The following is a 97,016-nucleotide window of genomic DNA, read 5'->3' as shown; positions in this document are numbered from 1 at the left end:
CACGGTCTTCTGTGTCTTGTTACGAACCGCCGGCACCGGGTTGGAAACCAACTGATCCCCAGCCTTCAACGGCGCAACCGGTACAGTCTTGATCGCTGTCGCCGGACCACCGAGCAGCAAAGGCTTCACCGCTTCGACATGCGGCTCCAACCCCGGCTCTACAAGCTGCTTGGCCAGCAACTCCAACAACTCCCGCGCGCGCTTGGATTTAATCGCGCTCAGTACCTGGGGGCCCAGCCGCGCCACCCCCCCCATCGCACCCAATACACGAATCAACAGCAGATTGATCAGGACCTCGCCAGTGATCTCACCCCACAGTTCATTAATCTGCGGCGGTGGCAGCAGGCGCATCCAACTGACCATCGCCGACAGGTAGATAAACAACAGCGGCTCATCGCTGAGCACCAGCAAACCGTTGGCAATCGTGTCGTTGCCGAGCTTCAGCAGTTCATCGAGTTCGGCCTGGGAGAGGTAGGCCAACAGCTTTTCGCTGTTGGGCTTGAGGTCCGCCAGCAGGTCATACAGCTGCGTAACGTTGTCCCACACATTGAAGAGGGCTTTTCCAAGGCCGCTGAAAAACGCTGCTTCCAGCATTCGGCGCCGATCGAGGGGCTTGGCTTCGGTATAGTCTTTCCACTGATCCTGGAAAGTGCGGGTCCACTCTTCACGCAGGCGCGCCTCCAACCCCGAGATCACCGACTGATAAGACCCATACAGCGCCTGGACGTGGTCCCTGGAAACGTTGGGATAGAAGGTGATCCGGTACGGCTGGTTGCGATCACACTCGGTGATTTCGAGGATGCCGTTGGGGCCGATGGTCTTGTGGATCGGCTCGCCCAACGGGCCGCCATTGGGATCGACGCGCTGCAGCATCACCGGCGTGTCGCCGATGGGCACGAAGCGCGTGCTTTGGAACATATGCACCAGGGTCAGGGTGCCATTGGCCGGGCACGTGGCGACGGTGCTGCTGGGGATGATTGAGCGATTGATCGGCGCGACCAGCGCCACCTCATCGCCGACCTTGAAGACCTGCTCGACCTCCAGCGCCGATAAGCGCCAGAAGCTTTGCGCCCAGTCATCGAACGTATTCAGGCATTCGCGAAAGTCACGGAAGACGCTTTCAACGTCGACCGTCTTCACATCCATCGGGGTCAGGGCCAGCCTGCCAATGGCCGGGTTCAAGAGGCAGCCCCTTCAACCAGGGCTTTAACGAAAACAACCATCTGCAATCCCTCGCACTGTGTATTCAGGCGAGGGACTTTGCAGCGGTTTTCAGGCTGGGGCTGTAGAGCTTATCTTGCCGTTACGTGGGAGCTTTCAGCGGCTATCGTCCTATCAAAAGCCTTCAGCGCTGCGCGAACGCCAGGTTCAACCCCAGCCCCGCAAACGCCGCCGCAAAACTGCGGCGCAGCCAGTTCTGCACCCGTGGCGACTCGATTACCGCGCGGCGAAACTCGTTGGCCAGCAGGCCGTAGATCACAAACACCGCAAATGTCATTGCCATGAACACCGCGCTCAGCACCAGCATTTGCACGGCAGGTGCCGTGCTGCCTGGCGCCACGAACTGGGGCAGGAAAGCCAGGAAGAAAATGGTCAGCTTGGGGTTGAGAATATTCAGCAGGAAACCGCGCAGCATCAAACTGCGCGCGGTGGCGACTGTCGGTGCGTCATTCATGGCGAAGGCCGAGCGATCACGCCAGGTGGCGTACGCCAGATACAGCAGATAGGCGACGCCAGCGTATTTCAGGACTTCGAAAGCCAGCGCGCTGGTATGCAGCAGTGCGGAAAGGCCGAGCACGGATGCCAGCAAGTGCGGGAGGATACCGGCCGTACAACCCAGCGCGGCGAACACACTCGCGCGCTTGCCAGCGGTGAGGCCTGTGGACACGGTAAAGATCACGCCGGTGCCGGGGATCAGTACGACAATCAGGCAGGTGACGAGGAAGTTCAGGCTGAGCATGGCATTCAAACTCCGTGTACGAATGAGGGATGACAGATCCTGTCACGTTCGGCCCGGGTTGGCGAGAAGGCGAATCGGCGAACCCGCGTTAGACTTACCGGTCCATATCCGCAACGCCTGGCCCATCGTCCTCAAGGAAGCCCCATGTCCCCACGCTGCCTGATCCTCTGCCTCACCTCATTGGCGGTGCTGGCCGGCTGTTCCACGTCACGCGGCCCGCAGCAACCAGCGCGCAGCGAAGCCGAGGTGAAGGCCGAGATCGTGCGTTTGCTCCCGGCGAAGGTTCCAGACCGCAACGGCTGGGCCCAGGACATCTACACCGCCTTTGACACTCAAAAGATCTACCCCAGTACCGAGAATATCTGTGCCGTATTGGCGGTGACCGAGCAGGAGTCCACCTATCAGGTCGACCCGCCCGTGCCCAACATGGGCAAGATCGCCCAGGATGAAATCCTGCGCCGTGCCGCCAAGGTGCATGTGCCCGCTTTTGTGGTGCGCAGCGCCCTGCAACTGCGCTCGCCCACCGGCAAGTCCTATGCCGACCGCTTGAGTGCCGCGCGCACGGAGAAGGACCTGAGTGGCATCTTCGATGACTTCATCAGCGTGGTGCCCCTGGGCAACACCCTGTTTGGCGGTTTCAACCCGGTGCACACCGCTGGCCCTATGCAGGTCAGCATCGACTTCGCCCAGAAGCAGGCGCGGGGTTATCCCTACACGGTGGATGGCACGATTCGTCGGGAAGTCTTCACCCGGCGCGGCGGCATGTACTTCGGTATCGCCCATTTGCTCGGTTACCCGGTGAGCTATGACCAGCCGCTGTACCGCTTTGCCGACTTCAATGCGGGTTGGTACGCCAGCCGTAATGCGGCGTTCCAGGCGGCGGTCAGCCGCGCGTCGGGCACTGAGTTGGCGCTGGACGGGGATTTGATTCGCTACGGCTCATTGCTGCCCGGTACCACCGAACTGGCGGTGCGCTCATTGGGCGCGAAGCTGGACATGCGCAACCCCAGTATTCGCAGCCAGCTGGAACAGGGCGAACAGCTGGACTTTGAAGACACCACCCTCTACAAGCGTGTGTTTGCCCTGGCCGACCAGACCGCCGGCAAGCCGATGCCGCGCGCTATCCTGCCGGGCATCGAGCTCAAAAGCCCGAAGATCACCCGCAACCTGACCACGGCATGGTTTGCCAAGCGCGTGGATGAGCGATACCAGCGCTGCATGAAGCGCTGATCAGCTGCGGCGCCGGACAAATTTGCGCCACAGCCACACCCACAACCACACCACCGGAAACGCCAGGATCACGAACGGCAGCACATAGCTGGCGCGTTCCAGGGCGTCTGCGGTGCCGTCCACCAGGTTGGTCCCCAGGTTGCTGAACATCCGGCTGAAGCGTGACGGTTGGTTGGCGCCGTCGGAAGAGCGGAAGTTGAGGGTGACGCGGTTGGTATCCAGGCGACGCTGCTGGCCGGCGGCAACCTGGGCGAGTTCCTGCAGTTCGTTTTCAATGCCCGCCTGCTCCTTGCTCAAGGCAATCAGGTCGCTGACGCTGATGTCCTTGCGCTTGGCCAGTTCATCGAGGCGCTGTTGCTGGGCGTGCAGGCGATCCTGGCGGCGACGCACATCGGCGACCGCGTCGGCCAGGTCTTCGGCGGTGGTGATGCGCTGGCCGAGTTTGCCACCTTCAGCGGCCATGGCGACCATCGGTTCGACCCCGCTGGGCGCGATCCGCAGGATGATCTCGCCGCCGTTGCTGTCTTCGGTGATGCCAAGGATATTGCACGCGCCAAACCGCGCCGATTCACAGGCCTCGCGGGTGGCCTGCATGCGCGGCGCGAGCAGGGCGCCGGGCAGGGCCAGGGTCAGTTCGTGCTCATAGGCCAGTTGCGCACCGGCCCGGCCTTGTTCGCCATTGATCACCGTGGCGCGGGAGTGGTCCTTGGGTGAACAGCCGACCAGGGCCAGGCCGGCCAACATGATCAACAGGGGCGCGCGAAGCGATTGAAGGGGGCCGTCCGGATGGCGCATTGCAGATCCTTGAGATGTGGGGGGCATTGGCGGCGATTAAAGCGGGTCCGGCGAATTAACGCAAAGTATCGTGCAGGATTTGCAGGGCTGATGGTGATGGCTGCCGTTGTGCGTGTGGCGTACATCTCAAATCCGACCCCAAGGAAGACTCGCCATGATTGCCCACGCCGTGCCCGAAGGTTTTGTCCCGCTGCCGCGCAGCAGCCCGTTGCTGGATTTGCTTGGCCCGGCGTACTGCCGAGGTGACGGCCTGCAACTGGAAATCGGCCTGCGCGCCGACAATCGCCATGCCAATGGACGTGGGACGGTGCACGGCGGGGTGCTGGCGACCCTGGCAGATGTCGGCATGGGTTATGCCATGGCGTTTTCCAGTGAGCCGCCGTTGCCGTTGATTACGGCGAGCATGACCGTGGATTACCTGGGGGCGGTACAGGTGGGGGAGTGGATTACCGTGCGCTTGGAACATCACAAGCGAGGGCGGCAAATGGCGTTTGCCACGGTGAGCCTGCAGGTGGGGGAGAAGGTAGTGGCGCGGGCGAATGCGGTGTTTGCCGTGCCTCAAACTGACAGGCAATGAAGAACTTATAGGGGAGGGACTGTGTTTTTTCAGGGAAACCGCATAAAGAAAAGGCCTGGCTTTTCGTGGAGCCGGGCCTTTTCTGTGTTGCTCTTTTATCAGTGTCGTTCGAGTGCCAGGGCTACGCCTTGGCCGCCACCGATGCACAGGGTCGCCAGGCCTTTCCTGGCATCGCGCTTGATCATTTCATGCAGCAGGGTGACCAGCACGCGGCAGCCTGAGGCGCCGATGGGGTGGCCGATGGCGATGGCGCCGCCGTTGACGTTGACCTTGTCCGCATCCCACTCCAGCTCTTTGCCTACCGCCAGGGATTGCGCGGCAAAGGCTTCGTTGGCTTCGATCAGGTCCAGGTCGCCCAGGCTCCAACCGGCTTTGTCCAGGCAGCGGCGGGTGGCCGAGACCGGGCCGATGCCCATGATCGCCGGGTCGACGCCCGCGTTGGCGTAACTGGCGATACGGGCCAATACCGGCAAGCCGAGGGCCTTGGCCTTGTCGGCACTCATCAGCAGCACCGCAGCGGCGCCGTCATTCAGGCTGGAGGCATTACCGGCGGTGACGCTGCCGTCTTTCTTGAACGCCGGCTTGAGCTTGGCCAGGGATTCGGCGGTGGTGCCGGCGCGAGGTTGCTCATCGACGGCGAAGGCAATCGGGTCGCCCTTGCGCTGGGGAATCAGGATCGGCGTGATCTCATCGACAAAACGGCCGGCCTCGATGGCGGCGGTGGCTTTCTGCTGGGAGGCGGCGGCGAAAGCATCCTGGGCTTCACGGCTGATGCCGTATTTGTCCACGAGGTTCTCGGCGGTGATGCCCATGTGATAGTCGTTGAACGCATCCCACAGGCCGTCGGTGATCATGCTGTCGATCATCTTGGCGTGGCCCATGCGCAAGCCCGTGCGCGCAGCAGGCAGTACGTAGGGTGCCAGGCTCATGTTCTCCATGCCGCCGGCGATGATGACCTCGGCGTCACCGCAACGGATGGCCTGGGCGCCCAGGTGCAGGGCTTTCAGGCCCGAGCCGCAGACCTTGTTCAGGGTCAGGCTCGGCACTGCGTGGGGCAGGCCGGCGAGGATCGAGGCCTGGCGTGCGGGGTTCTGGCCGGAACCCGCGGTGAGTACCTGGCCGAGGATGACTTCATCCACTTCGGCCGGGTCCAGTCCGGTCTGCTCCAGCAGGCGACGGATCACGGCGGCGCCCAGCTCCGGTGCCGGAATGGTGGCCAGTGAACCTTGAAAGCTGCCCACGGCGGTGCGGGTGGCAGCAACAATCACGACGTCTTGCATGGAATCTGTCCTCACTGGAAGTGCATTTCTGGAACGTGGTCCGGGACGATCAGTTTACCGGCGGTCTTGCTCACAATCTCTTCAACGCTGACGCCAGGTGCGCGTTCCTTGAGGACAAAAGCGCCATTTTCGATTTCCAGGTACGCCAGGTCCGTCAGGACGCGCTTGATGCAATTGGCGCCGGTCAGCGGCAGGCTGCATTGGCTGAGCAACTTGGACTCACCGTCCTTGGAGGCGTGGGTCATGATCACGATGATGTTTTCCGCACCGGCCACCAGGTCCATGGCGCCGCCCATGCCCTTGACCAGTTTGCCGGGGATCATCCACGAGGCGATGTTGCCGTGTACGTCCACTTCAAAGGCGCCGAGCACGGTGAGGTCGACGTGGCCGCCGCGAATCATCGCGAAGGATTCGGCGGAGGAGAAGATCGAGGCGCCGATGCGCGCCGTCACGGTCTGTTTGCCGGCGTTGATCATGTCGGCATCGATGGTGTCTTCGGTAGGAAACGGACCCATGCCGAGCAGGCCGTTTTCCGACTGCAGCATGACTTCCATGCCTTCGGGGATGTAGTTGGCCACCAGGGTCGGAATGCCGATGCCCAGGTTGACGTAGAAACCGTCCTGCATTTCGCGGGCGACGCGTTGAGCCATTTGTTCGCGGGTAAGAGCCATTTTATGAGTCCTTATTGTTCGGGCTGGGGCGGATTATTTGCGCACGGTGCGCTGTTCGATGCGCTTCTCGAACGTGCCGCAGATGATCCGGTCGACGTAGATGCCAGGGGTGTGGATCTGCGCCGGGTCCAGCTCGCCCGGTTCGACGATTTCCTCGACTTCGACCACGGTGATCTTGCCGGCGGTGGCGGCCAGCGGGTTGAAGTTCTGGGCGGTGTGGCGATAGATGACGTTGCCGAAGTGGTCGGCTTTCCAGCCTTTGACGATGGCGAAGTCGCCGGTGATGGATTCTTCCATCAGGTACGGGCGACCGTTGAATTCGCGGGTTTCCTTGCCTTCGGCCACCGGAGTACCGACGCCGGTGGCGGTGAAGAAGGCGGGGATACCGGCGCCGCCTGCGCGCATTTTTTCCGCCAGGGTGCCTTGGGGGGTGAGGACCACTTCGATTTCGCCGCTGAGCAACTGCTTCTCGAACAGGGCGTTCTCACCGACGTAGGAAGCGATCACCTTGCTGATCTGCTTTTCTTCCAGCAGCACGCCCAGGCCAAAGCCGTCGACGCCGCAGTTATTGGAAACCACGGTGAGGTCACGGGTGCCTTTGCGCTTGATCTCATTGATGAGGTTTTCCGGAATGCCGCACAGGCCGAAACCACCGGAGAGCACGGTCATGCCGTCTTCCAGGCCTGCCAGTGCTTCCTCGTAGGACGCCACGCGTTTATCGAAACCTGCCATATGCACCTCTTTTATTGTTTGTGGGCCAGCCAATGAATCGAGTGTTGCGCCGACGGATTGATTTGTTAAGTTGTTTTTTAAGGTTGATTGATTTAGAAAACAGCATAGTCAACTCGCCGCCCGGAGTAGCGCCATGACCGTTAAACAGATGCGTGCCTTTCTGGCCGTGGCCCAAAGCCTGAGTTTTGCCGCCGCCTGCGAGCGCCTGCACCTCTCTCAATCGGCGTTGAGCCTGACCATCAAGGGCTTGGAGGAAGGGCTGGGCGGGCGCTTGTTCAGCCGCAATACGCGCAACGTGGCCCTCACGCCCGAGGGCGAATCCCTGCTGCCCCTGGCCCGTCGGCTGATGGCCGATTGGGACAATGCCGAGGACGAGCTGCGTCAGCTGTTCACCCTGCAACGCGGGCGGGTGACCGTGGCGGCGATGCCGTCGTTTGCCGGCAACCTGCTGCCGCCGATCCTGAAGATATTCCGCGCACGCTACCCCCAGGTGAACGTGACGGTGCATGACTTGATCAACGAGCAAGTGCTGGAGATGGTTCGCGACCGCCATGTGGAACTGGGCGTGGCGTTTGAACCCTCGGAAGGCTCGTCGCTGGCCTTTACGCCGTTGTACCTGGACCGCTTCATTGCGGTGGTGCCCGGTGATTCATTGCTGGCACAGTGTGCCGAGGTCGACTGGAAAACCTTGTTGGAGCACCCGTTCATCACGTTGCAGCGGCCTTCCACGGTGCGGGTGATGCTGGAGGAGCACCTGGGAGCCTTGAAGATGAAGCTGCCGGTGGCCTTGGAAAGCCATCAATTGGCAACCGTGGGCAAGATGGTCGCCAGCGGCCTGGGTGTCAGCGCTGTACCGGCCTTGTGTGCGCAGCAGATGCAGGAGGCGGGGGCGCATTGCATCACCTTGACCGATCCGGTGATCGAGCGGCCGATTGGGGTGCTGACCAAGCCTGGGCATGAACTGTCGGCGGCGGCGCAGGTATTGTTTGATATTTTTCGGGATGAGGCGGGGAAGGGCAGGTTTCCGGCGGTGTTATAAAACAGGTATTAAAAAGCCCGCTCGAATAAACCAGCGGGCTTGAATTTAAAGGTGCACTGTTATCAGCAGTATCTATCAATCACTTTAACTTGCGATTGGCCTTTGAGGTTCTGCCATTCGGTATTAAGTGTGTGGAACACTTGCTCGATAAAGTTGCGATCGGCCGCGGCCTTCTTGCCGACATAACCCTGGCCACGGCGGTACATCTTCAGGCGCGCCGCCAGTTCACGGTTATTGCGGTCGAACTCGGCTTCTTCGGTGTGGGGCGCCAGGCAGTCGATTTGCACTTCGCCCGATTTGCCAATCCACAGGATATGGTCGTCGAGTGTGTCTTTCTGCGCTGCGAACATCTCAGCCAATTCATCGATAGTTGGTTGGTTGTTCAGATTCATGTGTAAGCCCCTTGACCAGTTGGCGATCTATCAGTTGATTCCGTTAAAACTGCTTAGTTGTCTCCGGCTTGGAAAACCGGGCGTCAGTGACGGTCTGCCGAATACGGGCAGGGTCTTGAACCTGATGCATGTAGTCTTGCTGATGAACTGCTACGCAATGGTTTCATAACGAAGACAAGCCGCATTTGAGCGCCTTGTACCGATCCTTTCGGGTCGGTCAGCTTCATCAATCTGCCTTGTGGGCAGTGCACATCCGGAAAAAACAGCTCGGCGGTCAGACGAGCTTGTTCAAAACGCTTGCTACCAACGCTCCCGATCCGGGAGACGTCTAGATCATGCAAGGACAAAAAGGTTACGTCAACGGTTATGTAGTGATTATTTTTGATCACTACATAATTCGTCGTGGCTATGGGGAGATACGGCAAATGCGTGACTCGAGCGTCATTTTTTGCGCTGGACGGTCGCTATGGCTGAGGAGGGGTTGACTGCAGGCGGTCTGCCAACAAGGGCAGAAGCTGTTCGCACGAGGTTTCGATCTTTACCTGCAACAACTCATCACCCCGGGTCTTGCCCAGGTTGATGGCGATCACCGGTTTGCCCTGTTCGACCATTGCCTTGCACAGGCGAAATGCGGAGTAAGCCATCAGCGATGAACCTACCACCAGCAGCCCTTCGGCATGCTCTACCGCGGCCATTGCCTTGGCAGCCGTCGCTGGCGCGACGTTCTCGCCAAAAAACACCACGTCCGGTTTCAGTCGCTCACCCTGGCAATGGGGGCAACGGGGAACCTGGAAGTGCTCTTCAAACGTGGGGTCGAGCAAGGTATCGCCATCGGGTGCCTGTACCGCATGGACCTGCGCCAGGTACGGGTTGTCGATTTCCATCTGCCGCTGTATCACATCGCGTGTGCTGCGCAGGTGGCAATCCAGGCACAGCACCCGGTGCAGGCTGCCGTGCAATTCAATCACGTCATGGCTGCCGGCCTGGTCATGCAAGGTGTCGACGTTTTGCGTGATCAGGCCGCTGATGTGCTGGCGTTGTTGCAAGGTCGCCAGTGCCCGGTGAGCGTTGTTCGGCTGGGCGATACGTACACGCGGCCACCCCAGCATCGCCCGTGCCCAATAGCGCCGCCGCGCCTGGGCGGTGGCGAGGAACTCCTGGTACATCATCGGCGCCTTGCCCCGGCGCACGCCTTCGCTGTCGCGGTAGTCGGGGATTCCCGACGACGTGCTGATGCCCGCACCGGTCAATACCAGGAAGCGCCGTCCGGCCATGGCGCGGAGCAGGGTGTCGAGGTGGTCCTGTTGATGTTCCAGGGTATCGAGCATGGGGTCCCCTATTCGCCGCGGATGTACTGCTCCAACTGCTTGATCAGGTCTGCCTGTTCGGCGATGGCTTCCTTGACCAGGTCACCGATGGAGAGCAGGCCCAGCAGTTTGCCGTCTTCGACCACCGGCAGGTGGCGCAGGTGACTGTCGGTCATGATGTTCATGCACGCTTCGACACTTTTATGGGTATCGACGGTGATCACCGGCGAGCTCATGACCTCATGGACCTTTGTAGTGACCGACGATAGGCCCTTGAGCATTATTTTGCGTGCGTAATCGCGTTCGCTGATGATCCCCACCACCGTGCCTTCCTTGACCACCGGCAGGGCGCCGACGTTTTTCTCCGACATCCGCACCAGCGCCTCAAACACAGTGTGGTCCCATTGGATGGTGTGGACGTCCTGGTTTTTCTGGTCCTTGGCTTTGAGCAATTGTGCGACGGTTTTCATGGCGGCCACTCCGGTGTTGTTGTTATCCCCTACAGAATCCTAGACGGCCCGCGTCGGGGCAAGGTCCAATGCGGCGTTAAACCCGTCGAAAAACGTCATTCGCCGGTTTTTTTCGCCTTTCACCCGGTTTTTTTCGGTTTCCTGGCGCGCTCTGGGCCAGTGGCGGTCTTGCGAGGGGCCGACTTGCGCTTCTTTTTCCACGGCGCAGCACCTCGGCCCGGCGGGCTGGCCGGCCCGGTGATGGTCATGCGCATGCCGTTGCAGCGGGCCACTTGCTTGCTCATCCACGCCGCCTGCTTGGCGACGAATTCTTCCAGGCTCATCTCACCGCTTTGCACCATGTCCAGCGCCTGCTCCCAGATCGCGGTGGTGCCGGGGTCGGCAATGGCGCGGGGCACCGCGTCGATCAGGCTGAAGGCTGCCGGGGTGGCCGACAGCGCCTTGCCGTTCTTCACCAGGTAACCGCGGTCGAGCAATCCCTGGATAATCCCCGCACGGGTGGCTTCGGTGCCGATGCCGGTGGTGTCCTTGAGCTTTTGCTTGAGCAGCGGGTCTTCCACCAGCTTGGCGACGTTTTTCATCGCCTTGATCAGGTCACCTTCGGTAAAGGGCTTGGGGGGTTGGGTCCACAGGTCCTTGAGGTTGACCTTGGCCACGGCGTAATCCTGGCCCTGCACCAGTGTCGGCAAGGCCTGGGGCGTCGGTGCTTCACGGCCCTTTGCCGGGGCCAGGGCTTCGGGCAAGGCACGTTTCCAGCCCGGTTCGATCACCACTTTGCCCACCGCGCGCAACGCCTGGCCCGCACAGTCGAAATCCGCCTGGGTGCGATCGTATTCATGGTTGGGCAGGAACTGCGCCAGGTAGCGCGCGCGAATCAGGCTGTAGACCGCACGGTGCTTGCCGGTGAGTTGGCCGACGTCCTTGCCGGCGCCGGTGGGAATGATGCCGTGGTGCGCGCTGACCTTGGCATCGTTCCAGGCCCGTGAGCGGCGCTGGGGATCGATATGCGGCATCAGCTCATTGACTGCCGCATCCGCACGGCTCAATGCGGCGAGAATCTTCGGCGCCTCGCTGTGCTGGCTCAATGGCAGGTAACCACAGTCACTGCGGGGGTAGGTGATGACCTTGTGGGTTTCGTAGAGGGATTGGGCGATATCCAGGGTTTCCTGGGCGCCGAGGCCGAGCTTCTTCGAGCAGATTTCCTGCAGGGTGCCGAGGTCGAAGGGCAGGGGTGCCACCTCGCGCATGCGTTCGGTGCGCAGCTTGATCAGCCGTGCGCTGGCGGCGTTGCTCATGGCGTCGGCAGCGTCCCGGGCCAATTGCGGGTCAAGGCAGCGGCCCTGGTCGTCACAGGCATCCTCGGTCGCGCGCCATTGTGCGGTAAACGTCATGGATTGGTGGCGCAGGTCCACATCAATGGCCCAGTACGCCACGGGCACGAAGTCGGCGATGCTGCGGTCGCGGTCCACCACCAGGCGCAAGGTCGGTGTTTGCACCCGGCCCACCGGCAGCACGCCCTGATAGCCGGACTGACGCCCCAGCAGGGTAAACAGGCGACTCATGTTCATGCCGATCAGCCAGTCGGCGCGGGAGCGGCCCAGGGCCGAGTGGTACAGGCTGAAGGTTTCGGCGCCGGGCTTGAGCGCCGCCAGGGCCTTGCGGATGGAGGCATCGTCCAGTGCCGACAGCCATAACCGCTGGATCGGCCCGCGATAGCGGCAATGCTCGACCAGTTCGCGGGCGATCATCTCGCCTTCACGGTCGGCGTCGGTGGCGATCACCAGTTCCTGGGCTTCCCCCAGCAGGCGCTTGACGGCCTTGAACTGGCTGGCGGTCTTGGGCTTGACCAGCATCTTCCATTTTTCCGGGACGATCGGCAGGTCGGCCAGCACCCAGCGTTTGTATTTGGCGTCGTAGGCGTCGGGCGGGGCGGTTTCCAGCAGGTGGCCGATGCACCAGGTGACGGTGACCCCATTGCCCAACCAGCAACCGTCGCCACGGCGACCGGCGCCGAGCACGGCCGCGATGTCCTTGGCCTGGGAGGGTTTTTCACAGAGGTACAGCCGCATGGTCAGCCCATTCGTTACACAGTTGAATGGAGAGCAGGATGGGCATAAGAAGGGAATTGAGCAACTATTATCTGTATGGATGTACAGCTTAAAGTTTCAAGCTGCAAGCTTCAAGAAAGAGCCGATTGGCGTTTACTTGGCGCTTGCAGCCTGCCCCTTGAAGCTTATTCAGTTGTTATCGATATCCACGTGCCGCGTTTCCTTGAGGCAGAACATCCCCACAATCAGGCTCACCCCCGTCACCACCACCGGGTACCACAAGCCATAGAAGATATCCCCGGTGTACACCACCAGCGCAAACGACACGGTCGGCAGGAACCCGCCAAACCAGCCGTTACCGATGTGGTAGGGCAGGGACATCGAGGTGTAGCGGATACGTGTGGGAAACAGTTCCACCATCAGCGCCGCCAGCGGGCCGTAGCACATGGCGGCGATCAGGATCAGTACCACGATCAGCACCACCACCATCACCTTGTTGACCTGGGCCACATCCGCAGAAGTCGGGTAACCGGCCAGGGTCACTGCACCGCGCAGCGCTGCCTCGTCGAAGCCGTCGATGCGCACTTCACCCACGCTGACCTGCACCGGGCTGCCGGCCGGGGCGGCGGCACTGCTGTACGGCAGGCCTTGCTTGACCAGGAAGGTCTTGACCTTGTCGCACGGGCTGTCAAATTTCGCCTTGCCTACCGGATCGAACTGGAAGGTACAGGTGGCCGGGTCGGCCAGTACGGTGATCGGTGCCTGGCGGCTGGCCTGGTCCATCGCCGGGTTGGTGTAGTGCGCCAGGCCCTTGAAGATCGGGAAGTAGAGCGCGGTGGCCAGCAGCAGGCCGAGCATCAGCACTGGCTTGCGCCCGACCTTGTCCGACAGCCAGCCAAAGAAGACGAAGAACGGCGCGCCAATCACCACGCTGATGATCAGCAGCATATTGGCCAGGGCCGGGTCCATCTTCAGGAACTGCGTGAGGAAAAACAGCACATAGAACTGCGACGCGTAGAACGTCACCGCTTGCCCACCGTTGATGCTGAACAGCGCGATCAGCACCACCTTGAGGTTTTCCCATTTACCGAAGGACTCACGGATCGGCGCCTTGCTGGCCTTGCCTTCCTCTTTCATTTTCAGGAATGCCGGCGACTCGTGCAGGCTCATGCGGATCCAGGTGGAAATACCCAGCAGCACAATGGAAAACAGGAACGGAATACGCCAGCCCCAGACTTCGAACTGATCGCCGGTGAAGTACCGGCATGCCAGCACCACCAGCAACGACAGCAGCAAACCGAGGGTCGCGGTGGATTGAATCCAGCTGGTGTTGAGGCCGCGTTTGCCGGCCGGCGCATGCTCGGCCACATAGGTGGCCGCACCGCCGTACTCGCCGCCCAATGCCAGGCCTTGCAGCATGCGCAGCACGATCAGGATGATCGGCGCCGCGATGCCGATGCTGGCGTAGGTTGGCAGCAGGCCGACGCAGAAGGTCGCCACGCCCATCAGGATGATGGTCACCAGGAACGTGTACTTGCGCCCGATCATGTCGCCCAGGCGGCCGAACACCAGCGCGCCGAACGGGCGCACCACAAAGCCGGCCGCAAAGGCCATCAAGGCAAAGATAAACGCCGTGGTGTCGTTGACCCCGGCAAAGAACTGCTTGCTGATCACCGCCGCCAGGGCGCCGTAGAGGAAAAAGTCATACCACTCGAACACCGTCCCCAGGGACGAGGCGAAGATGACTTTTCTTGATTCGTTACCGGTGCTCGCGTTGGTGGCCGAGCCCAGGGTTTGAGCATGTTCTGACATCGGGAAGCCCTCACAGTGATTATTTATTGTTGTTCCACTGTCGGCGCCAGGTTTGGCGCCGCTATTCAGATTGCATGAACCAGTTCTTTCTCCGGGGCGAGACTCCTTGTGTTCGGCGAAAGGATCAGCTGCGCGGCTTTTTCCGCGATCATCAGCGTCGGTGAACAGGTATTGCCGGAGGTAATGCGCGGCATGACCGAGGCATCGGCGATACGCAGGCCGGGCACACCATGTACGCGCAACTGGGCGTCGACCACCGCGTCTTTATCGCTGCCCATGCGACAGGTGCCGACCGGATGGAAGATCGTCGTGCCGATACGCGCGGCGGCTTCGTGCAATTGCTCTTCGGTTTGCAGCGAATCACCCGGCAGATATTCCACCGGCTTGAACTGGCTCAGGGCCGGTGCGGCGACAATGCGTCGGGTCAGGCGAATCGCGTCGGCGGCCACCCGCAGGTCCTCCGGGTGGCTGAGGTAGTTGGGCCGGATCAGCGGCGCATCCGCCGGGTTGGCCGAGCGGATATCGATGCGGCCACGGCTTTGCGGGCGCAGGTCGCAGACCGAGGCGGTAAACGCCGGGAACCCATGCAACGGTTCGCCAAAGCGCTCCAGGGACAGCGGCTGTACGTGGTATTCAAGGTTGGCCGAGGTCTGTTCCGGGCCCGAGCGGGCAAACGCGCCGAGCTGGCTGGGCGCCATCGACAGCGGGCCGCTGCGGTCGTACAGGTAGCGCAGGCCCATGCCCATCTTGCCCCATACGGTACCGGCGATCTGGTTCAGGGTGCGGGCGTTTTCCAGCTTGTAGATCAGCCGCAGCTGCAGATGATCCTGCAGGTTGCCGCCGACGCCCGGCAGTTCATGCCGCACGTCGATGCCCAGCGGCTTGAGCACGCTGGACGGGCCGATCCCCGAGCGTTGCAGGATTCCCGGCGAGCCCACGGAGCCGGCGCACAGCACGATTTCCTTGCGCGCCTTCCAGCTCACTGGCTGGCCGTTTTGACGCCCGATCACGGCCGAGGCGCGGCCGTTTTCCAGGACCACGCGGTCTACCTCGACCTCGGTCAGCACGGTGAGATTGGGCCGTTGGCGGATCGGCTTGAGAAACGCCTTGGCCGCATTCCAGCGCACCCCGGCCTTCTGGTTGACCTGGAAGTAGCCGCAGCCTTCGTTATCGCCCCGGTTGAAGTCGCTGATCGTGGCAATGCCGCTTTGCGCCGCAGCATCCCGAAAGGCGTCCAGGATCGGCCAATGCAGCCGCTGCTGCTCGACTCGCCACTCGCCGCCGTCACTGTGGAATTCCGAACTGCCGGCAAAGTGGTTTTCGCTCTGCTTGAACAGTGGCAGCACGTCTTTCCAGGCCCAGCCGTCGTTGCCTGCCGCCGCCCAGCCATCGTAGTCCTGGGCCTGGCCGCGCATGTAGATCATGCCGTTGATGGACGAGCAGCCGCCGAGCACCTTGCCCCGTGGGTAACTCAGAGCACGGCCTTGCAGGCCTTCCTGGGCTTCGGTCTTGAAGCACCAGTCGGTGCGTGGGTTACCGATGCAGAACAGGTAGCCGACGGGGATATGGATCCAGGGGTAGTTGTCGCGGCCACCGGCTTCAAGCAGCAGCACGCGGTGGGCGGGGTTGGCGGACAGTCGATTGGCGAGCAGGCAGCCTGCGGGGCCGGCGCCTACCACCACGTAATCGTATTGCGCAGCTGCAATGGGCATCTGAGGTCTCGCTTGTTTTTCTTATTGGCTCCATCCTAGTTGTTAGTTTTCGTCTTAAAAATGTTAGTTTTTACCCAGCTGCTGTGCGTTTTTAAACAGCGCTATCCGGGCCATGCAATGGAGGCGACATGTTCGACTGGAATGACCTGCGGTATTTTCTGGAGTTGCAGCGCAGCGGCCGCCTGCTCACCGCCGCGCAGCGCCTGAAAACCACGCACGCCACGGTGGCCCGGCATATCGAAGCCATCGAGAAGAGCCTCGGCACCGCGCTGTTCGTACAGCACGCCCAGGGCTACGAACTGACCCCCGCTGGCGAAGCCCTGCTCAAACACGCCGAGGCCATGGAAAACGTCGCGCTGCTGGCCGAGGACGAACTGACCCACGCCGCTGCGCCCCTGGGCAAGATCCGCCTCGGGGTGGCCGAAGGGTTGGGGGTGATGTTCCTTGCCGGCCGCATGGGCGGGCTGTTCGAGCGCTACCCCGGATTGGAAGTGGAACTGGTGGCGGTGCCGCGCTTCGTCAGCATCCTCAACCGCGAGGCGGAAATCAGCATCCACCTCGAACGCCCCAGCGTCGATCAACTGGTCACGCGCAAACTCACCGATTACCGCCTGGCGCTCTACGCCAGCCGCGCCTACCTGGACCGCAATCCCCCTATCGAAAAACGCGAAGACCTCGCCGCCCACGCCTGGATCGACTACGTCGATGACCTGCTGTTCAGCCAGGAGCTGAAGTTTCTCAGCAGTTTCTGCCGCAACCCCAAGGTGGTGTTCCACAGCACCAGTGTCATCGCCCAGCACCAGGCCGCGCGCTCCGGATTGGGGATTGCGGTGTTGCCGTGCTTCATGGCGTCGGGTGACCCGGAGCTGGTGCCGTTGCTGCCGGGGGAGGGGATCCAGCGCAGCTACTGGATCAGCTCGCGCCGGGAACTGCACAAGTCGGTGCGATTGCGGGTGTTGTGGGATTACGTGGTGGAATTGTGCGCGCGGGAGCAGCCACTGTTGCTCGGCGAATCCAGCTGAAGAAACCCTCCCGCATTGATCTGTGGTGTTGGCTGGATCGGGTTAATCCCTCAATTCGAATTCGGCACTGCCCAATCGCTCTCCATTCACCAACACATGCACCGCATGCCTGCCGGGATAGTGCTTGCGCGTGGTCAACGCGCGAATATGCTGCTCGCGGCGGATGCTCTGCCGTTCACCCGCGCCCAGCGTAAACGCCTTGAGCTTGAACACCTTGGCCGCGCTGTGCCCGGCGCTTTTGACGTAGTCGATGGCGTAATCCACCACCAGCTTTTGCGCAGTGGCAGCGGTGGATTCCAGGTTGAACGACAGGGTGATCCGCTCGCCCAGGGTGATCACCGCCGGTGTCACGCTCAGGTGATGGAGCTTCACCTCGGCCTTGGCGCCTGCGCCCATGATCGTCAGCGCGCGGGTGTTGCCCTGCTTGATCAGGCTGCGCAGCGCATGGCGGGCGATCCAGGCGGTGTGCGGGTTATCCAGATTCCAGCCTTCGATCAGGCCGAGCACCCAATCCGGGTGGTCCTTAGTGATGTCGTTGAGGTGGTTGGCCACGGATTTACGTACGTAGAGGCTGCTGTCGGCCTTGAGGTTGTCGAGGATCGGCGCACACAGTTCGGGGTTGGCCTGCACCTTGGCCAGGCGAAACGACCACGGCAGGCGCGGGCGCGAGCCTTCGCTGGCGAGGCGGCGTACGTGATCGTTGTCATCCAGCGACCAGATTTGCATGACCGCCAGGGTGCGTTCGAAGTCGTGGAGCAAGAAGGGTCTTATGGCGAACTCAGCCGATCCAAAAGGGGTGAAGTATTTGAGCGCGGCCATGGAGCGCTTGAAGTCATCCAGGCCGTAGCTCGCCACGTAGTGCGGCAGGCACAGGCTGACAAACCCGCTGTTCAGGCGCGGCGCCAGGGCGTAAAGCAGCTTGAGGGTCTGGGCATAGTCCAGCGGGATCACCGCGTGCAGGCTTTCGCTGACCCGCGCCACACGCTGCATCACCGATAACTCGGCGAGCCCGGCCTTGGCGTGCTTGAGAAACCCCTTGGCGTCGAACGCCGGGTACACCGCGGTCATCTCGCTGGCGATGTGTTCCAGGCGTTCGAGGTTGAAGATTTCCTTGAGGGCCGGGGCGCTTTGGTCGGTCATCGGTTATTCCGTCGTTAGAGAAACCAGCGGTATTCCCGCGCATGGATTTCTTGTTGAAAGGCCAGGTGATCCTGGCGTTTGTTCTCGCAGTACACGTCGACAAATTCGGCGCCCAGCTTATCGCGCACTACCGGCTGATGCTGCATGGCGCGCACGGCATCGAGCATTTCGACAGGGAAGTCGGTGCCGCTATTGCGGTCCTCGTTCAGTGGCGCGATAGGTTCTCGCCCGGCTTCAAGGCCATGTTCAAGGCCGACCAGGATCGCCGCCAGCACCAGATACGGGTTGGCGTCGGCACTGGCCAGGCGATGTTCGATCCTCAGGTTGCGCGGGTCGGAGTCGGGAATGCGCACGCACGCGTCGCGGTCTTCAAACCCCCAGCAGGCGCGGGTGGCCGCGTTGACCGTACCGCCCAGGCGGCGGAAGGCATTGTGGTTGGGCGAGAAAATCGGCATGCAGTGGGGCAGCAATTCCAGGCAACCGGCCACGGCGTGGCGCAGGGGTTGTTGCTGGTGCGCCGCGAGCAGGTTGTTACCCGCGCCGTCATACAGGCTGACATGCACATGCATGCCGCTGCCGGGAAATTGCAGGTAAGGCTTGGCCATGAAGCTGGCGCGGTAGCCGTGCTTGAGCGCCACGCCGCGGGTGCTGCGACAGAACAGGGCTGCCCAGTCGGCGGCGCGCAGGCCGTCGTCGAGGTGACCGAAATTGATCTCGAACTGGCCGGGGCCGAGTTCGGCGGTGATCACCGTGATGTCGATGCCCTGGTCCTTGGCGGTCTGCGCCATGTCGTCCAGCACTTCGCTGAAGCGCGACAGCCGTTCGATATGCAGGTTGGGCTGGTCGTCGGTGTCATCGCTGAGCGGGTCACGGGCGAATTGCGGCAGGCCGTTGTTGAGCTTTTTGTCGAACAGGTAGAACTCCAGTTCGAAGGCCACCACCGGGTGAATGCCTTTTTGGTGCAGGCGCTCCAGCACCTTGGCCAGGACTTCGCGAGGTTCGAATTCGATCGGTGCCTCGGTGCCGTCCGAGGTAATCAACATCTGCCCCAGCGCTTGCGATTCCCAGCTCACCGGCTTGAGCGTGCCGGGTACCAGGCGGCGGTTGGCGTCCGGGTCGCCGTCGTGGAAGCAGTAGTCGCCGATCTTGAACAGCCCGCCCTGAACCCCCAGCAGCACGGCGTTCTGCGGCAGCTTCAAGGGGCTGCCGGCGGCGACCTTTTCCAGCATCTCGATGGGGTAGCGCTTGCCGTAGAAATGCCCGGGGATGTCCAGGGCAATCAGGTCGACATAACGCACGTCGGGATGGTTCTGGCGAAATGTCCGTACTTCGGCCAGTAACGTGGAGGTTTGGCTTTTCACGGGTGTTGCTCCTAGTTGTAAACCCACAGCACGCGGGCGGGCAGGTCGGTGAGGTTGGCGTAGCGGCAGTGGGCGAAACTGGCCAGGTGGAAGCTGTCACCGGGGCCGAGGGTGACCGAATCGGCCTCGCCCTCCACCCACAGCGTCAATTCCCCTTCCAGTACAAATCCGGCCTGCTCGGCGCGGTCGCTCATGGTCTGTTCACCGCTGTTGGCACCGGGTGCCAGCAGGCTGTCGAGCATCGAGAAGGCGCCGTTCATGCTGGGGGACACCAGGATGTCGGTGATGCCGTTGGCGTAATACACCGTGCGGCGTTCGTTGGGGCGGGTGACCCAGCTCACGGCCTTGGGTGTGGACAGGCTGTAGAAATAGGTGGTGGGCACGTCGAGGGCATGGCTGATGGCGGTGAGATCCGCCACGGTCGGACGCGACAAGCCCCGTTCCACCTGGGATAGGAAGCCTACCGAACGCTCGATCTTCTGCGCGAGTTGGGCGAGGGTGAGCTTCTTGTACTTGCGCAGGTCGTGGATCAGGATCGCCAGGGCGTCGAGTTCTTCTTGCTGGTTCATGAAATTTATATCTAATAATTTCATGAAAAATTACAGGATTTATTTCATGGCGGCAATGCGCGGGGCGCGTAAGCCAGTGAATACCCTGTGGCGAGGGAGCTTGCTCCCGCTGGGCAGCGAAGCTGCCCCAATCCCTTCACCGCGTTCGTTCAGGCATGTCGCGATTGGGCTTGTTGGGGCTGCTGCGCAGCCCAGCGGGAGCAAGCTCCCTCGCCACAGGGTCAGGGGACATATGGGGAAATGGTATCGAGCAGGATCAGCGTGGTTGCTTGCTAGGTTGAATGGATCACTCATCCATTCAAGGGAGCAATGGATTGCTTCAAAAGCCCAATTCTCATTTGTTAAGGCGTGGTCGTTATTCAGAGCCAGGTCGTGCATATCTGGTAACCGCTGTGGTTTACCAACGCCGTCCGGTATTTACCAACTTTAAGCTGGGGCGTTTATTGGTTCAGGAACTCAAGCAGGCTCATGACCTGAACCTGATCAATTCTTTGGCCTGGGTCATCATGCCGGACCACCTCCACTGGTTGTTTGAGCTGCGAGACGCAACGTTGCCCCAGGTGATGAGGCGGGTGAAGTCGCGAAGTACGTTGACCATCAATCGCGCTCGTCATGCGCAGGGGGCGTTTTGGCAAAACGGATACCATGACCGCGCAGCGCGCGCTGAGGAAGATCTTATTAAAATTGCGCGCTATATCGTTGCTAATCCGCTGCGGGCGAGGTTGGTCGAGCATATCGGTGACTACCCGCTTTGGGATGCGGCCTGGCTGTAAGGGGAACCCTCGCCACAGGGGGGTAAGGTTCAGCAGGCTGAATGATTTCATACGCCTGCGGTCGGAACCTGGGTACGCATCATTCATTGAAGGAGCACCCATGAAGTCCAAAACCCTCGCTGCCTGTGTCCTGGTCGCCGCCAGCCTGTCCACCGCCAGCTTTGTCGTGCAGGCCGGCGATACTCCCCAGGAAACCGTGCAGCCTTCGAACATCAATACCCGTGATTTGAAAGAAGGCGACCGTGCCCCGGACATCCTGATGCGCAAGGAATCGGCGGTCAGCGACTGGAAGAAACGCGGTCTCAAGCAGCCTGAGGCCGACAGCCAGTGGGCCCGTGTGGGCGACAGGTTCGTGCTGCTCAAAACCACCAACGGCACCATCCTGGAGATCACACCCGTCAAGAAATGACCCGCGTTTTTTTTCGGCTCTTGCGGTAAGGTAACCGGCCATCAAGACCGTGTTACCTTCAAAGAAAGAGAGCAGGATGCTTGCCACAATAAGAAACTACCCCCGCGCCGTGAACCTGCTGTTGTCCGCCACGTTGCTGCTGACGCTGGCCAAGGCGATTACCTTTCCCTACCTGGTGATCTACCTCACCCGCCAATTTGCCCTCGACATCACCCAGGTCGGGCTGGTGATCGGCAGCTCGTTGATCCTTGGCTCGCTGCTCAGCGTGTATGGCGGTTTTCTGGTCGACCGCATCAACAGTTATCGACTGTTGCTGGGGTTGAGCGTGCTGTTTGGGCTGGGGTTTATCGGTACGGTACTGGCGCAGAACATCTGGGCGTTCTACAGCTGCCTGATCCTGATCAACCTGGCCTATGCGGTCATCGATATTGCGGTAAAGGCCGGTTTTGCCAGCTTGCTGCCGGAAGATGCGCGCAGCGAAGTGTTTTCCATCAAGTACACCCTGACCAATATCGGCTATGCCGCGGGGCCGTTCTTTGGGGCGATGGTGGCCAAGCTGGACATCAGCCTGCCGTTCATCTTGTCGGCGCTGTTGGGGGCTGGGTTTTTCCTGCTGTACTGGCGTTGGGGTGATCGCACCCTGGCGACCATCGATGTGACGCAAAAGCCGGTGCCGTTCCTGGCCGTCGGCCGCGTGCTCCTGCGTGACCATCGCCTGGTGTGCTTCACCCTTGGGGGTGTGCTCAGCGCCGTGGTGTTCGGCCAGTTCACCGCCTACCTCTCGCAGTACCTGGTCACCACCACCAGTGCTGAATACACCTACACCGTCATCAGTGCCGTGCTCACCACCAACGCCGTGCTGGTGATCGCCTTGCAGTACGTGATTGGTCGACGTATTTCCCACCGTTACCTCAGCCAATGGCTGATCGCCGGCCTGGGCATGTTCATGCTGGGCTTGATTGGTTTTGCGCTGTCCACCAGCGTGCTGTGGTGGGTGCTGGCGATGGCGGTATTTACCGTGGGGGAAATCATCGTGTTCCCGGCCGAATACATGTTTATCGACCGGATCGCCCCGGACCACCTGCGCGGCATGTACTACGGGGCGCAGAACCTGTCCAACCTGGGGGCTGCGCTGGGGCCGGTGTTGTGCGGGCTGGTGCTGGCCAGCCTGCCGGCCCACTACATGTTCTACATGCTGGGGGCGTTCATCGTCGCGGGCGGGGTGTTCTATTTCATTGGTTCGTCGTTGAAGGCGCGTCTTCCAGCGTGACCTTGCCCATGTTGTTGCTTTGCAGTTCGTAGCGCAGTTCTTCCACCATCTTTTCCACGTCTTGCGGGGTCTGCAGCCGGTTGGTGCTGATCCCCGTCACCACCAGGTCCACCCGGCCGGTGTCGGCGTCGTAGACCTTGAGGGTCAGCGACGCATCCCGGCACAGGGTGAACTCGCATGTCAGCGGCGCGAGGCCTTCTTCGATGCAATTTCGCAGTTGAGAGAGCGTAAACATGTGGCTTCCTTCAAGGTGTCGTTTTACGACGGCACAGGTTGAGAGCCCTGTACTCACAGCTTGAAGGTTAGGGATTGGGACTGCGCTGCATAAGGCGAATTCGCACTAGCCGCACTAGTGCATTTGCACTTTCATCGGGTTTTCTTAACTCGCAGTTCACCGGCAAACAGCCCGCGTTCACGGGCCCAGACAATCGCTGCACTACGGCTATGCACCCCCAGTTTCGAGTAAACCGTGGCCACATGGTTACGCACCGTGTTGGGCGCCAATTTCAGGCGTGAGGCGATCTCCTTGTCGGCCAGGCCCTCGCAGATCAGGCCGAGTACATCGCGCTCACGGGCGGTCAGGTCGGTGAAGGCCACGTTCGGCAGGTTGGGACTGTTGACGCTCTTGGCATTGGCCAGTTTCTCGATCAGGGTCTGGCTGAACCAGGACGCGTCCTGCATCACTTCCTCGATGGCCGCCACCAACTCCAGTTCCGAGCGCTTGCGTTCGGTGATGTTCATCATCACCAGCAGGTAGCAGGGGACATCCTGAATGGTCACCGTGTCCGCCGAGACCACGCAGTCGATGACCTCGTTGCCTTTCTTGCGCACCTTGAGGTCCTGGCCATCGAGGTTGCCGGCTTTCTCCAGGGTGGCGAATAACTGGGCGGCCGCCTCCTGGCTGTCGATGAAGTTGATGTCTTCGATGGATTTGCCGATCAGCTCTTCGCTGGTGTACCCGGTAATGGTCATGAACGCTTCGTTGACATCCACCACCTGGCGGTTGGCGGCGCTGCACACCAAGGTGGGCACCGGCGTCAGGCGAAACGACTTGGCGAAGCGCTCTTCACTCTGGCGCAGGGCGATCTCGGCCTTGCGGCGTGGCTCCAGGTCGGTGAAGGAAAACAGCATGCAGTCTTCCTCGTTCATGTCCAGCGGCTGGCCGGCGACGATCACCAGTTTGCTGCCGCCTCCGGGCAGTTTCAGCTCGGCCTGCATCTGCGGGATGGTCGCGCCTTCCCCCAGGCGCTGAACGGCCAGCTCCCTGCGTTCGGCATGCTCCAGCACGTCCAGTTCATACACGGAGCGGCCGATCACCTGGTCACGGTTGTAGCCGGTCATCTCCAGGAAGCCCTGGTTCACTTTGATATAGCGCAGGTCGCTCAGGCGGCAGATCACCGCCGGCGCCGGGTTGGCGTTGAAGGTTTTCTCGAAGCGCTGTTCGGCGCTGGCCCATTCGGTGGCGTCGCTGAGGATCAATACCAGCAATTCAGGCGTGCCATGGGAATCGCTGATGACCAGGCTGCGCAGGCGGTGCACCCAGGTTTTTTCTTCGTCGGAGGTGGGCATGACCTCCACCACCACGTCGCTGAATTCATCGCCTGCCGCCGCGCGGGCGAGGGGGTAGTTCTCCAGGGGCAAGGGATGATTATTGCGATAGCGCAGGGCGAAGCGTTCGGCGTATTCCCGGGCATTGCTGCCCAGTGCCGCGACGTCATCCACCCCGTGCATGGTCAGCGCGGCTTCATTGGCCCAGAGGATGGTCTGGTCCACCTCTACAAGGATGATCCCATCGGACAGCCCGGAGATGATCTGCTGCAGCTGGCGGCGGTTGGTTTCTTTGGCGAGGACATCCTGGGTCATGGGTTTACCGTGGTTTGAGTATATAAACACTACGACATCCGAGGGACAGGATCGTGCAAGTCAAGTCCTGCTCGAGGAAAAGAAAAAATCGTAAGCATTGATTCGAAATGGGGCTCTTTATTTTATTTCTTTTGGTAATAAAGAAAATTAGATTATGCGCTAAGCAAATTAACAACAGAACCCCGCGAATGGATGAATTTGATCTCGAACGGACATCGAAGTGGGCATTTTTTCCAATTGAGTGAAATGGAAACCCGACGAATGGCCTTTCGACCTGTGAACTCTGACAGTAGACGGGTCCTAAGCGGTGTAATTGAATAAGAATGTATGAAATCGGTTTGAGTGCTGATTTTGTGAAAATAGCATTTTTTGTAGGTTTCATTATTGGCCGCTTTTCAAGTTGAAGGCTGCTGTCGTGTTTTAGACGAGCGCCTGAGTATTCATTTTTTCTTAGTTAGGGTGAGGAGTTTATATGAGACGCAAATCTACATTGGAAATGCCGGCAGCCACTAATCTTGCTGTCGTGGGTGAACTGGTTCCGGGTGGCTCCGTTCGTGCTAGTTATTTCTATAGGCCGGGCGAAACCGAGGCCGAAGAGATGGGGACGACCTGCCGTTGGTTTATTGATGAAACTCCATATGCGGAAACAGCGAAGCTGGACTTTCCAATTACCTACAATGTTGCGGGTAAAACGCTGCGCTTTTCAATAATTCCAAGATCTAGTCAAGGTGAAGTAGGCAAGGAGGAGATATCACAAATTTATCGAATAGGGCTTGGCTATCAAAATATATCTGATGAGGAAAGTGAGTGCAGCTTTTTAAAGCAGCGAGGTAATTTTGCTATTTATAGTAATGAACCGAGTGATCGTATATTTATTTCAAATGGAGGTGCTTATTCTGTGATGAATGGTTCAAGCCAAAGTATTATAGTCAAGGGGAGCGGGTCTTATGCAGGAACGCCGGCACCGGAAATTATACAGTATCTACAAAATAATCCCGCCACGCGTGTTTACTCTACAGAAAAAGATTTTGCCGCCCTTGTACCTGTTTTGGGCAGTACGACGAGGTTGATGCTGTGGGGAAGTAATATTGGTGCACTTCCTGCGGAGTTGGATTTAAATAACATAAGGTTTGTGTACAGTAATCTTCAAGCCTTTGCCTGGATTTACGACAGTCCTCCGCCCGGATGGAATACAATTGGTGCTTTTGGAGCCACGGCGAGTGGGGGGGTTGTCCCCGAGGAAATTCAGCGGGCGTTATTGTTTGACAAGCCGCGGGCAATTTATGCCGCCCCCTATTCTTTTACAGTGTTGACAGAGGCAGGGCGGGTGTACTCATGGGGCAATCGTGATAATGGTGGATTCATTTCCGAAACAGTTAGGACTCAATTGGATCGAATACATGTAGAAAAAATTATCAGTAGTGGAGGCGCTTTTTGTGCGGTCGGTCCTGAGCGATTTGCTGATCCGAATTTTAAGACGTTTGTAACTTGGGGGAGCACTCAAACGGGCGGTATTGCGAACCCTACGGATATTGAAGCGATTCTTGATGATGATGGTGTCGAGCTTGTTGTAGCCGGCCGTAATGCTTTTTGTGCACTCACTAAGCGCCGTAGAAAAGCGGTAAGTTGGGGGGGGCCGGAAGGTGGTGTCATGAGCGCTGCGGCCAGGGAGTTGTCTGCGCGTGGTGGTATCGTCATGTGCAAAGCTTCCGCCTACGCGTTTTGCATGGCCAACCGTTTCGGAAACTTTGAGGCATGGGGAAGAGTTGAGATGGGCGGGAGTACACCCTCTCTAGGAAAGCAGGCTGAAGAGGAAGTGGAAAATGCTGAAGATGTACTTAATGCAAGTGGTGAAAAACCTAGAATTGAAGCCATGTTTAAAAGAATGAATGTTGATGAATGGTATCAGGAAAGCTTGCGTAATACCGGAAGTCGGTGTGTGTGTGATGAGCTTGGAAATAGGAATAATAGGCTTGACCAGATAGTCACGGTGTCCGGGATTATTACGATTCACTCGAATGATACTAGCTTTTTTTTACGAAGCCAGCATCCCGATGGGCGCACAGATGCGTTGATTACATGGGGGAATAGTAGTTACGGAGGTTCGATACCTGAGGGAACCCGTCAAGTGTTAATGGCCAGTAAGATCACGAACGTTCAATGCAGTAACGGATCTTACGGTGTCATTAGCACCCAGGGAGAGGTGCAAGGCGCTGTGAATGCCTTTGGTGGGAGCAGTGCTCAAAATGAAGCAGGGCAAATTCCTGAGAATTTGAAGCCGTATCTCGAGTCCGGAGTGCAAGAGTTATATTCTATTAAGCAGATGCCGCCATTAGCACCCTCGACCATTAGATTGTCTTCTGGGCTTGTCGCACGGCGCGAAAATGGGAGTTATGTGGTTTGGGGCGCGAAAAATCTCGTTGTCAATGAAGTTGTTTTACCAAAATGATTGATTCGATGTCGTTGCGGTGAGTGATTTTAGTTTGGTAGTCATGGTTGTTTTATACCAGAGGTGCTTTTTTCACTCTTCTGTCTACAGTCATGATCGGAGTGAGAATAATGAAAGGCAATAGAAAAATAGCGCCAGTTGCTTATGATTTGGAAATTATCGGTGATGTATTTGTGACTGCAACAGTACGCGGTATTTACAGCTACGATCGCAATGGCGGAGGTGCCGAAGGAATCTCGCGCTTCTATTGGCATCTCAACGGAGTTCGCTTGGTAGAAGAAGGTCAGTTGGACTTTAAAGTGAGGGCAGATGACACAGGAAAATTTCTACAATTTTCGGTAGTTCCTGTAACGTCTGAGGGTGATCAAGGCGAAGAAGTCTTCTCTGCGCACTATGAGGTACGTGCCGGTTTTCAGGGGATCTCCGATGAGGAAAATGAATGGTGTTTTTTGAAGCAGAGAGGTAATTTTTCATTTCATATCCCGGAGCCTGCGGATAGGTTGTTTGTATCTACCGGTGGCGTTTTTGCACTGCTAGAACCAAGTAGCGGTAATGTGCATTTAGAAGGACAGAGTGGTTGGGGATTGCCTGTGCCTACGGAGATTCTTAACTATTTGAAGAATAATAGAGCTATTAAGCTATTTTCCTCAGAGTTCAGTTTTGCCGCGCTGGTTAATTTAGGAAGTACTAATCAATTGTTGTGTTGGGGTGGGACTATTCCAGCGCAGCTCCCTCTGCTACAAGGCATCAAGTCTGTCTACAGTACTCGGAGCGCTTTTGCGTTTATCTATGATAATCCTCAGCCGGGAGCTAATAGAATTGGCGCGCTGGGGCCGGCGGGGAATTTGGTTTCTGCGGTGCCGTCAGATATTCAACAAGCCTTGTGGTTCGATCCACCTGAAGCTATTTATGCAGCGGATAACGCATTTGCCGTTCGAACCCGTGGAGGTCGAGTGTATGCCTGGGGATTACCCGAGAATGGCGGCAGCATTCCCCCTAATGTTCGCGCCCAGCTTAACACGATGTTTATAACAAAAATTGTTGCTACTGCTGTTTCATTCTGTGCGATTAGCGACGATGGCGAGATTGCTGTGTGGGGGCATGCAACCGGTGGAGGGACGATTCCGGCAGCTAGCCTGGAGAGAATTCTAGATGATGGGGGTGTGCAGTCTGTCATCGCTGCGACCACCGCATTTTGCGCGATAACAAAAAATAGACGTAAAGCCGTAAGTTGGGGGCGGACTGGTGAAGGCGGAGATATGTCGTCTTCTGCAGCGGCGTTGGCTGCACGTGGAAATATAGTTATCTGTAAAGCCGCACGATGGGCATTCCTAATGGCAAATAGCAGCGGTCAGGCGGAGGCCTGGGGTGCCCCTAGATACGGTGGAGCGCCGCTTTCTGTTCAAATAAAAAAAGAACTGTTGGCGTCCTTCAGAGATGGCCATCCGGTGCCCGGTTATCCACAACGCCGCTCGGAGCACGTCATCGCGCGACAAAGACGTACCAATGTATCTTCTTCGGTAAATATTGATGATGGAAATATTAGTGTCTATTCCAATGATGTCAGTTTCCTAGTGCTAGGTCGCCATGCTGACGGTCGCACCAGTTCTATTGTAGTTACCGGTTTGAACACTCACGGCGGGACGATGAGTGCGGCACTACGTCAAGTGCTGATGGCCAGTTTGATTCGCGATGTTTATTGTACTAATGGCGCCTATGGTGTGATTACTAGTGCAGGCGGCACGGAGGGGGCGGTTTTGGTATGGGGCGCAACACTGGCGATGGAGGATGCAGGTGAAATTCCTCCGGAACTAGCACAGTACCTACGCAGTGGTGTTACGGAACTGTATTCAATTAAACGCTTCCCTTATGTTCAGGTGCCGCCTCCGCCACCTCCTATTCCGCCGCGGCCAGATCCGTCATTTGCGGCTCGCCGAGTCGATGGTACCTATGTGCTTTGGGGCGGTAACGTTAGAAATCAGTATTTTGATCCGCGTGCGAAAGAATAATGTTTCGTAGCCGTTTCGATAGTTGCAGCCGACGGTTTGTATTCACAATCAACTAAAGTAAGCGTGGGGAAGCGTTTTTCGTTTGTGAAGCTTCTTCGCTACAAGGGGCTATCAGGCGTTTGAGTTCTAGCCCCACCAGCTCTTGCCGGTAAAAGATGTACGAGCGGTGATGGTAGTGGATGTCGAGCACGGGTAAAAATGATATTGCATATTGAGTGCCGCGCCTTGTTGAATACGTGGGGTCTATCGGCCGGCTATAATATTGCTGCTTTTATCCTGGCGCTAGGGTATGAAAAAATACCCTTGTCTTGTGCGGCAAGGGTATTTTTTACCTTGGTGGTAGGTTTGAAAATTTTAAATGCTCTATTGTTTTCGTCGTTTATTTTTGGGTTGTAGGGGCCATGTTTTTTGTAGAAGTTACTTAATTTTTTTAGTGTCTGTTTCCAAAACTTGAATTTGGTCCACAAGAAACGTGGTTGCGGTGTTATTCGAGAAGTATATTGTTGCGGTCTGGTTCTGGTGGGGCGTTAGAGTGGCTGTAGTGAAAATGTGGCTGAATCCTGCCCAATTTCTATTGGGTACTAAAGATTTCGTTGCGGTTATCCCACAAAAGACTATTGTGATTGTTGACTGTACGCTGCTGGCTGTTTTGCTATAAAAACTGATTTCGTATTTTGTGTTGCTCTTCAAGTTGTCATAATTTTTCTGTAGGCCAGGTTCTATCTGCTCTGAAGCAGTTTTGAGCGCCCGCCAGCATATATTTTCAGCGCCGTCGATAGCCAGTTCACCACGGCCTATGATTCTGTTATTCCAATTGTTCCAGTTGTAATCATTAAAGCTAGTGTAATCCCTTAGCGGGGGCATAAGTGCCTCTAATTGCACTTTCAGCCGCAGGGAACTTTTTGGACTTGCCGTGCCTCGGGTAACGCTGTAATACACTTCAGTAAGGCGATCATGAAAACGTTGAAGGTCGCCTCTTAAAACTTCAAATATCATTTCCTCACCTGGTGAAAACTCCCCTACTGGTCGCTCATCCATATACTCAATGGTGTCGTCTTCGCTACTCGCCAGCATCGTCACTGATAATGTATCAGAGGCTTGCCAACTTGCTTGTGAACGAAAACGAATAGTAATCTTGGGGAGGTTGGGGTCAAGATGATCTCCTATCTGTTCATCGATTGTTGGCGCAAGCCATTTAATGATGTCGCCTACGACCCTAAGATGGAGTTTATAGGAGGGTTTATCCGGCAATGAATTACCCTGAAAAATGTAATGCACAGTCGCGGTACCTTTCGCAATGGCAGTGACTAGAGCATTACTGATTTCGAATGTATAGGTTCCATCACCTGCTATAACCTGACTAGTTATCTGCGGAACCGAGTTCCCCTCGCTGTCTATTCCTGCCCAGATAAGGAATACTCGGCTGTAAAGGGCTGCGTCCGGCTGATCGATATAGAGTTCTATTATTACGTTATGCGTTCCCAGTTCCGCTAAGTCTATGTCCCGCTCAGTAATGGGAAATACAATTCGTGGTGCCGCCGGGCGCACAGTGTTAAGGTGTACGTCCACTGATTTAACCGCCGAGAAGGGCTCCCATTCATCAGGATAGTTACCCGTCGGACCAATAACTTGAAAGGCCACGGGTATGGTTTCACCATTTCCGGCAGCCTCAATGGTTGAGTGTTTCACTAGAATATGTATGTCTTTATTCAGTTCGTCAATTGCAACTCGATGAAAAACTCTCTCCGATCCCCAAACTAAAACTATGAGGTCGTAGATTGACATATTTTCCCAGTACCGGAAAATAACTTCTATACCAAGAAGGGCGCGCTCTTCATTTATGCCGTTACTGACGACATCAGGCGGAAGTTCGAATACGAGATTCTGGTTTCCTGGGGTATCATCAGAGTCACGTCCACCTGGTCGACGCCGGTTAACGCGCAGGCGCAAGGGCTCCGAATTCTGGGGGTTACCGCTTGGGCGTTTTACTTGGACAAACACGGGGTCGGCCCAAAACTCTCTTATGTAATTGCTATACACGCTAAATGAGATAAAGACTAATTCTTCGTCTTCGTCGGATATGATCTTTTGCGCTACAGGTAAAGGATTGTTTCCCCAGTATAAATAAAACTGAGTGCCAGGAGGGGTGCCTTCCGGTCGTTTCATATGCGCTATTAACGGGTGTTCGACGTGCCGTCGACCGATGCCGCCATCGGCAGGGCCGTTAGGGTTTTCAGGGTGCTCAATATCTTCTGGAATTTGTGGTTCCATTCCAGGAATTTCTATCTGGGGTAAGAGGAGGTCGCTTGTATTCGACATAGACATGATGAAAGCTCCATTCGTCCATTGGGAATAACGAAATCAATCAAATACCTTCAGAAAGTGCTTGGCTACTGTCAATATTCACAGGTTCGGATGAGTGGATTCCCAATAGATATGGATTGCCTTGGCGCCGAGATACGCTGGTATCCCATTCCAAAAGCACCATCGCAATGCGGCGATTGCAGCATCGTGCTAACTTCCTGCTTAAGACGACACAAGCGAACACTTTGTATCCAACGAGCCCCCCATGAGCCCCGACGAACTCCAGATCACCGACACCCGCCCGGGCACCGGCAAAGCCGTGGTCAAGGGCGCACTGATCACCACCCAGTACACCGGTACCCTGGAAGACGGCACGGTCTTCGATTCGTCCTGGGAGCGGGGCAAGCCGTTCCAGTGTGTGATCGGCACCGGGCGGGTGATCAAGGGCTGGGACCAGGGTTTGATGGGCATGCAGGTCGGCGGGGTGCGCAGGTTGTTTGTGCCGGCGCACCTGGCGTATGGCGAACGGTCGATGGGCGCGCATATCAAGCCCAACAGTAATCTGCGCTTTGAGATTGAGTTGTTGGAAGTGCTGACGCGGGACGATTAATTTCGCAAAAACCTGGCCCACCACCTCGTACGTAGCAGCTGCCGAGCGCAAGCGAGGCTGCGTTCGGGGTGTGTCAGACGAACCGCTGACGCAGCCTCGCTTGCGCTCGGCAGCTGCTATGGGATTTGGCGAACCTGCCACCTCACATTCAAGCATCGGCGGCTTCAGGCTGGAGGTTCCTGAACCCTCCCTGAAGAATCCTCTTATTCACCATATGGAAACTTTCCTACGGTTTACTCTCCTTAAATCGGGGCGTAAGCTTCGCGCGTTTTCATCAATAGCGGAGACCCTCAGTGGGTACTTGTTCGAGTGACAGTTGTCGGCCGGTCTCGGTAACCGGCACATACTTGGCAAGATAACGCGCATTTTTTTTCGATGCCGTTGTCTCGCCACCTAGCGAGAAGCGGCATCCCGACAGCGGCCAGTCCTGGCCCCTGTGTGATCCCTCTCATCGACGCTGACCAGCACCCGGTTAACCTCGGGATGCTACGGACGCGCCTGCCTTTTACGGCGGGCGGGCCGGGCTGACTGTGCCTATGAAGCGGGCGCGGTGGGACAGGCAGTACCTGCACGACGGTTTTTTCCTCGCGCAGGAGTAACACACCATGAACCTCACTCTGTTGAAAGAGTTCTTCGCCGGCTTCCTGCGGACCCGGCATATCGCCCGGCATTTCCGCCGCCTGGCGATGCTCGAAACCGTCACCGATGCCAGCGTCAGCCGCGAAGTGCCGCCCACCCTGGCGCAAACCCTGGTGGTTGCGGCCAATAGCAGTGCCGTGCAATTGCTCGGTACGTTGGGCAGCCATACCGAGGGCTTGAGCGGCCTGGAAGCCGACGCCCTGCGCGTGCAATACGGCCTCAATGAAGTCGAGCACGAGCAGCCGCTGCCGTGGTGGGTGCACCTGTGGCATTGCTACAAGAACCCGTTCAACCTGCTGCTGACCTTGCTGGCGGTGATCTCCTGGCTGACCGAAGACATGAAGGCCGCCACGGTGATTTTCTCCATGGTGGTGCTCTCGACCCTGCTGCGCTTCTGGCAGGAGGCCAAGTCCAACAAGGCCGCCGATGCCTTGAAAGCCATGGTGAGCAACACCGCCACGGTGCTGCGCCGGGATGATGCCAAGCGCATTGAATTGCCCATCAAGCAGTTGGTACCAGGCGACCTGATCGTGCTCTCGGCCGGGGACATGATCCCCGCCGACTGCCGCGTGCTCAGCGCCAAGGACCTGTTCGTCAGCCAGGCGGCGATGACCGGGGAATCGATGCCGGTGGAGAAGTTCGCCCAGCAGCACGACACCAACACCCGCAACCCGCTGGACCTGGAGAACATCCTGTTCATGGGCACCAACGTGGTGTCCGGCGCCGCGACGGCGGTGATTCTGACCACCGGCAACAGCACCTATTTCGGTGCGCTGGCCCAACGCGTGACGGCCACCGACCGTGCGACCACCTCGTTCCAGCACGGCGTCAACAAAGTCAGCTGGCTGTTGATCCGCTTTATGTTCGTGATGGCGCCGCTGGTGTTGTTCATCAACGGTTTCACCAAGGGCGACTGGACCGAAGCGCTGCTGTTCGCGCTGTCGATTGCCGTGGGCCTGACCCCGGAAATGCTGCCGATGATCGTCACGTCCACCCTGGCCAAGGGCGCGGTATTCCTGTCGCGCAAGAAGGTCATCGTCAAGCGCCTGGATGCGATCCAGAACTTTGGCGCGATGGATGTGCTGTGCACCGACAAGACCGGCACCCTGACCCAGGACCGGATTTTCCTGGCGCGTCATGTGGACGTGTGGGGCGAGGAGTCCGACGACGTGCTGGAGATGGCTTACCTCAACAGCTACTACCAGACCGGCCTGAAAAACCTGCTGGACGTGGCGGTGCTCGAGCACGTGGAGGTGCATCGCGAACTGAAGGTCGGCACCGCGTTCCAGAAGGTGGATGAAATCCCGTTCGACTTCAACCGCCGCCGCATGTCGGTGGTAGTGGCCGAGCAGGGCCGGCCGCATCTGCTGATCTGCAAAGGTGCGGTGGAAGAGATCCTCTCGGTGTGCAACAGCGTGCGCCATGGCGAGGTCAACGAAGCGCTGACCGACGACCTGCTGGCGCGCATTCGCCAGGTCACTGCCGCGTTCAACGAAGAAGGCCTGCGGGTGGTGGCCGTGGCTGCGCAACCGATGGCCCCGGGGCGCGACACTTACAGCCTGGCGGATGAAAACAACCTCACGCTGATCGGCTACGTCGCATTTCTCGACCCGCCCAAGGAAAGCACTGCGCCCGCTCTCAAGGCGCTGAAAGCCCATGGTGTGGCGGTCAAAGTGCTGACCGGCGACAACGAGCTGGTCACCGCCAAGATCTGCCGCGAAGTGGGCCTGGAACAACAGGGCCTGTTGATGGGCAACGACATCGAGGACATGACCGACGCCCAGTTGGCCAAGGCCGTGGAAACCACCAATGTGTTCGCCCGCCTGACGCCCAGCCACAAGGAACGCATCGTGCGCCTGCTCAAGGCCAACGGGCATGTGGTGGGCTTTATGGGGGACGGCATCAATGACGCACCGGCGCTGCGGACGGCGGATATCGGGATTTCGGTGGACAGCGCGGTGGATATCGCCAAGGAAGCCGCCGATATCATCCTGTTGGAAAAGAGCCTGATGATCCTGGAGGAGGGCGTACTGGAGGGCCGGCGCACCTTCGCCAATATGCTCAAGTACATCAAGATGACCGCCAGCTCCAACTTCGGCAACGTGTTCTCGGTGCTGGTGGCCAGCGCGTTTATCCCGTTTTTGCCGATGCTGCCGATGCACCTGCTGGTGCAAAACCTGCTGTATGACATCTCGCAGATCGCGATCCCGTTCGATAACGTCGACGAGGACATGCTCGCCAAACCCCAACGCTGGCAGCCGGGGGACGTGGGGCGGTTCATGCTGTTTTTCGGGCCGATCAGTTCGATTTTCGACATCACCACGTTCGCACTCATGTGGTATGTGTTCGATGCCAACACCCCTGACCACCAGACGCTGTTCCAGTCCGGCTGGTTCGTGGTGGGGCTGCTGACCCAGACGCTGATCGTGCACATGATCCGCACCCCGAAAATCCCGTTCCTGCAAAGCCGCGCGGCGCTGCCGTTGATGGTGATGACCGGCGTGATCATGGCCGTGGGGATCTTCCTGCCGATGGGGCCGCTGGCGCATTACTTCAAATTGCAGGCGCTGCCGTCGCTGTACTTTGTGTTCCTGCCGGTGATCCTGCTGGCGTACATGGCGCTGACCCAGGCGGTGAAGGGCTACTACATCCGTAAGTTTGGCTGGCAGTGAACAGGGACGGTTTCCCATGCAAGCAATCGACAATATCAACCTCAACTCCCTGGTCGATACCCTGGTCAGCCTCACCGCCGCGTTTATCCTCGGTGGCCTGATCGGCTTCGAGCGCCAGTACCGCCAACGCACGGCGGGCCTGCGTACCAACGTACTGGTGGCGGTGGGGGCGGCGATTTTCGTCGACATGGCCAACCGTCTCGGCGGTGCGGAAGGCGCCGTGCGGGTGGTGGCGTATGTGGTGTCGGGCATCGGCTTTCTGGGGGCCGGTGTGATCATGCGCGAAGAAGGCAATGTGCGCGGTCTCAACACCGCCGCCACGCTCTGGGCATCGGCAGCGGTGGGGGCGTGCGCCGGTGCCGACCTGGTCCTCGAGGCGTTGTTGGGCACGCTGTTTGTGCTGGCGGCCAATACGCTGCTGCGGCCCATCGTCAATAACATCAACCGCCAACCGCTGGATGTGGTGTCGGCGGAGGTCACCAACATCCTCTATGTGATTGCCCGGCGCACCCAGCAAACCGCGGTATTGGCGTTGCTGGAAGCCGAACTGGCGCGCTGTAACTACCCGGCCAGCGATGTCGATGTGCGGCCGTTCGGCACTGAGGAAGTTGAAATCGAAGCCACACTTGCGGTGACCTCGGTAGACGGTGACGAGTTGGACGCCCTGGTGACGCGAATTTCCCGGTCGACCCTGGTGGTACAGGCGTTCTGGAGCCCCAGCACCACCGAGTAGCTTATGGAGGACGCTGAGGAAAAGTCCTACATTTAGTCGAGATTATCCCTTCATTGGCAAAAACACGCGGTTGCTAAGGTTGCGCGCTTGCGCCTGTTCAGGAATCAAGGCGTGGCTTCACATGTTTACTGTGTTTTTCAAAAGGAGGGGCCTGTACTGCCTGAGGTGTTTGACCGAGTAATCAGTGCCGCTTGTCGGAACTGTTACTTTTCACAGGTAGTGGGGTCTCGAGTGATATGTAAGCGTACTGATCTTCCCAGGGGAGTCTTATGAGCAACAAAGCTTTAATCGTGGATGATCACCCTTTTATACGCGCCACCGTGAAGTATCTGTTGAGGCAGGAAGGCTTCGATACTATCTACGAAGCGGGTAATGGCGCTGATGCCATGCAGATTGCTCGCGAAGAACGTCCGGACCTGGTCATTCTCGACCTGGCGATGCCCAAGCTCGGTGGGTTGGAGGTGATCAGCCGGATCAAGGCGCTGGAGTTACCCTGCCGGATCCTGGTACTGACCTCGTATCTGGCGGTGTTTTTTTCCACTCGCTGCATGCGCGCCGGAGCGATGGGTTTTGTTGCCAAGACCGGTGAACTGGATGAGCTGCAAAAGGCGATCAGGGCGATCAGGTCCGGCTACAGTTGCTTCCCCAGCCTGCCCACCAGTTCGGTGCGTCGCGACGACCTGCAATCGACCGAGCAGGAGTTGGTGGAGGCGTTATCCGATCGCGAATTGACCGTGCTGCAGAAGCTGGCCCTGGGCCTGGGCAACAAGGATATTGCCGAGGACATGCTGTTGAGCCACAAGACTATCAGTACCTACAAGACGCGGCTCAAGGAGAAGTTGCGTATGTCGTCGGTGGTGCATCTGTCCAAGTTCGCCCAGCGCAATCATCTGATCTGAAATGCTCACCTCCCGGCGGGTGAAACGCGCGGCCATCCTGCTGATGGGGCTGTTGCCCTGGGCGGTGATGGCCTTGGAGGAATCCCACGATCTGAAACTGCTGGGTCACTCCACTCTTGAAAATCCCTCGGTGGTGTTGGACGAAGCCGACTGGCGCTGGCTACGCGAGCGCCGCACGCTCCTGATGGGGGTGTCGGCCCCCGACTACGCGCCCTTTGACTTGAGCAACAATGACGAGCTCGAGGGCATCACGGCCGATTTTGCGGCACTGGTTGCCCAGGCGCTGAATATCACCATCGACGTGAAGCGCTACGACACCCGTGATGAGGTGATCGAAGCCCTGAAGACCGGCGCCGTGGATTTTGTGGGATCGGCCAACGGGTTCGAGGCGGCCGACCCGGAGCTGGTGCTGTCCCGATCCTACGCCAATGACCAACCCGCGCTGGTGACGCGTGCGGGAGAAAACCAGGCGCTGAAGGCTGACCTTGCAGGCAAGCGCCTGGCGATGCTCTACCACTACATGCAGCCCGAGGCCGTCCAGGCCTTTTACCCCGATGCGCGATTGCACTTGTTTGCCTCGACCTTCGAAGCCATTGGAGCCGTGGCGTTCGGCCAGGCGGATGTGTACCTGGGCGACGCCATCAGCACCCGCTACCTGATCAACAAGAATCACCTTAATAACGTGCGTATGGCGGATTTCTCCGCATTGGAGGTCAACCCTTTCGGGTTCGCATTCGCCAAGGACAATACCCGCCTGTTGGGCATCATCAATAGCGCACTGGCCGCTGTTCCGGCCAACCAGCAGATGGAAATCCTGCGCCGTTGGGGTGCCGGCGGCAGCGGGTTCCTGGAGGCGGAGCAACTGCGCTTGAGCGCAAGTGAACAGCGCTGGCTGGAGAAGCACCCGCGGGTGAAAGTGGCGGTGCTCGATAAATTCGTGCCGTTGTCTTTTTTCAACGAACAAGAGCAATTCGAGGGATTGAGCTCCGAGGTTCTCTCGCGTATCAGTCTGCGTACAGGCTTGAGGTTTGATGTGGAACGGGGCAGTTCGCTGCCGCGGCAAATTGAACAGGCCAGTGCCGGTCGCGTGGACATGCTGGCGGTCGTCACCCCCAGTGTCGAGCGGTCCGAAAAGATCCGCTTTACTCGCCCTTATCTGTCCAGTCCCTATGTATTGGTGGTGCGCACCCACGACGAGCATCTGGTGACCCTGGAAGATATGCCTGGCAAACGCATGGCGCTTATTCGCGGCAACAGCCTGGCCGGGCAAATCAGCCGGGACTACCCAGGCATCGGGTTTGTCGACGTGGAGAACCCGGAGCAGGCCATGGAATTGGTGGTCAACGGCAGTGTCGATGCGACTGCGGTTTCACTGATGAGCGCGCGCTACATGATCGCCCGCAATTACCGCAAGCGGCTGCGCATTACCAGCACTGTCGGGAGTGAGCCTGCACGCATTGCCTTTGGGGTCAACCGCAGCCAACTGGAGCTGTACTCGATCCTCGACAAGGCGTTATTGAGCATTACTCCAGAAGAAATGGACGAGCTGACCAACCATTGGCGCAGCGAGATCATCATCGAAGACAACTACTGGATACGTCACCGCAACATCATCCTCCAGGGGTTTGGCTTGGCCGCGCTGCTGCTGCTGGTCACCCTGGGATGGGTGTTCTACCTGCGCAGCCTGATTCGCAAGCGCACCCAGGCCGAGCGTGCGTTGAGCGACCAGATGCGGTTCATGAGTGTGTTGATCGACGGCACGCCGCATCCGATCTATGTGCGCGATCGCCTGGGGCGCCTGATGGCCTGCAACAATGCCTACCTCGATGTGTTCGGCTTCAAGTTGGAAGACGTCATCGGTAAGACCGTGGTGGAAACCGACACGGGGAACCCGCCCCAGGCCCAGTCGTTCCATGCCGACTATTTGCGTTTGATGGCGTTGGGCGAGCCGCAGGTTCATGACCGCGTGCTCAAGGTGCCCGGCGGCGAGGTGTTGACCATCTACCAATGGATGCTCCCGTACCGTGACAGCAATGGCAGCGTGGTGGGCATGATCGCCGGCTGGGTGGATGTCAGCGAGCGCCAGCGCTTGCTGGGGCAGTTGCAGGAAGCCAAGGAGGAGGCCGACGCCGCAAACCGTGCCAAGACCACCTTCCTGGCGACCATGAGCCATGAGATCCGTACCCCTATGAATGCGGTGATCGGCATGATCGAACTGGCCCTGAAAAACGCCGAGCAGGGCGTGGCTGACCGCGATGCGCTGGAGGTTGCGTCGGTGGCGTCCCGGAGCATGCTGGAGTTGATCGGCGATATTCTCGACATTGCGCGAATCGAATCCGGCCACCTGTCCCTGAGCCTGGAACCGGCCAATCTGTACGAACTGCTGGCCTCAGTAGCGCGGGTGTTCGAGGGGCTGGCGCGGGACAAGGGCCTGGTGCTGCAGGTGGAACTCGACCCGTTGATCGACCGGCCGGTGCTGGTTGACCCGCTGCGCTTCAAGCAGGTGGTGTCCAATGTATTGGGTAACGCGATCAAGTTCACCGCCTCCGGCCAGGTGCGCCTGGGCGCCCAGGGTGCACCGGTATTGACCGACGACCAGTTGCACCTGCGGTTGTGGGTGGAAGATACGGGTATTGGCATCAGTGCCGAAGATCAGCAGCGTTTGTTCAACCCCTTTATCCAGGGCAGCAACAACGAACAGCCGGCGCGAAGCGGATCGGGCCTGGGGTTGGTGATCAGTCGCAACCTGTGCGAGATGATGGGCGGTCAATTGCACTTGAGCAGTGTGCTGGGCAAGGGCACGCGGGTGGATGTGACGTTGACGCTGGCGCTGACCTCGGCCGTGCCTGCCAATGTACCGGTCCCCCACGTTCCGCCAGCGCGCGGGTTGAATATCCTGGTGGTGGATGACTACCCGGCCAACCGCTTGTTGCTGGCTCGACAGCTGAGTTTCCTGGGGCATCGCATCACCTTGGCCGAGGACGGCGCCCAAGGATTTTCACTGTGGCAGGCCGGGCATTTTGACGGCGTGATCACCGATTGCAATATGCCCTTCAAGGACGGTTACGCGTTGGCGCGTGATATTCGTGCACAGGAACGCCAGCGTGGGCTGGCGCCGTGCCTGATCCTCGGGTTCACCGCCAATGCCTTGTCGCAGGAAGCCGAACGCTGCCGGCAAGCAGGCATGGACGGTTGCCTGTTCAAGCCGACCGGGCTTGAGGACTTACGCCTGGCCTTGGCGTCACGCACCGCCGACGTTTCAACGACTGAGGCTGGGATTACGTTTGACTTAAGCTCGCTGATCACGCTGACGGAGGGTGATAACGATGCTCTCGACGAGCTGCTGACGCCGTTGCTCGGCAGCCTCAACGAGGACTGTGCGCTGTTGCAGCCGCTGAAATCCCAGGCTGATTTCGCCAGGCTCCATGACCTGGCTCATCGGGTCAAAGGGGGCGCGCGTATGGTCAGGGCAAAGGCGTTGATCAACTGTTGCGAGATCCTGGAAAGCGTCTGTGAACGACGTGACAGCGGGGAACTGGGCGCTGCGGTAGCGGCGCTGGAAGAGGCCATCGAAGAGTTGCATCACAGCCTGGGCCGTTACCGCAATCGGGCTTGACCGCGGAATGTGGTCATTCGGTTGATTTGGGAGAACTCCTACAAGAAGGGGGAACATGCCTGATTTTGTCTTCGGGATATGTCTGGAAAATGGGCCTCGCTCACTGACGAGCGCTGCCTGCCCAGGGGTTTGCCATGCCGAACAAAGCACTGACCATCCTGATTGCCGATGAACAACACCTGCAACGGTTGTATATCGAAAAAATGCTCAATCAGTTGGGGTACCACCGGATCGTGCCGGTACAAACCTTCGAGGAAGTCCAGATACTCACGGCCATCCCGGCCGAACCCTTCGACGTGCTGATCATCAATGCGGGGCTGACGGCCCAGGCCTGTGGGCCCCAGCCCCAGGTGCGCCATGTATTGGTCTACGATCACCTGGATGTGGGGGCACACCCTGGCGTAACGCCGGCGGTGCTGGTGCGGCTGCCCGGCGTGCCGGACAACGTCAATCTCGAACACTTCATGGACATCATCGATCCCCCCGAGGCCACTGCCGGCCTGCGGGTGTTGCCATGGCTGCGCGAGTTATCCCGCACACCGGTGGCGGGGGTTTAGTCCCACTTCGGCGCGATGCCCTTGGGGCTGGTCAAGCGCTGGCCCCGTTCCAGCCCGGCAATGTGCGCCATGTCAGCAGCGCTCAAGGTCAGTTGCAGAGCCTTGAGGTTGCTTTGCAGGTTGGCACGCTTGGTTGAGGACGGGATGACCGCATAGCCCGATTGCATGGCCCAGGCCAGGGTCACTTGCGCCGGGGTGGCCTGATGACGCTCGGCGATCTGCTGGATCACCGGGTCCTTGAGCACTTCACCGTAGGCCAGGGTCATGTACGAGGTGATCTGGATACCGTTGGCGGTGGCGAAATCCACAACCTGCCGGTTTTGCAGATAAGGGTGCAATTCGATCTGGTTGGTGGCGATGTGCTCGGCACCCACGGCTGCGATGGCCTGTTTCATCAGGGCGATGGTGAAGTTGGAAACACCGATCTGGCGTGTCAGGCCCAGGCGTTTGGCTTCCAGCAACTGCTCCATGAATTCGGTGACGGGCACCTGGTCTTCCGGCGATGGCCAGTGGATCAGGGTCAGGTCCAGGTAATCGGTATCGAGCTTGTGCAGGCTTTCCTTGAGGCTTGGGATCAGCCGGCCTTCAGCAAGATTGGCGATCCAGATCTTGCTGGTGATAAACAGCTCGTCCCGCGGGATGCCGCTGGCGGCGATGGCCCGGCCAACGTCCGATTCATTCTCGTAGATCTGCGCGGTGTCGATGGCACGGTAGCCCAGTTCCAGGCCGGTGCTGACGGAATCGATCACCACCTGGCCTTGCAGGCGAAAGGTGCCGAGGCCGAAGGTGGGGACTTTTGGCGTGAGGGTAGACATCGGTAACTCCAATAGGGCCGTAGGCAATGGCGTTGAGTATCCCCTCGTCGTTGCTTCGGAAACACCGTCGACGCCGAAAAGGACTCTTGCCTGCACGTCACGAATGGCCTGTGTGCCGCAGGTTCTCATGAGGCGCTGTACCTGCGGCAGCAGCGCCTCGATCCATCAGCCTTAAGCGCGCAGGCGCTCGGCAGCCGCACGCAGCAACTGCTCGGTGGCGGTCCAGCCCAGGCAGCCATCGGTCACCGACACCCCGTATTTCATCGACGGGCTCAATGGCTGGCAGCCTTCGAACAAATGGCTTTCGAGCATCATGCCGATCAGCGAGGTATCACCCTGCAAGCGCTGCTCCAACACATCGTTGAACACGGCCGGTTGGCGCAGCGGGTCCTTGTTGCTGTTGGCATGGCTGCAGTCGACCATGATCCGCGGGGTGACCTTGGACTTGGCCAGGTCGTGTCTTACCCGCGCCACGCTCTGCACATCGTAGTTCGGCCCGTGATGCCCGCCGCGCAGCACCAGGTGGGTGTCGGGGTTGCCCGGGGTCTGGATGATCGCCGGATGGCCTTGGCTGTCGACGCCGAAGTGGCGGTGCGGGTGGGACGCCGAGCGCATGGCGTCACAGGCAATCGCGACGCCGCCATCGGTGCCGTTCTTGAAACCCACGGGCATGCCCAGGCCGCTGGCCATCTCGCGGTGGATCTGTGACTCCGTGGTACGCGCGCCAATCGCCACCCAACTGAGCAGGTCATCGAAGTAGCCGGCGGCCATGGGTTGCAGCAACTCGGTGGCGACCGGCAGGCCCAGGCGCAGCATTTCGCGCATCAGCTCGCGGGACAGGGTCAGGCCGGCGGCCATGTCATCGCTGCCATCCAGGCGAGGGTCGTAGGCCAGGCCTTTCCAGCCGATCGTCGTGCGGGGTTTTTCGACATAGGCGCGGATCACCAGCAGCATCTGGTCGCCGACGTCGAGGGCCAGTTTCTTCAGGTTACGGGCGTATTCCATCGCCGATTCCGGGTCATGGATCGAGCACGGACCGACGATGACCAGCAAGCGTGAATCTTCGCCATTGAGGATGGCGCGCACGGCTTGGCGGTGGGCGTGGATCTGTTCGTTGAGGAACGGGCTGAGGGGCAATTGGTGCTTGAGCTCAAGCGAGCTGGGCAGGCGCTGGGTCAGGGCTTCATTGGCGCTGTTCAAGGCAGAGAGGGGCAGAGCGGCGACGGAGGAGTTCATATTCAAGGTTTCCTGGGCAAGCGGCGGGCTATTCCCGCGCGCTCGGCCTACTGGGGTGTTCGACAATTCGCCGTATCGGCGACGTGTGTTGGTTTGCCACCGATAGGTGACCGATCGGAGGCGGCAGGCTGTCCCGAGCGGAGCTGGCTAAATCGCCATGCAGTGCACATGTCGTAGCGGTAATAGGTGGCGTAGTTCATGTCGTGATTCCTTTAAGTGTTCTTGATCAAGTTGAAAAGTTTATGGGGACCTGAAAAAACAAAACCCCCGGTCGGGGAGCCGACCGGGGGTTAGATTTCTCTGGTAGGCGACCCCTTGGTAAGTGGGCGCCGATTTCAGGTATCAGGCGCGCCAGCGGCTAAACCAATACCCAAAATAAAAGCTGACCAGTGCGCTCGAACCGTTCACACGGGTAGCCGACACCGAGCGCTGGGCGCTGGCAGCAGGGCAAACCTGAGTGTGGGTGAGTTGCAACATGGTGTGTCTCCAAATGTATGGGGGAGCTTACTCGAGGCACGCAGGCAGATTCAATCAGTAATTTCTATTGCGGTGGGGGACTTACGGCTATGGGGGGAGTGCCGATATGCTGTTTGCACTTTGATACTGATTGCTTGGACGCGACCATGACTGCCTTCACCCTTGCTGCTGCTCAATCCATTTCCATCGCGGGCGATGTCCCGGCCAATATTGAACGGCACCTCGCATTTATGCGCACGGCGGCGGAACAAGGTGTGCAATTACTGGTGTTCCCCGAGTTGTCGTTGACGGGGTATGAGCCGTCGCTGGCCGCTGAATTGGCGATTGCGCCGGGGGATAAGGTGCTGGCGCCCCTGCGCGAGATGGCGCGTGAGCTGCGACTGACGGCGGTGGTGGGGATGCCGATCCGACTGACGCCAGAGGCGGGCGTGCTGATCGGTGCGTTGGTGCTGGGAGCGGATGGCTCCCTGGCGGTCTACACCAAGCAGCATCTGCATGCCGGCGAAGAGGCTGTGTTTGTCCCAGGGCAGGGCGGTGCGGTCCTTGAGCGTGGGGATGAGCGGATTGCGCTGGCGGTGTGCGCAGACTTTTCCCACGCCAGCCATCCCCGTGCCGCGGCGCGAGCGGGCGCCACGGTGTATGCCGCCGGGGTGTTGATCAGTGAGGGCGGCTACGCCACGGACAGTGCGCTGCTCCAAGGCTATGCCGTTGAACATGGCCTGCTGGTGTTGATGGCCAATCATGGCGGCCCGTCGGGTGGCTGGGCCTGCGCCGGTCGCAGTGCGATCTGGGCCGCCAATGGCCGTTTGCTTGCTGCTGTCCCTGGCGTGGGGGATGCGTTGCTGATTGCCCGTCGCGATGGCGGGGGTTGGGTCAGCCAAGTGATGGCTGTCTAATGGCTTTTCACCTGCGCGCTGCAACGGACCAGGACCTGCCCTTTGCGCGGAAGTTGACCCACGAGGCCATGGCCCGCTACTACGTGCAGTACGGGTTGTGGTGGTCCAACGACGGCTTTGATACGGCCTGGGCCGATCGGGAAAACTGGCTGATTTGCCGGGACGACAGTGTCTTGGGCTTTATCAGCCTGAGCCGCGACAGCCGGGCCCTCTATATTCGCGAGTTGCATCTGCTCGAGGCGTATCGCGGGTTGGGTGCGGGTGGCTGGGTGTTGGAGCAGATGGCGCTCAGGGCGCAAACGTTGGGACTGTTGCGTTTGACCGTATTCAAGACCAACCCGGCCAGGAGGCTCTATCAGCGCATGGGGCTCAGCATCGTAGGTGAAGAAGACTGCTTCTGGCGTATGGAGCGTGTTTGTCGCTCAAGCTAAAACGTGCACCCACTCCTTATAAGCGCATACTGGCCTCAGGCGCCGACTTCCTGATCGTTGTTCAGGCCTCCCGTCTCAGCAAGGATGATCCCTTCTTTCATGCCCAAAAGGACCGCTACCTTATGGGCTTCCCCACGCCGTCCCTTTTTGCGCCCAGCGAGCACTTGATAGGTGGTTGCCGGATCTACGCCATGTTCACGGGCGAACGCTTGAACTGACTTTCCTTGATGTTCCAGCCAGGCCTTGGCTTGTGCAGCGGTACGGATTCCGGGCATAGTTCAAAACCGTTCAAGTTTGTTTAATAAGAGATGAATGTGTCACCTCTTGGGGTGTGCCAAATAGGATCATACATCCAAATGAGTGGAATCGGTTCGCGTTTACGGCAAGAAAGGGAGCGACTTGGCCTGTCGCAAAAAGTGTTTGGTGAAATCGGAGGCGTTGAAGCCAACGCACAAGGTAAATATGAAAGTGGAGGGCGTGCGCCTAAAGCGGATTACCTGTCTCGTGTCGCCGAAAGAGGCGTGGATGTACTTTACGTGTTGACCGGCGCAGCCACGCCGATTCAATTGGAGAATCTGAGCCAGATTGAAGAAAAAGTCCTCGGGGATTATCGCGCAATGTTCAAGGAAGACCAGGCTGCGATCCGTCGCTTGACCTCGACGTTGGCCGAGCACTCGATTGCGATGAATGGAAAACCCAAGCCACAGCCCCAGGATTCCTGACCCTTCGCCCAGCAAATTGAGCCATCTGCCGCCCGGCGGATGGCTGTCGCTCAATCAATCTCTCTCTATATGACGCGTGCCATTAGGTCTGTGCCTTGGTTTTTTGCTAAGGTGTTCAGCAACCTATAAGACCATTTCGCGAGGTGTCTGCTTGATTAGGGTGCTAGTAGTCGATGACCATGATCTCGTTCGTACAGGCATTACACGAATGCTGGCTGACATCGATGGCCTGCAAGTAGTCGGTCAGGCCGAGTCAGGCGAGGAATTCCTGATCAAGGCCCGGGAGTTGAAACCCGATGTGGTGTTGATGGACGTCAAGATGCCTGGTATCGGCGGTCTTGGCGCGACGACCAAATTGCTGCGCAGCCATCCGGACATCAAGGTCGTGGTGGTGACTGTGTGCGAGGAAGACCCGTTTCCGACACGCCTGCTGCAGGCTGGCGCTGCCGGTTACCTCACCAAAGGTGCGGGCCTGGCGGAAATGGTCCAGGCCATTCGGCTGGTGTTTGCCGGCCAGCGCTATATCAGCCCGCAGATCGCCCAGCAATTGGCTATCAAGTCCTTCCAGCCCACCAGCGACTCGCCGTTTGATGCGCTGTCGGAGCGGGAAATCCAGATTGCCCTGATGATCGTCGGTTGCCAGAAGGTACAGACGATCTCCGACAAGCTGTGCCTGTCGCCCAAGACCGTCAACACCTACCGCTATCGCATCTTCGAGAAGCTCGCCATCAGCAGTGATGTTGAATTGACCCTGCTCGCGGTGCGCCACGGCATGGTGGACGCCAGCGCCTGACATGACCACACCGTTTGATCCGAGTGCCTTTCTCTCAACCTGCAGTGGCCGCCCTGGCGTGTACCGCATGTTCGACAGCGAGGCACGCCTGCTTTATGTCGGCAAAGCCAAAAACCTCAAGAGCCGTCTGGCGAGCTACTTTCGCAAGACCGGTCTCGCGCCGAAAACCGCCGCCCTGGTGGCCCGTATCGCCCAGGTCGAAACCACCATCACCGCCAACGAAACCGAAGCGCTGCTGCTTGAGCAGACGCTGATCAAGGAATGGCGGCCGCCCTACAACATTCTGCTGCGTGACGATAAATCCTATCCCTATGTGTTTTTATCCGACGGCAACTTCCCACGCCTGAGCATTCACCGTGGGGCGAAGAAAGCGAAGGGCAAGTACTTCGGGCCTTATCCCAGCGCCGGGGCCATTCGTGAAAGCCTGAGCCTGCTGCAAAAAACCTTTTTTGTGCGTCAGTGCGAGGACAGCTTCTATAAGAACCGCACCCGGCCCTGCCTCCAGTACCAGATCAAGCGCTGCAAGGCGCCCTGTGTGGGGTTGGTTGAGCCGGCGGAGTACGCCGAGGATGTACGCCATTCGGTGATGTTCCTCGAAGGGCGCAGCAATGCCCTCACCGATGAGCTTTCCACTGCCATGGAGCAGGCGGCCAGCACCCTGGATTTCGAACGGGCCGCTGAGCTGCGCGACCAGATTTCGCTGCTGCGCCGTGTCCAGGACCAGCAAAGCATGGAAGGCGGCACCGGCGACGTCGACGTGATCGCGGCCTTCGTCAATCCGGGCGGTGCCTGTGTGCACCTGATCAGCGTGCGCGGTGGGCGAGTGCTGGGCAGCAAGAACTTCTTTCCGCAGACCGGTATTGACGAGGAGGTCGCCGAAGTCATGGCCGCTTTCCTGGGCCAATACTACGTGAGCAGCCCCGAGCGCGACCTGCCGTCGGAGTTGATCGTCAATGTGGTGCACGAAGACTTCCCCGCGTTGATCGAAGCCATCCACGAACTGCGCGGCCGCGAGCTGGACATCAGCCACCGCGTGCGTGGCACCCGCGCACGCTGGCAGCAACTGGCGGTGACCAACGCCGAGCAGGCCCTGAGCGCGCGCCTGGCCAACCGCCAGCACGTCGCCGCCCGCTTTGACGCCCTGGCTGAAGTCCTTAACCTGGAAGAGCCGCCCCAGCGCCTGGAGTGCTACGACATCAGCCACTCCAGTGGCGAGGCCACGGTAGCCTCCTGCGTGGTGTTCGGGCCGGAAGGGCCGATCAAGTCCGATTACCGGCGCTACAACATCGAAGGCGTCACCGCTGGCGATGACTACGCCGCCATGCACCAGGCCCTCACGCGCCGCTTCAGTAAGTTGAAGGACGGCGAGGGCAAGTTGCCGGATATCCTCCTGGTCGACGGCGGCAAGGGCCAGTTGTCCATGGCCCGTGACGTGCTCAATGAGCTGGCGGTGCCTGACCTGATCCTGTTGGGCGTGGCCAAGGGCACGACGCGCAAGGCGGGTTTCGAGACGTTGTACTTGAATGATGCCGCCCATGAGTTCACTTTGAAGGGCGACTCACCCGCGTTGCATTTGATCCAGCAGATTCGCGACGAAGCCCACCGTTTCGCCATTACCGGCCACCGCGCCCGCCGTGGCAAAACCCGACGAACCTCAACCCTGGAAGGGGTGGCAGGGGTTGGCCCGACGCGGCGTCGCGACTTGCTTAAACATTTTGGTGGCTTGCAGGAGCTGTCCCGTGCCAGCATTGACGAGATAGCCAAAGCACCCGGTATCAGTAAAAAGCTCGCTGAGTTGATTTATGCGAATCTGCATAGCGAATAGAATGCCTTTCCACCTCGTAGCCAGTTGTGCCGATGAATATCCCTAATCTGATCACCGTTCTACGCGTCCTGCTCATCCCTATTTTCATTTTGTTGTTCTATTTGCCGTACGAATGGAGTTATCTGGCGTCCAGTTCTGTGTTTGCCTTTGCCGCCGCCACCGACTGGCTCGACGGCTACCTGGCGCGCCGCCTGGAACAAAGCACGCCCTTCGGCGCGTTCCTCGACCCCGTGGCCGACAAGCTCATGGTGGCCGTCGCTTTGGTCCTGCTGGTGCAGGAACACGGCAACCTGTGGCTGACCCTGCCGGCCGCGGTCATCATCGGCCGCGAGATCGTCGTCTCGGCCCTGCGCGAATGGATGGCCGAAATCGGCGCCCGCGCCCACGTGGCCGTGTCCAACATGGGCAAATGGAAAACCGCCGCGCAAATGCTCGCGCTGGTTATCCTGCTGGCCAACCCATCGGACTTCTCGTTCTGGGTCCTCACAGGTTATGCCTTGCTGCTGATCGCCGCGGGCCTGACCCTGTGGTCGATGCTCCAATATCTGCGCGCCGCCTGGCCGCATCTGCGCACCACCGTTGAAAAGAAATAAAACTTTTTTGAATCAAGGGGTTGACGGGTGCTGAGGATTCTATAGAATGCGCATCACCAAGCGGGAATAGCTCAGTTGGTAGAGCACGACCTTGCCAAGGTCGGGGTCGCGAGTTCGAGTCTCGTTTCCCGCTCCAAATATTGCGCTGCAGAGTTCCACTGAATTCTGCAAGCGATTGAAATCAGGACCTTCGGGTCCTTTTTTCGTTCCGGCGGTAACTGAAATCCAGCACCATCCAGTGTTTTTAAGTCCTGAATGAGAGTCTTGAATTCGGACGCACACTGAATCGGTTTACGTCGCTCTGTGCGCAATGCGGTAGAGCACACGGACTTTGATCGGCAACGCGATCATAACCTCTACCGCATCTGGAACCGGTTGTGTTCAGGGTCGTATTTCCCGCCACCTCTACGGGAAAAGCGCATTCCAAAAGACAACGGCAAGGAGCGAACAGTACTACTCGGTTCGCAGATGCGGCCCGCGAGGCTCTGCCTGATCTGGGCGGCGAAGCATCTGACCAAAGGCTCTCTCCCGGACACCAAAAGCTCGTAAATACTCAGGCCTAAGATGATTTCGTCAAGACGTGTCTACCGCACGGTTACCTCTGATCCACTGCTTACTCATTCCAGTGAAAGGATCAATCAAAGGTTTTCGTCGAGCTTAAAAATAATCGCTGGATAAATATGTACAAGTATAAAATCCGTGTACAGTTTTTTTCGTTCATGACGATATAGATGGCAAGGTGCCATGGATAGGGCCCGCAACATCTATGAGTCCAATCGTCATGACTATCTTCTTCAAAAGGCGCCGTGATCGTCGCGCTATTCAACAACTGGTAGCTGCAATCACTTGCGGGGTACCGCCACAAGTAGACGGGTGCGCTGAAAGCGCTGCAGTTCTTGGTGCTTGGAGGGCTTTTGACTCACTCGATCGCGGCTCCAAGTCCCGTATATCTGAGCTTGAGCATGAATTGGAAGCAGCCCGTGAGCTGCTTCGCGAGGCAGCGTTGTCCGCTTCTGCGCATGAGGTCAGGTTTGATCTTGTGAACCGAGCCTCTAGCGAGGGGCTTTGGGATATGGAAGTAGTTGCCGGCGACCCTGTGAACCCTAAAAATCGCTTTTGGTGGTCTCAGCAACTACGAAACCTTCTGGGGTTCAGAGATGAGCGCGATTTCCCGAATGTTTTAGCCAGTTGGGCTGATCGCCTGCATCCGCAGGACAAGCAAGCCACTCTTGATGCTTTTGCCCGCCATCTGAACGATAAGTCCGGGCACACACCTTATAAAGTGAAAAATCGGCTCGCGATGAAAGACGGTTCATACCGTTGGTTCTATGCCCAAGGAGAAACTCTACGGGATGATCGCGGCATGCCTATACGTGTAGCTGGTTCTCTGCGTGATATCCATGATCAGCTTGAGCGCGACCAGGAACACGAGGTAATCATCACCAGATTTGAACTGGCCAGGGAGATGCTCTCGGACGGGTTGTGGGATATGGAAGTTATCTCGGGAGACCCGGTAAATCCAAAGAACCCTTTCTGGTGGTCTCCTCAGTTCCGGCGATTGCTCGGCTTTGAAACGGTGGAGGAGTTCCCGGATGTTTTGGATAGCTGGGCGTCCAGGCTGCATCCGGACGATAAGGAGCAAAGCCTCACCGCCTTTGGTGCTCACCTAAGCGACCGTTCTGGTAAAACGCCCTTTGACATCGAGTATCGCTTGAAGATGAAGAGCGGCGAGTATCGGTGGTTCAGAGCGAGAGGTCAGACTCGGCGCGACTCCTCCGGCTCACCGCTTCGGGTAGTAGGTGCCCTTGTGGATGTCCATTTGCAGCATGAGCAGGAGGCGTTACGACAGGCAGAGGTCAAGCATCAGCGGACGCTTGAGAACAACATTGCTCAATTATCGCAAATCGTTGGGACTATTCAGAGCATTGCGAGCCAGACAAACCTCTTGGCGCTCAACGCGGCAATTGAGGCGGCGCGCGCGGGCGAAGCGGGCCGTGGCTTTGCGGTCGTTGCAGACGAAGTTCGCAAGCTCGCAACTCGCACGACTGAAGCAACCGAACAAGCTGCCGGGATGATTGCTCGCTAAGTACGGTTCCGGTGAAGCTCCTCAGGCGCGACGTTTACCCATACGCTCTCTGCCTCGGTACCTGCTGTCTAACTCGCGAGGCCCACTGTGAAGCATGCGCACGGCCATGATAGCTATGAGCTATCATGGCCGTGCGTATTACTAACTAGATGACCATTCTGCGTCTACGTATCGTAGAGGCATTAAGCGTGATGGGCTGGTAGCACCGTTCGCGTCTTCCAAATCAACACAGGCCTGTACAGGTCATGTTTCCGAGATTTCCATGAAGAAAACGCTTTCGTTGGCCACACGCATAGGGCTTAGTTTCGCGGCCATCCTGGCGCTGCTCATATTGATAACCACCATCGGCATTCACCGCGTTGCGTTCATTGACTCCACCTTGGGCGACGTAAGCGAAAATGCCGCAAAGGTGCAGCGCTACGCAATCAATTTCCGAGGCAGTGTCCATAACCGCGCCATCGCTATTCGGGATGCCGTGCTGGTAACGACTGATTTGGATTTGGCAAAACACTTATCGGAAGTCTCAGCCTTGGAAAAGGCCTACTCTGACTCGGCAGCTCCAATGGATCAGTTGTTCAAGGGCGCAAGTGTAACTGGCGAGGAGGTTCGATTACTGAGCGCTATCAAGGACATCGAACAACAAACCCTTAACTCCACCAGGGCGGTAATCTCCCTGCGCCAGGCGGGTGACATACCAGGGGCTCAGGCGCTGCTGATGCGTCAAACGTCTTTGGATTACAGTGAGTGGCTCAAGCGCGTCAATGCATTGATCGACTACGAGGAAGCATCAATCAAGGCAAAGTTGGGCGCAGTGCAGGCAACCGCCAGCCAGTTCAGTACGCTGATGCTTATCGCGACAGGTATTGCCCTGCTGCTGAGCATCACGTTGTCGGCCGTACTTATTCGCTTTGTTAAATCCACGCTGGGTGCTGAGCCCACAGACGTTGCATTGGTCATCGAGCGACTGGCAGCTGGTGATCTGAATCAAACGATTTCCACAGAGTATCCCGGCAGTGTCATGGGCGTCCTGAAAGACACGCTGGGCCATCTCGCAGAGACCATTCGTCAAGTACGTAAGGCGGCCCAAGAAGTCAATTACTCGGCCACCCAGTTGTCTGCCGCATCATCGGCTAATAATGAGCAGACCAGCTTGCAAACCCGCGAAGCCGAGCAGGTAGCCGCAGCCATCATGCAAATGGCGGCGACGGTTAATGAAGTATCCGGGTATGCCGCGCAGGCAGCTGATGCCTCCCGGTTGGCTGATACTGACGTGGGAAGTGGGAACAAATTGGTTGCAAGCACCACCGTTGCTATCGAACAGCTGGCATTAACCCTCGAGCAAACGACTGCTACCGTGAACCAGGTCTCCAAACATAGTGAAAATATTGCGTCAGTGATCGACGTAATCAACTCCATCGCCTCGCAAACCAATTTGCTTGCTTTGAACGCAGCTATCGAGGCTGCTAGAGCTGGCGAGCACGGGCGTGGATTTGCGGTGGTAGCGGACGAAGTACGTTCCTTGGCCAACCGGACACAGCAGTCGACCGAAGAAATTCGAGAGATGATCAGTACGTTGCAATCGGGTACCGAAACAGCATCTCAAACCATGCGCGATAGTTGTGAGCTGGCGAGCCAAACGGTCACACAAACACGCAGTGCGCAGGAGGCGTTGGCAAGGATCAGTGAGCAGGTTGCCGCTATCAGTCATATGAACGCCCAGATCGCGAGTGCCTCCGTGCAGCAGAGTAGCGTGACCGATGAGGTCGCTGAAAACATCAACCGCATTCATGGCTCGACGGTTGAGTCGGCCAATGGCGCGCGCCAAGTGGCAGCAGCCAGCATCGAGCTATCAGATTTAGCGGATCGTCTTACCGCTAAAGTGGCGTTCTTCTCTGCGGCTTAGTGGATTCGACAGCTTTTCACCGCTGGACTGACGTTTATGCGCGACCGCTGGGCTACTCAGCAGGATGCTTCGACAAGAAGTAATAAATATCCTATCAAACCCCGTAACGCTTGTTTCCAACTGAGGTAATGCAGTACCCACCCCTTGATCCTTGTTGCACTGCGCTGCCCATTCAGCACTGATACAGCAGAACCAAAGCAACTGACTGAATACCTGAAAGCAGCTGCATTAGGCGGGCTTTCAAGGTGAGTATTATGCTCGGGCCGCTCTGCTGCGGGTCATATGGATGAGTGCTGATCTACGACTATCCAGGAAGATTCGCTCTTCGACAGCAAAGGGCAAGAAGCCTAGTTTTGGATAAAGCAGCAAGCCTGCTGTATTTTCATTGAAGCACGAGATCTGCACCTCTGGGGCGTCGTAGCGGTCGAACGCCAGAGCTGTCATCGTCTCCACGATGAAGGTCGCCACACCTTTACCTCGTGCCTCTTGGGCAACGATGACATTGCCGATACAGCAAACCCCACCCGTTTCAGCCCGATAGAAGTTAGCAAAGCCGACAACGCTGTTCCGGGTCTCGACAACCGTGGAGTCGAATCGTTGAGTAATAGCGTTAGACAGTTGAGCTTCAGTCAGAGGGTATTGAGCTTTCGGGAACATATAAAACAGTTCCCGAGCGTTCAGGGGAAAGCTACAGATAGTTTTGATGTCGTCAGCCTTCACTGGCCTGTGTTGCAATATCATCGCGCGTCCTTGAGGTCTGTGTTTCCGGCATTTTAGCTCAACTAGATTTGCTCAAGCACCTTGCCTGATTACCGGGGGGCATGCATCGATGCATACATAAAAGCGTATGGGACAACCTGGTGGCAGGCCTGCAAAAGGAGGTTCCCTATGACTCAACCGTCGTTGCTTTCTTCGCTTCGTCCAGCATCCATTGAGCAAACGCTTGTATTGGCTCTCTGCTCAATGCGATGGGCTCGGGGAGGATGAGGCAGAAGGTTTTGGAAATGGTTTTCCCCTCTGGCCACGGAGCGACCAGACGTCCTAACGCCAGTTCAGTTTCAACGTAAAGACGCGGGACCAGCGCAACACCGAGGCCGGCCAATGCCGCCTCGATCAACATGCCGTGAAGATCGTAGCGCGCACCAATCGCTGGATTGGTAAGTGGGATCCCCGTTTCCAGGGAATAGCGCTGCCAGGCATCCGGGTTCTGCCGTCGGTGCAGGCGTGGAAGCATATCCAGTGTCGCTGCTCCTGTGCTCTCTTGGAGCAATGCAGGATGACAAACAGGAACCAGCACTTCATGCAAAAGGTGGTGAGTCCGCATACCCGTCCACGCTGGGTGCTCGAAATGGATGGCAGCATCGAATCCGCTCCCGGCCAGGACGAAGGGGTCCATGCGCTCGGCCAAATGCACAGTGATGTTCGGATGCTTTTGCTGGAATCGTGTCAAGCGAGGAATGAGCCATCGCATTGCGAACGTCGGGATAGTGGCGATGTCCAGGCTCGCGCCATCGTTCGGCTGCCCCATTAAGTACTGACTGTCCCGATCCAGGCGGTCCAGCGATTCGCGAACTTGGGCCGCGTAGCGTTCCCCGTTGGGCAGGAGCCGGACACGATTGCCGACTCGTTCGAATAGCGCGACACCGAGGAAGGCTTCCAGCCGGCCAATCTGGCGACTGATGGCGCCTTCAGTCAAAGACAGTTCCTCTGCCGCGCGCGCGAAGCTGCCGTGACGAGCGGCCGCCTCGAATGCTGTCAATGCCGTGCTGCTCGGGATCTTCTTTCGCATAAGCGCTCTCGGTCTAAGGGTGGTGATCCAGCTAAGCTTGATCTTTTATCACTGAAGCATACCGAAAGATCGCTTTATTCGTTGATGTCTAGGCCATACCGTGATGAAACATCAATAAGGAGGGCCGGACACAAGATGTCCGGTCGCGAAGTTATCCATGATCTATACCGTCGAGTGCAGCTTTGCCGACCCCGCCAGCGAAGCCGAGTGGAATGATTTCTATAGCCTGGAAAAACTACCCGCGCTTATTTCCGTGAGCGGGTTCCATACCTCGCAGCGCTTCAAGGCGTTGAGCACGGGTTGCCCTGTCTACCTTGCCATGCATTCGATCGACGGCCTGGCCGTGCTTGAGGGCGATGAGTATCGCCAGAAGGGCGGTGGCAATTTTGCACGCTGGCAGCGGCACATCACCGATTGGCACCGCAATCTGTATGGCGCCCTTGAACGTGCGCCTGCCGTCGGTGAAGGCGAGCATCTGATCCTAAGCGCAGTCGGTCCCGAGCCGCTCATCGAGAGGGGGCTGGCGCCTGATCCGATGCGCGCCGTCGCATTGGAGAAGTGCCCTGAAATCAGATGGCTGGCGAAGCTGGATAGCTCCATCCGTCTCGATGTGGATACCCTTCCGAACGACGTACACCTCTATGCTCCGATGACCGCGCAGTTGACGAGTGGCAGTGGCGCACTGCCCCCACACGCGGGGCAAAACCGACATGCCTAACCTGACAATCTTCATCCAGGCGGAAAAGATGCCGCACGAGGCGAATCTGGCGGAACTCACTGAAGAATGTACTCGGCTTTGCACGGACGTCCTCCAGGCTACGTTGGACAACGTGCATGTCATCTATGTCTCCGTTCGCCAAGGGCGCGGGCATCCTGCTTACGCCGAAATCAGGTACCGCCTCGAACCGCTCAGAACGCCATCGGTCATGGATGTCTTCATGGCGCGACTGGATGAGGCCATAGAGCGCCATGCGGGGCTAACGGCGCGCATCCGTTGCTTCGGCTATCCAGCTGCTGCCATTTACGCGCGGAACTGATGACGCGCAAGGAGTGCTGCAATGAGCGACATGAAATTTCCGGGCCAGCAGATCGGCGAGTTTTCGATTACGGCCATCAGTGACGGATACCTTTGCGCAAGTCTGGATCTCCTCTCCAATATCGATCCTGCGGAGGCGTCCAAGTTGCAGCAGGACGCAGGCGTGAGCGACCCATCCTCGATCCACATCAACTGTTACCTGGTGCGTGGAAGGGGCCGCACGATTCTCATCGATGCGGGGGCTGGTGGTTTCAAGCAGTGGGGCGGAAAGCTGAAGGCGAATCTCGCGCTTGCTGGCGTGCAACCCGCTGACATTGACACCATTCTTCTGACCCACGCACATCCCGACCATGTTGGGGGGCTGGTTGATTCTTCCGGGGCAGCTGTCTTTCCCGATGCAGAGTTGGTCGTGCACCAGCGTGAGGTTTCTTTCTGGGAGGACGATGGCAATCTCAGCCGAGCGAGTGAGCGTGCTCGTGGCAACTTTCTGTTTGCTCGGAAGGTGTTCGATCAGTATCGGGAGAAAATGCGCACGTTTACTGATAACGAAGTCCTCCCTGGCATCAGTGCGACGCCCCTTCTGGGGCATACGGCGGGGCATTCCGGTTATCGCCTCGAATCCGATGAGAGGAGTCTGTTGATCTGGGGGGATATCGTTCATTTCCCTCAAGTCCAGATTGCGCGTCCCGACGCATCCATTGCATTTGACCAAGACCCGCTGCTTTCCGCCGCCACACGTTCAAAGTTGTTGGATGTCGTCAGCTCGGACAAGATTCTTATTGCGGGTATGCACCTTGGCGAGCTTGGATTTGCACATGTCGAGCGGATAGGCAAGACCTACAAAATTTCCTACGAAACTTAGCGGCTGTTCGAGATGCCTACGATGCATCGGCTGCGGCGAATGAGGTCATTGATCCCACGGCGCCTCCTGCCAGCGGTCGAACAGAAAATCGCTGAACGCCGTCAGCCGGCGTGGGTTGCAATCGTCACTCCTCATTTGCGGCGCATACGCGGTGCCACACCGGTCAGATGCTCACGTACACACGCCCAGGCTATGTGAAGGCTGTTGCGCAGTGACACGGCATCAAGGGTCATGATGCGTAATGAAACCCCGCAATCGTTGGGCAATGCGCTGACACCCAGATAGCTGTCGGGGTGAGTGGGCAGGGCATTGCGCAATGCGGTTTTCAGCGCTTCGACAGGCAAGCCCTGACCCACGAGCATGAATGTCGCCAGGGTCTGGAAGGCACCACTGACGCCCGGTAATTGCCGCAGCAGGTCTTGCCCGTCCAGCGCCAGGCGATCGCCGGCCAGCAAGCGGCCTGCCGGGCAGCGCACTTCCAGGTCGGCGCGGTAGACATCGAAGAGGCCGGCACTGTCCTTGGGGGTGTGCAGGCAAAACGCGTCGCACAGCATCACCCTGGCGCCCGGGTGCAGATTGACCCTTACCTGGCTGTGCAGTTTTGCCTGGGGAAACAGGATCGTCGCCATGGGCAGGTACTCCAGTAGCGCTCCGTGTTCGGCGGTGAGGTTGACGGTCTGCCGTGCCGATTGCTCGAGCATGCTGTGGGCTACCGTCGCCGCGCCAGTGCTGACATGCACTTGAGTGTCCGGCCCGGCATGCAGGTGCATCCGCAAATCCTGGCCTGCGAAAATCCCGCCCGAGCACGACTGCACATACACGGCCGCCATGCCTTTCGGGTCGTCCGGCAGCTTCAGGGTGCGGCCCAGATGAAAGGGATAGCCCACGCGCTGTTCGCTGATATAACTGGCGCCGGATGGCGCTTTGCTGAAGGCAATCCGGGCCTGCACCTGCGACGATGCCTTGGGCGGTGCAATCAACGGGCGAAACAGTTCCTGCGGCGCGTTCATGGTCGGTCAAACAACACGGCGCGGCTGATGGCGTCGACGACCGCGTCGACCCCGTCACCCGTCGCGCAGTTGGTGAACAGCACGGGCCGGCCGTTGCGGGCTTCGGCTGATTCGCGACGCATGCGTGGCAGATCCACGCCCACATAGGGCGCCAGATCATATTTGTTGACCACCAGCAGATCACAGCTCAACACGCCAGGCCCTCGTTTGCGCGGGATGTCATCGCCGCCGGCGACATCAATGACAAAGATCCAGTAATCCACCAGATCCAACGAGAAGGTCGAGGCCAGGTTATCGCCGCCGGACTCAATCAGAATCAGGTCCAGGTTCTCGAATCGCGCTTCCAGCTCGTCGGCCATTTGCAGGTTCAGCGTCGGGTCTTCGCGGATCGCCGTATGCGGGCAGGCGCCGGTTTCCACCGCGAGCACCCGTTGTGGGTCGATCAGGCCGCTGCGCTGCACGCGTTCGGCGTCCTCGCGGGTCGCCAGGTCGTTGGTGATGATGGCCAGCTCGGTGCCGCGCGCGATGAAGCGCGGAATCAGTTGCTCCAGCAGGCGAGTCTTGCCCGAGCCGACCGGGCCGCCGATCCCGACGCGCGCGGCGCCCGGGTGGGGTTGCGGCTGCGGTGCGGCGTTGAATGCAGTGCTCATTAGCAGGTTCCTTTTATTGGCTGTGATCAGCGCAACATGTAGCGCTGGGCCAGGGGCACTTCGCTGACCGGCTCGCAGGTCAGGCGCTCACCGTCGGCGTACACATCGAAGGTCTGGGGGTCGACGCGAATGTCCGGGCAGGCGTCGTTGTGCAGCATGTCGGACTTGCGCAGCGTGCGGGTGCCGAAGGCCGGCAACAGGGCTTTTTTCAGGCCCAGTTTCTCAGCGGTATTGGCCTCCACCGCAAGGCGGTTGACGAAATTCACCGACAGTGCCTGTTTGGCCTCACCAAAGGCCCCCCATTGCGGGCGCATGATCAGGGGTTCGCAGGTGTACAGCGAGGCCGCCGAGTCGCCCATCACGCCGTGCACGATAAACCCGCCCTTGACCACCAGCTCCGGCTTGATGCCAAAAAAGGCCGGCCGCCACAGGACCAGGTCAGCGAGCTTGCCCGGCTCCAGCGAGCCGATGTAACTGTCGATGCCGAACACCCGCGCAGCGTTGATCGTGTACTTGGCGATGTAACGCTTGATGCGTTCGTTGTCGCCCAATCCGGTTTTTTCTTCCGGTAGACGGCCGCGTTGCTCTTTCATCTTCGAGGCCAGTTGCCAGGTGCGGCAGATCACCTCGTTGATGCGCCCCATGCCCTGGCTGTCGGAACCCAGGATCGAAATCGCCCCGGTGTCGTGCAGGATGTCTTCGGCGGCGATGGTCTGCGGACGCACTCTGGACTCCGCGAACGCCACGTCTTCCGGCACGTCCGGATTGAGGTGATGGCAGACCATGATCATGTCCAGGTGCTCGTCGAAGGTGTTGACGGTGTACGGGTTGGTCGGGTTGGTCGAGGAGGGGATGCAATTGGATTTTCCCGCCACGCTGATGATGTCCGGGGCGTGGCCGCCGCCTGCGCCTTCGGTGTGGTACATGTGGATCGTGCGGTCGCCGATGGCGGCCAGGGTGTCTTCGAGAAAACCCGATTCATTCAGGGTGTCGGTGTGCAACTGCACCTGAAAGTCGTATTCATCGGCCACCTTGAGGCAGGTATCGATCACGGCGGGCATCGCGCCCCAGTCCTCGTGGATCTTCAATCCCAGGCAGCCACCGCGCAGTTGGCCGAGCAGCGATTCCGGCTTGCTGGAATTGCCCCTGCCGAGAAAGCCGAAATTGATTGGCCAGGCTTCAGAGGCCTGCAGCATCTTGCCGACGTTCCATTCGCCGCCGCAGTCGATCCCCACGGTAATCGGCCCGAGCGAGCCGCCGATCAGCGTCGTCAGACCCGCCGCCAGCGCGTGATCGCACAGTTGCGCCGAGTCGAAATGCACGTGCACGTCGATCCCGCCCGGCGTGACGATCAGGCCTTCTGCGTCGCGCACGGTGGTTGCGACGCCACAGATCAGCTGCGCATGGACACCGTCCATCACCTGCGGATTACCGGCCTTGCCGATGGCCACGATCTTGCCGTCCTTGATGCCGATGTCGCCTTTGACGATGCCGATCACCGGGTCGATGATCAGCGCGTTGCAGATCAGCATGTCCAGCGCGCCGTCTGCGCTGTCATGCCCCGGCATCAGGCCCATGCCGTCACGCAGGGTCTTGCCGCCGCCGTGCAGGCATTCATCGCCGGGCACCGCGTAGTCGAATTCCACCTCGGCCAGCAGCGACGTATCCCCCAGGCGCACGGCGTCGCCGGTGGTGGGGCCGTACATCGCGGCGTATTCCTTGCGCGTCATTGTTGCCATGGGTCACGCCCCCTTGAACTGTTGTGCGCGGGCTCGATCGAGCGCGATGGCTTTGCAGGCCGGATCGTGCAGGTTGCCATTGGTCAAACCGCTGAAACCGTGGATGTCCCCCGTGCCGCCGAATTGCACCAGCTGCACTTCGCGCAGCTCCCCCGGCTCAAAACGCACGGCGGTGCCCGCAGGAATGTCCAGGTGCATGCCGAAGGCGGCGGCGCGCGGGAAATCCAGCGCCTTGTTGACTTCGAAAAAGTGGTAGTGACTGCCGATTTGCACCGGCCGGTCGCCGGTATTGATGGCCCGTACGGTGGTCGTGGGGCGACCGTTGTTGAGTTGTATATCGCCCTCGGGCGAGATGATTTCGCCAGGCGTCGGCATGACGGCCAACGGCAACCGGCCGGGTCGAATCGGCTGATGCACGGTGACCAGTTTGGTGCCATCGGGGAACGTACCTTCCACCTGCAGTACCGGCAGCAGCTCGGCCACGCCGGGCATGACGTCGTCAGTGTTGAGGAGTGTCGAGCCGAAACCGATCAGCTCGGCCACGCTGCGTCCCTCACGGGCACCTTCGAGGATTTCATCGGCAATCAGCGCCGAGGCTTCCGGAAAGTTCAGGCGCAGCCCTTTGGCGCGGCGTTTGCGCGAGAGTTCGGCGGCGGTGTACAGCGTCAGCCGCTCAAGTTCGGTGGGCGTCAGCAGCATGTTCAAGCTCCTGTGTCGGCAGCAGGCGTTTTCGTGCCTGCCACCTCAATTGGCGAAAAGACGGAGGTCCTGGGTTTCGTGCCGCATCACGGCGATCTCGGCCATGGGCGTGAAGCCGCTGGCGTCGTCGAGGGCGAGCGGCGCCTGAGCCAGCAGTTGCAGCAGCAAGGGCTGGATGTCGGTGAGCACCCGCTGCGCATCCACATGCCCCATTACGCCCAGGCGCACAGCGGCACTGACCAATCCGGTGCACAACCCATGGGCGGCGGCGAGTTGGCAGTGCTCGAGTTGCATACCGAGTTGTTGCCACAGCAACCCTTGCAACACCGGCAAATGCCCCGGCGTTGCCCGGGCGAGCACGTGTTGCTGGTAAGCGGCAGCGCCGGGGGTACCGAGCGCGACATGCACGCCCAGCAACGATTGGCCGACGCGACGTGAGCCTTGGCGCAGTTCCTCGACCAGGGTCAGGGCCTCGATGTGACTGTCCAGGTCCATCAGGGTGGTGAGGTCAGCCGCTGCATGCCAGGCGGCGCACAAAAACACCCGGTCAAAACTGTTCCAGCGATGGCGCAGTTGACCTTCGACGAAGGCCCGCACCTGAACGCTGCGATCATTCTGCAGGCCGCGCTGACGGCGCCTGGCAGGGACGGGGTCGGTCAACGAGTCGTTCTGCCCCAGGCGTGCATCGGCCACCAGCGTTTCCAGGCCCCATGACCAGGCAACCGCACCGCCGGGGAAAAAACTGTCGGCCTGTTGCAGCGCCAACAGACTGCTGCGCAACTCGGCCGATGCGGCGTTCATAGGCGCAGCACCCGGCCGTCCGCGAGCAGCGGCGCCAGACGCTCGAGGTAGTCGGCCTCCGGGCCATTCAGCGGGATCCGTAACGCAGTGCCTGCAAAGCGCACGGCCCAGTGCATGTTGCCGGCGAAATACCCCAGCTCCAGCGCTGCGGCAGCGTCCCGCGGTTGCAGGTCGAGAAAGTGCACGTCCTGCATGTGCACGACGATGGCGCGCTGACCGTCGAGCATCAGCACCGAGCCGTTACGCAGCTGCTGATTGCGCTCCAGCCGAATCGCACAGTCGGTGCCGCGATCACTGGCCAGGCGCAGGCGATGACGCTGAATGTCGCTGGCCGACAGGCTGAGGGTTTCGACCAGGCCTGCGTGGCTGAGGTCATGCAAGCGTTCGGCGAGGGCAGGGTCGCTGGCCTGGCCCAGAATGCGGTCGAGGATCAACATGGTGTGTGCTCTCAGGTCTGGTTTCAGATGGTCAGGTAGCGCAGGATGCGCTCGCGGTCGACGGTTTCGCGGACCTCGCTGTGCACGAACTCGCCTTTCTCGATGATCAGGTAACGGTCGGCCACCGCCATCGCAAACGACAGCACCTGTTCGGAGACGATCAGCGAAAACCCCCGTTCTTTTTTCAGCAGGTTCAGGGCCCGGGCGATGTCCTTGATGATCGACGGCTGAATGCCCTCGGTCGGCTCATCCAGGATCAACACTTTGGGGTTGGAGACCAGCGCGCGAGCAATCGCCAGCTGTTGTTGCTGGCCGCCGGAGAGGTTGCCGCCCTTGCGTCGACGCATCTCGAACAGCACCGGGAAGTACTCGTAGATGTAGTCGGGAATCGGTGCGGCAGGGGCGCCCTGCATGCCGGTGAGGATGTTTTCCTCCACCGTCAGGTACGGAAAAATCATCCGCCCCTGCGGCACGAAGCCCACCCCGGCGGCGACCCGCTCATAGCTCTTGCTGGCGCTGAGTTCCCGGCCCGCCAGCGTGATGCTGCCGCTGCGCGCCGGCAGCATGCCCACCAGGCTTCTGAGCAGGGTGGTCTTGCCCATGCCGTTGCGACCCATGATCGCCAGGGACTCGGCTGGTGCGAGGGTCAGGTCGAGATTGCGCAGCACATGGCTGTCGCCGTAATACACGTTCAGGTTATTGACGGTCAGCATGCTCAGTGCCCCAGGTAGACGTCGATGACGCGAGGATCGTTTTGCACCTGATCCATCGAGCCGTAGGCCAGGGTTTTGCCCTGGTGCAGGACGGTGACTTTGTCAGCCACTGACTTCACGAACTCCATGTCGTGCTCGATGATCACCATGGCGCGGCCCTTGGCGATGCGCTTGAGCAGGCCTGCGGTCTTTTCCCGCTCGCCTGCACTCATGCCGGCCACCGGCTCGTCCAGCAGTAACAGTTCCGGGCGCTGCATCAGCAGCATGCCGATCTCCAGCCACTGCTTTTGCCCGTGGGACAACAGCCCGGCTTTGCGCCCCAGCTGGTCCTGCAGGAAAATCATCTCGGCGGTCTGCTCGATCTCTGCTTGCAGGGCCGGGTCTTTGCGGGCGAACAGGCAGTTGAAAATGCCGCGTTTGCCGGGCGACGAGATGTCGAGGTTCTCGCGCACGGTGAGGTCTTCATACACCGAAGGGTTCTGGAACTTGCGCCCAACGCCCGCGCGGGTGATCTGGTATTCGATCATGTTGGCCAGTTGCAGGTCCTTGAAACGAATGCTGCCGGCACTCGGGCGGGTTTTGCCGCAGATCATGTCAAGCAGGGTGGTCTTGCCCGCGCCGTTAGGCCCGATCACCACGTGCACCTGGTTTTCTTCGACATAGAAATTAAGGCTGTCCACTGCCTTGAAACCGTCGAACGACACCGTGAGGTCTTCGACACTCAGCAACAGGCCACTCATGACTGCACCTCCTGTTTGTTGTGGCCAAGGCGTTGCAGCAAACCGGCGAGCCCGGTCGGCAAGAACAGCACCACGCCCATGAACAGGAAACCGATGAAGTACTGCCAGAAGTTGACGAAATTTTCCGACAGGTAGGTTTTGGCCACGCCGATCAACAGCGTGCCGTACACCGCACCGACCAGCGATAGACGCCCGCCAAGGGCTGCGTAAATCACGATTTCGGTCGAAGGAATGATGCCCACCAGGGACGGCGACGCGAGGCCGACCTGCAGGGTGAACATCACCCCGCCGAGCGCGGAGATCAGTGCTGCGACGGCAAAGATGAACGCTTTGAACAGTGCTGTGTTGTAGCCGGAAAACCGTACGCGGTCCTCACGGTCACGGATCGCCACCACCACTTTGCCCAGCCGGCTGCGCAGGATGAACCCGCACAACGCCACGCAGCCCAGCAGCAACAGGGTGGTGATCAGGTACAGAATCCAGGGCGTTTGAGGCGTTTGCAGGCTCAGGCCAAAGGCGGTCTTGAAGTCGGTCAGGCCGTTGACGCCGCCGGTGTAGCCTTGCTGGCCGATGATCATGATCGACATGATCGCCGCCAACGACAGGGTGATGATCGAGAAGTACACGCCGCCCACGCGCTTCTTGAAATACGCGTAGCTGAACACAAACGCGAGCAATGCCGGGAGGACGAGGATCGCGGCAAAGGTGAATGTCGCCGACTCGAAAGGCTTCCACCACCAGGGCAGCGCGTCGACGCTGTTCCAGATCATGAAGTCCGGCAACGCCGAGCCGTAGAAGGCGGCGAGCGCGCTCGCCGCTTCGTCGTTGGCGGTGGCTTCAAGTTTCAGGTACATCGCCATCATGTAGCTGCCAAGGCCAAAGAAGATGCCCTGGCCCAGGCTGAGTATCCCGCCGTAGCCCCAGATCATCACCATCCCCACGGCGCAGAACGCCAGGCTCAGGTATTTGCCGGCCAGGCCCAGGCGAAAGTCGCCCAGGCTCAGGGGCAATATCACCAGCAACAGCAGCGACAGCCAGACCAGGCTGTGGCGCTCGAGCAACGGCAGCAACCTGGTGCGCAGCCGGCGCGTGGTCGGCGTCGACGTGTTGGGGCGGGTGAGGGGCGTCTCAGTCATATCGTTCATCTCAGCGTCTCACTTTCGCGGCGAACAAGCCGTTGGGGCGGAAGAACAGCAGCACGATCACCACCAGCAGCGTGATGGCTTTAGCCATGGACCCGGTGGTGAGGTATTCCAGCGAAATCTGCGTCTGGCCGATGGCGAAGGCCGACAGGAAGGTGCCCAGCAAACTCTCCACCCCGCCAAACACCACGACGATGAAGGTGTCGACCAGGTACTGCTGGCCGCTGACCGGGCCGGTCGAGGCCAGCATGGTGAACGAGCTGCCGGCGATCCCGGCCAGCCCGCAGCCCAGGGCAAACGTGACCGCATCGACACGGGCGGTGTTAATGCCGGCTGCCCCCGCCATGGCGCGGTTCTGGGTCACCGCGCGAATGCGCAGCCCCCAGCGGCTGCGGTACAAAAACAGAAACACGGCGCCGGCGATCACCAGTGTCAGGCCGATGATGAAAATCCGATTGAGCGGCAGTTCCAGGCCTTCGCTGATCTTCCACGCGCCTTGCAGCCATTGCACCGTGGGCACGCTGACTTCCTTGGGGCCGAAGACCTGGCGGAACATCTGCTGCAGCACCAGCGACAGGCCCCAGGTCGCCAGAAGCGTGTCGAGCGGGCGGTTGTACATGAAGCGAATAAAGCAGCGTTCGAGCAGGAAACCGAACGCGAAGGTCACGACGAAGGCCACGCCGATGCCGATCACGAAATACCAGCCCATGTAGTCGGGAAAGTAGCGCGCAAACACCACGGACGTGACGTAGGTCATGTACGACCCCATCGCCATCAACTCGCCGTGGGCCATGTTGATTACGCCCATCAGGCCAAACACGATGGTCAGCCCCAGGGCCATCAGCACCAACACCGAGAACAGCGAAAACCCGCTGAAGACCTGCATCACCAAAATATCGAAAGTCATTGCGTCGCTACCTGTCGCTGCACGTTGGCGGACCGCGTGGGCGGGAGAGGGCGCGAGTCAGATCGCGCCCGACCCTGCATCACAGTTTCGGGAAAGGGTTGGGCTCGATGGGCGCGGACTCGTAGATCACGTCAACCTGGCCCTGGGCGTTGAGGGTGCCGATGCGCGCGCGCTTCCACAGGTGGTGGTTGTCCTTGTGGACCTTGACCTCGCCTTCAGGCGCGTCGAGGGTCAGCTCCGAGGACGCGGCGATCACGGCCGGGACGTCGAAACTGCCGGCTTTTTCCACGGCTTTCTTCCACAGGTACACGGCGGTGTACGCGGCCGCCATTGGGTCGCCGACCACGCGTTTGTCGCCATAGCGGGCCTTGAAGGCGGCGACGAATTTCTCGTTGACCGGGTTTTTCAGGCTCTGGAAGTAGCTCATGCAGGTGAGAAAGCCGGTGAGGTTTTCGGCACCGATGCCGGTGACTTCTTCTTCGGTGACGGCCAGCGCCATCAGCGTCTGGTTGCTGCTGTCGATGCCGGCGGCCTTGAGCTGTTTGTAGAACGCCACGTTTGAGCCACCGACGATGGTCGACAGCACGATGTCGGGCTTGGCGGCCTTGATTTTGTTGATCACCGAGGAGAACTCGATGTTGCCCAGGGGCAGGTAATCCTCACCGACGATGGATCCGCCCTGCTTGGTCACCGACGCCCGTGCCAGCTTGTTGGTGGTGCGCGGCCAGATGTAGTCCGAGCCCACGAGGTAGACGGTCTTGCCTTTGTTGGCCATCAACCAGCTGACGGCTGCCAGGGTTTGCTGCGACGCTTCGGCGCCGGTGTAGATGATGGCCGGGGATTTTTCCAGGCCTTCATAGAACGTCGGGTAATACAGCAACGCCTTGTTGCGTTCGAACACCGGCAATACCGCTTTACGCGACGCCGAGGTGAAGGCGCCGAACGTAGCGACAACGTGATCGTTTTCCAACAGCTTGCGCGCCTTCTCGGCGAAGGTCGGCCAATCGCTGGCACCGTCCTCGACGATCGGTTCGATGGTCTTGCCGAGCACGCCACCGCTGGCGTTGATTTCGTCGATGGCGAGTTTTTCCGCATCCACCACCGAGGCCTCACTGATGGCCATGGTGCCGGTCAGCGAGTGGATGATGCCGACCTTCACGGTCTCGGCTGCCTGCACCTGGCTGACCAGGGAAAACGGCAACAGGCTGAAGGCGCCCAGCAACAGGGCATGCTTGATCAAACGGCGTTTGTCGTTGTGCATTCACTTCTCTCCAGGAATAAAAAAAGCCCGACATCCCGGCTAAATCAATAGTCGGGAAATCAGGCTTCTTGTGCCGAATCTGGCGGGACAGCTGTGTCCGATCCAGTCGTACGCGAGGTGCTTCCCTACTTGCCAAGGGGGCGTAGGGCAAACAGCTGGCGCGATGTCTCTGGAGAGTTATAGCAAGGGCAGTGCCAATTGCGATCAGGGCGTTTTCCGGGCAGTCGAAGGGGCGTGCGAGTGACGCCTGCATCTATTGCCGCGTGTCACTGGCCTGCGCTGCTTTGGCGCGAATGCACCCTGAATGCACCAATACCGTGAGCGTGTGGGCGGCATGGATGGGCTCCACGGCAAGGATTGAAACCGGCCGGCGCCGCGGGTGCAGCTCGTCCATGGCGTGTGGCCCACTATCTGCATGAGCGACAGGCAACACCCTCGCAGGGTCCCTTGTCACACGCCCATCCTCGGCAGGTGTGGAAGGCCCCTCGCATGACTGGCCCTGACAGTGTTGTCGCGCCAGCCCCAGGCACAACCCGCCTGAGAGCAGCCATTTTGTTATACGGCGTCTCGCTCAATCATTATTTGCACAGGCCTCCAGACCCCCATCCACGAGCGGGTGTCTTTTCTCACGTTGAACAAGGTTGATAGGCATGGTTGACCAGTCGATCCGCATAGGCGGTCTGTTTTCCGATACCGGTGTCACGGCGGCTGCCGAGGGCTCGACGATGCGCGGCGCGCAGTTCGCAATTGCGCAGATCAATGCGGCAGGCGGGGTCGGTGGTCGCCCGCTGCAGTTGATCACCCGTAACCCCGATTCAACGCCTGCGCTGTACGCCATGCACATCGAATCGCTGATCCGCGAAGAACACCTGCGGTTTTTCTTTGGTTGCTACACTTCGGCTGCACGCAAGGCGGCACTGCCGATTGTCGAGCGCTACGACGCCCTGTTGCTGTACCCGGTGTATTACGAAGGTTTCGAGTATTCGCGCAACATCATCTACACCGGCGCCACACCGAATCACAATGCCCTGCCGCTGGGCAATTACATGCTCGACAACTTCGGCAATCGCGTGTTGATGATCGGTTCCGAGTACGTCTACCCGTACGAAACCAATCGCTTGATGAGCGACCTGTTGTACGAGCGTGGCGGTACCAAGCTGGGCGAGTATTACCTGCCGCTGAAAAACGCACGTCCGGAAGATTTTGCCAAGCTGATGGTCAAGGCCAGGGAGCTCAATCCCTCGTTTATTTTCTCGACGGTCGTCGGCGAAACCATGGGGCATTTGTACCAGGCCTACGCCGATGCAGGCTTCGACCCTTCGGTGATGCCGATTGCCAGCCTGACGACCAGCGAAACCGACATCCAGCAAATGGGGATTCACCTGGGGGCGGGACATATTTCGGCGGCTACGTATTTTCAGTCGGTGGACACGCCGACCAACCGCCAATGCATCGCCCAATACCGCGAGTTGTTTGGTCAACACCAGGTCACTGACCGTTGCTGGGAGGCGGCGTACTTTCAGGTGCACTTGCTGGCCAAGGCGATCGTTCGAGCTGGCAGCACGCAAGTGGAGGATGTGCTGCAGGCCATGCGCGGGCTGGAATTCGAAGCGCCACAAGGACGCATTCGGGTCGATGCCAACAATCACCACACGTACCTGTTTTCGCGGATTGGCCGGGCCAACGTCGAGGGCCAATTCGACATCCTTTACGAAAGCCAGAGTGCACTCAAGCCTGACCCTTACGCCATTGCACCCAATTTCAATGAATGGTCCGGCTCGGTGGGGAGACGTCCATGACCTTGCGCGCCGCCAAGAAACGCCTGCGCAACGACAGCGCCACAGGTATCAAGGACCTGCGCGACGTCAGCGTATTGGTGATGCACCCGGATGACGAGGATGGACGCAACCTGATCGAGCAGTTGCAGCGCATCGGTTGTCAGGTGCGTGTGCAATGGCCGATCCCGGAGCGCTTGAGCGCCGAGGCGGACGTGATCGTGTTGGCGGTGTCGCCGGAAAGCCTGTCGACCAACACGCCATGGCTGTTGCACGCCAGCACGCCGCCGATCATTCCGGTAATTGCCTATGAGAACCCGATCATCGTTGAGGCATTGGTGCAGTTGAACGCTTGCTCTGTCATTCCTTCGCCCGTGAAGTCGTTCGGGTTGCTGACCGCTTTGGCGATCACGCTGAGTCAGTCACGCAAGGCCCGCGAACGGGAACGACACGTCAAGCGCCTGGAAGGGCGCATGGCGGTCATGCGCACCGTGCAACAGGCGAAAATAATCCTTATCGAAACCAAGGGCATGTCGGAGACCGATGCCTACAACGCCTTGCGAGATCAAGCCATGGCCAAGCGCGAACCGGTGGAAAAAATCGCCGAAGCGCTGGTCAAGGCCCATGAGTTGTTCCGACAAGCCTGTTCCTGAACAGCCTTTGAGCATCAAGCTTGTGAGGGCTTGATCCTCTTCTGCGTGGACGTTTGCCATACGCCTCCCTTGGCAGGTATGGATCACCGCGTGGCGACCGGCGTGGACAATGGAGTCCTCCGGAGCGAGCCGTAACCTGTGCAGTGGGCACGGGTGGCGCGCGTCAATGATCGCCCGAGATCGGGTGGTTCTTAACGTCATTTGGAGAACACCATGTCCGTAAAACGCCCCAGCAAAGCCGACTTTCTGATTGCCGCCGAAGACCACGGTTATCACCTGACAGATAGCCAGATGGAGGCCTTCCTCAACCTGGCCGATGAAACGTTGAATTCCTACGAAGCCATCGATGCGCTCTACGCTGCCAACGTCGCGCAGCAACCGCCTGAACGCGAATACAACAAAGCCGCCGAGGCAGACAACCTGCACGGCGCCTGGTACGTGAAAACCCGAATCGTCGGCGCGGCGCAAGGCCCGTTGGCCGGCAGGACGGTGGTCATCAAGGACAATGTGTCGGTGGCTGGCGTGCCCATGGCTAACGGCTCATTGAGCCTGGACGGTTATATCCCGTCCGAAGACGCCACTGTGGTCAAACGCTTGCTGGCGGCCGGGGCCACGGTGGTGGGCAAGTCGGTGTGTGAAGACTTGTGTTTTTCCGGGGCGAGTTTTACCTCCGCCAGCGGCCCGGTTAAAAACCCCTGGGACCTGACGCGCAACGCAGGCGGCTCGTCCAGCGGCAGTGCGGTGCTGGTGGCGCTTGGCCAAGTCGACATGGCCATTGGCGGCGATCAGGGCGGTTCGATCCGGATGCCGTCGGCCTGGAGCGGCATCGTCGGGCACAAACCGACTTACGGCCTGGTGCCTTACACCGGCGCTTTTCCGATTGAGCGGACCATCGACCATGTGGGCCCGATGGCCAATAACGTACGTGATGTGGCAGCGATGCTCGATGTCATTGCGGGGGCCGATGGGCTTGATTCCCGGCAGAAAAATCCGCCAGCGGTCAACTGCCTCGCGACGCTGGAGCAGGGCGTGGCCGGCTTGAAAATCGGCTTGCTGCGAGAAGGTTTTGCGATCCCGGGAATGTCCGAGCCGCAGGTGGACGCCCTGGTCAAGGCGGCGGTTGCCCAGCTTGAAAGCCTGGGCGCCAGTGTCGGCGAAGCAAGCGCGCCGTGGCACACCGGCGTGGCGTTGGATCTGTGGAACGTGATTGCCACTGACGGCGCGGCGTATCAGATGCTGCAGGGCAATGGTTACGGCATGAACGTCGACGGTTATTACGACCCGGACATCATGAGTTACTTCGGCGAAAAACGCCGCGAACACGCCGATGCGTTGTCCAGTAGCGTGCGAGCGGTTGCGTTGACCGGTCACTACAGCCTGAAAAACCTGCATGGCGCCTACTACGCCAAGGCGCGGATGCTGGTACCGGAACTGACGCGCCAGTACGACGAGGCATTCAAGGATTTTGACGTATTGGTAATGCCCACCATGCCCTTCGTAGCCACGCCGTTGACCGCCGCGGACGCCCCCGTCGAGGAGTACGTGCACAGTGCACTGGACATGCTCGCCAATACCGCGCCGTTTGACCTCACGGGGCACCCCGCGACATCGATCCCGGCGGGGCTTGCGGACGGTTTGCCGGTCGCCATGATGATCGTTGCTCCGCGCTTCCAGGACGCCCTCGCACTGCGCGTTGCCCAGGCCTACGAACACGCCCGTGGCGTATTCCCTAAACCCCCGGCGCTGTAAACCGATGGCCTGCCCAGGCGCTGGCGAATACGTTCGCTGGCGACTGGGCCTGGAATGGCCATCGCGCAACGCCTGCTGTCAGAAGGCTGGCGTGTGCAGGGGCTGAGTCGCCGCGCTGCCGGTATCGACCATCCGCGCTTTCACTGGACTGAATGCGATCTGAGTGACTTGCAGGCCTTGGATCAAGCCTTGCAGCCCATCGAAACGGTGGATGCCATCGTCCACGCGGCAGGTTTCATGCGTACCGCCCCGTTGGGGCAGTTGCAGCCGCAGGATGGCCAAGCCATGTGGCAGGTTCACGTGGCGGCGGCGAGCCATTTGGTCAACACCCTGCACGCCAGGCTGCACCCCGGCGCCCGAATCGTGATGATCGGCAGCCGCACGATGCAAGGCGTCGTGAAAAAGACCTGCGCGGGGTCTTTAGCCGGCTGCAAGTATTCTGTTAATCCCTGGAACCACATCACCTCGACAAAATCACCGCTGATTTTCAGATCGCCTGTACGCAACCCCGTCAGGAATTCATCCTTGCTGTCTTTAGCCGACAGAATGGCGAAGCCTCTTTCTGTGTTTCTGAACGACAGCGTGAATGCCGGCTTTTGCGTTAAACCTGCGGCGGATTTTATCTTTCCGTTCGCAACGGTGAAGTAGCGACCCACGCCATTCTCTGTTCGAATCTGAAAGACCAACGACTTGCCTTTAACAAATTTTGCGCAGCCGGGGTTTTTCTTGATGGCCCGCTGTAACAGCTTGGTCAGCGCCCACAACAAAAATTTAAACTTCAGCATGATGTGCTGGCTCCGTAAGTTGTCATTCGCTGAGGAACGCGATGGCGTGTTTCAGAAAGCGCTCAGGGCATTGGAATTGAGCGCCGTGGCCCGCATCCGGGTACAGGAATAACTGGGCGTTCGGGATGTTCTGGGCCATGTACCAGGAGTTGACTGTTGGAATCATGACGTCATTCATGCCGTTCAGGATGAACGTTGGCTGTTTGATAGCGCGCAGATGATTGAAGGGATCATTTGGGTCCAGCTTGGGCATAAAGTGCATGTGGGCTTCGATCTGTGCCTGCATCACCTGCACAGAGCTGGGTGGATCCTGGTCGACACGCTGATGACGGCGCTCCCAGAACTCGAGCCCTGCCTGCCGCGCCGCCTCGGAGCGACCGAAAAACAGAAACAGAAAATCGTCCACTGTGGGAATGGGCCGTGGTGCGGCCTCCAGCACGCCAGGGTCTGAGTCCGGATTACCGCCACGAGGCCCGGTACCCAGCAGCATCAGTTTGCGCACGAGGTCGGGATGGCGTCGTGTCAGGTCCTGGGCGATAAAACCGCCAAGCGAGAAACCCAGCACATCGACTGTTGATAGACCGAGTGCGCGGATCACTGCGGCAGCGTCGTCGGCCATCAGCTCAATTCGGTTACGCGGCTCTCCGGAAGAAGATGCAATGCCGCGACCGTTGTAGAGGATGACCTCGCGCCCTGCCGCCAGCCCATCCGTCATGATGGGGTCCCAATGATCCATGCCGCCACGGAAATGCTGGAGGAGGAACAGCGGAGGCTGATCTGTCCTGTCATTGCCCCAGCGGCGATAGGCAAATGTCTCGCCATCGACGTCGATATACAGGGTAGGGGCGGTTAGATGGCTATGGCTCATTTTGAAGTCCTCCAAGGGGTTGTCATCTGATGCAGCAAACCATGGCTGTTTGGGGACAGATTGCACCCGCGCGCGTTGTCCGTACCGGGCTCGATGTCTGGTTGCACTGTGACGGGTGTTGACGGAGCAATGCGACTTCGCAGCGTTACTGCTGCAACATCAAGCTACGCCAGACGATTACAGGCTGAGCCGCGTCTTCAGGTACTTTGCTGGTCGGTGACTGCGCAGGTGTCGCTTCGTCACGTTGTGGCGCTTGATCCTGATGTGGGCCTGTGTGTCCTGTATCGGGTGGTGCGGCTGCGGTTGATTCAACGCACTCATTGATGTCGCACTTATCGTTATTCAACTTCATCTTTCCAGCCTTTTGCGCGCTCCTGCCTTACCCCTTGTGCCCCCAGTCGTGATCGTTCTGTAATCGACGCTGGCTCGTTTGGTGCCAGAACACAGGTAACGACACCAAGCGCGCCATTTATACGGAGTTACCTGGACCTTCCTGGATACAAGCTTCGGTCACGCAGTGAGAGGGATGCACAAATAAAACCTGGCCCGGTCAGGCCCTGCCTAGTTGGTGGCAGCGCTTGATTCGGCCAGTGTCGGGTAGTCGATGTAGCCCGTCGCACCGCCGCCGTAGAGGGTGGTGGGGTCGAAGGCGGACAGCGGCGCACCGGCCTTGAGCCGCTCCACCAGATCCGGGTTGCCGATAAACGGGCGGCCAAAGGCGATGAGGTCAGCCTTGTCCTGCGCAAGCCGCGAGTTGGCCAGGTTTTGGTCGTAGCCATTGTTGGCGATGTAGGTGTTCTGGAAGCGCTGGCGCAACGCGTCGAAATCAAACGGCGCCACGTCGCGTGGCCCACCGGTCGCGCCTTCGACGACGTGCAGGTAAACGATGTCGAGCGCATTGAGTTGGTCGACGATGTAATCGAACTGAGCCTGCGGCTCACTGCTCGACACACCATTGGCGGGCGAGACCGGCGACAGGCGAATGCCCGTGCGGTCCGCGCCAATCTCGGCGACCACGGCAGCGGTCACTTCCAGCAACAGGCGCGCACGATTTTCGATCGAACCGCCGTAGGCATCGGTACGCTGGTTGGCGCCGTCCTTGATGAATTGATCGAGTAAATAGCCGTTTGCACCGTGGATTTCCACGCCGTCGAAGCCGGCCGCAATGGCGTTTGCCGCCGCTTGGCGGAAATCGTTGACGATGCCTGGCAGTTCGTCGAGTTCGAGTGCGCGTGGCTCGGACACGTCGGCAAAGCCGTTATTGACGAAGGTCTTGGTCTGGGCACGGATGGCCGACGGCGCTACTGGGGCGGCACCGCCCGGTTGCAGGTCCACATGGGAAACCCGGCCAACGTGCCACAGCTGCACAAAAATCTTGCCGCCCTTGGCATGCACCGCTTCGGTGACCCGGCGCCAGCCGTCGATCTGCGCCTGGGTGTAAAGACCGGGTGTGTCTTGGTAACCCTGGGCCTGCGCCGAAATCTGGGTGGCCTCGGTGATCAGCAGCCCGGCTGAAGCGCGCTGGCTGTAGTAAGTGGGGGCGAACTCGCTGGGCACCAGTCCAGTGCCGGCGCGATTGCGCGTCAGGGGCGCGAGCACGATGCGGTTGGCGAGGGTCAGTGAGCCAAGGGTATAAGCAGTAAACAGATTTTGATCGGTCATGTGAGGTGTCTTCTGTGGCTGTGGCGAAAGAGCGATTTGGCTTGTCTTTATGATGGTGATCATAATCAAAGCTGTCAATTATTTTGATTGCAATCAACATCTATGTACTATGGCGTAGGTTTTTTGTGCAAATTCGAGGTATCGCAGGTGAAAGTGACCAAAGCGCAGGCGCAGGCAAATCGCGAGCACATCGTCGAGACGGCCTCCGTGTTGTTTCGTGAGCGGGGGTTTGACGGCGTAGGTTTGGTGGATCTCATGGGGGCCGCCGGGTTCACCCACGGAGGTTTCTACAAACATTTCGGCTCAAAGGCCGATTTGATGGCCGAGGCTGCAGCCAGCAGTCTTTCCCGGTCGCTCGCCGGCACCGAGGCGCTTGATATTCAGACGTTCATCGATATCTACGTGTCGAGGGATCACCGTGACCGGCGTGGCGAGGGCTGCACCATGGCGGCCCTGTGTGGAGACGCCGCGCGTCAGTCGGATGAGCTGAAGCGTGCATTCGCCGAAGGCATAGACCGCATGCTGCAAGCGCTGGTGCAAAAGTCTCCGACCGTCGAAAACGCTGCGCCGGGCGAGACGAGAGCGAAGATGATCGACGTACTGGCTCATGCCGTTGGCGCGATGGTGTTGTCGCGAGCGTGTCCGGATGATTCGCCGCTCGCCGATGAAATACTCGAGGTTTGCCACGCCCGGATATCGGCTTCCTTGCCGGTCTCGCCAGGCAGCGAGCAATAGTCCGGGAGACCTCAAGCGCGCCTGCCGATGCGCTTCATGGGCGTGCGAGAGAGCAAGCGGTCGATCCTCGGTTGATCATCGATTTTCGCCAGCAGAGGCAGCGCCTCGGACAACAGCGCGTGGTGGCACTGGAAAACCCCGCCGCCCCGTCACGCGTTCACGTCAACGATGGTGCGCCCCTGAATTTTCCCTGCGAGCACGCGGCTGGCGATGTCAGGAACATCGCCGAGGCCAACCACCTTTGAGGTTCGGGCAAGCTTGTCCAGATCCAGGTCACTGGCAAGGCGCGACCAAGCCTGCAGCCGTATCTGCTGAGGCGCATTGACCGAATCAATGCCAGCAAGGGTGATGTTGCGCAGGATGAAGGGGAGCACAGAGGCGGGCAGATCCGCGCCTTGTGCAAGTCCGAAGGCCGCGACCACGCCACGATACCGGGTATGCGCCAGCACGTTAGCCAACGTATGGCTGCCGACCGAGTCAATGGCGCCCGCCCAGCGCTCTTCGGAAATCGGTGCGCCCGGTGCGGACAGGGTGTGGCGGTCGATGATTTCGTTCGCGCCGAGCGCGCGCAGGTAATCGGCTTCTTCAAGCCGCCCGGTCGATGCGATCACGCGATAGCCCAGTTTGGACAGCAGGGCAATCGCCACCGATCCAGAGCCGCCATTGGCGCCGGTCACCAGGATGTCGCCGCGCGCAGGCGTCAGACCGCCATGTTCCAGTGCCAGCACGGACAGCATTGCGGTGTACCCCGCTGTGCCGATGGCCATGGCATCCCGGGCCGAAAACGCTGCGGGAATCTTGACCAGCCAATCACCGCTCACCCGTGCCCTCTGGGCGAAGCCGCCGTGGTGAGTCTGGCTGAGCCCCCAGCCGTTGGCCAGCACACGGTCGCCGGCCACAATGCCGGGATAGGTCGACGACTCTACGACCCCGGCAAAGTCGATCCCCGGAATCAGCGGAAACTTGCGGATGATCGGTGACCGGCCACTGAGCGCCATCGCGTCCTTGTAGTTCACCGTTGAGTATTCGACCGCGACGGTGACGTCGCCCGGCATCAAATCCTCGTCCTCAAAGTCAACCAAGCGGGTTGAAAGGGTGTCACCGGTCTTGCTGGCGAGCAGTGCCTTGAATGTCATCGTCTTCTCCTGGTCAGGTGACCACGTGCGTTGTGCTAAATCAGTTGACCCAGCTGGAAAACCTTGGGTTCGCCTGCGACCCACCTGAGGGTCGTTGAAGGTGACGATGCCCTTGTCCTTGGGCGTCCCGGCGAGGTTTTCCTGGACCATAGCGGCACACTCGAAGGCCAAGCCCGCCTCGACGAAAGCAGGTGGGCGCGGTCAGATGGGCGCGCGAAATTCCAGCACCCTTGTGAGGCAAGTACTTCAATGATGTCGATCATAATCTTCGTCGTCAAGATCTTTGATTGCGATTGACATCAATGAGGGCTATAGGCTTCACTGCTGGTCTATCTACACAGATCTTGAAGATGCAAGTCACTAAAGCGCAGGGGAACGCTATCGAGGCGGTCATGCGCCCAGTCGATCCCGACAACAGGGCCGATTCAATTGACGGAGCACAGCATGAAGTACACATCATTTGGAAAGACCGGTTTGCAGGTTTCACAGGTGGCGCTCGGCACGGGCAACTTCGGCACAGGCTGGGGTTATGGCGCCGATCCCGACGCCAGCAAAGCTGTGTTCAACGCTTATGCCGAAGCTGGCGGCAACTTCATCGATTCGGCTGACGTCTACCAATTCGGGCAATCCGAAGAACTGCTCGGTACATTGCTGGAAGGGCGGCGTGAGGATTTTGTGCTCGCCACCAAGTTCAGCAGTGGCGCAGTGCAGAATGCGAACCGACTGGTCACCGGCAACAGCCGTAAGGCCATGGTGGCTTCCGTAGAGGCAAGCCTGAAACGGCTCAAAACCGATCGGATTGATATTTACTGGGCGCATCACCCGGATGGCACCACGCCCCTTGAGGAAATCGTCCGAGGCTTCGAGGACCTGGCGCGTGCCGGCAAGATCCTGTACGCGGGCCTGTCGAACTTCCCCGCCTGGCGCCTCGCCCGTGCGGTCACGCTGGCCGAACTGTCCCATGCCGTTCCGATTGCGGCTGCGCAGTTCGAACATAGCTTGGTGCATCGCGAGCCCGAGGCCGATTTGTTCAAGGCATCGCATGCGCTCGGTCTCGGCATCGTGACGTGGTCGCCCCTGGGGGGCGGTATGTTGACCGGAAAGTACCGGCAAGGTGAAAAGGGGCGCGCTGAAGGGTTCGCAGGGCGTGTGTTCCAGCCGGAGAACTCGGCACAGCGCACGCAGACGCTGGACGCGGTAGTCGCTATAGCGGGTGAACACGGCGTCAGCCCGGGCCAGGTTGCCATTGCTTGGGCAGGCACGCATGGTGCGGTTCCCATCATCGGCCCGCGCTCACTTGGCCAACTTACCGATAACCTTGGAGCGCTGACACTGCAGCTCTCTGCGGAGCAAATTGGTCGACTTGACAGCGTGAGTGACCTGGCGCCGTCGGCAGTAGCCAGGGTACCTGTTGCTTGGGCTGACGGCGCTCCAGGGCGTGTCGTTGCCTGACCTGTGAAGGTGCGATGCGAACGCGCGGTCAATGAGGGTTAAGCCTGGAGTCAGTGCGAGGACGAACCAAGCCAAGCCGACGACGCGGGTTTCGGCTATCGGCATGTTCTCGCATCAATCCATGGCTCGCGCTGGGTACGCGGTCAAGTTATGCCGTCGATCAAAATATGCCGTTGTCCCCGACTGCACTGCTCGATCCGCGCCTCAACCTGGTACACCTCGCGCAGCATGTGTTCGGTGATCACCTCATGACTCGCGCCGCTGCCCTGGGCGGTGCCATCGGCAATCACCAACACCTGGTCGGCAAAGCGCAACGCCTGGTTCAGGTCATGCAGGGCAATAAACACGATGACCTGCTGTTGGCGGGCCAGTGCGCCCATGAAGTTCAACACTTGCACCTGGCGATGCATGTCGAGGGCGCTGGTGGGTTCGTCCATCAGCAGGATTTCCGGTTCGCGCACCAAGGTCTGGGCGATGGACACCAGTTGCTGCTGGCCGCCGCTGAGTTCGCCGAGGTTGCGAAAGGACAAGTCGCTGATGCCAAGGGCCTCGAGCATTTCGTCCACCAGGTTCAACTCGTCATCGTGGACGGTCCATTGCGGCGACAGTTGCTTGCGGGCCAGGAGTACCGATTCGTAGACCGTCAACCGCGCACTGGCATTCAAGCCCTGGGGCATGTAGCAGATGCCCTGCCGGCCCTTTTTCGAGTCCTGCAGGATCACCTGTCCAGGCCCGTCGATCAGCCCGGCCATGCGTTTGAACAGGGTGGACTTGCCCGCCGCATTGGGCCCCACCACCGCGACCACCTGGCCGCCGGTGAACGCGGCGGTGGTAACGCCACGGATGATCGTGCGCTGGCCATAGCGGGCACCCAGGTCTTGCAGCTGAATCTTCACCATGTGTTTTTCTTCCCGCTGAGGATCAGTGATATGAAGAACGGCACGCCGATCAGCGAAGTGACCACCCCGATCGGGAAGATGGCGCCGGGGATCAGGGTTTTGCTCACCACTGAACTGGCGGACAGAATCAGTGCGCCGGTCAGCAGCGAGGCCGGCAGGAAGAAGCGTTGGTCCTCGCCGATCAACATCCGCGCAATATGCGGGCCGACCAGCCCGATAAAGCCGATGGTGCCCACAAAGGCCACGGGGAACGAGGCGAGCAGGCTGACCATGATCAGCGTCTGAAAGCGCAGGCTGCGTACGTTGATCCCGAAGCTGGCGGCCTTGTCGTCACCCAGTCGCAGTGCGGTCAGGGCCCAGGCGCGCTTGGCAAAGATCGGCAGGGTGATCACGATCACCAGGCAGATCACCCCGAGTTTGGGCCAGGTGGCTTTGGTCAGGCTGCCCATGGTCCAGAACACCACGGCCGCCACGGCTTGCTCGGTGGCGAAAAACTGCACCAGGGCCAATAACGCGTTAAACGTGAAGACCAGGGCGATACCCAACAGCACGATGGTTTCCGCGGTGACCCCGCGACGCATGCTCAGGAAGTGAATCAGCAACGCCGACAGCATGGCCATGATGAACGCGTTGACCGGCACCATGTACTGCGCCGCCAACGGAAACAACGCCACACCAAACGCCAGCCCCATGGCTGCACCAAAACTGGCGGCGGCGGAAATGCCCAGGGTGAAGGGGCTGGCCAGCGGGTTGTTGAGGATGGTCTGCATCTGCGCGCCGGCCAGTGACAACGCCGCACCCACGGCAACCGCCATCAGCGCGATCGGCAGGCGGATGTCCCACATCACCACGCGAACCTGTGCCGGCGCACTGTCCGGCGCAAACAGTGCACCGAGTACTTCATTGAAACTGTAGCGCGCCGGCCCGAGGGCCAGGTCAAGCAGCACACTGCACAACAGCAGCAAGAGCAGGCCACCGAGGATCAGGCGTTTGCGCAGCACCAGGGCCCGGTAGGTGTCGCGTTGGATCACGGCACTCATGGCTTGAGGCTCACGAAGTAACCCGGCTCATAGGGCACCGGCAGGAATCGCTCGTGCAATTCGCGAAACGAGGCTTCAGGGTCCAGGTCGGTAAACAGTGTCGGATGAAACCACTTGGCCAACTGCTGGATGGCCACGAACTGATAAGGGCTGTTGTAGAACTGGTGCCAGATGGCATGGAACGCCTGGTCATCCTGCGCCTTGATCCCGGCATAGGCCGGGCGTTGGGTATACCAGGCCAGTTTGCGCCGGGCTTGGGCCATGTCGGCGCCGGGGCCCACACCGACCCAGTGGCCACCGGGGGCAAAGGCTTCCCAGTTGGCACTGGTGACCACCACCTGTTCCGGGTTGGCGACGATCACTTGCTCGGGATTCAGCTGGCCAAAGGTGGTGGGAATAACGCCTCTGGCGATGTTATTGCCCCCCGCCATATCGACGAACAGACCGAAGTTTTCATTGCCGAAACTCAGGCAGCAATCGTCGGTGTAGCCACCGATACGCTCGATGAACACGCTGGGGCGCGAAGGGTGTTGCGCGTTGATCACGTCGGTGACGCGGCGAATCTGCTGGTTGCGAAAGTCGATAAACGCTTCGGCACGCGCCTCTTTGCCGAACAACTGGCCGAACAGGCGCATGGTCGGTTCGGTGTTCTGCATCGGGTGGTTGCGAAAGTCGACGTACACCACTGGAATCCCCAGGGCATCGAGCTTTTCGATATAGCGGGCGTCCTCGGTTGCGTGCTGGGCCTCGATATTGAGGATGATCACGTCCGGGCGCTGGGAAATGGCCTGCTCGATATCGAAGGTGCCGTCTTCAAAACCGCCAAAGGTGGGGATTTTGGCGATGGCGGGAAATTTACGCAGGTAAGCGCCATAGGTGTCCGGGTCGGACTGGATCAGGTCCTTGCGCCAGCCGACGATTCGCTCGATGGGGTTTTGCGTATCCAGCGCGGCAACCAGGTACAACTGACGGCCTTCCCCGAGAATCACCCGCCGGACCGGCAGGTGCACCTTGACCTGGCGCCCGAGCAAATCGGTGACGGTGCTGCGTGGTGCCTGCGGCTCGGCGGCCGTTGACGGCAGCGCCCATCCCAGCAAACCCGCAAGCAGCAGCCCGGCGAAGGCGTGGCTGCGTCGAACAATGGTAACCATGGTTAAAGCCTTTGCAGTGGTCGGGCCGGGTGGCGGTGCAACGTGCCGTGCCGGGCCGAAGGTTTCAGAAATCGACCGTGGTCGACAGTAGGAGGGTGCGTGGCGAGCCTTGAGAGAACGCACCATAGGAAGCGACCCCCGACCAATACTCACGGTCGAACACGTTCTGTACCGTGGCGCGGAAGGTCGTCGGCCGCTGGGCGATGCGCGTGCTGTAGCGCACGCCCATGTCGAAGCGGGTCCAGGGGTCCAACTGCTGGGTGTTGGCCTGGTTCACATATTGACTGCCGGTGTACAACGCCCCGCTGGTTAGCGTCAGCCCCTCGACCCAGGGTACGTCCCACTCGGCCCAGAGGTTGGCTTGCACCTTCGGCACCCCCACCGGGGTATTGCCCCGGTTGGCCGCAACCGCGCTTTTGGTCAGTTGTGCATCCAGCAGCGTCACCCCGCCGAGCAGGCGTGTGCCTTGGCCGGCCTCACCGGATACGTTCAGCTCCAGGCCCCGGTTGCGCTGTTCGCCTTGTACCGCAAAGGTGGTGCCTGACAGCTCGCCACTGGGTTTGGTGATCTGGAACAGCGCGAGTGTGGACATGACCGTGCCGTAGTCGAGCTTGACCCCCACCTCATGCTGGCGTGAGACATAGGGGGCAAAGATCTGGCCCGCGTTCGAGGCCGTGGCGGGAGCGATATCGCCTTTGCTCAAGCCTTCCAGGTAGTTGTAGTAGAACGACACATGCTCCCAGGGCCGGACAACTGCGCCGAACAGCGGCGTGGTCCTGCCGTCGTCGTAAGCCGTGGTCACCGTACCCGCCGCGTCGTAGTTGTTGGAGCGGATGGTCTGTTTGCGCAGGCCGGCCGTCACCTGCAGGCGCTGCTCGAGCATCGACAAGGTGTCGGCAACGGCGACGCCGGACAATTCGGTCGCCGAGACTTTCGGCGTGGCCGGCGTGGCAATGTCGGCCTCGGGTCGTGAGACAGGGTGGTAAATGTTCGACAGGATCGGCGGGCCGGAAATAATGCCGCGCGACAACTCATCGCGATAGCGCGTGACCTGCAGCGTGGTGCTGTGGCTGATCGGCCCGGTGTCGAAACGCAGTCGGGCACCGGTGTCGACCGTGTAGCGCCGTACTTTGAATTTGTAATAGCCGGGGATCGACGAGGTGTCGCCGGCGGTGTTGATGATGGTCGGGGTCTGGTCGGAAAGGCGTGCCACGTTCGACTTCCCACCGCCGGCATGGGCAAACAGGGTCAGTGCGTCGTTCACGTCATACTCGCCACCCAGCAATGCCGACTCGTCGCGGGTCTTGGACCAGCCCCACGCCTGGCTGACGTTGGTACGCCCGTTGGCGGCGTGGGGAATCGGCACGCCGGGCGCGATCAGGAAGGGCCGTGACGCCGCGTCGAATTGCTCTTGCTGGTTGATCAGGTCCAGGCTGGTGCGCAGGCGATCGCCCTGGTAATCCAGGGCGATGGCACTGACCCCGACATCCCGCGATTGCTTGTCGATGACAGTGTCACCCTGCTGCACGCGGCCGTTGACGCGCATGCCGAATCGCCGGTCCTCGCCAAACCGCCGACTCAGGTCGATATGGGTGCCCAGTTGTCGGTCCTGGGCATAGGTGGCCGTGACGCGGGTCAGGTCCTCGTCCAGGGCGCGCTTGGGGACCACGTTGATCACGCCACCGACGGCGCTGTTGGGGGACATGCCGTAGAGGAGGGCGCCAGGGCCTTTGACCACTTCGATGCGTTCGGCGTAGTCGGTGAATACCCGGTAATTGGAGGCCACGCCGTACACACCGTCGAACGCCAGTTCCCCGAGGTTGCCTTCGCCCACCGGAAAACCACGGATAAAGAATGAATCGACGATACCCCCCGCCTGGCCGGTGGAGCGAACCGAAGAGTCGCGCTCCAGCACGTCGCCCACGGTGGTCGCCTGCAGGTCTTTGATCAATGACGCGGTATAGGTGCTGATGCTGAACGGCGCGTCCATCACATCCGTATTGCCCAGCAGGCCGAGACGCCCGCCCTCGGCCACCTGGCCGCCCGGGTACACCGGCGGCAGGCTATCGGCGTGTTTTTGCGCAGCCTCCACCGTGGTCGCCGACAGCGTCAGCCGGCGCAGTACCAGGGTGTAGCTGCCATCGCTGCGCAACACCATCTCCAGGCCGCTGCCTTCGAGCAAGCGCGTGACGGCTTCCTGCGTGGAGTAGGTGCCGTTCAGTTCGGGGCTGATCAGGCCCTCCGTGATCGACGGCTGGAACGACAGGGCAATACCGGCGTCCACGGCAAAGCTTGAGAGCGTCGCGCCGAGCGGGCCGGGGGCAATGTGGTAGGCCTGCACAGCGACCGAATCCAATTGGGCCGGTGCCTCCGCCAATGCCACCGGGCACATGGCTCCGGCCAGCAGCAGGCTGAGCACGACGCCGTGCACCATCGGTTTGAGCGGACGAGCCGGACGCAGGGGCCGTGCTACGAGCATGAAAGGATGACCCATGGACGAGAGGAAAAGGCTGTTCCTGTCTTTGCCAGTCGAGATCGAAAAAAGTATCACCCCGGCCGCCGTTTATTTTTGCGTGAGAGTCAGGCGGGCGACAGGGTGACCCAGTAACCGCGCAAATGACTGTTCGCCAGCACCGGATAAGTGTGCACCAGCATGCTCAAGGTGCGATCGGTATCACTGATCGGAAAGGCCCCGGAAATGCGCAAGTCGGCGATGGCCGGATCACAGCGCAGGAAACCTCGGCGGTAGCGCGTCAGTTCCGCGACGAAATCCGCCAGGCGCATCTTGTCGGCCATCAACATGCCCTGGGTCCATGAACCGATGTAGCGATCGGTCGGCGCCAGGTCACCAAAGGTCTGTGAGGAGAAGTCGGTGCGCTGCCCTGCATTGACGATCAGCGGCAGGGTCTGGCGGTTATCGGCCAATATCACCCTCACCGCGCCGTCGATGACCGCAAGATGGGTGCGAGGGTTGACTTCACGCACGGTAAACCGTGTGCCCAGCGCCTGCATGCTTCCCTGGCGGGTGCTGATCAGGAACGGCCGGGGCAGGGGGGCGGTGTCCACGGCGGTCTGCACCAGGATTTCGCCCTCGCGCAGGTGAATAAGCCGTTGACGGTCGTCGAATACGACGTCGATGGCGGTAGCGGTGTTCAGGGTGATGCGCGAGCCATCGGCCAGGGTCAGTTCGCGGCGCTGGCCAACGTCGGTGCGATAGTCCGCTGACCATTGCTGCGATTGCGCCAGCTTCCAGCTCCCCCAACCCGCGGGCGCCAGCGCCAGCAGGATCGCCAGCTTGCCCAGTGCTGCACGACGTTCCGGGCTGTCTGGCCGGTCCAGCGCCGACATCGCCAGGGCGGGCGGCAGTCCGCCGAACTTGCTCTGCAGCAATTGCGCACGCGACCAGGCGCGATCCCGCTCCGGGCTGCTGACCTTCCAGCGCTCCCATTCGGCGCGCTCATGCTCGCTCAATTCGCGTTCGCTCAAGCGCATCAGCCACTCGGCGGCTTCTTCGAGTACCTGCGGGTCCAGCGGCGGCTCCTTGCGCAGACCGAGCATTCACTCCACCAGCATCAGGCACTGTACGAAGGCCTGTTTCATGTAGCGCTTGACGGTGATCAGCGATACACCCAGCTGCTCGGCGATGTCGTCATACTTGAGGCCGTTGATCTGCGACAGCAGGAAGGCGCGCTTGACCAGGGGCGCCAGGGTATCGAGCATGGCGTCGATTTCGTGCAGGGTTTCCAGCACCATGAAGTGCGCTTCGGGCGACGGCGTTTCGTGGGCAGGCACGTTCGCCAGTGCATCCAGGTACGCGCGTTCCAGTGCCTTGCGCTGGTACCAGTTGACCAGGATGCCCTTGGCCACGCAGCTCAGGTACGCCCGTGGCTGGTCAATCACCGTGACCTGTGAGGCGAGGATCCGGGTGAAGGTGTCCTGGGCCAGATCCGCCGCATCCATCGCGTTACCCAGTTTTCTCTTCAACGTGGCATACAGCCAGCCATGATGCCCGCTGTACAGGGCCTCGATGGCGCGCAGGTGATTGAGGTGATTCGCGGAAGAGGTTTCGCTCATGGCGGCAGATTTGTTTGTAATTGAGAAGTATTCCCAATGCTAGTTGACAAACCAGCTTGAGCGCAAGCGCCATCGTGTCCCGTGATCAGGCGTGTGACAGGCGTATCAAGGCGTCAATCAGCAAATCGATTTCAGCTTCGGTGTTGTAAGCGTGAACCGATGCACGGCTGAGCTCAAGCAAGCCCCGCTGCTGCATGTCGAGCAGGGTCGAGCCTGCTGTCGAAGTGCTCACGTTGATGCGTTTGGGTTGCGCTGCGAGCCACTGCTGCACCTGTGGGGCGCTGTGGTGGCGATGACTGAAGGTGACGATGCCGGACTTTACAGGGCCCAGGTCCTGCGAGGTGATACCCGCCACGTCGGTCAGTCGATGGCGTAAGTAACCCGCCAGGTGCTGGATGCGCTGCCATATCGGTTCGATACCCTGCGCCAACGCATACTCCGCTGCGGCCCCCAGGCCCAGCTTGGCCGCAACGTTGCATTCCCAATTTTCAAAGCGTCGCGCATCCGCACGAATTTCAAAGCTGTCTGCCGTGAGCAAGGACGCCGCATGCAGGTCCAGAAAAACCGGCTCCAGGCGTTGGCACAGGGATTGTTCTACGTACAGGAACCCCATGCCCCTCGGCCCGCGCAGGTATTTTCGACTGGTGGCGGCGAGCATATGGCAGCCGATCTTTTGCACATCGATCGGCACCTGGCCCACCCCCTGGCAAGCGTCCAGCAGGAACAACACACCCGCCGCCCGGGCGAGGGCACCGATCTGCTCGACGGGTTGCACAGGCCCGCCGTTGGTGGCGATCATCGGCAGCGATACCAGGGCGACGCGCTCGTCTTCAAGCATGGCCGCCAAGGCTGCGAGGCACACCTGGCCGTGTTCATCGTTGGGGATGATCCGGATCTCGATCCCGCGCTGCTGCCTCAATTGCAGGTATGGGATGTAGTTGCCGGCGTATTCGGTCATGGAGGTCAGCACGGCGTCGCCGGGCTTGAGCGCCAGTGAATAGAAGGCCATGTCCCAGGCTCGGGTGGCGTTTTCGACCACTGCGATTTCAGTGGGGTGCGCATTGATCAGGCGCCCGACGGCGGTGTAGACATTGTCCAGTTCAGGCGCGCATCGGGCGGCCGCTTCATACCCGCCGAGGCGGGCTTCCTGTTGCAGGTGCCCGGTCATGACCTGGACCACCGGCTCAGGCATCAGCGCCGCACCGGCATTATTGAAATGGATCAGATGCTCGACACCCGGTGTGTCGGCACGCAGTTGTTCAATGTTCAAACCCTCACTCCTTGTTCAGTCGCTGCCTGCAACGCCATTGGAAGGCGCGGACACCGACCAGTACCGCAGCGCGACCATGGGAATCAGCGCCACTGCATAGGCCAGGCACACGAAAAGATAGGTGTATTGCAGGCCGTAGACCTGGCTCAGCAAGCCACCGATGGAGATGCCGGCAATCGAGGCGAACTGCGCAGTGCTTTGGGCAATACCCAGTACGTAGCCTTGGCGCGAGCTGTCGGCGGTTTTCGAGACCAACGCCATCAGCACGGGGGTGGTCGCCCCCAGCAGCACCCCCCAAATGAAGTAGGCGACGATAAATACCACGGGGCTTCGCGTTACGCCCGCCACGGCGGTCAGGGCGATGCAGCCCATGACGACATATGTGATGCGTTGCAGGGTTTCTGCCTGGGAACGATGCTCGAAGTAGCGCGACCATGCCGTTGCCGACAGGATGAAGCCCAGCGCCAGCAACCCGTAGCACAAGCCGACGACGGAGTTGTTGACCTCGAACGTCGAGCTCACGTACAGCGAGAACGAGGTCTGCGGCAGCATGCGCGCGAGCAGCAGGATGCCCATGACGCACAGCAGCGACAGCAGCGGAGAGCTGCGCCATACGCTGTCGGTGCCGGCGACCGGCGTGCGGGTGGCCACCGTCGGTTTTTTTGGTACGGGAGGCACATCCGGCAACGTCACGGCGGCGATGACGGTACAGAGTGCACAGAGCACCGAGGCGACGATGTTGATCCAGAAAAACGTCGCGTAATCGAGGATCAGGCCGCCTACGACCGCACCGAGCAGTGAGCCGACATTGGTCGATATCTGCAGGATCGCGAATAACCGCGCCCGCCGCGACGGCGCTTCGATACTGACCCCGTAAGCCTGCGCCGGGGCTATATAGCCGGCAAAGGCGCCCTGCAGAAAACGCAGGACCAGGATGACCCAGATGTCACTGAAAAAGGCCAGCCCGAGCTGGGTCAGGGACAACCCCGCGAGTGCGCGGATCATCATCAGCTTGTGGCCGTAGCGATCGCCGATACGGCCCCAGAATGCACTGGTCAGCATGATGCCCAGCATCGGCCCGACGTACACGGCGATGCTGGCGAAGCTGAATACCGACTCCGAGGACGCCAGCCCGCGCAGGTGCACGGGCCAGAACGGCCCGCTCATTTCCATCGCGCCCATGGAGACCAGCTGGATCGCGAACAGAAGATAAATGAGGATTCTTACACGCGAACCCTGGATGGCACCTGCTTGGGACATGAGACGGCCTCAGTGATTAAACGGCAGCTAGCGGGTTGGTCAGGGTGTGCTGCAAACGGTAGTTGGAATACTGCATCAAATGCATGCGCAGTAACGAACGGGTAGGCCATGGATCCTCGACAAAGGCCTGGCGCTCGACCTCCCACACCTGCGGCGAGACCCGCTCGCGCACGGCGGCAAAGGCGTTTTCGGTTTCCTCGCGCAATATTGCCCACAAACGTGTGTTGTCCATGCCGTACTCCTTGGTCAGCCACAGGGCCATTTCATGCAAGTGGGTGAGGAACGCGGCGTCCAGTACAAACATGCGCACCGGCTCGATATCGCCGCTAAATACCGTAGGCAGAATGCCAGGCTGCACATGCGGCTGTAACGTATAACCGCGTTCTTCCAGCAGCGGGGCGTAGGTTCTGCCATCGCCAAAATCGCGGATCAGCAGGCTGCGCGGCACGCCATCGGGTGAGAACAGCACCATGGTGTTCTGCTGGTGCGCTTCGAGCCCGATACCGTACAGCAGATAGATTGCCACCACGGGGTGGGTGACGACCTTGGCATAGTGGCGAAACCACTGTTCTACGCTGGCGGCGTCGGCACGCACCCCGTCGCGTTCGATCAGGTCGGTAAACAGCGGCCGACCGCTGCCCGGTAAACGGGTGAACAACGAAGCCACCGTGATCGGCAGACGCTCATCGTTGCGTTCGAACGCTTGCCGGCTGGCACGAAACACCACGGACAGGTGTTTTCCCGGTACGTCGTCCTGGGTGATTGCGTGGCGGTAGCGCACGCCGATTTCTTCCGGGAAGATTTCCAGTTGCTGGTCGAAACCGTTTTCGGCTTCCAGGATTTGCGTGATCACCGTGCTGATGCGCGGCCCCATATGGATCGACTTGGCTTGCAGGCTGCGCAACTCGCTGGTCATCCACAACGCGATGGGCAATTTGATCAGCGGTGCAGCGTGGTCCAGGACCGGCATCATCGTGCGGTATGACATGGTCGGCAGCGTCTGAATATCCGGCCCCTCAGTGATCAGCAGGCCTTCTTCGATTTCCGCAGCAAACGTCTTGAGCACATAGGCCTGCAAGTGCCAGGCATGAATCGGCAGGGGCAGCCATTGCGTTTCATCCAGGCCTTTGGCGTTGAGCGCCGCTTTCCATTGCTCCCAGTGTGCCGGGAAATTGCTGGCGAACCAGGCGTGGTAGTTGGTCACGTGAGGCATGCTTTCGCTTTTGGCCATGTCGGCACGCAAGGCGGCTATCCGCAGGGGCACCTGGGCGTTGAACTCCGGAGACAGTTGCTCGACCTCAGCGTCATTCAGCCCGGGGCGGGCTTTCCAGGTCGGGTAGTAGGGGTGGCCTTCCAGCGAGCCCCACTGATCCAACAAGATCGCGGCGTCCTTGATGCTCGCATGCCGACGCAGGTAATCGGTGAGGCTGCTGAGGCCCTGGCGTTGAGCGGCCTGCGCCAGGCGCGCGTTCCAGTGTTGGCGGAACTGACGTGCGTGGGCGTCGTTCAGCAGGCTGTTTTCCATATCCGACTTGAGACCGGCCACACCTTCGTCGCTGGGCTCGAAGTCGAAACTGTCGCGCAGTACATCCAGCAGGTCCTGATGGCGGGTGATCACCTGGCGCACGCCTTCGGCCGTCAGCAGCACCACGTCGCCGTCATTGACCAGCGTGTCGGCCGGGCCCAGCGCAATCTCGGAGAAAAACAGCTGCGCGCCGTTCTGCTTGAGCGGGTAGGTGGCTTGCTGGCCGTCGTGGGTAAACGCCAGCGCAGAACGATCCAGGATATTTTCCGCAAACAAGCAACGAATCAGCCGGCGCAGGGCGTTCTTGCGGGAGTAGGCGATCAAGGTGTTGAGGTCATCCATATCAGCTCTCTGCTCGTTGGGTCATTCATTAAAAGGGTTATGCCGTGCGAGGCCATTGGCTCGGGAAGTAATCCAGCGCCGAGTCGCGCAGGCCTTGCATGTAGGCAACGCTCCAGTGCAGGACTTCTTCGATATAGGGCACTTTCAGTTCAAAACGCCTGGCCATTTCCACCAGCAGCACCAGGCCATAGGCGACGTCTTCGTTGAACGCACGGCTCTCACGCTCGATCACATACCCGGCGCGGTTATCACCGGCTGGCACCATGGGCGCGAGGATGTCGTTGTAGGCCTGGTTGGTGCGCAGAATGGACAACATGCTGCTTTGGTCGCGAATCTGATCGCCGTACGCTTCGACGATTTCCTGTTTCAAGGATTTGACGGACGACAGGTCGACGCCCATGCGCGCACTGATGACCGCGCACAGTTCCTGGCTCTCCTGATCCATGCGTTCCAGGAAGTAGGCGCCCAGTTCGGGGCACTCCGTCCACCAGCACAGGCGCTGGGGAAAGATCTTGCGGTGCCATTGCCCGTAGGGGCCGATCAACCCGTAGATCACCGAGCTGTGCATGATCGGGTTACCGGGCGTCAGGGTGATCTCCAGGTAGTGATCGAGCAGCGTGACGCAAGGGCCGTAGAGGCGTGTGAGGATGTCGTGCAAGTGCTGGCGCGACGCCTGGGATTCGCGGGCATGGGTCGCGACATATAACTGGCTTTTGCCGCCGCCCATTTTTATCGACCGACCGGGGGTAAGATCGAAGGCGGTATGAGGTACGTCCTTCATGCCCCAGATCACCAGGTTCGGGTGGTTTGCCAGTGTGGCCTCGGCCAGCCAGTCGAACCCGCAGAAGCCCGGAATCGCACCGATGTACACAGGTTTGCTCGTGCTCAAATGCGGGGCGATGGCCTGCAGGGTTTTGGCGCGGGCATGGGCTGGCACCGTGATGATGACGATGTCGGCGTCTTCGACGGCGGGCCTGGCCTCGGCGGTCACCCGATCCAGCCGGGCGTTCAGCGTGGAGCCGTCCGGCAGCAGGGCCTGGAGCGGCACCTGCCGCGTGTGGTGGTCGACGACTTCCAGGTTGCTGGTCAGCAGCGAAACCTGGACGTCAGGCAGTTGCTTGAACAGGATGGCGTTGAGATGACCTGTTCGGCCACCGCCGCAAATGGCGACTTTCAGCGGTTTCATTCAGAGGCGCTCCTTGGTCGAAAGAGGGTCATGCGACGCTCAGTTGCAGCGGGGCGGAGCTGGACTCCTGCCAGTGGTTCTTGCCCAGCCAGGCATCCAGCTGCGACGCGACGCCGGGGTCGAGCAAGTCGCGTTCCTCCAGCCACTTATCATCGAAGACCGTGTGCAGGTATTTTTCGCCGCCATCGGCAATCGGCACTACTACATTGCCGCTCAGTACACCTTTGTGAATCAGCTCCAGGGCCTTGAAAATTGCGCCACCGGTCGAGCCGCCTACCAGCAGGGCGAGGTGGCGGGCGATATAGCGCGAGGTCTCGAAGGCTTGTGAGTCGGTGACCTGCACGCCCAGGTCGATGCAGCTGTAATCGAGCACCAGCCCCACTGTGTCCCCGGCAGGCGTGCCGGTACCGGACTGATAGTACGGATAGCCGGGATGCCCGAAAACGATGGAACCCGCGGGCTCCACCGCCACGGTCACAATGTCGGGGTTGTGCTGTTTAAGGCCTCGGGCAATCCCGGTCATCGACCCGCCGGTACCGACGCAACCGACATACGCGCCGATCACACCTTCGGCCTGAACGATGGTTTCCCGCACAAAGTCGCTGTAGCCGCCGGCGTTGGCCGCGTTGTCGGACTGGTTCATGAACACGGCCCCCGGGATCTGCTCGGCGAGTTCGGCCGCCAGGCGCTGGCGCTCTACCACCGCGACTTCATCTTCACGATAAGTTCCCGCGACAAACCGAATATCGGCGCCCAGCGCCTTCATCACCGCGATCTTGTCCTGCGCCGCGTGATGGTCGACCACGGCGATAAATTGCAGGCCGAATTCGACGGCGGCCATGGCCAGGCCGATGCCGGTATTGCCCGACGACGACTCAACCACCACGCCACCTGGTTTCAAGCGTCCGGACTTGAGCGCGGCGAGTACCATGTTGCGCGCCATGCGGTCTTTGATACTGCCGCCGGGATTGTTTTTCTCTATCTTTAATAACAGCCGGGCATCAGTGCCCGGGATATAAATACCCAACATAGGCGTATTGCCGATCAGCTCGGAAACTTTAGTCAGTATCATATGAAGTACTTCCTTTAGTCGTCAGGTGAAAACGCGTAGTTACCGTACGTGCAACAGGTCGCCACCATTCGCCGAGGCAGGGGGTGACGATGGAACTCATTCTCCAATAAGTCCATTTGATAGCCGGCGGTGTTGGCATAAATTAATAAGTCGCCGGCCTTGGGGGAAGTCGGGAAGTTGATCAGGCGGTGGGTGATGACGTCATCATCCAGGCAACTATGCCCGGCAATATAGGCTTGCATCGGTGTGGCGGATGTTGGCGCCGCGCTGATTAAAATCGGGTCGACCAGATATTCCGAGGCGAACCATGTTTCGCAGGCACTGAAGCTGCTGCCTTCAACAAATAACACCGTTTTGTTATTGGCCAGTTTTTTGCTGCGTGTAATGCGAAATACCGAAATTGCCGCTTGGTCCACCAGACTTCGGCCCGGCTCCAATGCCAGGGTGATGCTGTTGGCTTTCAAGTACTGGGCAATGTTTTGTCGCGGCGAGAAGGCACTTTCCAGAAACAACGTTAACCATTGGCTCGCCATCAAGTTGCTGCCGTAAGGGTAATAAGACTTGGGCACTGACTGGTTGTAATAGTGACCGGGCGTATTGTCGTTTTGTAGAAAGCGCTCGTAGGCGTGTGGCTCGACATAGCGGATGGGCAAACCTCCGCCGATATCGATCATGGTCGGTGCCAACCCCATCGTGCGAGCCACATCGACGAAATCGGTCACTTCACGAAAGGCCTGTGCTCGAGATTCGAACCCATAGCCACCGAGGTGGAAATGGAAACCCTCGAAGTCAAAAAATGCCCTGAGTCCGGTCAGTAAGTGCAAGCACACCAGCAGGTCCGCGGCCCCCATTCCGAAGCGGCTGGTCCCACAGGCTTTAGGCCTGTAACGCAGTAAAACCCTGGCCTTTATGGCCTCGCTGCTGGCTTCGGCCAGTGTTTTCAAATGGTCGAACTCTTCCAGCGAATCCACGCAGATCAGTGCACCGGCATGGACCAGCGCCCGATGAAAATCTTCGGTTTTGGCCGGGCCGGTGGCACACAACTGAGCGGCCGGCACACCGGCGCGCAGTGCTGCTTGCATCTCGTAAATACTGGAAACGTCGACGCCGATACCGGACGCCTTGGCTGCGCCGAGTAAACATTGTGACTTGTTGGCTTTGGCGCCATAGAAGATCGCATGTCGGACTTCATGCTGTTCTAGCACGGATTGCAATGCGTCGGTGTTCAGTGCAAAGGCGTGTGGCCATACAAGATTCAGGGGGGAGCCGTGTTGCGCAACGAGTTCAAGCAGTTTGTCGGGTTGGCTATGTAACAGCTGTGCGATGCATGCGTCCAATAATGGATTAAGCATTTTCGAAAGATGAACTTCAGTACGCGCTTCATTGAGGCGCGTTGTTGCAATAGACATAACTATCCCCTGGCGCTTATAGCGTCGTCATTCATATTTAAATCTCTGGAAGAGATCGATGAATGTGGTCTTGTCGTTCGTCGTGTTTTTAACGCTTATGCGTTTGGCGGTGGATGCCACACGAATCCTGCAGGCGAAACTGTGGCTTTGATGGTAATAATCGGTTCATAAAACAATTGCATAAGAACCCCATTCCATAAGGTTTATACGGGTGTAGCGATCGGCCACTAACTGCCGTTTTTCTTAATCTGACTCACCGCTGAGTGATGGTTAAATGATGTCGCGAGGCCATACTTTCGGTGAGCGTTAAGACTTGCCTAGGGTCATGAAAAGTTTCTCTTGGCGGCGTGAACAATATTGCTACCGAGAACGATTATCAAGTAAGGTTTTCAAATATTTCTAATTGATCCCGGCCGAACAGCGTTGCGCGAACGTGTATTTGCACGCTCTTGCGGGCGTTCGTCTCAAGTTTGAAAGCGTTGTTAATTCATTGATCAATAAGGGGTTAAACGTTGATCGGCGAGGGCGCTGACAGAGGCGCAATTCAGCCGCCCCGAGGCCCCTGAAAATTTTGCAAAAACCACGACTGATGCACGCCAAGGAGAACTGCTATGAACACTGATCGTCTGATCACGACTGCCCTGCTTCCCATCAGCTACCTGTTCGTTCCGGGGAACCGTCCGGAGCGCTTTGCCAAAGCGGCTGAGGCCGGAGCGGATGCAATCATCCTGGACCTTGAGGATGCGGTTCATCCCGATAGCAAAGCCGCTGCTCGAGCTGCCATCTGGGCGTGGCAGGAGAGTGCGCCAAGTGTGGCGTGCCGGCGGTTTATCCGGCTCAACAGCGTCGGCAGCGCGTTGTTCCGCCAGGACCTGACGTGGTTGGGCGACATGCGTTACCCCGAGCGTTGCACCGGGGTATTCCTGCCCAAGGCCGAGGCGCCGCAAGCGTTGGCGCGGGTGGTCGAGCAGTTGCTGGCGTGGCAACCCCAATTGCACATTGTCGCGATCATCGAGACGGCCAAAGGCTTGCAGCAGGTGGAGGCGATTGCTGCGGTTCCCGGCCTGGCACGCCTGGCCTTTGGCTCGCTGGATTTTTCCCTGGATATCAATTGCGGCCAGGTGCCTGAGGCGTTTGTGTACGCACGCAACCGCATCGTGCTGGCCTCTCGCACTGCGGGTTTGCCGGCACCGATCGACGGAGTCACGCCGGCGATCAACGACCTGGCGGTGGTCGCCCAGGACTCGCTCTACGCTCGCTCCCTCGGGTTCGGGGCCAAGCTGTGCATCCATCCCGCGCAGTTGGCGACGGTGCAGCGCGCATTTCTACCCGATGCGCAGCAATTGGCCTGGGCGGGTCGGGTGATGAGTGCCGTGGCCGGGGGCAGCCATGCGGTGCAAGTTGACGGCGAAATGGTCGACCTGCCGCTGATCGAACAGGCGCAACGCCTGTTGGACATGGCCCGCCGACACGCAGCGGTCGCCAAGACCGGAGCTTGCTGAACATGCTGCCCGGACAGGAAGGGGCCATTGCGCAGACCTATCAGATTGCGCTGCGACCGGTGTGCGAAGTGCTGCAATCGGAACAGGTGGACCCGGCGAATGTGCAGTGGCTATGCGACTCGATTATCCGCGCAGGGCATTGGCTGGAACCGATCATTGTCGAGCGCTCGCAAGGCATCGTGATGGACGGTAACCATCGCCTGAATGCCGCGTTGCAGTTGGGTCTGTGTCGGGTGCCGTGCATCCAGCTCGACTACGCGGACCCACGGGTGTGCGTACGGCACTGGCACACGGGGCACGCGTTCGAGGTCGCGCGGATTTTCAACACCATCGCTCGCGGCGAGATCTTTCCGTACAAGACCACACGGCATGTGTTTGATCCGGCGCTACCGGTCATCGCGATCCCGCTGGATCGCCTGTACGAGTGAGCCGTGCAAAAAAACAGGTGGGTGGGTGATACTTTTTCGCACGTCGACTGGCATTAGGAGTGATTCCCATTTTCTCTCGTTGAAAGGATCCTCTCGTCATGCCTGTTGCCAGTCGGCCTTGCGGTGAACGCGCGTTAACCCTCGCTATTCGAACCGCCCTGTTGAATTTCGTCATGGTCGCAGCGGGCGCCAATGCCTGGGCTGAGACACCAACGCCTGCCGCCACGGATGACAGCACGCCCAGCCTGACCCTCGACACCACCACGATCGACGGCCGCTACAACGGCCCGACGGCGCTGCCCGAGGTTCTCCCCGGTGGGCAGGTGGCGCGCGGCGCGCGGCTGGGCATGATGGGCAACAAAGACGTGATGGACACGCCGTTCAGCGTCACCAGCTACACCGCCAAAACCCTCGCCGACCTGCAAACCGTCACCGTTGCCGATGCCCTGGAACGCGACCCGTCGGTGCGCTCGACCGGCCAGACCGGCGGTATCGTCGATTCGTTTTTCATTCGCGGTTTTGCCATCGGCGAAGGCAACCTGGGTGAGCTGGCCTACGACGGCGTGTATGGCGTAGCGCCCAATTACCGGGCCTTTACCGAGTACGCCGAGCGTATCGAAGTGCTCAAGGGGCCGGGTGCCTTGATGTATGGCATCTCGCCCAACAGTGGCGTGGGTGGGGTCATCAACATCGTTCCCAAACGGCCGCTGGAGGAAGACCTGACCCGGTTTACCGGCAGCTACGCGTCAGACTCCCAGGCGGGCGGGCACCTGGATATCAGTCGGCGTTTTGGTGAGGAAAACCAGTTCGGCGTGCGCTTTAACGGCAGCCTGCAGGGCGGCGACACGGCGGTGAACGACCAGCATCGCGACGTAGGGATCGGTGCGATTGCCCTGGATTATCGTGGCGAGCGGCTGCGCCTGAACCTGGACTACATCAGCCAGAAAGAAAGCTTCGACGGTGCCTCACGCCCGTTCACCATCGCGCCGGGCGTTGACGTGCCATCCGCCCCCAATGGCCGTACCAGCCTGCCGCAAAAGTGGGGTTGGTCGGATACCAAGGAACAGTCCGCATTGCTCGGCGGTGAATATGATCTGAGCGACAACCTCACCGTGTTCGCCCATGCAGGGGGCGGCAGGTCGGATGTGAAACGCATGTCCGACCAGGTGCCGCGCATCCTCAATGACGCGGGCGACACCAGCAACGTCCCGGGCTATTACAAATTCAACGTCGACCGTTCTACCGCCGATGTGGGGATGCGCGGGCTCTTCGCCACCGGCCCGGTAACCCATACCACCACGCTGATGGCGACCCGTTACCAGGATGAGCTATCGCGGGGCATCAACAACGGCACCACAATCCTCTCCAATATCTACCACCCGGTGGACACGCCCAAGCAATACATCAACACGCCCAAGGTGCTGCGAATCTCCGAGTCGGAGCTGTCCGGCGTGGCGTTGACCGACACCTTGGGGATGCTGGATGACCGTCTCCAACTGAGCCTGGGCGTACGCCGGCAGTTTATCGAGTCGCGTAACTACAATGCCGCCGGCTCCGTCAGCTCGCGTTACAGCGCCAACGCCACCACGCCGTTGCTGGGGGTGGTGGTCAAGCCCTGGGAGGACGTCTCCCTCTACTACAACTACGTCGAAGGGCTGAGCAAAGGCGATGCGGCACCGGGCACGGCGAGCAATGCCGGGGAAACCTTTGCGCCGTATGAGTCCAAGCAGCACGAACTGGGGGTGAAGTATGAACACGGCACCTTCATGACCACGCTGGCGTTGTTCCAGATCGAGAAACCTGCCGGCGAACTGGGCGCCAATGGCGTGTATTCGGTGCAGGCCGAACAGCGCAACCGTGGCCTGGAACTCAGCGTGTTCGGCGAAGTGGCCACCGGCACCCGTTTGATGGGGGGGGTGACCTTCCTCGATGGCGAGCTGACCAAGTCGGCGACTGCCGCTAACCAAGGCAACAAGCCGGTCGGCGTGCCCGATATCCAGGCCAACCTGTGGGCGGAATACGACACCCCCTGGCTGGAAGGTTTCACCCTCACGGGTGGTGCGATCTACACCGACAGCCAATACGTCAACCAGGCCAACACCCAGGAACTCGACGCCTGGACCCGCATTGACGCCGGTGCGCGTTACGCCACCAAGATAGAAGGGCGGCCGACGACATTCCGCGCCACGGTACAGAACGTGTTCGACCGTGAGTACTGGTCCGGCGTGGCCTCTTATGGTGCGTTTTCCCCGGGGTATCCGCGTACCTTGCAACTATCGGCGACCGTCGATTTTTGACGGGCGCCGGTATGGAGCAATCATGCACCAGCAATAAGCTTAAGCCTGGCTGGCCACCCGATCTTCACTGACCCGAATTCGCCATTGCTCAACGGTGCGCAGGGGTTTACAGCCCTTGCGCTCTTTGTTGGCGTGGCTGCTCGGCGGCATCACGGTGTCCTGCGATCATTGCCCTTTGAGCGCGATTGCCACTGCTGCTGAAAGTGAAGTCGTGGCCCTGCCGATCAGCGTCGAAAGCTGATGGCTATCATCGAAAAGTGCGC

The 97,016-nt window shown here is 59.6% G+C and carries 82 protein-coding genes, 1 tRNA gene and 5 pseudogenes (1 of these 88 only partly in view); 37 read left to right on the top strand and 51 right to left on the bottom strand.

The window, feature by feature from the left end; genetic code table 11:
- Both BM416_RS13910 and BM416_RS13905 read right to left on the bottom strand, forming a co-directional pair.
- Positions 1-1,146, bottom strand: a pseudogene (locus BM416_RS13910) (type IV secretion protein Rhs); the annotation flags it as partial.
- A gap of 199 nt (positions 1,147-1,345) precedes the next feature.
- Positions 1,346-1,960 carry a LysE family translocator gene (locus BM416_RS13905; RefSeq protein WP_092488434.1) on the bottom strand — a complete coding sequence of 205 codons (615 nt, stop codon included), beginning with the start codon at positions 1,958-1,960 and terminating at the stop codon, positions 1,346-1,348.
- Positions 1,961-2,104: 144 nt separating this feature from the next.
- On the opposite strand from BM416_RS13905, the gene BM416_RS13900 reads away from it, so the two are divergent.
- On the top strand, positions 2,105-3,190 hold the full coding sequence (locus BM416_RS13900) for a DUF1615 domain-containing protein (RefSeq protein WP_092488433.1): 1,086 nt from the start codon (positions 2,105-2,107) through the stop codon (positions 3,188-3,190).
- Here the strand turns inward: BM416_RS13900 and BM416_RS13895 are convergent, their stop codons facing one another.
- Positions 3,191-3,985: a DUF4349 domain-containing protein gene (locus tag BM416_RS13895; protein WP_092488432.1), complete on the bottom strand. Its 795-nt coding sequence runs from the start codon at positions 3,983-3,985 to the stop codon at positions 3,191-3,193.
- Positions 3,986-4,139: 154 nt separating this feature from the next.
- Here BM416_RS13895 and BM416_RS13890 point away from each other — a divergent pair, with 154 nt between their 5' ends.
- Complete coding sequence (locus BM416_RS13890; RefSeq protein ID WP_092488431.1) at positions 4,140-4,562, top strand: PaaI family thioesterase; 423 nt, start codon at positions 4,140-4,142, stop codon at positions 4,560-4,562.
- 98 nt (positions 4,563-4,660) lie between these two features.
- Here BM416_RS13890 and BM416_RS13885 read toward each other — a convergent pair whose 3' ends face one another.
- From BM416_RS13885 to BM416_RS13875, 3 genes are read right to left on the bottom strand one after another with little or no spacing between them, the layout of a single operon-like run.
- On the bottom strand, positions 4,661-5,842 hold the full coding sequence (locus tag BM416_RS13885; protein ID WP_092488430.1) for an acetyl-CoA C-acetyltransferase: 1,182 nt from the start codon (positions 5,840-5,842) through the stop codon (positions 4,661-4,663).
- Positions 5,843-5,853: 11 nt separating this feature from the next.
- Positions 5,854-6,513 (bottom strand): CoA transferase subunit B, encoded by a 660-nt coding sequence (locus tag BM416_RS13880; protein WP_027603173.1) that lies wholly within the window; start codon positions 6,511-6,513, stop codon positions 5,854-5,856.
- A gap of 33 nt (positions 6,514-6,546) precedes the next feature.
- On the bottom strand, positions 6,547-7,245 hold the full coding sequence (locus BM416_RS13875) for a CoA transferase subunit A (RefSeq protein WP_032886653.1): 699 nt from the start codon (positions 7,243-7,245) through the stop codon (positions 6,547-6,549).
- Positions 7,246-7,378: 133 nt separating this feature from the next.
- Between BM416_RS13875 and BM416_RS13870 the strand changes: the two genes are divergently transcribed.
- Entirely contained in the window at positions 7,379-8,284 is a 906-nt protein-coding gene (locus BM416_RS13870; protein ID WP_027603175.1) for a LysR family transcriptional regulator, read from the top strand.
- Between the two features lie 62 nt (positions 8,285-8,346).
- Here BM416_RS13870 and BM416_RS13865 read toward each other — a convergent pair whose 3' ends face one another.
- From BM416_RS13865 to BM416_RS13840, 6 genes are all read right to left on the bottom strand, one after another.
- Entirely contained in the window at positions 8,347-8,676 is a 330-nt protein-coding gene (locus BM416_RS13865; protein ID WP_025854475.1) for a hypothetical protein, read from the bottom strand.
- 464 nt (positions 8,677-9,140) lie between these two features.
- Entirely contained in the window at positions 9,141-10,004 is an 864-nt protein-coding gene (locus BM416_RS13860) for an NAD-dependent protein deacetylase (protein WP_092488429.1), read from the bottom strand.
- Between the two features lie 8 nt (positions 10,005-10,012).
- On the bottom strand, positions 10,013-10,453 hold the full coding sequence (locus BM416_RS13855; protein WP_027603177.1) for a CBS domain-containing protein: 441 nt from the start codon (positions 10,451-10,453) through the stop codon (positions 10,013-10,015).
- A 119-nt stretch (positions 10,454-10,572) separates the two neighbouring features.
- Positions 10,573-12,522, bottom strand: coding sequence for a DNA topoisomerase III (locus BM416_RS13850; protein WP_092488428.1), 1,950 nt, complete (start codon positions 12,520-12,522; stop codon positions 10,573-10,575).
- Between the two features lie 168 nt (positions 12,523-12,690).
- On the bottom strand, positions 12,691-14,313 hold the full coding sequence (locus tag BM416_RS13845) for an MFS transporter (RefSeq protein WP_092488427.1): 1,623 nt from the start codon (positions 14,311-14,313) through the stop codon (positions 12,691-12,693).
- A 65-nt stretch (positions 14,314-14,378) separates the two neighbouring features.
- A complete protein-coding gene (locus BM416_RS13840; RefSeq protein ID WP_092488426.1) occupies positions 14,379-16,025 on the bottom strand; it encodes a GMC family oxidoreductase in 1,647 nt (548 codons plus the stop codon).
- A gap of 128 nt (positions 16,026-16,153) precedes the next feature.
- Between BM416_RS13840 and BM416_RS13835 the strand changes: the two genes are divergently transcribed.
- On the top strand, positions 16,154-17,047 hold the full coding sequence (locus BM416_RS13835) for a LysR family transcriptional regulator (protein ID WP_092488425.1): 894 nt from the start codon (positions 16,154-16,156) through the stop codon (positions 17,045-17,047).
- Positions 17,048-17,089: 42 nt separating this feature from the next.
- Here the strand turns inward: BM416_RS13835 and BM416_RS13830 are convergent, their stop codons facing one another.
- From BM416_RS13830 to BM416_RS13820, 3 genes are read right to left on the bottom strand one after another with little or no spacing between them, the layout of a single operon-like run.
- Positions 17,090-18,187: a DNA alkylation repair protein gene (locus tag BM416_RS13830; protein WP_092488424.1), complete on the bottom strand. Its 1,098-nt coding sequence runs from the start codon at positions 18,185-18,187 to the stop codon at positions 17,090-17,092.
- 14 nt (positions 18,188-18,201) lie between these two features.
- The gene (locus BM416_RS13825; protein ID WP_092488423.1) at positions 18,202-19,548 is read right to left on the bottom strand and encodes a glutamine synthetase family protein; all 1,347 of its coding nucleotides are present in this window, start codon (positions 19,546-19,548) and stop codon (positions 18,202-18,204) included.
- An 11-nt stretch (positions 19,549-19,559) separates the two neighbouring features.
- Complete coding sequence (locus BM416_RS13820) at positions 19,560-20,117, bottom strand: helix-turn-helix domain-containing protein (protein ID WP_092488422.1); 558 nt, start codon at positions 20,115-20,117, stop codon at positions 19,560-19,562.
- 281 nt (positions 20,118-20,398) lie between these two features.
- Here BM416_RS13820 and BM416_RS13810 point away from each other — a divergent pair, with 281 nt between their 5' ends.
- From BM416_RS13810 to BM416_RS13800, 3 genes are all read left to right on the top strand, one after another.
- Complete coding sequence (locus BM416_RS13810) at positions 20,399-20,890, top strand: REP-associated tyrosine transposase (RefSeq protein ID WP_371856055.1); 492 nt, start codon at positions 20,399-20,401, stop codon at positions 20,888-20,890.
- A gap of 100 nt (positions 20,891-20,990) precedes the next feature.
- Positions 20,991-21,299: an RcnB family protein gene (locus tag BM416_RS13805; protein WP_027603185.1), complete on the top strand. Its 309-nt coding sequence runs from the start codon at positions 20,991-20,993 to the stop codon at positions 21,297-21,299.
- A gap of 76 nt (positions 21,300-21,375) precedes the next feature.
- Positions 21,376-22,569, top strand: a complete 1,194-nt coding sequence (locus BM416_RS13800; RefSeq protein ID WP_027603186.1) for an MFS transporter — start codon at positions 21,376-21,378, stop codon at positions 22,567-22,569.
- Here BM416_RS13800 and BM416_RS13795 read toward each other — a convergent pair.
- A complete protein-coding gene (locus BM416_RS13795) occupies positions 22,532-22,804 on the bottom strand; it encodes a DUF1652 domain-containing protein (protein WP_027603187.1) in 273 nt (90 codons plus the stop codon). The two genes, BM416_RS13800 and BM416_RS13795, sit on opposite strands and share 38 nt — an antisense overlap.
- Before the next feature lie 131 nt (positions 22,805-22,935).
- Complete coding sequence (locus BM416_RS13790; protein ID WP_092488421.1) at positions 22,936-24,432, bottom strand: PAS domain S-box protein; 1,497 nt, start codon at positions 24,430-24,432, stop codon at positions 22,936-22,938.
- Positions 24,433-24,904: 472 nt separating this feature from the next.
- Between BM416_RS13790 and BM416_RS30375 the strand changes: the two genes are divergently transcribed.
- Positions 24,905-26,881, top strand: coding sequence for an RCC1 domain-containing protein (locus tag BM416_RS30375; RefSeq protein ID WP_139237745.1), 1,977 nt, complete (start codon positions 24,905-24,907; stop codon positions 26,879-26,881).
- A 110-nt stretch (positions 26,882-26,991) separates the two neighbouring features.
- Entirely contained in the window at positions 26,992-28,890 is a 1,899-nt protein-coding gene (locus BM416_RS30370) for an RCC1 domain-containing protein (protein WP_139237744.1), read from the top strand.
- A 417-nt stretch (positions 28,891-29,307) separates the two neighbouring features.
- Here the strand turns inward: BM416_RS30370 and BM416_RS13785 are convergent, their stop codons facing one another.
- Positions 29,308-31,215 carry a hypothetical protein gene (locus BM416_RS13785; RefSeq protein WP_092488420.1) on the bottom strand — a complete coding sequence of 636 codons (1,908 nt, stop codon included), beginning with the start codon at positions 31,213-31,215 and terminating at the stop codon, positions 29,308-29,310.
- Positions 31,216-31,459: 244 nt separating this feature from the next.
- Between BM416_RS13785 and BM416_RS13780 the strand changes: the two genes are divergently transcribed.
- From BM416_RS13780 to BM416_RS13755, 6 genes are all read left to right on the top strand, one after another.
- Positions 31,460-31,804 carry an FKBP-type peptidyl-prolyl cis-trans isomerase gene (locus BM416_RS13780; RefSeq protein ID WP_065926228.1) on the top strand — a complete coding sequence of 115 codons (345 nt, stop codon included), beginning with the start codon at positions 31,460-31,462 and terminating at the stop codon, positions 31,802-31,804.
- A 605-nt stretch (positions 31,805-32,409) separates the two neighbouring features.
- Positions 32,410-35,115 carry a magnesium-translocating P-type ATPase gene (mgtA, locus tag BM416_RS13775; protein WP_092488419.1) on the top strand — a complete coding sequence of 902 codons (2,706 nt, stop codon included), beginning with the start codon at positions 32,410-32,412 and terminating at the stop codon, positions 35,113-35,115.
- Positions 35,116-35,131: 16 nt separating this feature from the next.
- Positions 35,132-35,848: an MgtC/SapB family protein gene (locus BM416_RS13770; protein WP_092488418.1), complete on the top strand. Its 717-nt coding sequence runs from the start codon at positions 35,132-35,134 to the stop codon at positions 35,846-35,848.
- Positions 35,849-36,117: 269 nt separating this feature from the next.
- A complete protein-coding gene (locus tag BM416_RS13765) occupies positions 36,118-36,747 on the top strand; it encodes a response regulator transcription factor (RefSeq protein ID WP_027603197.1) in 630 nt (209 codons plus the stop codon).
- Position 36,748: 1 nt separating this feature from the next.
- The gene (locus BM416_RS13760; protein ID WP_092488417.1) at positions 36,749-40,363 is read left to right on the top strand and encodes a transporter substrate-binding domain-containing protein; all 3,615 of its coding nucleotides are present in this window, start codon (positions 36,749-36,751) and stop codon (positions 40,361-40,363) included.
- A 134-nt stretch (positions 40,364-40,497) separates the two neighbouring features.
- Positions 40,498-40,920: an ANTAR domain-containing protein gene (locus tag BM416_RS13755; protein ID WP_065926224.1), complete on the top strand. Its 423-nt coding sequence runs from the start codon at positions 40,498-40,500 to the stop codon at positions 40,918-40,920.
- Here BM416_RS13755 and dkgB read toward each other — a convergent pair.
- A complete protein-coding gene (dkgB, locus tag BM416_RS13750; RefSeq protein WP_092488416.1) occupies positions 40,917-41,735 on the bottom strand; it encodes a 2,5-didehydrogluconate reductase DkgB in 819 nt (272 codons plus the stop codon). The genes BM416_RS13755 and dkgB overlap by 4 nt on opposite strands.
- A gap of 171 nt (positions 41,736-41,906) precedes the next feature.
- A complete protein-coding gene (locus BM416_RS13745) occupies positions 41,907-42,971 on the bottom strand; it encodes a 3-deoxy-7-phosphoheptulonate synthase (protein ID WP_027603201.1) in 1,065 nt (354 codons plus the stop codon).
- A gap of 623 nt (positions 42,972-43,594) precedes the next feature.
- Between BM416_RS13745 and BM416_RS13740 the strand changes: the two genes are divergently transcribed.
- Positions 43,595-44,344 carry a carbon-nitrogen hydrolase family protein gene (locus BM416_RS13740; protein WP_092488415.1) on the top strand — a complete coding sequence of 250 codons (750 nt, stop codon included), beginning with the start codon at positions 43,595-43,597 and terminating at the stop codon, positions 44,342-44,344.
- A complete protein-coding gene (locus BM416_RS13735) occupies positions 44,344-44,775 on the top strand; it encodes a GNAT family N-acetyltransferase (RefSeq protein ID WP_027603203.1) in 432 nt (143 codons plus the stop codon). Before BM416_RS13740 ends, BM416_RS13735 begins: the two co-directional genes overlap by 1 nt.
- A gap of 35 nt (positions 44,776-44,810) precedes the next feature.
- On the opposite strand, the gene BM416_RS13730 is transcribed toward BM416_RS13735, so the two are convergent.
- Positions 44,811-45,050: a DNA-binding protein gene (locus BM416_RS13730; protein ID WP_092488414.1), complete on the bottom strand. Its 240-nt coding sequence runs from the start codon at positions 45,048-45,050 to the stop codon at positions 44,811-44,813.
- 81 nt (positions 45,051-45,131) lie between these two features.
- On the opposite strand from BM416_RS13730, the gene BM416_RS13725 reads away from it, so the two are divergent.
- The 8 genes and pseudogenes from BM416_RS13725 to BM416_RS31185 all read left to right on the top strand — a co-directional run.
- Positions 45,132-45,497, top strand: a complete 366-nt coding sequence (locus tag BM416_RS13725; protein WP_027603205.1) for a helix-turn-helix domain-containing protein — start codon at positions 45,132-45,134, stop codon at positions 45,495-45,497.
- Positions 45,498-45,648: 151 nt separating this feature from the next.
- Complete coding sequence (gene uvrY, locus BM416_RS13720; RefSeq protein WP_092488413.1) at positions 45,649-46,290, top strand: response regulator transcription factor GacA; 642 nt, start codon at positions 45,649-45,651, stop codon at positions 46,288-46,290.
- Position 46,291: 1 nt separating this feature from the next.
- Positions 46,292-48,115 carry an excinuclease ABC subunit UvrC gene (uvrC, locus tag BM416_RS13715; protein WP_027603206.1) on the top strand — a complete coding sequence of 608 codons (1,824 nt, stop codon included), beginning with the start codon at positions 46,292-46,294 and terminating at the stop codon, positions 48,113-48,115.
- Between the two features lie 32 nt (positions 48,116-48,147).
- Entirely contained in the window at positions 48,148-48,708 is a 561-nt protein-coding gene (gene pgsA / locus BM416_RS13710; protein WP_027603207.1) for a CDP-diacylglycerol--glycerol-3-phosphate 3-phosphatidyltransferase, read from the top strand.
- A 60-nt stretch (positions 48,709-48,768) separates the two neighbouring features.
- A tRNA-Gly gene (locus tag BM416_RS13705) sits at positions 48,769-48,844 on the top strand.
- A gap of 630 nt (positions 48,845-49,474) precedes the next feature.
- Positions 49,475-50,512 (top strand): annotated as a pseudogene (locus tag BM416_RS30990) (PAS domain-containing protein); the annotation flags it as partial.
- A 45-nt stretch (positions 50,513-50,557) separates the two neighbouring features.
- Positions 50,558-50,785: pseudogene (locus tag BM416_RS31190) on the top strand (methyl-accepting chemotaxis protein); the annotation flags it as partial.
- A 1,390-nt stretch (positions 50,786-52,175) separates the two neighbouring features.
- A pseudogene (locus BM416_RS31185) lies at positions 52,176-52,697 on the top strand (methyl-accepting chemotaxis protein); the annotation flags it as partial.
- Between the two features lie 252 nt (positions 52,698-52,949).
- Here the strand turns inward: BM416_RS31185 and BM416_RS13685 are convergent.
- On the bottom strand, positions 52,950-53,438 hold the full coding sequence (locus BM416_RS13685) for a GNAT family N-acetyltransferase (RefSeq protein ID WP_092488409.1): 489 nt from the start codon (positions 53,436-53,438) through the stop codon (positions 52,950-52,952).
- 145 nt (positions 53,439-53,583) lie between these two features.
- On the bottom strand, positions 53,584-54,486 hold the full coding sequence (locus BM416_RS13680; protein WP_065947806.1) for a LysR substrate-binding domain-containing protein: 903 nt from the start codon (positions 54,484-54,486) through the stop codon (positions 53,584-53,586).
- Positions 54,487-54,643: 157 nt separating this feature from the next.
- On the opposite strand from BM416_RS13680, the gene BM416_RS13675 reads away from it, so the two are divergent.
- Genes BM416_RS13675 through BM416_RS13665 form a run of 3 tightly spaced genes read left to right on the top strand, consistent with a single transcriptional unit; the run spans position 54,644 to position 56,384 of the window.
- Entirely contained in the window at positions 54,644-55,204 is a 561-nt protein-coding gene (locus tag BM416_RS13675) for a sugar ABC transporter (protein WP_092488408.1), read from the top strand.
- Positions 55,197-55,523: a hypothetical protein gene (locus tag BM416_RS13670; protein WP_092488407.1), complete on the top strand. Its 327-nt coding sequence runs from the start codon at positions 55,197-55,199 to the stop codon at positions 55,521-55,523. The genes BM416_RS13675 and BM416_RS13670 overlap by 8 nt, the downstream gene beginning before the upstream one ends.
- A 21-nt stretch (positions 55,524-55,544) precedes the next feature.
- Entirely contained in the window at positions 55,545-56,384 is an 840-nt protein-coding gene (locus BM416_RS13665; protein WP_092488406.1) for an MBL fold metallo-hydrolase, read from the top strand.
- A gap of 131 nt (positions 56,385-56,515) precedes the next feature.
- On the opposite strand, the gene BM416_RS13660 is transcribed toward BM416_RS13665, so the two are convergent.
- From BM416_RS13660 to urtA, 11 genes are all read right to left on the bottom strand, one after another.
- Positions 56,516-57,394 (bottom strand): urease accessory protein UreD, encoded by an 879-nt coding sequence (locus BM416_RS13660; RefSeq protein ID WP_092488405.1) that lies wholly within the window; start codon positions 57,392-57,394, stop codon positions 56,516-56,518.
- The gene (gene ureG, locus BM416_RS13655) at positions 57,391-58,044 is read right to left on the bottom strand and encodes an urease accessory protein UreG (RefSeq protein WP_027603381.1); all 654 of its coding nucleotides are present in this window, start codon (positions 58,042-58,044) and stop codon (positions 57,391-57,393) included. Before ureG ends, BM416_RS13660 begins: the two co-directional genes overlap by 4 nt.
- Positions 58,045-58,070: 26 nt before the next feature.
- The gene (ureC, locus tag BM416_RS13650) at positions 58,071-59,783 is read right to left on the bottom strand and encodes an urease subunit alpha (RefSeq protein ID WP_092488404.1); all 1,713 of its coding nucleotides are present in this window, start codon (positions 59,781-59,783) and stop codon (positions 58,071-58,073) included.
- A 3-nt stretch (positions 59,784-59,786) separates the two neighbouring features.
- Positions 59,787-60,482 (bottom strand): urease subunit beta, encoded by a 696-nt coding sequence (locus BM416_RS13645; RefSeq protein WP_092488403.1) that lies wholly within the window; start codon positions 60,480-60,482, stop codon positions 59,787-59,789.
- A gap of 45 nt (positions 60,483-60,527) precedes the next feature.
- A complete protein-coding gene (locus tag BM416_RS13640; protein ID WP_092488402.1) occupies positions 60,528-61,283 on the bottom strand; it encodes an urease accessory protein UreF in 756 nt (251 codons plus the stop codon).
- Entirely contained in the window at positions 61,280-61,720 is a 441-nt protein-coding gene (gene ureE / locus BM416_RS13635) for an urease accessory protein UreE (RefSeq protein WP_092488401.1), read from the bottom strand. The genes BM416_RS13640 and ureE overlap by 4 nt, the downstream gene beginning before the upstream one ends.
- Positions 61,721-61,743: 23 nt before the next feature.
- Positions 61,744-62,433: an urea ABC transporter ATP-binding subunit UrtE gene (gene urtE, locus BM416_RS13630; protein ID WP_092488400.1), complete on the bottom strand. Its 690-nt coding sequence runs from the start codon at positions 62,431-62,433 to the stop codon at positions 61,744-61,746.
- Between the two features lie 2 nt (positions 62,434-62,435).
- Positions 62,436-63,173 carry an urea ABC transporter ATP-binding protein UrtD gene (gene urtD / locus BM416_RS13625; protein WP_027603387.1) on the bottom strand — a complete coding sequence of 246 codons (738 nt, stop codon included), beginning with the start codon at positions 63,171-63,173 and terminating at the stop codon, positions 62,436-62,438.
- On the bottom strand, positions 63,170-64,318 hold the full coding sequence (gene urtC, locus BM416_RS13620; RefSeq protein WP_092488399.1) for an urea ABC transporter permease subunit UrtC: 1,149 nt from the start codon (positions 64,316-64,318) through the stop codon (positions 63,170-63,172). Before urtC ends, urtD begins: the two co-directional genes overlap by 4 nt.
- Before the next feature lies 1 nt (position 64,319).
- The gene (gene urtB / locus BM416_RS13615; protein ID WP_092488398.1) at positions 64,320-65,222 is read right to left on the bottom strand and encodes an urea ABC transporter permease subunit UrtB; all 903 of its coding nucleotides are present in this window, start codon (positions 65,220-65,222) and stop codon (positions 64,320-64,322) included.
- Between the two features lie 79 nt (positions 65,223-65,301).
- Positions 65,302-66,483 (bottom strand): urea ABC transporter substrate-binding protein, encoded by a 1,182-nt coding sequence (gene urtA, locus BM416_RS13610; RefSeq protein WP_065926081.1) that lies wholly within the window; start codon positions 66,481-66,483, stop codon positions 65,302-65,304.
- Between the two features lie 650 nt (positions 66,484-67,133).
- Between urtA and BM416_RS13605 the strand changes: the two genes are divergently transcribed.
- The 4 genes and pseudogenes from BM416_RS13605 to BM416_RS31180 form a co-directional block, all read left to right on the top strand.
- Positions 67,134-68,282 carry a transporter substrate-binding domain-containing protein gene (locus tag BM416_RS13605; protein WP_092488397.1) on the top strand — a complete coding sequence of 383 codons (1,149 nt, stop codon included), beginning with the start codon at positions 67,134-67,136 and terminating at the stop codon, positions 68,280-68,282.
- Positions 68,279-68,911, top strand: a complete 633-nt coding sequence (locus BM416_RS13600; protein WP_090404594.1) for an ANTAR domain-containing response regulator — start codon at positions 68,279-68,281, stop codon at positions 68,909-68,911. Before BM416_RS13605 ends, BM416_RS13600 begins: the two co-directional genes overlap by 4 nt.
- Before the next feature lie 213 nt (positions 68,912-69,124).
- A complete protein-coding gene (locus tag BM416_RS13595) occupies positions 69,125-70,660 on the top strand; it encodes an amidase (RefSeq protein WP_092488396.1) in 1,536 nt (511 codons plus the stop codon).
- A 54-nt stretch (positions 70,661-70,714) separates the two neighbouring features.
- Positions 70,715-71,005 (top strand): annotated as a pseudogene (locus tag BM416_RS31180) (NAD-dependent epimerase/dehydratase family protein); the annotation flags it as partial.
- On the opposite strand, the gene BM416_RS31175 reads toward BM416_RS31180, so the two are convergent.
- The 3 genes from BM416_RS31175 to BM416_RS13575 all read right to left on the bottom strand — a co-directional run bounded on the left by BM416_RS31175 (position 70,957) and on the right by BM416_RS13575 (position 73,975).
- Positions 70,957-71,445 (bottom strand): SCP2 sterol-binding domain-containing protein, encoded by a 489-nt coding sequence (locus BM416_RS31175; protein ID WP_371856054.1) that lies wholly within the window; start codon positions 71,443-71,445, stop codon positions 70,957-70,959. The pseudogene BM416_RS31180 and the gene BM416_RS31175 sit on opposite strands and share 49 nt — an antisense overlap.
- A 22-nt stretch (positions 71,446-71,467) precedes the next feature.
- A complete protein-coding gene (locus tag BM416_RS13580) occupies positions 71,468-72,313 on the bottom strand; it encodes an alpha/beta fold hydrolase (protein WP_092488395.1) in 846 nt (281 codons plus the stop codon).
- 561 nt (positions 72,314-72,874) lie between these two features.
- On the bottom strand, positions 72,875-73,975 hold the full coding sequence (locus BM416_RS13575) for an alkene reductase (RefSeq protein ID WP_092488394.1): 1,101 nt from the start codon (positions 73,973-73,975) through the stop codon (positions 72,875-72,877).
- A 147-nt stretch (positions 73,976-74,122) separates the two neighbouring features.
- Here BM416_RS13575 and BM416_RS13570 point away from each other — a divergent pair, with 147 nt between their 5' ends.
- Complete coding sequence (locus BM416_RS13570) at positions 74,123-74,710, top strand: TetR/AcrR family transcriptional regulator (protein WP_092488448.1); 588 nt, start codon at positions 74,123-74,125, stop codon at positions 74,708-74,710.
- A gap of 149 nt (positions 74,711-74,859) precedes the next feature.
- Here BM416_RS13570 and BM416_RS13565 read toward each other — a convergent pair whose 3' ends face one another.
- The gene (locus BM416_RS13565) at positions 74,860-75,846 is read right to left on the bottom strand and encodes an acrylyl-CoA reductase (NADPH) (protein ID WP_092488393.1); all 987 of its coding nucleotides are present in this window, start codon (positions 75,844-75,846) and stop codon (positions 74,860-74,862) included.
- A gap of 444 nt (positions 75,847-76,290) precedes the next feature.
- Between BM416_RS13565 and BM416_RS13555 the strand changes: the two genes are divergently transcribed.
- The gene (locus BM416_RS13555; protein ID WP_092488391.1) at positions 76,291-77,298 is read left to right on the top strand and encodes an aldo/keto reductase; all 1,008 of its coding nucleotides are present in this window, start codon (positions 76,291-76,293) and stop codon (positions 77,296-77,298) included.
- Between the two features lie 143 nt (positions 77,299-77,441).
- Here BM416_RS13555 and BM416_RS13550 read toward each other — a convergent pair whose 3' ends face one another.
- From BM416_RS13550 to BM416_RS13495, 12 genes are all read right to left on the bottom strand, one after another.
- Entirely contained in the window at positions 77,442-78,197 is a 756-nt protein-coding gene (locus BM416_RS13550; RefSeq protein WP_027603401.1) for an ABC transporter ATP-binding protein, read from the bottom strand.
- A complete protein-coding gene (locus BM416_RS13545) occupies positions 78,191-79,237 on the bottom strand; it encodes a FecCD family ABC transporter permease (protein WP_065926092.1) in 1,047 nt (348 codons plus the stop codon). The genes BM416_RS13550 and BM416_RS13545 overlap by 7 nt, the downstream gene beginning before the upstream one ends.
- The gene (locus tag BM416_RS13540) at positions 79,234-80,388 is read right to left on the bottom strand and encodes an ABC transporter substrate-binding protein (protein WP_065926093.1); all 1,155 of its coding nucleotides are present in this window, start codon (positions 80,386-80,388) and stop codon (positions 79,234-79,236) included. The genes BM416_RS13545 and BM416_RS13540 overlap by 4 nt, the downstream gene beginning before the upstream one ends.
- 64 nt (positions 80,389-80,452) lie before the next feature.
- Positions 80,453-82,867, bottom strand: coding sequence for a TonB-dependent receptor (locus BM416_RS13535; RefSeq protein ID WP_092488447.1), 2,415 nt, complete (start codon positions 82,865-82,867; stop codon positions 80,453-80,455).
- A 101-nt stretch (positions 82,868-82,968) separates the two neighbouring features.
- Positions 82,969-83,946 (bottom strand): FecR domain-containing protein, encoded by a 978-nt coding sequence (locus BM416_RS13530; RefSeq protein WP_092488390.1) that lies wholly within the window; start codon positions 83,944-83,946, stop codon positions 82,969-82,971.
- Positions 83,947-84,462 (bottom strand): sigma-70 family RNA polymerase sigma factor, encoded by a 516-nt coding sequence (locus BM416_RS13525; RefSeq protein WP_092488389.1) that lies wholly within the window; start codon positions 84,460-84,462, stop codon positions 83,947-83,949.
- 85 nt (positions 84,463-84,547) lie between these two features.
- A complete protein-coding gene (locus BM416_RS13520) occupies positions 84,548-85,732 on the bottom strand; it encodes an aminotransferase class V-fold PLP-dependent enzyme (RefSeq protein ID WP_092488388.1) in 1,185 nt (394 codons plus the stop codon).
- Between the two features lie 15 nt (positions 85,733-85,747).
- Entirely contained in the window at positions 85,748-86,992 is a 1,245-nt protein-coding gene (locus tag BM416_RS13515; protein WP_092488387.1) for an MFS transporter, read from the bottom strand.
- A 16-nt stretch (positions 86,993-87,008) separates the two neighbouring features.
- Positions 87,009-88,859 (bottom strand): IucA/IucC family protein, encoded by a 1,851-nt coding sequence (locus BM416_RS13510; RefSeq protein WP_092488386.1) that lies wholly within the window; start codon positions 88,857-88,859, stop codon positions 87,009-87,011.
- 37 nt (positions 88,860-88,896) lie between these two features.
- Positions 88,897-90,045: an NAD/NADP-dependent octopine/nopaline dehydrogenase family protein gene (locus tag BM416_RS13505; RefSeq protein ID WP_092488385.1), complete on the bottom strand. Its 1,149-nt coding sequence runs from the start codon at positions 90,043-90,045 to the stop codon at positions 88,897-88,899.
- 28 nt (positions 90,046-90,073) lie between these two features.
- Positions 90,074-91,117, bottom strand: coding sequence for a PLP-dependent cysteine synthase family protein (locus tag BM416_RS13500; RefSeq protein WP_065939576.1), 1,044 nt, complete (start codon positions 91,115-91,117; stop codon positions 90,074-90,076).
- Positions 91,118-91,131: 14 nt separating this feature from the next.
- Positions 91,132-92,526, bottom strand: a complete 1,395-nt coding sequence (locus tag BM416_RS13495) for a Y4yA family PLP-dependent enzyme (RefSeq protein WP_256577511.1) — start codon at positions 92,524-92,526, stop codon at positions 91,132-91,134.
- Between the two features lie 611 nt (positions 92,527-93,137).
- Here BM416_RS13495 and BM416_RS13490 point away from each other — a divergent pair.
- The 3 genes from BM416_RS13490 (at position 93,138) to BM416_RS13480 (ending at position 96,753) form a co-directional block, all read left to right on the top strand.
- Complete coding sequence (locus BM416_RS13490) at positions 93,138-94,028, top strand: HpcH/HpaI aldolase/citrate lyase family protein (RefSeq protein WP_092488383.1); 891 nt, start codon at positions 93,138-93,140, stop codon at positions 94,026-94,028.
- A gap of 2 nt (positions 94,029-94,030) precedes the next feature.
- Positions 94,031-94,456 (top strand): ParB N-terminal domain-containing protein, encoded by a 426-nt coding sequence (locus BM416_RS13485; protein WP_065926104.1) that lies wholly within the window; start codon positions 94,031-94,033, stop codon positions 94,454-94,456.
- 98 nt (positions 94,457-94,554) lie between these two features.
- A complete protein-coding gene (locus tag BM416_RS13480; protein WP_092488382.1) occupies positions 94,555-96,753 on the top strand; it encodes a TonB-dependent receptor in 2,199 nt (732 codons plus the stop codon).
- Positions 96,754-96,918: 165 nt separating this feature from the next.
- On the opposite strand, the gene BM416_RS13475 is transcribed toward BM416_RS13480, so the two are convergent.
- Positions 96,919-97,016, bottom strand: partial view of an SDR family oxidoreductase gene (locus BM416_RS13475; protein ID WP_092488381.1) — the final stretch only. Its footprint extends 751 nt past the window's final position; the window shows 98 of its 849 coding nt (coding positions 752-849); its start codon lies beyond the right edge, outside the window; it ends in the stop codon at positions 96,919-96,921.

The sequence above is a fragment of the Pseudomonas sp. NFACC42-2 genome (genome assembly GCF_900116055.1).
GTDB classification, from domain to species: Bacteria; Pseudomonadota; Gammaproteobacteria; order Pseudomonadales; family Pseudomonadaceae; genus Aquipseudomonas; species Aquipseudomonas marginalis.
Note: the sequence above shows the minus strand (reverse complement) of the source record. Positions and strands in the feature narration are given on the sequence as shown.

What these genes read in the sequence shown, in the direction of transcription:
- BM416_RS13680 (WP_065947806.1), bottom strand. Translation starts at nt 54,486, where the DNA reads ATGCGAAAGAAGATCCCGAGCAGCACGGCATTGACAGCATTCGAGGCG.
- uvrC (WP_027603206.1), top strand. Translation starts at nt 46,292, where the DNA reads ATGACCACACCGTTTGATCCGAGTGCCTTTCTCTCAACCTGCAGTGGC.
- BM416_RS13515 (WP_092488387.1), bottom strand. Translation starts at nt 86,992, where the DNA reads ATGTCCCAAGCAGGTGCCATCCAGGGTTCGCGTGTAAGAATCCTCATT.
- BM416_RS13855 (WP_027603177.1), bottom strand. Translation starts at nt 10,453, where the DNA reads ATGAAAACCGTCGCACAATTGCTCAAAGCCAAGGACCAGAAAAACCAG.
- BM416_RS13795 (WP_027603187.1), bottom strand. Translation starts at nt 22,804, where the DNA reads ATGTTTACGCTCTCTCAACTGCGAAATTGCATCGAAGAAGGCCTCGCG.
- BM416_RS30370 (WP_139237744.1), top strand. Translation starts at nt 26,992, where the DNA reads ATGAAAGGCAATAGAAAAATAGCGCCAGTTGCTTATGATTTGGAAATT.
- BM416_RS13645 (WP_092488403.1), bottom strand. Translation starts at nt 60,482, where the DNA reads ATGCTGCTGACGCCCACCGAACTTGAGCGGCTGACGCTGTACACCGCC.
- BM416_RS13660 (WP_092488405.1), bottom strand. Translation starts at nt 57,394, where the DNA reads ATGAACGCGCCGCAGGAACTGTTTCGCCCGTTGATTGCACCGCCCAAG.
- BM416_RS13760 (WP_092488417.1), top strand. Translation starts at nt 36,749, where the DNA reads ATGCTCACCTCCCGGCGGGTGAAACGCGCGGCCATCCTGCTGATGGGG.
- BM416_RS13900 (WP_092488433.1), top strand. Translation starts at nt 2,105, where the DNA reads ATGTCCCCACGCTGCCTGATCCTCTGCCTCACCTCATTGGCGGTGCTG.
- BM416_RS13850 (WP_092488428.1), bottom strand. Translation starts at nt 12,522, where the DNA reads ATGCGGCTGTACCTCTGTGAAAAACCCTCCCAGGCCAAGGACATCGCG.
- BM416_RS13505 (WP_092488385.1), bottom strand. Translation starts at nt 90,045, where the DNA reads ATGAAACCGCTGAAAGTCGCCATTTGCGGCGGTGGCCGAACAGGTCAT.
- BM416_RS13640 (WP_092488402.1), bottom strand. Translation starts at nt 61,283, where the DNA reads ATGAACGCCGCATCGGCCGAGTTGCGCAGCAGTCTGTTGGCGCTGCAA.
- ureG (WP_027603381.1), bottom strand. Translation starts at nt 58,044, where the DNA reads ATGAGCACTGCATTCAACGCCGCACCGCAGCCGCAACCCCACCCGGGC.
- BM416_RS13790 (WP_092488421.1), bottom strand. Translation starts at nt 24,432, where the DNA reads ATGACCCAGGATGTCCTCGCCAAAGAAACCAACCGCCGCCAGCTGCAG.
- BM416_RS13830 (WP_092488424.1), bottom strand. Translation starts at nt 18,187, where the DNA reads ATGACCGACCAAAGCGCCCCGGCCCTCAAGGAAATCTTCAACCTCGAA.
- BM416_RS13545 (WP_065926092.1), bottom strand. Translation starts at nt 79,237, where the DNA reads ATGAGTGCCGTGATCCAACGCGACACCTACCGGGCCCTGGTGCTGCGC.
- BM416_RS13530 (WP_092488390.1), bottom strand. Translation starts at nt 83,946, where the DNA reads ATGCTCGGTCTGCGCAAGGAGCCGCCGCTGGACCCGCAGGTACTCGAA.
- ureC (WP_092488404.1), bottom strand. Translation starts at nt 59,783, where the DNA reads ATGGCAACAATGACGCGCAAGGAATACGCCGCGATGTACGGCCCCACC.
- BM416_RS13670 (WP_092488407.1), top strand. Translation starts at nt 55,197, where the DNA reads ATGCCTAACCTGACAATCTTCATCCAGGCGGAAAAGATGCCGCACGAG.
- BM416_RS13685 (WP_092488409.1), bottom strand. Translation starts at nt 53,438, where the DNA reads ATGATATTGCAACACAGGCCAGTGAAGGCTGACGACATCAAAACTATC.
- BM416_RS13780 (WP_065926228.1), top strand. Translation starts at nt 31,460, where the DNA reads ATGAGCCCCGACGAACTCCAGATCACCGACACCCGCCCGGGCACCGGC.
- BM416_RS13800 (WP_027603186.1), top strand. Translation starts at nt 21,376, where the DNA reads ATGCTTGCCACAATAAGAAACTACCCCCGCGCCGTGAACCTGCTGTTG.
- BM416_RS30375 (WP_139237745.1), top strand. Translation starts at nt 24,905, where the DNA reads ATGAGACGCAAATCTACATTGGAAATGCCGGCAGCCACTAATCTTGCT.
- BM416_RS13860 (WP_092488429.1), bottom strand. Translation starts at nt 10,004, where the DNA reads ATGCTCGATACCCTGGAACATCAACAGGACCACCTCGACACCCTGCTC.
- BM416_RS13665 (WP_092488406.1), top strand. Translation starts at nt 55,545, where the DNA reads ATGAGCGACATGAAATTTCCGGGCCAGCAGATCGGCGAGTTTTCGATT.
- BM416_RS13595 (WP_092488396.1), top strand. Translation starts at nt 69,125, where the DNA reads ATGTCCGTAAAACGCCCCAGCAAAGCCGACTTTCTGATTGCCGCCGAA.
- BM416_RS13535 (WP_092488447.1), bottom strand. Translation starts at nt 82,867, where the DNA reads ATGCTCGTAGCACGGCCCCTGCGTCCGGCTCGTCCGCTCAAACCGATG.
- BM416_RS13510 (WP_092488386.1), bottom strand. Translation starts at nt 88,859, where the DNA reads ATGGATGACCTCAACACCTTGATCGCCTACTCCCGCAAGAACGCCCTG.
- BM416_RS13745 (WP_027603201.1), bottom strand. Translation starts at nt 42,971, where the DNA reads ATGAACTCCTCCGTCGCCGCTCTGCCCCTCTCTGCCTTGAACAGCGCC.
- pgsA (WP_027603207.1), top strand. Translation starts at nt 48,148, where the DNA reads ATGAATATCCCTAATCTGATCACCGTTCTACGCGTCCTGCTCATCCCT.
- dkgB (WP_092488416.1), bottom strand. Translation starts at nt 41,735, where the DNA reads ATGTCTACCCTCACGCCAAAAGTCCCCACCTTCGGCCTCGGCACCTTT.
- mgtA (WP_092488419.1), top strand. Translation starts at nt 32,410, where the DNA reads ATGAACCTCACTCTGTTGAAAGAGTTCTTCGCCGGCTTCCTGCGGACC.
- BM416_RS13485 (WP_065926104.1), top strand. Translation starts at nt 94,031, where the DNA reads ATGCTGCCCGGACAGGAAGGGGCCATTGCGCAGACCTATCAGATTGCG.
- BM416_RS13495 (WP_256577511.1), bottom strand. Translation starts at nt 92,526, where the DNA reads ATGTCTATTGCAACAACGCGCCTCAATGAAGCGCGTACTGAAGTTCAT.
- BM416_RS13810 (WP_371856055.1), top strand. Translation starts at nt 20,399, where the DNA reads ATGGATCACTCATCCATTCAAGGGAGCAATGGATTGCTTCAAAAGCCC.
- BM416_RS13905 (WP_092488434.1), bottom strand. Translation starts at nt 1,960, where the DNA reads ATGCTCAGCCTGAACTTCCTCGTCACCTGCCTGATTGTCGTACTGATC.
- BM416_RS13550 (WP_027603401.1), bottom strand. Translation starts at nt 78,197, where the DNA reads ATGGTGAAGATTCAGCTGCAAGACCTGGGTGCCCGCTATGGCCAGCGC.
- BM416_RS13895 (WP_092488432.1), bottom strand. Translation starts at nt 3,985, where the DNA reads ATGCGCCATCCGGACGGCCCCCTTCAATCGCTTCGCGCGCCCCTGTTG.
- BM416_RS13555 (WP_092488391.1), top strand. Translation starts at nt 76,291, where the DNA reads ATGAAGTACACATCATTTGGAAAGACCGGTTTGCAGGTTTCACAGGTG.
- BM416_RS13840 (WP_092488426.1), bottom strand. Translation starts at nt 16,025, where the DNA reads ATGCCCATTGCAGCTGCGCAATACGATTACGTGGTGGTAGGCGCCGGC.
- ureE (WP_092488401.1), bottom strand. Translation starts at nt 61,720, where the DNA reads ATGTTGATCCTCGACCGCATTCTGGGCCAGGCCAGCGACCCTGCCCTC.
- BM416_RS13865 (WP_025854475.1), bottom strand. Translation starts at nt 8,676, where the DNA reads ATGAATCTGAACAACCAACCAACTATCGATGAATTGGCTGAGATGTTC.
- BM416_RS13755 (WP_065926224.1), top strand. Translation starts at nt 40,498, where the DNA reads ATGCCGAACAAAGCACTGACCATCCTGATTGCCGATGAACAACACCTG.
- urtC (WP_092488399.1), bottom strand. Translation starts at nt 64,318, where the DNA reads ATGAACGATATGACTGAGACGCCCCTCACCCGCCCCAACACGTCGACG.
- BM416_RS13845 (WP_092488427.1), bottom strand. Translation starts at nt 14,313, where the DNA reads ATGTCAGAACATGCTCAAACCCTGGGCTCGGCCACCAACGCGAGCACC.
- BM416_RS13675 (WP_092488408.1), top strand. Translation starts at nt 54,644, where the DNA reads ATGATCTATACCGTCGAGTGCAGCTTTGCCGACCCCGCCAGCGAAGCC.
- BM416_RS13820 (WP_092488422.1), bottom strand. Translation starts at nt 20,117, where the DNA reads ATGAACCAGCAAGAAGAACTCGACGCCCTGGCGATCCTGATCCACGAC.
- BM416_RS13580 (WP_092488395.1), bottom strand. Translation starts at nt 72,313, where the DNA reads ATGAGCCATAGCCATCTAACCGCCCCTACCCTGTATATCGACGTCGAT.
- BM416_RS13740 (WP_092488415.1), top strand. Translation starts at nt 43,595, where the DNA reads ATGACTGCCTTCACCCTTGCTGCTGCTCAATCCATTTCCATCGCGGGC.
- BM416_RS13730 (WP_092488414.1), bottom strand. Translation starts at nt 45,050, where the DNA reads ATGCCCGGAATCCGTACCGCTGCACAAGCCAAGGCCTGGCTGGAACAT.
- urtD (WP_027603387.1), bottom strand. Translation starts at nt 63,173, where the DNA reads ATGAGTGGCCTGTTGCTGAGTGTCGAAGACCTCACGGTGTCGTTCGAC.
- urtB (WP_092488398.1), bottom strand. Translation starts at nt 65,222, where the DNA reads ATGACTTTCGATATTTTGGTGATGCAGGTCTTCAGCGGGTTTTCGCTG.
- BM416_RS13890 (WP_092488431.1), top strand. Translation starts at nt 4,140, where the DNA reads ATGATTGCCCACGCCGTGCCCGAAGGTTTTGTCCCGCTGCCGCGCAGC.
- BM416_RS13490 (WP_092488383.1), top strand. Translation starts at nt 93,138, where the DNA reads ATGAACACTGATCGTCTGATCACGACTGCCCTGCTTCCCATCAGCTAC.
- BM416_RS13805 (WP_027603185.1), top strand. Translation starts at nt 20,991, where the DNA reads ATGAAGTCCAAAACCCTCGCTGCCTGTGTCCTGGTCGCCGCCAGCCTG.
- BM416_RS13600 (WP_090404594.1), top strand. Translation starts at nt 68,279, where the DNA reads ATGACCTTGCGCGCCGCCAAGAAACGCCTGCGCAACGACAGCGCCACA.
- BM416_RS13525 (WP_092488389.1), bottom strand. Translation starts at nt 84,462, where the DNA reads ATGAGCGAAACCTCTTCCGCGAATCACCTCAATCACCTGCGCGCCATC.
- BM416_RS13500 (WP_065939576.1), bottom strand. Translation starts at nt 91,117, where the DNA reads ATGATACTGACTAAAGTTTCCGAGCTGATCGGCAATACGCCTATGTTG.
- BM416_RS13870 (WP_027603175.1), top strand. Translation starts at nt 7,379, where the DNA reads ATGACCGTTAAACAGATGCGTGCCTTTCTGGCCGTGGCCCAAAGCCTG.
- BM416_RS13880 (WP_027603173.1), bottom strand. Translation starts at nt 6,513, where the DNA reads ATGGCTCTTACCCGCGAACAAATGGCTCAACGCGTCGCCCGCGAAATG.
- BM416_RS31175 (WP_371856054.1), bottom strand. Translation starts at nt 71,445, where the DNA reads ATGCTGAAGTTTAAATTTTTGTTGTGGGCGCTGACCAAGCTGTTACAG.
- BM416_RS13565 (WP_092488393.1), bottom strand. Translation starts at nt 75,846, where the DNA reads ATGACATTCAAGGCACTGCTCGCCAGCAAGACCGGTGACACCCTTTCA.
- urtE (WP_092488400.1), bottom strand. Translation starts at nt 62,433, where the DNA reads ATGCTGACCGTCAATAACCTGAACGTGTATTACGGCGACAGCCATGTG.
- urtA (WP_065926081.1), bottom strand. Translation starts at nt 66,483, where the DNA reads ATGCACAACGACAAACGCCGTTTGATCAAGCATGCCCTGTTGCTGGGC.
- BM416_RS13480 (WP_092488382.1), top strand. Translation starts at nt 94,555, where the DNA reads ATGCCTGTTGCCAGTCGGCCTTGCGGTGAACGCGCGTTAACCCTCGCT.
- BM416_RS13835 (WP_092488425.1), top strand. Translation starts at nt 16,154, where the DNA reads ATGTTCGACTGGAATGACCTGCGGTATTTTCTGGAGTTGCAGCGCAGC.
- BM416_RS13785 (WP_092488420.1), bottom strand. Translation starts at nt 31,215, where the DNA reads ATGTCTATGTCGAATACAAGCGACCTCCTCTTACCCCAGATAGAAATT.
- BM416_RS13605 (WP_092488397.1), top strand. Translation starts at nt 67,134, where the DNA reads ATGGTTGACCAGTCGATCCGCATAGGCGGTCTGTTTTCCGATACCGGT.
- BM416_RS13770 (WP_092488418.1), top strand. Translation starts at nt 35,132, where the DNA reads ATGCAAGCAATCGACAATATCAACCTCAACTCCCTGGTCGATACCCTG.
- BM416_RS13875 (WP_032886653.1), bottom strand. Translation starts at nt 7,245, where the DNA reads ATGGCAGGTTTCGATAAACGCGTGGCGTCCTACGAGGAAGCACTGGCA.
- BM416_RS13540 (WP_065926093.1), bottom strand. Translation starts at nt 80,388, where the DNA reads ATGGTTACCATTGTTCGACGCAGCCACGCCTTCGCCGGGCTGCTGCTT.
- BM416_RS13885 (WP_092488430.1), bottom strand. Translation starts at nt 5,842, where the DNA reads ATGCAAGACGTCGTGATTGTTGCTGCCACCCGCACCGCCGTGGGCAGC.
- BM416_RS13735 (WP_027603203.1), top strand. Translation starts at nt 44,344, where the DNA reads ATGGCTTTTCACCTGCGCGCTGCAACGGACCAGGACCTGCCCTTTGCG.
- BM416_RS13725 (WP_027603205.1), top strand. Translation starts at nt 45,132, where the DNA reads ATGAGTGGAATCGGTTCGCGTTTACGGCAAGAAAGGGAGCGACTTGGC.
- BM416_RS13765 (WP_027603197.1), top strand. Translation starts at nt 36,118, where the DNA reads ATGAGCAACAAAGCTTTAATCGTGGATGATCACCCTTTTATACGCGCC.
- BM416_RS13575 (WP_092488394.1), bottom strand. Translation starts at nt 73,975, where the DNA reads ATGACCGATCAAAATCTGTTTACTGCTTATACCCTTGGCTCACTGACC.